Below are 112,495 nucleotides of genomic sequence, written 5' to 3'. Positions count from 1 at the left end.
GAAATGCACGCCACCAACAGAGCATGCTCGCCGAACAAGCCCTGCGCTACATCCAGTTATTGTACGAAATCGAACGCGAAGCCCGCGACCTGGAGCCAGATTTACGGCGCCAAATACGGCAGGAAAAAGCCGTCCCGGTGATGGAGAGGCTGCATACCTGGATGATCACCCAGCGAGATCTCGTACCCGAAGGTTCGGCCATCAGCAGAACGCTTGATTACAGCCTAAAACGCTGGGCAGCGCTGTCGCGCTACCTCGATGACGGGGCCGTACCCATTGATAATAATTGGGCAGAGAACCAGATCCGGCCATGGGCTCTGGGACGCAAGAACTGGCTCTTCGCAGGGTCATTACGCAGTGGCAAACGGGCGGCGGCGATCATGAGTTTGATCCAGTCTGCGCGGCTCAACGGGCATGACCCGTACGCTTACTTGAAGGACGTGCTCACGCGCCTGCCGTCGCAGCGGGCGAGTGAGATTGCCGATCCGCTGCCACATAATTGGGTGGCCATCTGACCGCGCATATTTCAATGCGGAAATTTGCGGCGTAACTCCAGGTGGCCTGATTCTACTCGATTTTGATTACTACCTTACCAAAGGCGCCTCTGGCCAAATGTTCGTACGCTTCGCGTGCTTGATCGAATGGATACACGTGGTCGATTACCGGGCGAATCTTGTGCTCATTCAAGAATTCGTTCATTCGGTCAAATGACGAGCGTGGAGCAACGGCTATGCCGCGAATCGTTGTTTGTCGGAAAATCATAGGCATCAGGTTCAGGGCAGAGGTTTGGCCTGTCAGAAAGCCGATCTGTGCGATACGTCCACCTACCTTTGTTGCAGCAATCGATTGATTGATGCCGTCACCGCCTGCCACATCCAGCAGAAGATCCACTCCCTTGCCGTCAGTGAGCTTCAGAACTTCCTCTGCCCATTCAGGGGTAGTGCGATAATTCACACCAGCAACAGCGCCCAGTTTTTTTACAGCTTCCAGATTGTCATCACGGCTGGAGGTGACGATAACCTTGGCTCCCAAAGCCGTAGCAATTTGTGCTGCAAAAACAGAAACACCTCCAGATCCCTGAACCAAAACGGTTTGGCCGGTCTCGATTTGGCCATAATCGACGAGCGCATACCACGCCGTCAGAGCAGCAATTGGAAGGGTCGCTGCTTCCTCATCTGACATGTTGTCAGGGGCACCTACCGCGCTGTCTTCATGGATGATCATGTATTCCGCCAGACCACCAGGCAATGGCGATCCAAAGCAGTAGTTAGGCTCATCTGGCCCAGGCATGCCGTCCAACCAACGTGAGTAGAGGTGTGAGTTGACCCGGTCTCCGATAGCGAAGCGGCTGACACCATCACCAACTGCCACGACAGTCCCCGCCGCATCGCTGACGGGGATCAGTGGCTTGGGCACCAGGTGAGGTTCATAGATGCCGTCAACGATGGCCTTGTCCCGGAAATTGAGTGATACAGCGCCTACTTTAACCAGCAGTTCACCAGCTTGGGGCACGGGGGTTTCCGTTTCGCCCTGTACCAGATTATCCAAGCCGAAATCTTTCAGAAGCCACGCTTTCATTTTTTGTCTCCAACAATTTTGAATGTGCAGGTGAGGAAAGCTCCTCCCTTACGCTGAGGACATTGTTGAGGTTTCCCGGCTATAGATAAATGTGCAGAAACGAACAGGATTGTTATCCTGATCAGCAACAATCACCCAGTTAACAGGTTCCCGAGAAGAGACTTATGGAGCTTCTACAGTCGATGCAAGTATTCGCCAAGCTAGCGGAGTTGGGGAGCTTCACCAAAGTCGCTGAGGCAATGCAGGCCGGACGCCCGCACGTCACACGCACCATTCAGGATTTGGAAGCCTCGCTGGGTGTCCGTCTGTTCCAGCGCACTACGCGTAAAGTAAAACTGACGGCTGAGGGCGAGCGGTTTTACGAACGCGTCAAAGAGATTTTAGCAACCATCGCAGAAACCACTTCCATGTTCGACCGTAGTGGATCGACGCTGCGAGGTCGGCTTCGAATTGACATCCCAACTGCATTTTCCCAGCGCAGCTTCATGGAAAGCCTTAGGAGATTTACAGAGGCATTTCCCGAAATCGAGCTTGCGCTAGGCGTGACCGACCGTACGGTAGATCTCGTCGCCGAGGGCATCGACTGTGTATTGCGAATTGGTGACCTCCCGGATTCAAGCATGGTGGCCAGAGAAATTGGCACCGCCACCATGGTGACCTGTGCGTCTCCAAGTTATCTCCAAGCCTGCGGGGCACCCATAACCCTACAAGATCTAGCAGACCACCAATGTGTAAGCTTCCTTTCCGGTCAAAATAACAGACCGCTGCCTTGGCACTTCTCGGTAGACGGCAAAGATCGTCCACACACGCCTCATGGTGGAATCACTGTGAATGAGTCGAATGCCTACGTTCAGTGCGGTGTTGCAGGCTTCGGCATTGTTCAAGCTCCTGGCATTGCCGTTGAGACATTCCTCGCAAGCGGAGAACTGGTTGAAGTGCTCAGGGTATTTCGTCCAAAGCCTCGCCTGGTATCCGTGCTTTATCCAAGCAGAACGCATCTTGCGCCTCAGGTCGACGCATTTGTGGATTGGCTGAAGGAACATTTTCCTGTGCTACACCCCAGCTGGTTCACAGCGCACTGACCTTCGCTCATATGCTGACCCCGCACCAAAACGGGCTGGTGCAAGATGTGTTCGGCAGACGCTTACGGCGGATCTTCAACATGCTGAGGAATCTTCCGTCGGGATCTGGAGGCAAGCGGTGATCCATGACCTGGATGCCTTGAGCGCTGGAGTGGAGGTCTCACCACCTGTTAAATCGCGCCAATCCCTCTAAAAATCGCTGGAGGTAGCTTTCACTGCCAAAGGCGAAGCCGGCAGCAAGCAAAGGCTCCCTGAATTCCGGGATAGAGTATTCCTGAGCGAAGCGAGAGATGGTTTCCGAGTGCCATGACAGTCGCCCCATCGCGATATTTCGAAATTGACTTTGCTGGATCAGAATGTTGAGCTGTTCTTCGTTGACGCCATTCTCTTGAACGAAGAACAGTAGGTTCATAAACTCGAATCGCTCGTAGAGCAGCTCAGGATCATGCACTCCGGCAAACGAGGGGGCCCATTTGCAGGAAATGAGGCTGGCAAGTCGATTGGATAGGGGAGTACGGGCGCTGCTCTGGCCCTCTAGGGTTTTCCAGTGCGCTAGAAGCCCGTTGCCGGACTCAAGGTAGAACGGTGATAGTTCATAGCCCACCACACTAGGCCGCTCGCGCCGGTTAATAACTGTTGAACTGAATAGCCGATGCAGAACGTCCAGGCGATTCGCACGAGTTAGCCCAAGTGCATAGCCAAGCACGACCAACATTGCCGGATAGTCTTTCAGGGCTAGCCAGTGTGTATAGCCAGCCTGCTCTCTATGAGCTTCGGCATACAGCCCTTGGACTGCGTCCAGGACGAGCCGCAACTCGTCACCTGTGCCCCAACGTCCTAATACTGAAGCAAGGCGGGCGATAGGTTCGACAATGGCCTCGTATTCTGGAACCCAGTCACTGAAAGCCTCGTTTCTCACGTCAGCCCCTCCTGCGAAAAGCGGGGAGAAATCAGAAATCGTCTGCCGAGTTTGGGTCGTGACCAAGTCGTCGAGCTGGATCCTGTGTTCAGGTCGATCCATGAAGCGTTTTGTCATGGCGATCATCAGCTCGACGCTTGCCGGGTTGGGCTGGCGTGATTGCTGGATGGTCTCAAGCTTCAGCTTAAGCGCGTCGAAAAATGTATCCGCGTCAGTGCCAGTGACCACCGATGCGCGACGCTGTGTGACCAATTCCTGGCCACGTTCAGAGAGACCACCACGGGCAAGCCAGTAAGTTGGGTAGCGGCGTGAGGGGGCGCGCAGAAACGCGGCCCTCAGGGCATGATCCCATTCCCCTGACCAGCCGGCGACGATTAAACCGAACTCATCGATGATGCGGTCGAGCAGGGCGTTGAACTCGGCAGAGTAGTCACCCAATTCCACATCCGTATTCAGAATTCTGGCGTCCTTGTAGTCACCATGAATTTTGAGGATGAAGCACTGGGAATGGGTGATCGGCTCGGCCCCTGCCAAGGCGTCGACTGAACTCACGATAGTGGGCTCAATGCCGGCATCACGCAGAGCATTTTCCATTAGCCTGTCGAAGTTAGTAGTGACGATGACACGTACGTGTCCAGCACGCACCATTTCTGCAATAGCTCGATGAGCCCGTGTGGGAACCTTCAACCCATCCTCTAGCTCTTGGGCTGTGGGCTCCAGGAAGCCTTGAACAATCGCCCTGCGTTCGCTTTGCGTCCCAGCCAGGGTCTCAAGCAGCGTCGAATAGTTAGGCTGCTCTCCTGTCTGGCCTACATACCAAGCATGCCAGTCTTCTTGCTCCCCTACGCCTGAGGCAATACCGGCGCGCTTGACCAGCTCCATGGTGATCTCCCACCCAGTCGGGATGCCGGCAGAGCGTGACACTCCTGACCCCAGGAGTAGTGCGTACACCCCTTTGTTCTCGTACACCGAAAATGCAAGCTGGGTAGTTGGGTCATTTGCGATCATGGGCATAAGGTCTTCCTTGTGTTCTGGGGAGAGCGAATCAGAAACTCTCGGATTCGCTGACGTTATCCTGGGTGGGGATATTCTAGCTAATGGCCATCACTGACGCAGTGATCGCTTCTTCTGGACTCCATGTCAACGCCATGACCATGGGGGAGGCTCGGTGGGGCTCAGAAGAACTAGTTCTCTGGAATGAACATGCGATCTGGGGGAAGGGCGGGTGGCTCCAGAGTCGGGTGAAAACGCCTTGCTCTGGCTTGAGCATTGGTGTGGTGACGGTTTCCCACCGCTCGTCGACTGCATGGACATGTCGGAGCAGCGGTGTTGTGCGCGCAGGAAAGAGGCGTAGATTGATGAGCTCACAATGAGCGATTGAGGAGAGCTGGCCATGACTCAGAACCTAGATCTTCACATCTTCACCCCCGATCAGCTGCAAGCCCACGATTTGAACATCGCTACGAAGGTACACCAAGCGACCGTTGCTAGCGTTATTCGCAAAGTGAATGTCATGAACCCGGGACAGGTTCTGAACGCCTCTAGGGAAAACGGTAAGGAACTCCTTTGGCCAAAGGAGAAGCTGGAGCAGGTACTCAAGCACATTGAAGAGTCGTAATCGCTGGAGCCAATGCCAAACTGGTTCGACTATCCGAACTGGAGGCAATGAGAAGGGCCCGCAGCCTGGGATGCGAGCCCTGCCCATTGTGCGTTTTACTTCAGTCGAGGCCGGCTATAGGACGGCTCGGGGCTGAGGAATTTGGGCACCTCTGAAAGCATTAGATCACACTCCACCAATGCCGGGCCGTGCCAGAACAGTGTCCAGCGGTTGTAGTCCTCCTGCGTCTCGATCACGTAGAGCGTCTCCTTTCTGGTTTCCCGGAAGGCTCTGATAAACCAAGCAGGGTTAACCTTCGATGGAACTCGGAGCTCATAACCGTCGTCCGACCACCCAACCCAATGGCTGAAGAAGCTGCGCTCAAAGAAGTCGTGCAACTGGACGAAGTAATAGGATTTTCTTTCGTCGGTTGGTGCCGCTGCGCAGCGGTCTTTACCGTGGTCGCGCCACGATTTGAATGCATTCTTGAAGGCTTCGAAGCAGTTTTTCCACGACTCAAAGCCGTAGCGGCGCGCGACGATAGACAAGCAGGCTTTATGTCGCAAAGCCTTCTGGCTATTACGCTTCAAAATCTTGGCTTCGCGCTTAATCTGCTGAAAAAGCTCGGGGGTGAGGGGATGTGTGGTGGTAAGAGTTTTGGACATAACTATCCCATAAATCCAATACGGAGCTCTGGCCCGCTCAGGCCCAAGATTTGTGGGTAGTCGTCAGATTTTTGCTAACAGTGTTCTCACTTGGGCCAGCGGGCGGCTCAGGCACCTGTAGTCGTACCTATGGCCAAAATGGTGCAGTAACTGTTGCGAGGCTGTCAAGGCGGTGGTCGCTCTGGTCATCGCCATCGGTGTTCCGTGCGACGCGTTTTCGCGTCTATGCCCGCGCCCGGCTGCCCTCCAAATGAATATGAAGCTCAGCGTCTTCTGGTGCCCTATTCGCTGCAGGTGGGAGAAGGCTTATCACCCGCAATTCGGACGCTAATTGGCTCCGTCGGGTGCTTGGCACTGACCGCTGTTAGGACATACAGTAGTTCCCTAAGGCCGTCAGTTTGGCGTGCGTTTGGGGGATCATTATGAAGGTGTTCGTGAGCTCCGTTGTCGGAGGGTTTGAGCAGTACCGGGCTGCAGCTAGGAAGGCGATCACACTGCTGGGGCACACGCCAGTCATGTGCGAGGACTTCGGTGCACGTCCTTACTCTTCGCAGCATGCGTGCATGACGGAGATCGACCAAGCTGATGCCGTGGTACTTATCCTTGGCGCGAATTTCGGCTACGAAACTGACACTGGTGAGTCAGTTACTCAACAGGAGTTTCGGCGAGCGAAGACGACCGGCAAGCCTATCCTGGCTTTTCTCGAAACAGTGGAGATGGAAGAGCGCCAGAGAGCGTTTTCACGGGAAGTCTCCGACTATCTCGACGGCCTGTTCCGGCTGACATTTTCTGATCAGCATGAGCTATCAGACGGCATCGTTCAGGGCCTGAATCAACTATCTCTGAGTCGTAAGGCCATATCGGAGCAAGAGTTCGTACAGCGCTTGCAGCAGAAAGATGGCAATGGCCGGCGGGGTGGCTATGACCACGAAGCTCGCCTGGAGGTAGCGTTCTTGCCTCAGCCTGAAACCCTCGGCACGTTGCGCGCCGCCCATGCTCAACACGACCCGTTTTTTCTCAAGCTGTGCCAGGCTGGGCTTGGCTCGATCAAAGGCGGCTACAAGGACTTCGATAGCGCCGATCAGACGGGAATTGATACTCCGGACTTGAAGTGGCGACACCATGAGAGTGGTTTGTGCTGGTTGTCGATTTCACTGGCCAACGCTTCGACGTCGCGAGGCGGCATGGACTCGTATTACCTATCGCCATCCAGGGTCAGAGCAGGCGCTGAAGCTGCGTTCGGGCTGCTGTGCGAAGGGAAGAGTGGGTGGTTCCAGATCAGCCTGACTGGGGTTGACCACAAGCTCTTCGCTGAGCCTCCGGCTTCATCTTCCAACAGCGTTTCGTTGCCGTTCCGATCTGAGCAGAAGCTGGAAGAGCGGAGCTTGTTGATTCCTGCCACGCCGGCGGCGTACCGTCATTGGTTGGACGAGGTGATGTTCAGGTTTGAGCGCAAAATGTCCATGTGATGGTGTACGTGGGCCGGTGAGGGCAAAGCCTATAAGGCAGACCGTCTGGACTGTTCATCGTGGGACGTGGGGCGGTCGCTTCAATATCACCACCAAGAAGAGCTTCGCCGCTCACACCCCCTGTAAACCTCTTTTTTGATGTGTAAACCGCATTGGTTAACACGTCAAAAATTTGGTTTACAAGCCGAGGTCGAGGGCGCCCGGATGTCCTCATTTCGGCTCGGAGGGTGACATGCCAGGGCGCCTGCCACTGCGCTGATGATGATTAATTCAGCCATCGTTGCCCCGGGTAATGGGGCGTTTCTATGTATGCGCCCGGTTAACCCACCTTGCGTGATTTTACGCGGCCTGCTGGCACAAACTTTCGCCTTTATTAGTGGTTGTGTATTATCAGGGCTGGCCGATGCTGCCAGCCGCTCGCTCCGTAAAGGAAAGGTGAAAGCATATTTTTACAAACCACATCGTATCTCTCTTGATGGTCGAGGTTTGGCAAGGCGAGCACCAAAATGCTTCGACTCCAGGAGAAATAATGTCTTCAATCCAGAAAGCCAAACAGATGGCCAAGAGCCTGCGTGCTTCGTTGGAGAAGCGCAATCAGGAAGTGTCGCACTCCGTTGCACTCGAACTGGTGGCACAGCAACTGGGCTATAAGGACTGGAACGTAGCATCAGCGATGCTTCCGGATGAAAATCCTCAACCCGCTGTCACATTCGACAAAGCAATTCCCATATTGCGAATATTTGACGAAACCAAGGCCCGCGAGTTTTATATTGATTTTCTGGGCTTCAGCGTCGAGTTTGAGCACCGATTCGAAGCGGATCTACCGCTGTATTTAGGGATCAATCGAAACGGGTTACAGCTCCATTTGTCCGAACATCATGGTGATGCCAGTCCAGGGTCGACGATATTTGTTCCGATGCAAAATATCGAAATGCTTCGTGATGAGCTACTTGGCAAACGGTATGGATACGGTCGTCCGGATATTGTCCAGCAGGGATGGGGGCAGGTTCTGGAGGTTTATGACCCTTTCGGTAATCGGATAAGATTCTGCCAAAGCTGAATCCGCTGGACGCTAGATTGGATCTGATCCGTCTCGGATCCTATAGCTAGCGGAATAGCGCCTACCTAAATCCACTTACGTGGTTAGGTAGGCGTCCACCAATGTGGCAACAACTGATCAACCTCACTCGCCCGTTGCGTCGGCAGGCGTGTAAGAACATCCTTCAGGTATGCATATGGATCATGCCCATTGAGCCGCGCAGACTGGATCAAACTCATGATCGCTGCGGCACGTTTGCCACTGCGTAGCGAGCCTGCGAACAACCAATTCGAGCGGCCAAGAGCCCACGGCCGGATTAGGTTCTCGATTTGATTGTTGTCGATGGGCACAGCACCATCTTCCAGGTAGCGCGTCAGCGCTATCCAGCGTTTGAGGCTGTAATCCAGAGCCTTGGCCGTAGCCGAACCCTCGGGCACAAGTTCGCGTTGGGCCAGCATCCACTTATGCAGTTTTTCGGCGATGGGCACCGCTGTTTCCTGGCGTAATCGCCAGCGATCTTCGTCGCTCATTTCCTTGGCGTTTCGCTCGACTTCGTACAGTCCGCCAATCGAGTGAAGAGCCTGTTCCGCCAACTGGCTTTTATTGGCGATATGCAAATCGAAGAACTTGCGGCGCGCATGGGCCATGCAGCCGATTTCGGTGATGCCCAGCTCGAAGCTGGCCTTGTAGCCGGCGAAGTCGTCACAAACCAGCTTGCCGTTCCAGGTGCCCAGGAAGTTACGCGCATGTTCGCCGGCACGGCTGGGGCTGAAGTCGTAGACCACGGCTTTGAGTGCCGAAAACGGCGTCGTGCTGTAGGCCCAGACATAGGCGCGGTGGGTTTTCTTCTCGCCGGGCGCCAGCATTTTTACCGGCGTTTCATCGGCGTGAACCACGCGCTGGGCCAGCACCACTTCGCGCAGCGCATCGACCAGGGGCTGAAGCTGCACTCCAGTTTGGCCCACCCACTGCGCCAGTGTCGAACGCGGGATGGCTAGACCGGCACGACCGAAGATCTTTTCCTGTCGATACAGCGGCAGGTGGTCGGCGAACTTGGCCACCATCACGTGGGCCAGCAGGCCCGCCTTGGGGATACCCTTGTCGATTACCTGCGGCGGCACCGGCGCCTGGATCAGCGTTTCGCATTGGCGGCAGGCCCATTTCCCACGAACGTGCTGTTCGACAGTGAACACCCCCGGCGTGTAGTCCAGCTTCTCACTGACATCTTCGCCGATGCGCTGAAGTTGGCAGCCGCAGGTGCATTGGGTGTTGTCTGGCTCGTGATGGATCACGGTACGCGGGAACTGCGGCGGTAACGGTGCACGCTTGGGTTGCTGGCGTGGTTCTGTCTGCGCAGGTGCAGGACGAAGTGCTCTTAACTCCGCCTCGATGGCTTCTAGGTCGGTATTGAGCAGGTCATCGAGCAAGCTGCCTTGCGCCGGGCTGATCTGCTCGCTGCGCTTGGCGAACTTGTGGCGTTTGAGAATGGCGATTTCGTGAGTGAGTTGCTCGATGATCGTCTCATCACGATGAATCTTTCTGTCCTGCGTGTCGATCTTGGACATCAACTGCGCAGCCAGTGCGCGCAGTTGTTCAGGAGTCATTTGGTCTAGATCGGGCAAGGAAGTCATGCCGTGGATTTTACCAAAGCAGCCCGAGTGCTACAGCTGAAAGGAGCGTTTAAAGCAATGTGATTGCGCCGCCCGCACCGACTCGTTGCCAGGGCAATCCAAGTACCAGTGCCTGAAGTTGTTCGGGGTCGAGTTCGACCTCCGTCCCCCGATGGATGCCTGGCCAATGAAACTTACCTTGGTTCAAGCGCCGCGCCGCCAGCCAGATACCGACGCCGTCGTGCACCAGGACTTTCATCCGGTTCGCCCGGCGGTTGGCAAAGAGGTAAGCGCAGTGCGGCATCGCCGCACCGAACACCGCGACCACTCTGGCCAACGCGGTCTCAGTGCCGGCGCGCATGTCCATGGGCTCGGTGGCGAGCCAGATGGCATCGACACGAATCATTGGGCCAGGCCACGAATAAAACACGCGCAGCCGTCCGGATCCGAGGCTGGCCACTTTACGGTGATGGATTTATCACCCAGAGGCAGCGAGATGGTGACCATCTCTTCTGTTGCTCGCCTTGGTACCACTTTTACTGGAACGAAAGCCGGCAAGGTTGCAGGCGATTGATCCCGGTAAGCAGGTAGCCACTTGCGGATCACGTTAGCGTTGATGCCGTGATGGATGGCCACGCTGGAAATCGTCGCTCCGGGTTGCAGACATTCCTGGACGACCTGGGCTTTGAATGGTTTGGGGTAAGAGCTTCGTTGGCGCATGAAAGTCCTAGCGATAAGGGCGATGGTGTCCGCTTAAAAATACGCGGACACCATCGCCCTTAATGCTGGAGTTCGGTAGGTGACTTGGCCGCACGGTTACGTTTCTATGGCATCTAGGGTTGCTGGAACTCCGCTCAGGGCTAACAACAGCCCTTGCTGATCGCGACTTGTGAAGAATCGGGCAGCGTGGTCGCATTTGATCGACGAGCGTTAGCAGTCTCCTGGCTGCCGCGCTTGCGGAGCGGTGCCCCTTACTCGGTGCGGTGCAGATTCTGACTCCCCGGACGCAAATCTGCGCCTTGTGGGTGCCTTGGCCTCAGGTAATGGCAAGGCCAGTGGCATTAACGAGACAATTTCGCAGGTTCAGCGCGAGAATGTCATGCCTTTTTGAAGCTTCTAGATTGAAGTGTGTTTCTGGGGAACCAAGCTACGCTTTACCGTGATATTGCATGTCCAAGACAGGGAACGTCATCACGGTGAAGCGACTACTTCTTTTTAGTGGGCCGATGGCCTGCGGCAAAACCTCAATCTCTGAAATGCTGCAAGCACGCTATGGCTTTTTCCCCGTCAGCAGTGGCGCTTATCTGCGTGCGGAGCTTACTGCCCGATACCAGATGCTTGATCGCCATAACTTGCAAGAACTTGGCGATGCGTTAGACAAAGAGACTGATTTTTCCTGGCTCATAGAGTCTGTAGCCATACCTGCGATCACGGCTCGACCCGACGTCGAGAATTGGCTAGTTGATGCCGTCCGCAAGCCCCGACAGGTGGAGCTGTTCAGGAATCGTTTCACAGATGCAGTCAAGCACGTACACGTCGTCGCGTCAGAAGCCGTACTCAAGCAGAGATACGCTTCACGGAACCCGCATCATCTCCCTCAGTACGAGACAGACGTTTCACATCCCAACGAGCAGTGCGCGCGATCTTTGGCGAGCCTGGCCGACCAAATCCTAGATACCGAAGGGCTTACCCCATCCGATATCGCAGATCAGATCATTCAAGTCTGGGGGACGTAGCGCATGGAAACTCGGCAGATAGTAGTCATCAGTGGCAAGACCTGCAGCGGAAAAAGTGGCTTGGCTAATTTGCTGGTAAAGGAATATAGCTTCGACGTCGTTTGCGATCGTCGAGAGTCTAAAAATCCTGACTGGCATCTACAGCTTGATCAGCCGGCGGTGCTTGATCGGCGGCGTGAGCTGGAGGGGGCTGAACATGAGCATTGGATGCTTCAGGAAACCAAGTCGAGATGCGCCAAGGACGTTGAAGGCCCGCCGCTGGTGGTCGATCACCTGAACACTCTGGCGCAGGTGCTGGAGTTTCGAAAGACCTTCGGGGCAAACCTTATCCATGTCCATCTCTATGCAAGCGATCCGACGCTTCAGAGACGGTACGCAGAGCGTGTCCAGGGGCATACTGATCCAGCGGCTTACGACCAGGTTAACCAACTTAGAGACCAGGCCGAAATCGAGCTGCTCAAGGCGGATGCAGACGTCCGCATCTACACCGAGAGATCTGCCTCCAATGACACACTTGTGCGGGTCGCCGCTCGCTTGCATCTCTTCACACCACCCGAAATCAGGTGCGTGGATGTACTCATTGGGGGGCAGTATGGGAGCGAGGGCAAAGGCAACATCGTTTCTTACCTAGCCCGTGAATATGACGTAATGGTTCGCGTCGGTGGCCCCAATGCCGGACACACAGTCGCTAGCCCTCTTGGCCCTTATACCTACCATCATCTTCCCTCAGGGTCGCGGGACGTAAGTGCGAGGCTTCTGCTGGGCCCTGGGATGACGATTCGATTGCCGGGGCTCTTGAAGGAGATCAAGGAGTGCAATATCGGCCCTGACCGACTATTCATCGATCCCCAGGCCACTATCATCGAAGATGATGACCTTGAAACGGAGCGGGCTCATTTGGTCTCTACAATCGCGTCCACGGGCAGTGGGAGCGGTGCAGCAGCGGCAAGGCGCATTCTTAGCAGAGGCAAGAAGACGATCAGGCTCGCCAGGGATGTCGAGGAATTACGGCCATACGTAGGTACAGATGGAAACTACCATGGGTGTACGACAGATAGGCTGGAAGAGGCCTACCGTAGAGGTCACTCCATATTGCTGGAGGGCACACAAGGCAGTGGCTTAAGCATATTTCATGGGGACTACCCTCATGTGACCTCAAGGGACACCAACGTCGCAGGTTGCCTTGCCGAGGCTGGGATATCACCCAGCCGCATCCGAAAAATACTCATGGTTATCCGGCCAATGCCCATTCGTGTTGGAGATCCTGATGGAGACCAGGGGCACACCTCCGGAGAGCTTAAGCATGGTACGACCTTCGACGAGATTGCTGAATTTGCTGGTCTAGACGGCACGGCACTGAATGCAGCCGAGAAGACCTCCACCACTCGGCGGAACCGGCGCGTAGGCTGGTTCGAATGGGATCAATTCCGCAAGGCGTGTGCGCTCAACGCGCCCACCGACATCGTTCTTACGTTCGCGGATTACCTCAAATCCACCAACAGCCAGGCGCGCCGCTTTGAGCAGCTCGATCCAGAAACCATCAAGTTTGTGGAGGAGCTAGAGCGAGTTTCACAAGCGCCTGTGTCGCTCATCAATACCCGATTCTCGCGTGACACAGGGGCTAGTGATCTGCGCTCTCTAATCGACCGACGTAACTGGACTGCACGATCTGGTAGGAAGTAACGAATGAATCTGGAAAAGCTGATTGAGATGTACCCGCGCGCGTATCACATGGCGGAGCGCGGTGCTTGGGACAGCATTCGCACCCACGGGCTGATGAGCACCACTGCCGTGCTCGACCATCTCGAAGTTGAGGGGGATGACCGAGCTCGCTTCGAAAGCGAGCATCGCGATCAGAAGATGGATGTGAGGGCAGGGCACCCGTCCAATATCGTGCTGCGGGATCAAAAACCTATGCCCGAAGGGCGTTTGCTGCAGGCGCTTACGGATGGAACAACCCCGCAGCAGTGGTATGAGCTGATCAACGAGAAAGTCTTCTTCTGGGTCGAAGAGGAACGACTCCACCGTCTGCTTGGCGCACGTGATTATCGGAATCTTGAGCACGACGTGCTCACCCTCAACTCAGCGGCGCTGATCCCTGCGTATGCTGAAAAGATTTGGCTGTGCCACATGAACTCTGGCAACACTTGGCCTATTCCTCACCGTCGTGGTACCGATGTGTTCCGCAGAATCCCAGACTATCCTGTGAAACCTTCCGGCAGCCCAGCCAAGGCAGTTGTCGAGCTAGTGGTCGACTACGCCGTACCTAACATCGCCGAATACGTGGTGGAGGTTCGCCGTATGAAAGGCAGCGAGGTCTTAGGCGTTATTGGATAACCTGCTCGCCTGACATCAATCCACCTGCAGGGGCGGGAACTATGCTGCGCCATCGTTTAGCAGCTCGGGTCTTGTTAATCAGCCCGTCAAACCGCCTACTGCTCTTCAAGATCCAGTACCGCACCGGTGTCTTGGCAGGCATGCGCTACTGGGCGACACCTGGCGGGAAGTTAAGGGCTGGCGAGGCATTTGAGGAAGCGGCAGTGCGCGAGCTTCATGAGGAGACTGGCCTCAAGGTTCAGTCCGTCAGCCAGTGCATTGCTCGCAAGGAGTTTCCTTGGGTGATGCCGGATGGCGAGCGTGTGCTCGCGGTTGAACATTACTTCGTGGTGCATGCAAATGAGCAGCAGCTTGACGCCACGGGTTGGAGTGACCAAGAGCGTGAAGTGGTCAGTGAAGTGAGGTGGTGGTCAGAGGAGGAGTTGCTAGCGTGCCAGGAGGTTGTGTTTCCGCCGGATCTACCTACATTACTAACCCAGGCTCTAAAGTGGTCGTAAGCCGATCAGGAGCGCACAAGCTCCAAGGCTCTTTCTGGATAGGCTCAGTTAGAAATGGTTGTCGAATTGGATGTCCTGTTGTTCCTATTCGTTGCGAAATCGGGGTCATGAAACGGGCAAGCGATTAGCGACGACAACCACCCAGGTCTGGGCGGTGCCAGGGCAACGTCTATAGACCGCTGTAACAGCGTCTTTGAGTCGAGAACGGTTATCCGGGTGACTTCTCACCCCGCCCAATACCCTTATGACACTGAACCTTTATGACGTCGCGAATTTATGGCGCGGGGCAGCTATCTTGAGCAGCCCATTAGATTGCCCTGGATGGGAGTATGGCACTATGATGGCGCTCATTGAGTAGCCCACCATACCCAAATGGAATTTAGATGGATGCGTAAGACTGGTTTTTTGCTACGCGAGTACCAAGATAGCGATTTTCACATCCCGCTGCTTGACGACGTCAAGGATCAAGGTGAAACCAAGGTCTCCGTAGTTATTGGCCCGAATGGCTCGGGTAAAAGTCGTGTGCTAAGTCGGATTGTGGATGCCTTCACATACTTGGCAGAGCTCAGGCTTGGTAATGATCAAAAAAAAACCTGGAAAATGAGAAGCTTTTCAGGATTTAAAAAAATAGCCTATAGGCTCGATGGGGTCGAGTATCAAATCAAGTTAGGCGAGCACTTTTCATTCAAGTGTTATGCGAATGATATCGAATGCAACTTGAGAAGTATGCCGTTCCCCAAGCAAGCTGCGGTGGTTTCGCACTTGCCCGTAGATAGATTTCGATTTGTTAGAGATGACCCAAAGTCATTCTATAAGTATTTAGGTTTAAGGCAGTCGACAAACCTCACAACAACCGGTGCACTGGAAGCAAAAGTAATTCAGGGTGTACTAAAAATTTATGAAAGGCCGAAATTTAGGCGGAGTTTGGAAAGCTGGTTGTCACTGGCTGGGTATAGCGACCAGCTTTCGATTAAGATTTCGCCAATTAATGATAGAGTGCTTTCTAAAGATTTTCGCGAAGTGGAAAATGTCTTGCTGGAGATGCAGAGGCCGGGCTGGGTAACTAAGCAGGCCTCTGATGGCACGACAGTTGCTTTTAATTTTCTGCAGCGGTTAAAGGATTATCCTGTGGAGGGCGTCACTTATTTATGTGACCTTTCCAGTATGAGCGATCTTGAGCTGAGCTCTTGGCGCAAAGGGTATGAAGCAGCTAGGCGTTTAAGGGCATTCAGAAGCGCTTCGCTAATTTTTTCACGAAAAAATGATGTAGAAGAATATCCTTTCTCAGAGCTGAGCTCTGGAGAGCAACAACTGATCGGTACCCACTCTAGGCTTCTGTCTGAAATAGCTGAAGACTCCTTGGTGGTAATTGATGAGCCTGAAGTAAGTCTGCACCCCGAGTGGCAGATGCGCTACATTCCAACGCTAAAAAATGCTTGGAATCCATATCGGGTGTCCATGTACTCATCGCCACACATTCGCATTTTATGATATCCGATCTTGATGATAAAAATTCTTCTTTGGTGATTGCGCAGAAAGACGAAAGCAGCCGTAGGTGCCGCTTTGAACTGTTTGAGGGGGATGTCTACGGACGATCGCCAGAAAATATCCTTTATCGAGCTTTTGGTGTCGCAACCGCTGGAAATATCTATGTCGAAGATGACCTGCGAAATGCCCTACAGATGATTTCTGGTACATTGCCGCTCGAACAGTCAAAGTTGACTGATATTTACGAAAGGCTACAGCGGGTCAATGGCCCTGACAATATTGCAATGAACGTGATCCTCGAACGAATCTCATCATTTCTGGATGCAGAGGCATGATTAGGTTCGCAGCGCATGCTGTGATTCCAGCCAGTGTCATTGCAAAACTCGATAAATACGCAGTATCGATTCGACCCAAGCGTTGGTATGGCAGGTCGCAAGCCGTTTTACAATTTCGTGATGAGATTTTGAAGCAAGGCAAAACAATTCAAAAAAGCTTTTGTGCTTGGTGCATGTTACCCCTGGGGGAAGATGGGCGGCGAACCATTCACAGAGACCATATCGCGCCAAAATCCATTCATCCGGAATGGACATTTTTGGCCGTAAATTTGGTACTTTCCTGTGAGTATTGTAACGGTTTTTCTAATAAGGGTGATTTGCCGACTGTTAAAACTCTGAGTGCAAAGTATGAGGATTGTGAGTTTTATGTGGTGCATCCTTATTTGGATGAGGTTGAGGTGCATATAGGGTTTGATAAGGATGATGACGACCTACCAGTAGTTGCGGTGGGTAAGACAGAAAAAGGAATATGGACAATATTAAACCTAAGCCTAGACTCTCCTGGGTTGACGAGAGAGCGAGCAAAGGAAGTTCTATATGAATCTCGTGATCATGGCTTGCTTCCCCACAATGTAGAAGCTCTAGTCGTACAAGCCGTCCAAGGTCTCGGTAGTCGCGTGCTATAAAGGAAATGCAAGTTTTCCTCCGATTTTCTCAGGGCAGTCAATGTAACTGCCCTGGGTGAGGCGCTAAGATAGGAGGCTAAGCTTAGTGGCATTTGGTGCATATTGAAATTTAGTCGTAATAATTGGAGTTGAGTGTGCTTTCAATTATCTCGTCCACGCCATCAGACTCGCCATCATAAAATTCGTCAGGAATGATTTTGCGACTGTACATGTTGCGCCATAGTATCCTAATGCCATGTTCCGGCGGCTCTTGATACTTTAAATGCTCTGGTTCATTCATGATGCTGACTATGCCGACCGCATCAATCTGGAGTTCGTGCCTGTCCGAAAAATATTTTGAAACTCTTGTCATTCTGCTTCTCTCTCCATCGAAAGACTGCAACATGGCGTCTTTGGTGTGGGGAAAGTTATGGTCGTCTTCGTTCTCTGAAAACAGGGTGTCATTCAAGTAAATTTCTTCAGACTCAGAAATCAGCTTTGCATGTCCATATACTCTGCAAAGCTTCCATACGGTAACTGTCGACTCGTTATTGTATCCGCGCGATGCCCCTAGGATTCCCAAGTGATAAGCCGTGGACTTACAAGGATGCCGACTACCTTCCTCTTTGCTTCCGCATACGATGTTCTCGGCTATCGAGTAAAAATCGTAATGCCACTTTAAATCTTCGAACTCATGCTTGTATTCCTTGATGACATCAAAATGATTATAGAGAATCAGGATGTTTTCGAAGTGTGTTGCAGCGTTGCGCGACCAGTTAAAACTGCCGGTTAGTAATGTGGTGTCATCAATGATGCAGAATTTATTGTGCATTATAGAGTTTTTACGGCGGGTATTGACAGGGTAAAGCGTTATTCCTGGAATGCCCTGTAATCTAGAAGCGCCGCTGTTTTTGGGGTCGTTGTTGAAGATGATTTCTACAGTGGCGCCTTTTTCGGCCAGCCTCTTAAAAATCGGCGCGTACCGATCCCAGGAAATCCAGGCAACACACACCTTCAGGGATTCCCTGCATTTTTGCAGGCATTGAGTGAGGTAGTAATCGATGTTGTCGAAATGTACTTCTTCTTTTTTGGAGGGTGGCCTGAGCATCTATCCCTAATCCTTGCTGTTAAGTTGGTGTATACTAAAATTTCGTTAGACTTTCTGCTAATTGATCTGATGGCATCGATTTGGTCGGTAATGAGCCAGATATTAGAAGTCTAATTAGGCTGCCAATGGTACATCCTCCTTGGTCGGGATGCCATGTATCGCTTGGCTAACGTGGATTTATAGCGCTTGAGCAACCTTGCAGATCCATCTTGGGTAGATTGGTACATTGCTATTAACGAAAATACTCTTGTTCATTTTGATATTGCTTCACTAAGCAGTGGGGGAATAGCCCGTGGGTTCTGTGCTGGTTATATTGCTGAAAAAAGAATGCCCGCCGAGGCGGGCAACGACTAGCACGTCGGCACAGGTAAGCGCTGTCCTAGCCTCTGTGAAACCTGACTGGCCATTCTCCAGTTCTAGACGTCATGGCCAACCTTTCCCGGATCCCACGTGCCTCAGGTACTGGCTTAGTGCTCAACGGCGGTGGACGCCACCTTCTCGACTACGTAACGTCTGAAATACTCTTGAGCGGTTGTGAACCACTCCCCGTACCAATCTTCATAGTTCTCAGCTACCGAATGCCTGTGACGATAGTCAAGGAAGTCGTCAAACCAATGCATATATGCATTATTGGTCTTTTTGAGGAAAGGTGCTGGATGAGTGTCACCTGAGAGGATATCGGCAAAGCTCTCGGGGCTGATCACCCGGCCATGGATGCGTCGTTTGTAGTCGTCATCAAGCTGCTTGAGCATGTCGTAGATCTCTGGGATGTTGAAATGACCATCAGCCCATCCAGAAAAGTTGAGATCGAATGCGATGCAGTAGATTTTCCAATTTTTGGCGTGCAGATGCGCGAGCATCACCAACTGCTGGGTCTTGCTATTGACGAGCATGTGCACCGATTTGGGGTTCGCATCATTCAGCTGCTTTAGCTCTGCCCAGTGGTAGGTTGAGATGCTCTCGATCGGGAACATGCTTCCCTTGGCATGTATCAGCCATTCTGCGGAAACCCCTGTTGCTTCGCAAACCTTGGTGATCTCTGACTGGCTCATGTCGAGCGTCTCGGATTCCAGCTGGCCCAGTCGCTTTTCACTGTCGTAGTCGATCAGATCAATGAACTCGCTTGGGGACAGCCCTAGGCGAGCTCTCACGGTACCGACTCGCTTCCCGCAGTCGTAGAGCCGCTCCTTGGGTGGGGCGGATGAGGGCACTGGCAGCGGAGGCGATTCAAGGGCTAGCTTTTTTCTCATTTCGGACAGTTCCCGAGCGCACAGGGCATCAGTGAGTTCCGGGCTTTGGTTCGCGAGCTGAGCCAGACCATCCAGAGCGTACACGGTTGTTGACCATCCGTATTTTTCGCATGCTCCGCGATAGATCTCTTCGTCAGTACTGCCGGGCATTGATAGACAGATGACCACATGGTCTATCCGATCTCGGATCGCGCAGTCCTCTCGTCTGAGCTTTTCAATGTCGCTCAACACCTTGGCTTGGAGCCCAGAGATCTGGCCAGAGCACAGCACAGCGATGTAACGACCATTGGACTGCTTGTAGGCATGCAGGTCGGCAGGCCCCTGGGTGACTCGGCCCAGGTGATTCAGTGTATCGGTCAAGAGCTCGTAATCGCTGGAGACCGTCGGCAGCAGTTGTCTCACGAATTTTTCGAGCTCTGCACCGTGTAGCAGCCCGATCTTTGATTTCAGTAGCTCGATCAAATTATGTCCTAGCAAACGATAAAGGTATGTCTCAGTCGAGAAGGGTCGCTATTGAACCTTCCGACCTTGGTTTCCAGTGGGAAAGGAGTTGGAAGTTACGTCGCAAAATTTTCGCGCCAAGTAGCGATGATGTGGCAGAAATCTACCTTGTGGAAGAGGCTCGCCATAGGTTGGCGTGACACTTGATGGTGTTCAGGCATAGCCCGGTGCTGCGACACCTCGTGAGATCTACCGAAAGGCCTTCGTCGGTGTTGGCCGCGCGGGTGATCAAGATAGGGTATGCACAACCAGAGTTCAGTGGGGCACACGAGCGCTGTTTGTACGGATCAGTGCTGATGACGCGATTAATCTTGATTGAATTCGGGGGCATTGTGTTTAATGCTTTAAATTAAACTTACTTATCACGTATTGAGGAGGTATCAATGTCGCGTCTTCTAGAGTTTCGTGCCCTTGAACAGAAGCTGGCCGCGCAGCTTGCAGAGCTGGAGGCTCTGAAGGGCAGCTCGGAGCTGCAGAAGGAAATCGAATTTGAGACCAAACTCCGCGCTCTACTGGGCGAGTATGGATACAGCCTCCGGGACGTCATCAACCTCCTGGATCCTCAGTCAGATCGCCGCGCAGCTGTTCCTGCGGCTACTGAAAAAGCGCCGCGCCGAGCGCGCCAGGTCAAGCGCTACAAGCATCCAGAAAGTGGCGAGATCATTGAGACCAAAGGTGGCAACCACAAGCAGTTGAAAGAGTGGAAGGCTCAGTATGGAAGCGATGTAGTTGAGTCCTGGCTCTCCTGAGTCTCGGAAATTCGCTTCATGAGAAAAACGGCCATTGAGGCCGTTTTTTGCTTTTGTTTTCCTGCCACGAAAGCCGGAATCACGTTAACGAGAACTTTTATCGGCTAAAGTTTTTCTGGAATTGGGCTGGGTGACGGTCACCCACGATCTAGATCTGATCAAGCCCAGCGGCAACCGATGACATATCGTCCTCGCCCAAACTGATAGTGGCGGAGCCGATGTTCTCTTCGAGGCGGTGGAGTCTGGTCGTATTTGGGATGGAAACGATCCAGGGTTTTGTGCCATGAGCCAAGCCAAGCCAATGCGATCTGCGCTCGCATCACTCCTGTGGAACAGCGATTTGAAGGGAAATCTGTTGAGAACCATGCGCCTGGCTGGCACAAGCCGAGACGTCGGCAAATTGTGGGTTGAACAGGGCACGGTTGGCGTGTCGTCGTGGCGAAGGTTGGCCCGGGGAAACGCCTAAACAGGCCTCGAAAGCAGTCTTTCCTCTTGGGCTCGACGGTAATAGGATACCGAGTAGTGGCCTTCAGCAGCTAAGGACAGCATCGTGATCAAGACTTTGATATTGCGCGGCGTTTCGAGCTACTCCCCCGAGCAAAACTCCCAGATCGGCCCCCTCACCAAAGTGAACATGTTCTATGGGCACAACGGGACGGGTAAGACCACGATCGGCAACTATCTTCAAGATCCTTCTGACCTGCTCTACCACCAGTGCAAGACCCAGCCTGTCTCGGCAGAACGTGAAGTGATGGTCTACAACCACACCTTCATGGAGACCAATTTTCACGCAAGCTCACAGCCCGGCATCTTCACGCTCAATGAAGGAAATATTGAGGCCGAGAAAAAGCTGCTCGCGGCTGAAGAAGCACTCAAAAAGCTACTGATTGAACATCAGGCCGAGGTGGCAGCGGGCAATGGGTTCGGGGAATCCCAGAAATCCAATAAAGCGGGTTTGCTCGATCAACTATGGGCCCTCAAACGACCTTTCGATACCGGGCCTCTGCGGTACTGCTTCGCCTCTCTCAACACTAAGGAACGGCTTGGGGAAAAGCTACGCACCCTGTCTCTTGCGCCGTCGCCGGATGATTTCGCAGCGTTGGCGGCGGAGGCGGAACAGCTGCAATCAGCCAGTGATGCTGAGTTGCCGGCGATACCAACTATCAGGTTCGCCGAAGCGGACGTTGAAGTCAGCTCATTGCTGTCGGAGGCCATTGCCGGCTCCGGCGACTCCTATCTTTCGGCATTGATCACCAACCTTGGAAACTCCGATTGGGTTAAGCAAGGGTTGCAGTACCCCCAGCGAGAGGAGTGCCCGTTTTGTCAGCAAACCCTGCCATCTGGATTTTACGAAGAAATCCAGAAGGTGTTCGACAAAACGTATGAACAGCGCATTACCCAATTGAAAGCCCTGAAAACGCGGTACGAAGGCGGCGTCACTCGCTTGAGAACCCAGCTCAAGCGTCCCGAATACCACGCGTCTGAGTATCAGCTGCTGATTACGAAACTCGATACTCTGCTTTCTCTAAATACGCAAAAGCTGGATGCCAAAGTGGCCAGTCCTTCAATGGTTGTGGCACTGGATCCTACCGGGTTGATCATTGATGATCTCTCCGACTTGATTGCGGAAGATCAAAGGAAAATAGATGCTTTCAATCTTAAGGTAAAAGACAAGAAAAACCATTTGGAAAAAATCAAGTCACGCTTCTGGATCTGCTTCAGAGCCAGTTGCGATGCTGCCATCGCATCGGCCAGGAAGGTGCACGAGGAGCTTGGGGTCAAGAAGGACGCGAAACGTAAGCTGGCGGATGAGATCCGTCTCAAATCACAAGCTCACCAAGACATCATCGCCGAGAGTAAAGCCAAGATCACGAATATTGATCAATCCATTGACAGCATTAACTCCTCGCTTACCGCATTGGGCCTGAACGGCTTTGTGGTAGTCAGGGAGGAGGGGGAGTTGCCGCGCTACCGTCTTCAGCGGCCTGATCAGCAGGCTGGGGTATTCAAGACGCTCAGCGAGGGAGAGAAGACTCTGATCTCATTCCTGTACTTCCTTGAAGTCTGTAATGGCGAGCTAGACGAAAAAGGTGGCAAGCTTAAAAGTGAGCGGATCATTGTCATTGATGATCCAATCTCAAGCCTCTCTCATAACTATATTTACGACATCGCTACGATGATCCATCGGCGAGTGCTGAGTCCAAAGGAACGCTTCAAACAAGTATTTATCCTGACGCACAATTTATTCTTCTTTCATGAAATGCTTAAACACCTCAAGAAGTCCGATGAATACTCGTTGTTCCGTATCACCAAAGCAGCGCACAGCATGATTACACCGATGAAGGCCAGTGATGTACAGAATGACTATCAGTCATTCTGGCAGGCTATCAAGGATGCTCAGGCGGGCCGCACTTCTTCTAGCGTAATTCCGAATATGATGCGAAACATCTTGGAGTATTACTTTACCTTCGTTCATCGGCAGGATGAACTCCAGGCAGCGCTACTGGCGCTATCTGATGAGGATACTGAATTCAAAGCCCTCTATCGATATATCAATCGAGAGTCTCATTCCGACGCAGTGAACTTGACGGATTTTGGTGAGATTGTGCCATCGCATTACGTGGATCGATTCAGGCAGGTTTTTGTTAGGACTGGCTTTGAAGAGCACTATGAGAAGATGATGGGAGAGTATGCTTGAGTCGGCTGATTAGTGTGAATTACGTTCTTAATAGTGAAGACGGCAGTCTTGGTAGTAGTGAGCAGGTTGATTTCGTAGCTTTCTATGTTGAAAATAACCACGGAAGGTGGGAGTAAGGGTTGTGTATAGTTTTCTAGTAACGTCTCGTGAGGGAGCATGGGGAAGCGGCTAGAGGTGCACTCCTACTGCTTAGCAGGGAAGTTAGGGGAGGCGGTCAATCGCGGCGCCATAGTCAAAGTTCACGGTTGACCCGGACACGAGGACTGCTTCGAGCTGATGCTTGGATGCGTCCTTGATGATGCGAAATTCACTCACTTCCCCTGCCTGGCGGGTGAGTTTCCAGATCAACTTGAGCTTCTCGGTGGCTATGCGCAGCTGTATAGCACCTTGGGAAGATTTCGCAAGAAAGGCATTGAGCTTGCTCTTCAGCTCAAACCTGGAGTCGTATTGGTAAGGGCCGAGGGTAAAGGGGCCGTCCCCGATGATTCGATCAAACTGGATTTTGGGCTTCATGTGTAATGCCTGGATTTCGCGGTGCTCCCTCCAGCGGTTCCAAACCGTGATACCCCTGGAGGTACAGTGCTCGATCCAGCGTGACTCTGCCTCCAACGAGTCCTCTTCAGAATCGCAGGTTTCCACAACTTTAAATATTGGGGTCATTCCCGCATCGAGTATCTGGGCGATCTTGGCTGCTGCACGCTTGCAGTCGTGGTTGGCTTTCCCGAGATGGCCTTGCTGCCGACTTTCGAAGTCGCCCGTCTGGCCCACGTAAAAAGGCTCCTCTGTCACGGGATCAATGATTAGATAAGCAACATATTTCTTGGCACCAACGCCTTCAAGTGCCGTCTGCTTACGGACGGAGGTCGTCTGCGGCTTGGACGTTTGCGTGCTGAAGTGAAGAACTGGTGAGTGATTCGAGCTAGGCGTGAGGGTGTTCTGGCGGTACCACTCCTCAGCGAGCGCAAGCGTTGCGAACGACTGGTGCTTCGCCTCTGGAAACCGATCAATAGACGGGCGAGCCCCATCTTCCCAGCTGTTGAAAATCCCGAGTTTCCGACCGCGAACGACAGCGTAGAATTTGGGTTTCTTTGCCATCCTGTGCAACCTTCCTGACTTACCTAATTCGCTTGTTGAAGCGAGCAATCGTGAGCAAGCAATAGCTCGCCAGGTTCGCCAATGGTGCACTCTACCTTGATGGCATCGCCCTCTGAAAGCGAGGACAACATCGCGGCTTTCGAAGGGTTGAAGAATCCTTGCAAGTGGATCAGCGGCTCTGGCTTGGTGGTCAAGCGTAAATACGCCTGGTCGCGGTTAATGTAGATGGCTTCCACTGTGCCGCGCGTAGCCACTCGGTTGCCGGCGTAGAGCTCGGCGGCCCGTGACTGGTTACTGTCATAGGCAGACAGGAGCCAGTAGATCGGGACATAGCGAGCTGTCGTCTCGGATGCGTGCAATTCATCGTACAGGATCGCCGCAAAACAGGTCAGACCGAGCGCGACGACAACCATTCGGTAGCGTGAGCTCCAACTCTTAGCGTTCCTGGACTGACGGGCCATCGCTTATCTCGCGGGGGTGAGGCTTTGAAGGGTAGCATCATTCGTTGAACGAGAGATCAGCGTGGGGGCATTGCTAGTTACGAGTGAGGGGCGACCTCGGACAGCCCTCAGGTGCTTTGGTTACGGTCAACGCAAAAGACCTCGGCGGTGCACCGGTGCGGCCATCGGTATGACCTATCCGCCGCTGTTCGCGAGCTCCTATGCAGCAGGTCGACGGGGAGGGCGCGTTAGTCTCGGGGCAGATCCCTCTCATAAGCTGTAACCACTTAAGGTGCAACTAGTTGCATCTTTTGGGTGGAAAATGAAAAAAGCTTGAGAGGCCCGTTTTCATTGGGTTAGACTTGAAATCAAGGTGAGCAGTGACGGATTCCTACCACCGGTATACGGGGGGACTCCTTAGAGAAGGGTTCGAATCTCTACGCTTCCGCCATATTCTGAAACCCCCGAGAACCCACGTTCCGGGGGTTTCGTCGTTATGGACCGTCGGTCACCGCAGATCCTCCGGTGCACTAGGGAACAGTCGCAAAGCCTGTGATAATGGCGCTTACTCACCAAGGCCACGTCATGCTCACTGTCTCCAACACCGTACACCTGCCCGACAGCGAAATCGAACTCACCTACATCCGTGCGCAAGGTGCGGGCGGGCAGAACGTCAACAAGGTGTCCAGCGCGGTGCACCTGCGCTTCGATATCCGCGCTTCGTCATTGCCAGAATTCTACAAGGAGCGGTTGCTGGCACTGCGTGACCATCGCATCACCAGCGACGGTGTGCTGATCATCAAGGCCCAGCAATACCGTACCCAGGAACAGAACCGCAACGATGCGCTTGCGCGTCTTGCCGAGCTGATCCGCGCAGCTGGCAAGACCGAAAAGAAACGCCGCCCGACCAAGCCCACGCTGGGCTCGAAGACGCGTCGTCTGGACGGCAAGGCGCGGCGCAGTACGGTCAAGGCGGGTCGGGGCAAGGTGGATTTCTAACGCCGCTGTCGACGCCGCGTGCGCCGCTTACCAGGAACTCATATCCCGTCACAATCCAACGCCATAATCCGCCAGCCGGTGATTGCGTTGCCGCTTCGCTGCGCTATCGTGAAGGCACCCATATAAGACTAAAGTCGTAGGAGGTCGGCATGCGGATTCGCGGTGACATTTTCTGGCAATGGGCAGACCCCACGCTACACCACAGGACTCATGACGAAACCCTGGATAACGGCACGACCATGGACATTCAGGTACGCCTGTCGCGCACGGGGCACACGCAGATGTTCATTGGGGTGTATGCCGGCACCGGCATGGCCTTGCATGAGGAGGCCTTCGACAATCGGCCGGGCGAGTCGATGACCCGTGCGCTCGCGTGGGGAGTGGGGCGGGCAAGGTGCCTGGCAACGCAGCCGCAACAGGATCGTCGCTCGGCCTGACCGTGGTCTGGCAGGCCGAGGGAGGTGCAAGCCGTTAGCCGACGTTCATCAGGGGTAGCCGCTGTTTGATGTCGGCCATCAGGCGCTGACCAGCCGCTTCGAGCAAGTCACCGTACAGGGCGATGGCGCTACAGGTGCGGCAGGTCAGGATCGACTTTCGGTGCAGGCGCGTTGGCTTGACCAGCTCCTGCCCTTCGCATTTAAGGCATCTCAGGGTGACGCTCACGGCTACCTCTCCATGGACTACCAGCAGGATCCTTCCCGCACCGTGTTCGACATGAACGCACGGTGCGGTACATGGAGTGCCTAGATGGCCTAAACGTTCACTGCGAAGAGCAACAATTGCTAAATTTTGTCGCTGGCCGTGGAACTTATCGGGTTGAGCGGCTGTTACTGGCCTCCGGAGTCGACTTGGCAGGTTGGTGCAGATGCCCGCCTGTTGGATCAGTCAACTGAATCACCTGGCCGTGCTGCCAGCCATTGGCGGCTGGGTCCGCCCGGGGGATCGGGATGTCGGCGCGAGCGGATTTGTTTTTCGCCGCGTCGATCTGCAAACGCCGATTGCGTTGCTCGACCATCTTTGGATCGGCTTGGCCATCGGCGGTAAAGCCCATCATCAACTGGGGTACTCCAATGGGCAGGGCCTTGTCCTGGTCGGTATGCCAGGTGTGCCAGGTCTTGCCGTAGGTGTGCGCCAGTCGTTTCATCAGTGCATGTTCGGCCACCTGTGGAATGCCCGGGGCGACCAACTGCCCCGATGACACTTCGTAGCCGTGGCTGTGCCACATGGCTTTTTCCTTGGCCGGTAGAGCGGCGAACAGTTTCTGGTCGATGATGTACTCGACGCCCATGAGCTTTGCTTGCTCGGTATTGCCATCGAAGATGACGCACTGGATCACGTCTTCGTTGAGGATCGAGCAGTAGTGGTGTGCCTCCATTTGGATCTCGGGGTGCCCGTTGTAGAAGTGAAAACCGTCCAGGTAGGCATTGATGGCGTCGATGGGTGGCTTGGACTGCAGCGCCGCAGCCCCTGCATCCAGCAATCGGGTAGTGGCGGTTTCAGCTCTGCCGGGGGTCTGAACGGGCGACTCAGTCGTTTTCGCGGAGCAGGCCCAGAGCAAGCTGCAGGCCAGTGGGAGGGTGAGGGCGGGTACGTATCGCATGGCAATGGCTCTGAATGTTGTTCCGTAGGGACAACACAGGCCGGTCAAGCAGGCAGTTCAACGGACGAATGGGCCGCGTGTATAAATCGCAGGCAAAAGAAAGCCCGCTGCTAGACGGGCAAGGCTCTATCACACGTAGGGATGACTTAAGGCTGCCAGAGCTTGCGTGAAAAAAAAGTGAACACCATGTCGATATTTTCTTCGTAAACAGATCAGGTTGATGGAGGTGGGTCCGTGTATCCGAAAACCCCAGACGGTCGCTACTTTTTGGTCAAAGGGCAGCTTTGGCGTTGCACCGATCCGTCACTGGGCGAGGCAGAGCGAGAACGGCTGGTACACGACCTGATGGACGCACGCCGCGCGGTCAAACAGGCCAAGCGCGCTGCTGATGCGGCGCAATTGGCCGCGGCACGCGCGCGCGTCGATGCTGCCAAGGTGGCGCTCGGCGAACGTGGACCTGTCTGGTGGCAGGACGGTGCCCCTGATTACAACCGACGGCGCGCTGCCAATACGCCCTACGCGCAGTGGTATGCGGATCTGCAGGGCACTGGAGGTCAATAATCCAGTCGTAGAAACGGGAAGAGTTCGTCAGGTGTTCGGCACCGCTCAGTGAGCTCCGAGCGCGCAGCTTCTGCCAGTGACCGGGTGGAATAGCTAGGCTTCAAGCGGAGTTTTTCAAGGTTGTCGTAGATATCGAACCCTGCCGTGACTGCTGCAGCGTAGCTGCGAGCAATTGGCTTGAAGCAGTCCTTTTCGATCGGTACAGCCGGAACGATGACAAATCGTGTTTGCATGATTCACGCCTCCCCAGACATGGACCTAAGTATTAGTCCTAGGCGTGGATGCATCAACATGACTCATCGAGACGATTCACTGGCGCGCCGTGTCATCCGGCGCCACGGCTCTGGTAAAGTTGGCGAGACTGTCCGTAGGCCAAGGATGCGCGCTTGAACACTCGACACACGCTGCTCAGCATATTGATTTTCCCACTGGCGCCAATTGCCGTGATCATCTTCACCCATGTGCTGTGTTACCCGGTGTGGTATGCGAGTTTTTACGTGCCGGGAGAAGATGGCGGAGAAGCTGAACCGGCGATGGCGCTCATCAGCGTGCCGCTGTTGCTGATCGTCATTTCGCTGCTGCTGGGCTTTCTTACCGTGCTTGCGCGCTGGCTGCCGCGCTGGTTGACCGCCCTGCTGCGGGTGCCGTTGGCCGGCGTCGCGTTACTGCTGTCGCTGATATCGACACTCTTTTTCATGGGCCAGCCCTTGGCGGTGCTCAACCACTGGCAAGTGGCGTTGGCTTGGCTGGCCTGGTCGAGCAGTGCGCTGGCGTTTGTCTGGCAGCAGTGGCAGCGTATTCGAGGCTAACGTTGCCGAGCAGCAACGAGCGGCGCTGCGTCGAACGGTAGCTGCTCAGGGCGGCCCCAGACCGCTCCGTGGCGCACCACCCAACGTTCGTGCAGCGCGCCAGCCACTGCGGCGGCGGCGTTCGGCGCTCTGAACAGCACGAAGCTGGCCTCGCTGCCAACCTTGAGCCCGTAATCCTGTTTGCCCATGACCTGCGCCGCTGCCACGGTCGCCATCTCCAAGGCCACCCGCAGTGCTGCATCGGTGTTGAAGCCAGAGCGGTAGCTCACCAGCATCGCCCGTTGCAGCATGTCGCCGTTGCCGAACGGCCACCAGGCGTCCTGAATGTTGTCGTTGCCGGTAAACACCTGTACGCCGCTGGCGCGCAGGCGCAGCACCGGTGGGAAGGCGCGATCGCCGGGGGCATTGGTCATGATCGAGATACCTGCATCGGCGAGCGAGACAGCGGCCTGATCTAGCGCAGCGTCGGGCACATCGCCCAGACCATAGGCGTGACTGACCGCCACCAGCCCCTGCATGCCCAGGGCCGTAGTCCGGTCGGCGATGCGCCGAAGCTGAGCAAGGCACAGCTCGCCGGGTTCGTGCAGGTGGATGTCCACTTTCACGCCATGGCGCTCGGCGATACCGAACACCACATCGAGCTGGCCTTCGGCGTCGCCGTCGAGCATCGTCGGGTCGATCCCGCCAATCACTTGCACGCCTTCGCGTACGGCGGCTTCCAGCACCTCGGCCGTGCCAGGACAGGTCATCACGCCGGCCTGGGGAAAGGCCACCAACTCAATGTCGAGCAGGTCTTTGAACGTTTCCCGTGCCTGCAAGATGGCGCGCAGGTTGTGCAAGCCCGTAGTCGCGTCGACATCGACGTGGCAGCGCATTGCCACCGTGCCGAACGCGGCGGCCTGGCGCATCAGGGCCTCAGCCCGTTCGGCGATCGGTGCAGCGCTGGCGAGCTCGCGCTTTTCCACGGCCAGGCGCTCGCGCAGGCTGGCAACAGGCTGATGCGGATGCCAACGGTCGCCCACGAAACTCTTGTCCAGGTGGATATGACCGTCGACGAAGCCGGGCAGGGCCAGCAGCCCCGCTAGGTCGACAACTTCGGCGGCCGGGTATCCGGCGCGCTGTGGGCCGAGATGGGTAATTCGGCCGTGGCTCACGGCAATGTTCAGTGGGTGGCCATCTGCATCGATGGCGTTGATGAACTCACGGTCGTTCATGGCTGCTCCCAAGCGTTGGTTACGCGCTACGGTAGGGAGTTGCCGGCGTTGTCACCAATTAATTATCAGGATCGATGGCAGTGGCATTTCCGATAGCGCTTCTGGGCCAAGTCATCAGAAGCGCTGCAGGCGCTATTGCAGGGTCGGAGGCTTGGCACCGTCTGGCAGCGCGCCCACCACCGCTTCAATCCGCGCGATCTCGCGGCTTAATCGATCCGCCTCAGTGTGTTCTCCGGCAGCGTTCAACCGGTCCCGTTCCTGGCGCAGATTGAGCAGACGTTTGCGCAGCGCCAGCCCGGATTCGTTGTATTGGTCCATGATGCTCTCGTGCCGTTGGCATCCATGCCGTTGTAGGAAAAATGGACCGTATCAGGCATCAAATCCTACGGAAACTGAGGTTTCATACAGGAAGATCCCTTGGCCGAGATTCGGCCTACATCTATACGGGAAACGCCCTACAAATCCGGCAGCGAGCTATTTCATTTCGTAAGCAGGCCAGGGTCATGAATGGCCCGCGATACTTGAGGTTGCGGTTCTCAACGGGTTGCGCAGGGCGGCGCGGGGCAGCCGCGGCTGTTTAGCCATGGCTGACACGTTATGTATCAATTGAATCCGTTCTTCGCCTCCCTGCGTCGCCTGACAACCCATGTCGGCCAGGCTTACATGCGCCTGCAGTGTCAGGCCCTGTCTGGCTGCGGCCGGGCCATTTGTCGACGAGCCCCTAGCCACACCAGCAGCAACGCCGCCGCGGCAAGTACGCCGCCCGCCATGGGCACGGCGGCGTAACCCAGATCCAGGCTGATGACGGCGCCGCCCAGGGCAGCGCCAACCGCGTTGCCCAGATTGAACGCCCCGACATTGATCGAGGATGCCAGCCCAGGGGCATCGGCGGCGGCGGTCATGACGCGCATCTGCAGAGGAGGCACCACGGCAAAGGTGAACACGCCCCAGACCAGCAGCGCGACGGCGGCGCCTAGATGACTGCCCAATACCAGCGGCATCGCCAGCATGATGACAGCCAGAGCTGCGAGGCAGATCCGCGCTGCGCCATCGAGCGACCAGTCGGCCAGGCGCCCACCCAGGCTGTTGCCCAGGGTGAAGCCGACCCCGATCAACACCAGGCCCAAGGTGACGAAACGCTCCGACGCTGCGGCCAGCTCGGCCAACACCGGCGCCACGTACGTATACAGGGTGAACATGGCGCCCGCGCCCAGCACCGTGGTGGCCATCGCCAACAACACGTCGGACCTGGCGATCACCGCCAACTCCTTGCGTACGTGTGGCACGCTGCCGCGTTCGCCCCTGGGCAGGGCGTACCACAGCGCCAGCATCGCCAACAGGCCCAGCATCGCCGTGCCGGCAAATGCCATGCGCCAGCCGATTTGCTGGCCCAACCAGGTGGCTGCTGGCACGCCGCCGATGTTGGCGATGGTCAAACCCATGAACATGGTCGCTACCGCGCTGGCCTGTTTATCCTTGGGCACGACACTGGCGGCGACCACTGCGCCAAGGCCGAAGAACGCGCCGTGATTGAGGCTGGTGACCAAGCGCGCAGCGAGCAGCGAGTAGTAGTCCGGTGACAGCGCCGAGAGCAGGTTGCCCAGGGTAAAGATCGCCATCAACGCCATCAGCGCCGCGCGTTTGCCGAAACGGCTGAACAACAGCGTCATGATCGGTGCGCCGACCATCACGCCAATGGCGTAGGCGGTGATCAGCAAGCCGGCACTGGGAATGCTCACACCCACGCCATCGGCAATCACCGGCAACAGGCCCATGGGGGTGAACTCGGTGGTGCCGATGCCGAAGGCGCCGATGGCCAGTGCGATCAGCACGCGCCTGGGGTTCAGGATCTGCTGGGTCATGATGTCAATCCCAAACAGGCGCCAAGTTGGCGGGGCTCACTTCACGCCCGTTGCGTTCCAGCGTGGCGATTCGCGCCATGTCCTCGGCATCCAAGCGTAAGCCTTGGGCGAGCAGGTTGCTGGCCAGGTTCTCGCGCTTGGTCGAGGAGGGGATGACGGCATAGCCCAGTTGCAACGCCCAGGCCAGGGCGACTTGCGCGACGGTGGCTTTGTGCTTGGCGGCAATCTCGGCGAGCAGCGGGTCCTTCAGTACCTTGCCATAGGCCAGGGTCATGTACGAGGTCACGGTGATGCCGTGATCCTCAAGAAACGCGCTCAGCTTGGCATTTTGCAGGTACGGGCTCAGCTCGATCTGGTTGGTGGCGATCTCACCTTCACCCACCACGGCAATCGCCTGGCGGGTCAATTCGATATTGAAGTTCGACACGCCGATCTGGCGCGTCAGGCCCTGTCGCTTGGCTTCGGCCAGCGCCTGCATGTATTCGCTCAGCTCGACACCGTTGCCAGGTGCCGGCCAGTGGATCAGCAGCAGGTCGACATGCTCGGTGCGCAATTTATCCAGGCTTTCGCGCAGGCTGGGGATCAGCTTGTCAGCTGCATAATTGTCCACCCAGATCTTGGTGGTGATGAACAGCTCATCACGCGGCACCTGGCTTTCGGCGATGGCCTGGCCGACGTCGGCTTCGTTCTTGTAGATCTGCGCCGTGTCGATGGCGCGATAACCCAGCTCCAGGGCAGCCTTGACCGAGTCGATGACAGTTTGCCCGGTGAGGCGGAAAGTGCCGAGGCCAAAGGATGGAATGCTCATGAGGGTGCTCCCGTTGAATGAATGAAGAAACGCGCCGGGCGTGGCCCAGCGGCCGCTTGATCTTCGAGTGGGAGTCAGTGTGAGGGTTTCGGCGGATTTGATTAATCCGGCGCGGCGCCAAAGTCATTTGACCGCAAAGCAACAATGACGGTGAGTGAGTGCACCTAAACGCAACGGCCCGCCAAAGGGCGGGCCGTGGGAGCGCAGCTGAAGATCAGCGGCGGCGGAACAGCGGCAGCGGTTCGTCGGTGGCGGCCTGGTAGGTAACCGAGAAGTCTTGCAGGCCCAGCAGGGCATCTTCCGGATCCTTGTCGGCACGCACGGCGAAAGCGTCGAAGCCGCAACGGGCCATGTAGAACAGCTGGTCACGCAGTACGTCGCCGATGGCGCGCAACTCGCCCTTGAAGCCGTAGCGGTCACGCAACAGGCGGGCGTTGGAGTAGCTGCGGCCGTCAGTGAACGCCGGGAAGTTCAGGGCGATGACCTGAAAGTGCTGCACGTCGTCACCGATTTCCTCGGCTTGCTCATCGCTGTCCAGCCATACGCCCAGACCGCCGTCACGCGCTTTGAGCACATGAGCATGGTCACGCCACATTTGCAGCGGAACGATGTAGTCGTCGCAGTTGGTCAGCTCGTCGAACGAGGTTTCCTTGGGCAGCAGGTGCCAGGTTTCGTCGACGATCTGGTTGTGCTTAATGATTCGCTGCATAGACGCGTTCCTTGAAGGGGTCGATGCCAATACGCTGGTAGGTGTCGATGAAGCGCTCTTCCTCGGTACGTCGCTCGACGTACACGGCGATCAGCTTCTCGATCACATCGGCCATGTCATCCTGGGCGAACGACGGCCCGAGGATCTTGCCCAGGCTGGCGTCGCGTGCGGCGTTGCCACCGAGCGAAACCTGGTAGAACTCCTCACCCTTCTTGTCCACCCCAAGAATGCCAATATGGCCGACGTGGTGGTGACCGCAGGCGTTCATGCAGCCCGAGATGTTCAGGTCGATCTCACCGATGTCGAACAGGTAGTCCAGGTCATCGAACCGGCGCTGGATGGATTCGGCGATCGGGATCGACTTGGCGTTGGCCAGCGAGCAGTAGTCGCCGCCCGGGCAGCAGATGATATCGGTCAGCAAACCAATGTTCGGGGTGGCGAAGCCGCCTTCGCGCAGCTCCATCCACAGGGCGTGCAGTTGGCGCTGCTCGACATCGGCAAGGATGATGTTCTGTTCGTGGGAGGTGCGCAGGTAGCCGAAGCTGTAGCGCTCGGCGAGGTCGGCCACGGCATCGAGTTGCTTGTCGGTGAGGTCGCCAGGCGCCACGCCGGTCGGCTTGAGCGAAAGGGTCACGGCCACATAGCCAGGGCGCTTGTGGGCGCGGGTGTTACGCGAGCGCCAGCGGGCGAAGCCTGGGAATTCGGCGTCCTGGGCGCTGTAGTCGACGTTTTCCAGGGCCAGGTACTGCGGGTCGACGAAGTGACGCGAGACGCGCTCGACCTCGGCTTCGGTCAGGGTGGTCGCGCCGCCGCGCAGGTGGACCATCTCGGCCTCGACCTTCTCGGCGAACACTTCAGGCGTCAACGCCTTGACCAGGATCTTGATCCGCGCCTTGTACTTGTTGTCACGACGACCGTAACGGTTGTACACGCGCAGAATGGCGTCCAGGTAGCTGATCAGGTCCTGCCAGGGCAGGAACTCGTTGATGAACGAACCGACCACTGGCGTGCGGCCCAGGCCACCGCCGACCAATACGCGGAAGCCCAGCTCGCCTGCAGCGTTGCGCACCGGCTCCAGGCCGATGTCGTGCACTTCGATGGCTGCGCGGTCTTCTTTCGAGCCGTTGATGGCGATTTTGAACTTGCGCGGCAGGTAGGCGAATTCAGGGTGGAATGTGGTCCACTGGCGGACAATTTCACACCACGGGCGCGGATCGACGATTTCATCTGCGGCCACGCCGGCGAACTGGTCGGTGGTGGTGTTGCGCAGGCAGTTGCCGCTAGTTTGGATCGCGTGCATCTGCACGGTGGCCAGCTCAGCAAGGATGTCGGGGATATCTTCCAGGGCCGGCCAGTTGAACTGCACGTTCTGGCGGGTGGAAATGTGGGCATAGCCCTTGTCGTAGTCGCGGGCGATCTTGGCCAGGGTGCGGACCTGGCGCGCGTTCAGCTGGCCGTAGGGCACGGCAACCCGCAGCATCGGCGCGAAACGCTGGATGTAAAGGCCATTCTGCAAGCGCAGAGGGCGGAATTCTTCTTCGCTCAGCTCACCGGCCAGGTAGCGGCGGGTCTGATCACGGAACTGCTTGACGCGGTCCTCGATGATCCGCTGATCGTACTCGTCGTATACGTACATAAAAGTCCTGTCTCAGGCTGCATGCAGCTATTCGCGCGCACGGCCGCGCACTCCGGTTCGGAGCCGGGGAACGATAGCAGGTTGGGTTTATGCGCTAAAGTGATGTTTTTGCATATGAAAAGAACCAAACGAACTAAGTGAGATTGACTGGCATTTGTTACCCCATGTTTGCAGGGGTTTATACTCAGCGCTTTGTCGCAAGGGTGTTTTCGCATGCTCAAGGCGCTGTGCCAAAGCTTGTGCCTGAGTCTGCCGTTGGCACTCAGCGCCCAGGCCGCCTCGGTGGTGTTCCTCAATCCTGGACAGTCCGACGAAATCTTCTGGACCAGCTATTCGCGCTTCATGCACGCTGCTGCCGACGAGTTGGGCATGACCCTGCGCGTGGAGTACAGCCAGCGTGATCCGCTGCTGGCGATGAGCCAAGCCCGGGCGCTGCTCAACGGGCCGCAGCCGCCGGACTACCTGGTGCTGGTCAATGAGCAGTACGTCGCGCCGCAGATCATGCGCCTGGCCCAGGGCACGGGGGTGAAGCTGTTCCTGGTAAACAATGGCCTGACCCCCAGCCAGGCCGGCAGCATCCAGGCCCAGCCCGGCACCTATGGGCAGCTGCTCGGCACCTTGACCGCCAATGACCAGCAGGCTGGCTTGCGCATGCTCAAGGAAATGATTGCGTTGCTGCCACGTGATAACGAGCCGATCGACCTGGTGGCATTCTCCGGCGTCAAGACCACGCCGGCCTCGCAATTGCGCGAAGAGGGCATGCGCCGGGCGCTGGCCGATCACCCGCAAGTGCGCCTGCGCCAGGTGGTGTATGGCGGCTGGAGTCGCGAACGAGCTTATGAGCAGGCGCAGCAGCTGCTGCAGCGCTACCCCGACATCCGTCTGGTGTGGGCGGCGAACGATCAGATGGCGTTCGGGGCCATGCAGGCGTTCGAAGAAGCAGGGCGCCGGCCAGGTCGCGATGTGGTATTCAGTGCCATCAACAGTTCAGCCGAGGCCCTGCGCGCGCGTATCGATGGTCGCCTGGGGGTGTTGATGGGCGGACACACCACCCTGGGCGGTTGGGCCATGGTGCTGTTGCACGACGATGCCAACGGTATCGAAATCAATCGCGACGGTAAGCGCGAGCACGTCATGCCGGTGCTGCAGTCGATCGATCAGGCCACCGCACGGCGCTGGCTGGCTTTGCTGGAACGCGAAGACTATGGCGTCGATTTCCGGCGCTACAGTGCCCAGGGACGCCCGGCCGACTACCAGTATCCGTTTCTCACGTCACCCGTCGACTATTGAAAGACCTTGCTTGAGAGAAGGGCATTGCTGGTCTTAACTACGGGTTGTGAAGTGCATTCCCATAACCACTACAAGAGGCAATGCAATGGGAAACTCAACCAAGGTCCGCAAAGCTGACAGCAGCGTCGATGCCTGGGCGATCCTGTGCCTGATCGTCCTGGTGGTGGTTACGGCAGTGTATTGGGTCAGCCATCAGTGACCTGAGCCGAACCCTGCAGCAATCCATGCGCCTACCCTTGCGGTGGGCGTTTTCGTTTGCCAGGCAATTTGTCAGCGCGCCGTCAGGTGCAGGGCCAGCTGCGCCAAGCCGATCAACACGGCAATGAACACCAAGGTGAACAGCGTGCCCATGGCGATGAAGTGGCTGGCCTTGCCATGACCGAAGTCCCGGGCGCGGTTCTTGCCGCTCTGCACGCCCAGGGCGGCAGCCAGTACGCTGTGCAGCATCTGCCAGAAGGTCGGCGGTTTGCCTTGGTCGGGGTCGTCCATGGTCGCTCCTGAGCACTTGCAGGTGGTCAGGAGCAGTATAGGCAATTCACGCCCTGGCTGAGCAGGCCTCAGCCATTCAGCTGTCGTAGCCCAGATTCGGCGCCAACCAGCGCTCGCTGACGCTGATGTCCTGACCTTTGCGGGCGCTGTAGCGTTCGATCTGGTCCTTGTCGACCTTGCCCACGGCAAAATACTGCGCTTGTGGATGAGCGAAATACCAACCGCTGACCGCTGCAGCCGGGAACATGGCGAAGTGTTCGGTCAGGAACACGCCGCTCGGGCCCGTCTGGCCAATACCCGTGCCGTCGAGCAGGCGGAACAGGGTTTCTTTTTCGGTGTGATCCGGGCACGCCGGATAGCCTGGGGCAGGGCGGATACCGCTGTACTGCTCCTTGATCAGCGCCTCGTTGTCCAACTGCTCGTCGCGGGCGTAGCCCCAATACTCTTTGCGCACTTGCTCGTGCAGCCACTCGGCGCACGCCTCGGCCAGACGATCGGCCAGCGCCTTGACCATGATCGAGCTGTAGTCGTCGCCTTTGTCTTGATAGGCCTTGGCCACTTCCTCGGCGCCGATACCGGCGGTGGTGATGAAGCCACCGACATAGTCGGTGACGCCGCTGGCCTTCGGCGCCACGAAATCGGCCAGGGACAGGTTCGGCTTGCCATCAGGCTTGATGGTCTGCTGGCGCAGGTGATGCAGGGTGGCCAGCGCTTGGCCATCCTGGGCGTAGACTTCGATGTCGTCATCGGCGACTTGGTTGGCCGGCCAGAAGCCGAACACCGCGCGGGCGCTGATCAGCTTTTCATCGATCAGTTTGTCGAGCATTTCACGGGCATCCTGATACAGCGCGGTGGCGGCTTCGCCCACTACCTCGTCGGTCAGGATGCGTGGGAACTTGCCTGCCAGGTCCCAGGAGATGAAAAACGGTGTCCAGTCGATGTACTCGGCCAATTTACGCAGGTCGATGTCGTCCAGCACCTTGACGCCAGTAAAGGAGGGCACGGCCGGCTGGTAGCTGGCCCAGTCGTACTGCGGCTTGCTCGCCACGGCCTGGGCGTAGCTCAGGCGCTCGGTGCGCGCGCTGCGGTTGGCGGTACGCTCGCGCACCTCGACATAGTCCTGGCGAGTTTTCTCGACGAAGCCTGGCTTGAGCTCCTTGGACAGCAACTGGGTCGCCACGCCCACCGCGCGGGAGGCATCGGTCACGTAGATGACTGCATCGTTGCTGTATTTAGGCTCGATCTTGACTGCGGTGTGCGCCTTGGACGTCGTCGCGCCGCCGATCATCAGCGGCAGGTGGAAATCCTGACGCTGCATTTCGCGGGCGACATGCACCATCTCGTCGAGCGACGGCGTGATCAAGCCAGACAAGCCGATGATGTCGCAGTTCTGCTCGCGGGCGGTTTGCAGAATCTTTTCGGCCGGCACCATTACGCCCAGATCGACGATGTCGTAACCGTTACAGCCCAGCACCACGCCGACGATGTTCTTGCCGATGTCGTGCACGTCGCCCTTGACCGTCGCCATCAGGATCTTGCCCTTGGCTTCGGGTTTGTCGCCTTTCTCGGCCTCGATGAACGGAATCAGATGGGCTACCGCCTGCTTCATCACCCGCGCCGACTTGACCACCTGCGGCAGGAACATCTTGCCGGCGCCGAACAGATCGCCCACCACGTTCATGCCATTCATCAACGGGCCTTCGATGACTTCGATCGGGCGTGCGCATTGCTGGCGGCAGGCCTCGGTGTCTTCGACGATAAATGCGGTGATACCTTTGACCAGTGCGTGCTCCAGGCGCTTCTCGACAGGCAGCGAGCGCCATTCTTCGTTTTCAACTTCCTTGGTGGCGCCACCGCCTTTGTAGTCGTCAGCGATCGCCAGCAAGGCGTCGGTGCCGTGAGGGGTGCGGTTGAGCACCACGTCCTCGACCTTTTCGCGCAGCGCCGCCGGGATCTCGTCATAGATCTCCAGTTGGCCGGCGTTGACGATGCCCATGGTCAGGCCATTCTGGATCGCGTGGTAGAGGAACACCGAGTGGATGGCTTCGCGCACCGGGTTGTTGCCCCGGAACGAGAACGACACGTTGGACACGCCCCCGGAGGTCAAGGCGTGGGGCAGGTGGTCACGAATGTAGGCGCAGGCCTCGATGAAGTCGACGGCATAATTGTTGTGCTCTTCGATGCCAGTGGCCACGGCGAAGATGTTCGGGTCGAAGATGATGTCTTCAGGGGGGAATCCTACCTCGTTGACCAGAATGTCGTAGCTGCGCTGGCAGATTTCCCTCTTGCGCGCGGCGGTGTCGGCCTGGCCGACCTCGTCGAACGCCATGACCACCACCGCTGCGCCGTAGCGCTTGCACAGGCGGGCATGGTGCTTGAACTGCTCGACGCCTTCCTTCATGGAGATCGAGTTGACGATGCCCTTGCCCTGGATGCACTTGAGCCCCGCTTCGATGACCTCCCACTTCGACGAGTCGATCATGATCGGCACGCGGGAAATATCCGGTTCACCGGCAATCAGGTTGAGGAAGCGCACCATGGCCGCCTGGGAATCGAGCATCCCTTCGTCCATGTTGATGTCGATCACCTGGGCGCCGGCCTCGACCTGCTGCAGCGCCACTTCCAGGGCTTCGGTGTAGTTTTCTTCGCGGATCAGCCGGGCAAACTTGGCGGAACCTGTGATGTTGGTGCGCTCGCCGACGTTGACGAACAGCGACTGGCGATCGATGGTGAACGGCTCGAGGCCCGACAGGCGGCAGGCCTTGGCGATCTGCGGAATCGGTCGCGGCGGGTATTTGGCCACCGCTTCGGCAATGGCCTGGATGTGCCCGGGGGTGGTGCCACAGCAACCACCGATGATGTTCAGAAAGCCGCTGGCGGCGAACTCCTCGACCACAGCGGCCATTTCGGCCGGGGTTTCGTCATATTCGCCGAAGGCATTCGGCAAGCCGGCGTTCGGGTGCGCCGAGACATGGGTGTCGGCCTTGGTCGCCAACTCCTCAAGGTACGGGCGCAGGTCCTTGGCGCCGAGCGCACAGTTCAAGCCCACCGAAATCGGGTTGGCATGACGCACCGAGTTCCAGAATGCCTCGGTGGTCTGGCCCGACAGGGTGCGCCCGGAGGCGTCGGTGATGGTGCCGGAGATCATGATCGGCAGCTCGATACCCTCGTCCTCGAACACCTGCTGCACGGCAAAGATCGCCGCCTTGGCATTGAGGGTGTCGAAGATGGTCTCGATCAGCAGCAGGTCGGCGCCGCCTTCGATCAGGCCGCGGGTCGCTTCGATGTAGTTCTCCACCAGCTCGTCGAAGGTGACGTTGCGATAGCCTGGGTCGTTGACGTCGGGGGAGATCGAGCAGGTGCGGCTGGTCGGGCCGAGCACCCCGGCAACGAAGCGCGGCTTGTCCGGCGTTTCCAGCGTTTTCGCATCGGCCACCTGGCGGGCGATGCGTGCGCCCTCGACATTCAGCTCGTAGACCAGCGATTCCATGCCGTAGTCGGCCTGGGATATCTGCGTGGCGTTGAAGGTGTTGGTCTCGAGGATGTCGGCACCGGCGTCGAGGTAGGCTTTCTCGATCGCCGCGATCACGTCCGGACGGCTTAGCAGCAGCAGGTCGTTGTTGCCTTTCACATCGCTTGGCCAATCGGCGAAGCGCGTGCCACGATAGTCGTGTTCCTCCAGGCGATAGCTTTGGATCATAGTGCCCATGCCGCCGTCGAGGATCAGTATGCGCTCATTGAGTGCGTGCTGGAGTGCTTGGAGACGAGCGCTGCGGTCGGACATAGGAACTACCTGGTCGGGCGAATATCAGAAGGTGCCGAATCATAACAAAGCTGCGCGGTTTTTAGGTGCACTGGCCATATGCATGAATTCTGTTCATGTTGGCTGGGCGTCGATAGCCAGGGCTCGCTAACACGACGGCATATCGTCAGGCTTTTTTTTTCAATTCTCAGGACTTCTCGCACATGGTGCTTCGTAATCTTGTCAGCGTCTTCGCGCTGTTAATCAGTGGCGTGGCGTCTGCACAAGCCCCTCTGGCGAGCCCGGCCATCTCCTATACCCGGGATATCCAGCCGATCTTCACCGAGAAATGCGTAGCCTGCCATGCCTGCAACGATGCTGCTTGCCAGCTCAAGCTGGACAGCCCCGAGGGCGCAGTTCGTGGCGCCAGCAAGGTGCCGGTGTATCAGGGTGAGCGCAGCAAGGCAGTGGCGCCGACGCGCTTGTTCTACGACGCGCAGACCGAAGCGCAGTGGCGTGACAAAGGCTTTTATTCGGTACTCGACAACCAGGGCAGCCAGGCGGCATTGATGGCGCGCATGCTCGAGCTGGGGCACAAGACCCCGCTGACGCCCAACGCCAAATTGCCTGACGAGATCGTCCTGGGCATTGCACGCAACAACATGTGCCCGCTGCCCCACGAATTCGACGCCTACGCCGGGGCCCACCCCAAGGAGGGGATGCCGCTGGCGGTGACCGGCCTGAGCGACCATGAATACGCCACCCTGCGCGATTGGTTGGCCGCCGGTGCGCCGGTCGAGTACCAGCCGATTCAGCCGAGCGCCGTCGAGGCCAAGCAGATCGCCGAATGGGAAGAGCTGCTCAATCGCCCTGGTTCCACCGAGGCGTTGGTCGGCCGTTGGCTGTATGAACATCTGTTCCTGGCCCACATCCACTTTGTCGGCGGCGAGCAGGGGCACTTCTTCCAGTGGGTCCGCTCGCGCACGCCGAGCGGCAAACCGGTCGACCTGATCGCCACCCGCCGTCCCAACGACCCCCCTGGCACCGATTTCTACTATCGGCTGGTCCCGGTGCAGGGCGTGATCGTGCACAAGACCCATATCACCTACCCGATGGGGCCGCAGAAGCTCAAGCGGGTCAAGCAGCTGTTCTACGCCGGCGACTGGCATGCCACGGCGCTGCCCGGCTATGGACCGCGGCACCGGGCCAACCCGTTCGAAACATTCGAAGCGATCCCTGCGGTGGCGCGTTATCAGTTCATGCTCGATAACGCCGAGTACTTCGTGCGCACGTTCATCCGTGGGCCGGTGTGCCGCGGGCAGATCGCCACCGACGTGATCCGCGATAATTTCTGGGCGCTGTTCCAGGAGCCTGCCTACGACCGCTACGTGACCGATGCCAACTACCGCGGCAAAGCCACGCCACTGCTGGCGATGCCGGGCCAGATCGACGATGTGGGCAGTGTGCTGAGCCTCTGGCATGCCTACCGCGACAAGCGCAACGCCTATGAAGAGCTGCGCCGCGACGCCTATGCGCACATGCCGGCGCCCGGTTGGGAGACGCTATGGGCCGGCAATGACAACGCCTTGCTGAGCATCTTCCGCCATTTCGACAGCGCCTCGGTGACCAAAGGCCTGGTCGGCGATGTGCCGTTGACCATGTGGCTGTTCGACTATCCGTTGCTCGAGCGCACCTACTATCAGCTCGCGGTCAATTTCGATGTCTTCGGCAACGTCTCGCACCAGTTGCAGACGCGCCTGTACTTCGACCTTATTCGAAATGGGGCGGAGGTCAATTTCCTGCGCCTGATGCCGGCTGAACAACGCTCGGACGTGCTGGGCAGTTGGTACCAGAACAGTGGCAAGATGAAGATGTGGCTGGACTATGAAGACATCGACAGCGACACCCCCAGCGGCATCACGCTCGACCCGCGCAACCCCGAACGCGATTTCGGGCTCAAGTTGTTGCAGCGCACCGCCAGCCTCAACGTTGCCCCAGACCCGATCAACCGCTGCAAGGGTGCCTACTGCTCACGACCACAGATGAACGAACAGTTCCGCAACGTCGAGCAGTCTCTAAGCCGCTTGGTGTCGCGTCCGGCTGCCGGCCTGAAGGTCATCAAGCAACTGCCCGAGGCAACCATGCTGCGCATCGAGGGCGAGGGCGGGCAGCGCCAGGTCTACAGCCTGCTGCGCAACCGCGCGCACAGCAATGTGGCCTTCTTGCTCGGTGAGGATTATCGCTACCAACCGGGGCTGGACACCTTGACACTGTACCCCGGCGTGCTGAGCAGCTATCCGAATTTCATGTTCAACATACCCGCTAGCGATGTGCCGGAATTCGTCGAGGACATGGAGCATGCCAAGGACGACGCCGATAAGTTCGAACGCATCGTCATGCGGTGGGGCGTGCGCCGCAGTCACCCGCAGTTCTGGCAGTACTTCCATGACCTGAACACCTTCATCAAGGAAACCGAGCCGGTCGAGTCCGGGGTGCTGGACATGAATCGCTACGAGAACCTCTGATCGGGCCAGCTGACCTTTCCGGATACGTTGCGGTCGGACGTGCTGGGTGGTCCTGATCGATTGCCAAGGGGGCTGCGTCGCGGCCCTCGCGGTTCTTGCGCCGCGCGTGCGCGCAAGGCGCCTGCCTAGGCATTCGCTCAGCGCCTCAATGCACCGGCAATTGCAGGGTACTTCATGCTGTATTCGCTCCAAGCGCTGCGCGCGTTCGCCGCCTGGGTGGTGGTCTGCCATCACTTCATGCAGATTTTTTTCGATTTCCATGCCACCGGCCCGGTGGGCCAACTGCTGACTGATCGGGGCGCCGTCGGCGTCGATATCTTTTTCGTCATCAGCGGGCTGGTGATCTACCTCTCGACCCGTGACAAACCCATCGAGCCGAGCCAGTTCCTGCTCAACAGGGTACTGCGCATTGTGCCCGCCTATTGGTTCTACACCGCGATGATGGCAGCGTTGCTGCTTGGCTTCAGCCAATCGATGCCGCATCAGGTGTTCGACTGGCATCATCTGCTGCTATCACTGCTGTTCATCCCCGCGGAAAACCCCGGTGGCTATGGCTTGTACCCGACCTTGAACGTCGGTTGGACACTGAATTTCGAGATGTTCTTCTACCTGTTGTTCGGCTTGGCATTCATGGTGCGCCAGCGCCACCACCTGCTGCTGGTCACCGTTGCCTTGCTGTTGGTCAGTGAGGTGCTGGGGCGCACCGTGCTCAGCCATTTCTACAACAACGGCATCATCTACGAGTTTCTGCTGGGCATCGGGCTGGGGGTCATCTACCGCCGCGGGCTGATTCGCGAAGGGCTGTTCCTGCCGTTGGCCTTGCTGGGCGCCGCCAGTTTCGCCATCTATCACCTGGATGCGTCCCAGCGCCTGCTGCACTGGGGGCTGCCAAGCGCAATGATCGTGCTGGCGTTCATCGCACTGGAGCCTTATTTCAAGGGCAATCATGTGCTCAAGGCCTTGGGCGACTGCTCCTATTCCGTCTACCTGATCCACGTGCTGGTGCTCTACGCCGGCTGGTTCGCCAGCCAGCGCCTGCACCTGAATCCGTACTGGGTGTTCGCCCTGTGCGTGCCGTCCATCGCCCTCATGTCCTGGTTCAGCTACCAGTGGTTGGAGCGTGGTGTGTACCGGCGCCTGCACGCTTGGCTGACCGCGCCGCGTGAGCGTTCCCAGGGCCTGGCACTATCCCGAGTCAAATACTAGGACTTTGTCGAACGGCCAGGTTGGCGTACACTTGGCCGCAAGTCTGTGAGGAACTTCCATGAGCGCTATAACCATTACTGACGCCGCCCATGATTACCTGGCCGATCTGCTGTCCAAGCAGAACACGCCTGGCATCGGCATTCGAATTTTCATTACCCAGCCGGGCACCCAGTACGCCGAGACCTGCATTGCCTACTGCAAGCCGGGCGAAGAAAAGCCTGACGACGAACCTGTTGGGTTGAAGAGCTTCACCGCCTACCTGGACGCAGTCAGCGTGCCATTTTTGGAAGACGCGCTGGTCGACTACGCCACCGATCGCATGGGCGGTCAGCTGACCATCAAGGCGCCGAACGCCAAGGTGCCGATGGTCAACGAAGACAGCCCGATCAACGAGCGCATCAACTATTACCTGCAGACCGAGATCAACCCGGGGCTGGCCAGCCACGGGGGTCAGGTGAGCCTGGTCGATGTGGTCGACGACGGCATTGCCGTGCTGCAGTTCGGCGGCGGTTGCCAAGGCTGCGGCCAGGCAGACGTCACGCTCAAGGACGGCATCGAACGTACGTTGCTCGAGCGTATCCCGGAGCTCAAGGGCGTGCGCGACGTGACGGACCACACGCAGAAAGAGAACGCCTACTACTGATGCTGGCCGGCAAGCCTTAGCAACAAAGTGTTACGGTTTCAACCCCTGCGACAACAGGCCGCAGCCCATGTTTACAGGGCTGCGTGCCCATCGAGCCTCCGCCGGGTAGAAGCCCCCGGAGCGTCATGCCAGAATGCCCCGGTTTTTCGACCGACCCGCCCCGAGGTCGGCACCTTCCCTGTAAAGGATGGTTTATGACTGATCTACTGACCCGGCGCGCGGTCGTTGCCGGGATGGGCGTGCTCGGGCTGGGCCTGCTGGCCGGCTGCAATCCAGCTCGCGGGCTTGAGTTCAAGTACGGCAAGAACATGAGCAACGAGATCCTGGGGCGCAAGTTCAGCCTCAAGGACCCGCAAGGCAATGTGCGCACCTTGTCGAGCTTCTACGGCTCCATGCCGATGATCTTCTTCGGCTTCACGCAGTGTCCGGCAGTGTGCCCGACCACGCTGGCGCGTGCGGCGCAGATCAAGAAACTGCTGCGGGGCCGCGACCGCGAAATATTCCAGGTGGTATTCATCACCCTGGACCCGGAACGCGACACGCCCGAAGTGCTCGATGCCTATGTCAAGGCTTTCGACCCGTCGTTCACCGCATTGACCGGTACTCCGGAAGAAATCGACGCGGTCGCTCGTGAGTTCAAGGTGTTCTACGAGAAGGTACCAGCAGGTGACACCTACACCATTTCTCACTCGTCCACCAGCTACGTCTACGATACCCGCGGCACGCTGCGCCTGAGCCTGGGTCACTCGTTGACTGCCAAGGAATGCGCCGAAGACCTCGCCACCCTGATGGAGATTTGCTAATGGCTTCTATACTGCATCCGATCAAGCGCGGCCTGGCCGCCGTTGCCCTGTTGGGCCTGGCCCTGCCGGCGTTGGCGCAGACCACCGTCAGCGGTGCCTGGGTACGCGCCAGCGTGCCGCAGCAGCCTTCCACTGGGGCATTCATGATCCTCACCGCCAGCACCGACAGCAAGCTGGTCGACGTCGCATCGCCGATCGCCAAAACCGTGCAAGTGCACCAGATGACCATGAACGGCGATGTGATGGGCATGCAGCAGGTCAAGGCGCTCGAGCTGCCGGCTGGCAAGGCCGTGACCCTCGATCCGAATGGCTATCACGTGATGCTCATGGGCCTGACCGAACAGGTCAAGGAGGGCGACGAAGTGCCGCTGACCCTGACCATCGAAGATGCCCAGGGCGCCAAGGAAACGGTGCAAGTACAGGCCCAGGTACGACCGCTCAACGCCGAGGCGGGCGCCAGTCATGAACACATGCACATGAATCACTGACCTACCAAGGGCCGCACCAGCGGCCCTTTTTCATGCCACTGCACTCAACTGCGAAAGCGCGGCAGCGGCCTGTCGAGGGTGAGCTGGGTCAGCGTCCTGCGCACCTGAGCCTCATCGGCTTCCAGGGCCTTGAGACTGGCGCGGATCTTACCGGCGGCGGGCACATCGCCCTGGCGGTCGATCCAGTCGGCGATCTGTTTGCAGGCACTGCTCAAACAGGCCTGGCGCTGGTTCATCAGCGTGATGAGGGTGGTGAGCTCTCGTTCGGACATGATGGGATCCTCCGGTTAGCCCTGTCAGTGTAGCAGCCGCGGGCGCGCCTGCCTTGGGCCTGACGACGCAGGCGCTAGCTGTGCAAGCAAGCGTTGCGGTAGACCCCTGGGGTCACCCCATAAGCTTGCTTGAACTGCCGGCTAAAATGGCTCTGGTCGGCAAAACCCAGGGTGAAGGCCACGTCAGCCGCAGCTGATCCACCTCTGAGCAGCTCGCGTGCCCGTGCCAGGCGGCGTTGCTTGAGCCAGGCATGCGGGGGCAGGCCGGTTGCCTGGCGGAATACGCGAGCGAAGTGAAAGGGTGACAAGTTGACCGCCGTGGCCAAGGCCTCCAGCGACGGCGGGTCCGCCAATTGGCTCTCGAGCAGTTCCCGTGCGCGCTTGACGGCAAGCGGTTCCTTGCCGGGCGCTGCGGGTTCGGCGCCATGGCCATGGCGCTGCACCAGCGCCAAAACCGCCTGGCGCCATGCCGTCTGTTGCTCGAGCGCGCTGGCGCCAGCCTCTGAAAGCTGGTGCAACTGGCTGAAGGCTAGCGCCAGAGCCGGGTCGAGGATGACGCTGTCGTGGAAGCGCGGCATGCCGTGGCGGCTCAGGCCGAGTTCGTCCAGCACGCCGGTCACACGTTCATGCTCCGGATAGAAACCGCGGTAGCGCCACCCGGCTTCATGGGCCGTGGCGCCGGTATGCAGTTCGTCCGGGTTGATCAACACCATGCTGCCTACCGGTGCCAGATGCTCGCTGCCGCGGTGCCAGAAGCGTTGCGCGCCCGACTCGATCACGGTGAACACATAGCCCTCGTGCACGTGCGGGGCGAAGCGTTGTTGCAGGTATCGCGCATGCAGCATCTCGACGTCGCCAAGCGCTGGCGCCTGCCAAAGGTGGGCCTGCTCGCGCAGATGGGTGCTCATGCCAGGCAACTGCGCAAGACGAAGAAGATCAACATGCTCACCAGCATGCTGAGCAACACGCTGCGGGTCAACAGTACCAGGGCAATGGCTGCCATTGCCCCTAGCAGGTAAGGGTTGAATGGGCTCAGGTTCAGGTGGTGGTCGGGCATGAACACGATCGGGCCACAGATAGCCGTCAGCATGCCCGGCACTGCAAAGCCGAGGAACTGTCTTGCATTCGAGCTCAGGCGCAGCGGCAGACGCGGTTCGAGAAAGGCGTAGCGATTGAGGAAAACCACCACACCCATGGCGATAATCAGCAGCCAGATCATCAGCGGCCTCCAGCGAGTTTCTGGCAGATGAAGCCTGCCGCCATGCCCAGCAGGCCGGCAGCGACCAGGGCGGTTTCCCAATGCCAGTAGCTGAACAACACTGAGCAGCCCAGCGACACTGCGACACACACCAGGGTTGGTCGGTTGCGCACCAGCGGTGCGATCAGCGCAACGAAGGTGGCGACGATGGAGAAGTCCAGGCCCAGTTGGTCCAGGTGCGGAATATTCTGACCCAGCACGATGCCGGCCACCGTGAACAGGTTCCAGGCGACGTAGAACGTGAGGCCAACGCCCAGCGCGTACCAGCGGTTGAACTGCTGCGCATCGTAATGGCTGGTCAAGGCGAAGAATTCGTCCGTCAACAGGAAGCCCAAGCCCAGCCGCCAGCGCAGTGGCTGGTTCGACAGTACCGGGCGCATGGACAGCCCATAGAGCAGGTGCTGCGAGGTCAGCAGCAAGGTAGTGAGCAGGATCGACAACAGGCTGGCGCCACTCTTGAGCATGCCGATGGCCACCAGTTGCGCCGCGCCGGCGAAAACAATGGCCGACAACCCTTGGCCCTGCAACGGGCTCAGGTCGGCTTCGATGGCCATGGAGCCAGCCAGCAGGCCCCAGGGCGCGACGGCTACGGACAAAGGCAGGATAGCAAGGGCGCCATGCAGGAAAGCCTGGCGGGCGATGACGGGACTGCTGGGCATGATGGCGATGGCACGTTTCTACTGGGTTGAGCAGCATGCCAGAGCGCAAGGATGAATGGCTTGAACGATCTTGCTACTTGCCGCCGGCCCGTGTGAGCTAGCGCTGGCTGGTCAGGCGCTGTTGCGCAGCAGCGCAGCCGTTGATTTCCACGGCTTTCTGCAGCAAGGATTGCCGGTGCTGTGGGTCCAGGTCGCCCAGCAGGCGATAAACTTCGGCCTGATAGTCCCGCTGACGACCCCATTGCATCTGCAATCCCTGCGGCTGGCTGCGGTTGCAGGCCAGGCGTGCGGCGGGTTGCGGGTAGTAGGATGCGTACAGTGTGGCCATCCCCGGCACCGCCTCGAGGGCCTCACGGTAGGCCGGGCTGGCGTTGTAGGGGGGGCACAAGGTCGCGATCGCTGTCGCCGGTGGAGCAAAGCCTTGCTTGAGGCTGGACTCCAGCAACGGGCAGGCGGCATCGGGGATCTGCGCCGCGGGCAGGTAGGTCGCGTAATACAGTGCCAGGCGATACTGGGCCACCGGATGGCCCAGCTCGACTGACTTTTTCAGCAAGGCCACGGCCGTGGGTAATGTCCGCGCCATCGCCTGGCCTTGGCGATTGAGTTCCGGATCACCGGCGGCGGAGGTACGCAACAGACTGTCGTCATCCTGATTGTCGGCTTGTTCGAGCAAGGGCAGGGCCTGGCGGTACAGCAGGTCGGCATGCGGATCGATGCGTACGTCGAGCGCGCTAGCGCTCAGCGGAGCCGCGGCGATGACCAGCGCGGACGCCAACATGAAGCGGCTCACAGGCACGCCCCGAGCAATGAATGGCACCGGCAGGCTGCCAGGTGCGGGTGAGCGGTTCGATGATAGATCACAACTTCACGTACGCCTCAGGCGGATCGGAACGACGGGGTATTCTAGCCATGGCCGGGCCTAAACCGAAACCCCAGCGTGCATTGGTCAGACGAGCTTGATCGGCGGCGCCTTGCGTTGCCCGTGTTGATCCTGGGTCAGACCCAGTTTGGCGGTGATCACCTGGGCCAATGCGTGATACCCCAGGTCATTCATGTGCAAGCGATCGACGAACAGCTCTGCATCGAATGCCAGCGCGCTGCTGAGCATGCTGTTCATGTCGTAGCAGGGCACGGGCTGCGCCTGGCTTTTGATCCGCTGAAAGAAATCCATTTGCAGGTGGCTGGCGAAGGTACCCTCGAGCAGACGTTCGAAATTGGCCGGTTGTTGCGAACGCGCCGCCAGCATCGCTCGCTCGCCGGCTGGCAGATGGTCGCGGCACCAAGGCAGCAAGGGCTGCAAGATGAACGTGAGGGTCGTGTGGCTGTCGGCCAGCAGGCGGTCCCACTGGCGCAAGGTCCGACCAATGCAATCGGCCGCGCGAGCCAGGCGTTGAGTTGGGGCCGATAACGGCCAATCGGGCACAGGCTGATCGCGGCGCGGTGCCAGGGCATGGCCCAGGCGCTGCCATAGAGACTCCCGCACAGCAGGGCCGGTAGCGGGCATGCCTTCGTTGAAACTGTTCAGGTACGCCCGGTGGGCCTTGGCATACCGTGGATCGTGCGGGCCGGCGAGCACCTCGCCCAGTGCTTCATGGGCGAGGGTGTTCACCCCGCTCAGCAGCACCACATGGCCGACGTCATCGAAGCGGTGCTGGTGGGTCAGGAACAGCAGCAGTTCCTGGCTGGCATTGAGTCCACATCCGGCCAGGCTCAGCCAGACCTCGCCGGTCAGCAGCGAGAGCTGCGAGGCCACTGTGTGTTCATCGCAACTGGCGCCTATGCCCAGGGCAGTGGATCCGCCGACCAGCAGGTTCACCCGGCGTGCTGCATCGGCCTCGGCGGCGCAGAAGCGCTGGCCGGCAAGGTGACTGTAGCGCAGGCCCAAGGCATCGGTATTGATGGTGCCGGAGCGATAGCCGCGCTCGTTCACTTGCAGGTTGTGCGGTGCACGGCGTTGGCCCAGCTGCAGGAAGCGCTGGTAATCCTCATGCAGTGGCGAGGAGGGGCCCAAAGCGTGCGTAGTGCAAACGGACGATGTCATGGGCGCTCCTGTGGATCAGGCGTGCAAGCTTGGCCGCGCTCAGCCGGCCAGCTCCTTGAGGTTGTAGGCCAGGCCGCCGGCGGCGATCAGCAGCAGGGCGATGCCGGAAGCCAGGGAAATCATGCGATTGCTGCGCTGCGAAGCGATCTTGCCAATGGCGAAGATGTACAGGCTGAGGACGGCGAAATCGATCAGCACCCACAGCAGCGACAGCACCACCATGCTTTTGCTGAACGATTCGGTGATCTGAATGAACTGCGGAAAGAAGGCGATGAAGAAAATGATGTCCTTGGGGTTGGATATCCCCACCATGAAGCCTTGCCACAGGCCACCACGGCCGGCCTTGCCAGGCTGCTCGGCAACCTCGCCGGCCGGGGCTTGCAGGCACTCGCGCAGCGTCCCTACGGCGATATAGCCGATGAACAGGCAGCCCAGCAGGCTCATGCCGCTGAGCCAGGCCTTGTCGATGGCGGCGCTGGTCAGGATGACCCAGGCCGCGGCGCCGATCAGCACCAGTGATGCCCAATTGGTGCCGACTGCGGTGAAGATGGCCTTGCGCGAGCCGGACTTGGCTGCGGTGTTGACGATCAGCGCGACCACCGGCCCGGGGGTGGCGATCAGCAGCAGGACGGTGAGGGCATAAGTGAGGGTCAGTGCGGTATTCACGGTCAATTCTCGGTCAGGGTGTCGGTTGTCGCATGGGCATGAAAGGGGCAGCGCGACGGATTGAGCGAGCCTGCTTCCTGCAATTGGTATTGCTTCCATTCGAAGTTGTCGTCCTGGCCAAAAAAGCCCAGGGTTTCCGGCATGACGCCGTCGTTGTAATGCCGCACCCGGTCACGGATGCGGGCGCGGATGCGTTGCCCACTCTCGGTAGCGGCGTTGGCCACTTCGTCAAAGTTCTCCCGCGGATTGATGACGAACGTAATGTGTGCACCCAAGTTGCGGCTCTTCATCTGCCGATGGCCAGGGAAATTCATGTTGATGAACAACGCCATGCCGGCATAACAGAACGACCAGTTGCTGTCGTGCGGGTCAGTGGGAATGGCCTGCGGCCAAGGGTGCGGGTCGCGCGCATGCACCCCTCGCAGTACCTTCCAGGCCAGCGCCTGCTGTTCGGCCAGCGTGCTGTGGGCAGCGGTTTCGAGAAACACCACCAGTGGACTGCCAATGCGTTGCTTGACCGGCAGCGGGGTGACGGTCCGGACGTATTCGGCCAGGCCCTGGGCAATGTCATCGGCCAGTTGTTCGGCACGCGCGAAAAGAATGTGGCAGGATGCGCCGGCCACTGCCTTGCGCCCGAACAGGCAGGGAAAGTCAGGGTTGGCAAGTACTGCACGAAAATGTTGAATGGTGTGGTGCGTCCAATGGTCGGTAGTGCGCACATGTTCAGCGGCCAGCTCTAGCGCGTCCAGGCGATAGCAGTTTCCATAACCCGTAAACATGATTTCCCCAGGCGTAGAAGTAAGTGAGCATTCAGCTCATATGCAGGCAGGTTGCGTAATTATCTTTGTTAGTTAACTGCATTTTCTGAGAGGCTCCTGACGTTGTAAAACGCGTGGAACTATGACCTACTATTAGTCTCACTCATGCTTGGAGGGCATCATGTCGGAACGGATTCAAGCGTTGCATGCCCTGCGCGCTTTTGAAGTGGCGTCGCGTTATGGCTCCTTCACTCGCGCTGCTGAAGAGTTGGCCTTGACCCAGGGCGCGGTCAGCCATCACATCAAAACCCTCGAGGCGATGTTTGGCTGCGATCTGTTCGAACGCCGTGGCCCCAAGCTGAGCCTGACTGAACACGGTCGCCTGCTGGCGCAGGAGCTCAAGGTCGGTTTCAAGATCATCGAGAACGCCTGCGCGCTGCTGCGCCAGGATCGCTACGGGCTGCGCCTGAAGGCCCCGTCGACCTTGACCGTACGCTGGCTGCTGCGCGCGCTCGATGGTTTCAAGAAGCTCGAAGACAACTGCAGCGTGCAGCTGTCCAGCGTATGGATGGACATCGATTCGGTGGACTTCTACTCCGAGCCCTACGACTGCGCCATCCTGCTGGGCAATGGGGTTTTCCCTGCCGACGTGGAAAGCGTCAAGCTGTTCGATGAGTGGCTGATCCCGGTGTGCCATCCCGACTACATGGCGCAGGCACAGCCGGCACTGGCCGATTTGCGCGATTGTGAGTTCCTCCATCCTTCGCCGGATCGGCGCGACTGGCGGCGCTGGCTGGCTCGCATGGACGCGCTGGACATCAGCATCGACCAGGGCCAGGTGTTCGATACCCTCGACCAGGGCATTTCGGCGGCCCAGCAAGGCCTGGGGATCTCGGTGGTCGACCTGGTGCTGGCCACCGCCGACCTGGGCGCTGGGCGCCTGGTGACGCCATTCAAGCATGCCGTGTCGACCGGCGACGGCTACTACATGACCTGGCTGAAGAACAGCCCCAAGGCCAGACAGATGCACAAGCTGCGCGACTTTCTGCTCAGCGAGGTACCCGCGCTGGCCTACAAGGACATCGACTATCTGTACGGCTGATCATCCGTTGCTGGCGCGCTAGCGTAGAATCCTCTTATTTAGCAGAGGTCGACGCGGTGGAGTTGCAGCAGGGTTTTATCCTGACCCGGCATTGGTACGACACGCCCGACGGCACGTGCGTGGAGTTCTGGCTGGCCACCGACGCTGGGCCGCGCCTGTTGCGCCTGGCGCCCCAGGAGTCGGTGGCGTTCATTGCCCAGGCCCAGGCCGAGCATGCACGGTTGCTGCTTGCCAGCGAATCAGGTGCATACCTCAAGCCGCTGCGCCTGAAGGACTTCGATCAGCGCCCGATGCTCGGCCTCTACACCCGTCAGCATCGCCAGTTGATGCAGCTTGAACAACGCCTGCGCACCGCTGGCATCGAAGTACTCGAGGCTGATATTCGCCCGCCGGACCGCTACTTGATGGAGCGCTTCATCACCGCGCCTGTGCAGTTCGTCGGCCGCCTCGATGAGCACGGGGTGTATTGCGAGGCGCAGCTCAAGCCCTCGCCCGGTTACCGCCCAACCTTGCGCCTGGCCTCGCTGGACATCGAAACCAGCGAACGCGGCGAGCTTTACAGCATTGCCGTCGAGGGCTGCGGGCAGCGCCAGGTGTACATGCTGGGGCCTGCCAACGGCTGTGCCGACGCGGTCGACTTCGCCTTGCATTACTGCGCGAGCCGCGCGGATCTGCTGCTGTGCCTGAACCAGTGGATGGCCGAGCACGATCCAGATGCGATCATCGGCTGGAACGTGATCCAGTTCGACCTGCGCTTGCTGCACGAACATGCCCAGGCCCTGCAGGTACCGCTGACGCTCGGGCGTAACGGCGCGCCGCTCAACCTGCGCCGGCACGCTGGCGGTGGCCACGTGTTCGTGGACGCTCCGGGTCGGCTGCTGATCGATGGCGTCGAGGCCTTGCGCGCGGCGACCTGGAGCTTTCCCTCGTTCAGCCTGGAAAATGTGTCGCAGACCTTGCTGGGGGAGGGCAAGGCCATCGATAACCCGTATCAGCGCATGGACGAGATCAACCGCCGGTTCGCCGAGGACAAGCCGGCGCTGGCCCGCTACAACCTCAAGGACTGCGAGCTGGTCACGCGCATATTCGCCCATACCCGGCTGCTCGACTTCCTCATGGAGCGCGCCTCGGTGACAGGGCTGGCGGTGGATCGCAGCGGCGGTTCGGTGGCCGCGTTCTGCCACCTGTATATTCCGCACATGCACCGTTTGGGCTTCGTCGCGCCAAGCCTGGGCAGCCGTGCCGATGAGGCCAGCCCCGGCGGTTTCGTCATGGACTCGCGACCAGGGCTTTACGATTCGGTGCTGGTGCTGGACTACAAGAGCCTGTATCCGTCGATCATCCGTACCTTTCTGATCGACCCAGTGGGGTTGGTCGAAGGCTTGCGCCAGGCGGATGACGAGCATTCGGTAGAGGGTTTTCGCGGCGCGCGCTTCTCGCGCACCCAGCACTGCCTCCCGGCGATCGTCGAGCGCGTCTGGCAGGGCCGCGAAGCGGCCAAGCGCGAAGGCAATGCACCGCTTTCCCAAGCCTTGAAGATCATCATGAATGCCTTTTACGGCGTGCTTGGCTCAAGCGGCTGTCGCTTCTTCGACCCGCGCCTGGCGTCGTCGATCACCCTGCGCGGGCATCAGATCATGCGCCAGACCCGCGCGCTGATCGAGGCGCAAGGTTTCCAAGTGATCTACGGCGACACCGATTCGACCTTTGTCTGGCTCAAGAGCAGCCACGACGAAGCGGACGCAGCGCGCATCGGCCAGGCGCTGGTGGCGCAGGTCAACCAGTGGTGGCAGGCGCACCTGCAAGCTACCCTGGGTCTGGTCAGCGCCCTGGAACTGCAATTGGAGGTGCATTACCGACGCTTTCTGATGCCCACCATCCGCGGCACCGAAGAGGGCAGCAAGAAACGCTACGCGGGGCTTGTGCAACGCGCCGATGGCAGCGAGGACATGGTCTACAAGGGCCTAGAATCGGTGCGCACCGACTGGTCGCCGCTGGCTCGGCGCTTCCAGCAGGAACTGTACGGACGGATTTTCCGCGGTCAGCCGTACCGCGAGTATGTGTGTGACTATGTGCGCCAGACCCTGGCCGGTGAGCTCGACGAGCTGCTGGTCTATCGCAAGCGCCTGCGCCGCCCGCTTGCCGATTACCAGCGCAACGTGCCGCCGCATGTACGCGCAGCGCGCCTTGCCGACGAGCACAACGATCGGCTTGGTCGCCCGCGCCAGTACCAGCGCCGCGGCTCGATCAGCTACGTGATGACAACAGCGGGCCCGGAACCGCTGGAACATCAGCCATCGCCAATCGACTACGAACACTACCTGGAGCGGCAATTGAAACCCATCGCCGACGCGATCCTGCCCTTCGTCGGCGACGATTTCGCAGCGTTGATCGATCGCCAGATGCTGTTGTTCTAGGCAGGTGTTAGCCGGTTAGCTGCCTCGGTATGCGGCCAGACCCTAGCTTCGCGTTTTTCGCCACGCGCAGGTTAGCTCACATGACATCCGCTTCTGAATCACCGATCAGCAACGCGCGGACACGCGCCACTGAGCAGGGTTATCAAGACCATCTGCTCGCCCAACGCTTACCCACCTGGGTGCACGATTGGAGCCCGGCCCGCGTTGACGTGCTCCATGCGGCGCTGCAGCAGTGCGTCGATGCGCGCCTGCGTCTGCGCGCCCGATGGGCGGCCATCGAACCAATCGATCGCTTCGTCGAGGGCAGGTTGCAGGGCGCGTTGATCGAACGCTACGCCATCGCCGTACCGCTGCGCCAGTTATGGTTTCGCAACGCCTACAAGATTCCGCTGTCGAGCTATGCGCCCATTCACGTGCCGTTGACCGAAGAGGTGTACTACCAGGTGCCATTGCTGGAAGCCGCAGTGCGCAACTTCACCGCCTGGCAGGCCGGCGCCGGCGGCTTGCCTGCCCATGCGGGCCTGCGCGACGACGCCAATCGTGAGGTCCCGGGCATCAGCGCCAAGGCCTTCGCACAACTCTGCCGCGAGCTGGATCTGGGCGGCGCCTACCAGCAGCACCTGGACAGCGTGCTGTTGCCTGCGGCGGTGCCGGCCAACGTCAAGGTGTGGCTTGGCGCTTTGGCGGGCAGCAGCATGCTGGTCGACGCGTTCAGGGCGCGCCATCAGCGGATTTTAAGCGATGCGGAACTGCAACTGGTCATCGATCTGTGGCGCCAGGGCAAGCCAGGACGCCTCGACGGTCATCGGGTGATCGCCCGCCAGTTGCAGGTGCTGGGATGCGACCTGCAACAAATCGTGGTGCTCGATGTACGCAACGAAACCTTCGCACCGCTGTACAGCTCGTCCAAGCGGGTGCTGGTTTACATTCCGGGCGATCCGCAGGGGCCCTGGCATGCCCATGACGACCTGCTGAAATTCGTGCGCAAGGTGCTCGGTCAGCGCCTTCGCCAACCAGACTACCAGCGCTTCTTCAGCCGCTTCGTGCGCAGGCGCGACAGCCAGGCGTTTTTCGCCCAGGTGCTGGCAGGCTATGCTGATCTGACCGTTTGGGCCAACATCGACCTGGATGAAACCCTGCGCGACTACCCCGCGCCGTTGTTCGAATCCCTGGCCCAGGCGCGCATTGACCAGCTCAAAGATGACGCGGCGACCCTGTTGATGCCGATTGCCCGGCTCGACCGCGCCGTGCAGGTCGCTCACGAGCAGCGCCTGATCGCCGAAGGCTGGACGTTGCTGGGGATGGCAAGCCTGTTTGTCCCGGCGCTAGGCAGCGTGATGCTGGCGGTCACGGCCTGGCAAGTGCTGCAGCAGACGTTTCAGGCGGTCGATGCCTGGCATGCGGGCGCCAGTCGCCAGGCGCTGCTGCATCTGGGGCATGTAGCCAAAGACGTGGCAGTCATGGGCGCGACGGCCGCAGGCCTCGGCGCAGCACAGCGAATCTGGGCACGCGCCTGGGCGGTAGACAGTCTTGTGCCTGCACAGCTGGAGGATGGTAGCCAGGCGTTGTGGGACGGCGATCTGAGTCCGTACCGCGGCAGCCCGCCAGGGCCAGGCGCCAGGCGTGATGCGCTCGGCGTACACCGCCTGGGTCCTGAAGCCTGGATTGAAATGGAAGGCCAGTTCTATCCCGTGCGCGAGCCTGTGCACGACGAGCCTTGGCAGCTGTTGTCCATCGCTGGGCATGCTCCGCGATTACGGCATAACGGTGCCGGCGCCTGGCGGGTGTGGAGCGAACAACCTGCCGAATGGGACGATGTGCCGCGTATGTTCCGGCGCCTGGGCGGACGATTTGCAGACCTCGATGCACGGCAGATCCATCAGGTGCTGAACATGCATGACCTGAGCGCCGATCAGCTGCGTGCGCTTCATGTCTTCAGCCAGGCCCCGTCTGCCGGCTTGATCGACAGCGTGATTCGCAGCCAACTCAGCCGCCGAATCGACCGCTTGCTTGCCAACCTGCAGCGCGGCGGGGCGGTCGCGGACACCATGTTGCTCGCGCATGCCCAGCGCTTGCCGGGCGCAGCGCAGCTTGCAGGAGAGCGCTTGGTCCAGCACGTGATGCAGAATCGACGAGTGCTGTTCCAGCAGGTGTACGAGGCCATCCAGGATACCGAGACGCCTGAGATCACCACGCTGCGCCGGATTTTCCCAGGCTTGCACCACCTGGATGCCCAATACTTGTTGCGCACGGCCAGCGCCGGCGAACGTCAGCGTTTGCACGCCAGTGGGCGAGTTGCGCTGCGTCTGGCAGAAGCTGCCAGGGCTTGCGTGACCCGCACGCGGATCGTCCGCGCGCGGGAGGCGTTGTACCTGGATGTGCCGCAAACGGCTGACCATGCGCGCCTGGCCCTGGGCATGCTCGACCACCTCGCCGGCAGCCAGGCGGTGCCACGGCTGCGGCTATTCGAGGCCAACCTGCAAGGGCCGCTGCTGGCGGCAAACCTGGGCCAGGGGCGCGCCTTCGACCTGCTGCACCGCAACGGCCTTTATCAGCTGCTCGAGGCAAGCGGCCAGGCCGTTGCTGCGCCAGGCGAGCTGTTCAGTGTGCTGGCTGGCGCTTTCGACCAACCCCTGCGCCAGGCGCTGGATCTGGGTTCCCCGTTTGCCGTGGGGTTGCGTTCGGCAATTACCCGCCAGGCCGAAGCACACACGGCAGAGGTGGAGCGCCTGCTGCATCCGTCGGCACGGGCAGCGGCCGGGGCCATGCGGCCTGTGCTGCGCATGGCCGATGGGCGCTTGGGCTATCCGCTTAGCGGCAGGGGGCCAGCGGGCGCGTGGGGCGGCAGGCTGCCGCGCTCGGCCCTGGCGCGTCTGCGCGATCTGTACCCCAGCTTTACCGACGTGCAACTGTTCACCTGGCTCGAACAAACCTCTGGCGCCGGGCTGAACGTCGCCCACGAACTGGCGCGTCTGGAGCGCCAGTACCAGGCCTTGAACGATCGCCTCAACGGCTGGGTGCGCTCGGCCAGCGACGACGCCCAGCGGGATGCGCGGCGGTTTTTCCGGGAAGCCATGCGCGCCTGTTGGCAGCGCCGCGCCGGCGGCGACGCCCATGCCTCGGTACTCAGTGCCAGTTACCGCTGGAGCCTGTACGGCGCCCAGCCCGGGGCGCTGCCTGAACTGCCAGCGAATGTCAGCTTCGACCACGTGCTGGTGGTGTCGATGCGCAGCATGGGGATCGAGTCGGTGCCCGACAGCTTCTGGCGGGCGTTCGCCAATGTGCGCATCCTCGAGTTGCCGAACAATCAACTCACGCGCATTCCCCAACCGCTGCTGCAGATGCGTCGCCTGGAATGCCTGGACCTGTCCAACAACCAGATCGTGCTCGACCCTGCGCAGTCGACCATCCTGGCCTGCTGCGAACAGCTCAACTACATCAACCTGGCGTACAACCCGCTCGGTCGCGGCTTTTCCGTCAGTGCACTGGGCCGGCTGGACGAGCTGCACCTGGCCCATACCGAACTTGACCAACTGCCCCACGGTGTCGTCGCGCACCCCCGCCTGCGCAGGCTGGATATTCGCAGTAATCTGATCACGCAACTGCCTGAGGATTTTTACGCCTCGCCGTTGTGGGTCGGCGGTGATGTGCAATTGCGTGGCAACCCGTTGACAGCCGCGCAGGCGCAGCGCCTGCAGCTGGCATTGCGGGCACGCCACCCTGCGCCAGGCGGCGCTTCGCAGGTGGTGCCGCAACGGCTGCGCTGGATGGACAGCATCGGCCAGCAGGCGCGCGTTGAACTGGGGGCCTATTGGGATGAAATGGAAGCCGTGGAAGGTTCAGAGGCGTTCTTCGACTTGCTCGAAGGTCTGCTGAGTACTGCCGAGTATCGCCAACCGCGTGGTCCGCTTGCCCTGGCAAGACGCGTGATGGACATGCTCAAGGTCATGCATGAGGATGGCACGTTGCGCGCTTCGTTGTTCAGCAGTGCCCACCAATTGACCTGCCAGGACAGCGTCGCGCTGCGTTTCGCCGACCTGGAGTTGCAAGTGCTGGTTTGGCGCGCCGAACACGGCGCGGCGGCGGGCCAGCGTGAGCAGGCATTGCTACGCCTGGGCCGGCAGTTGTGGCGCCTGGACGAAGTCGATCGCCTCGCGCTGCTGGATATTCAGGAGCGCCGCCAGGCGGGCAGCGATCCCGATCAGATCGAGGTGATGCTGGCGTATCGAACCGCACTGCGCACCGAACTGGACTTGCCGCTGCAGACCACCGCCATGCTGTACCGGGGTGTGTCAGGGGTCAGCGACGAGCGTGCTGCGCTGGCCCGTGCGCAAGTCCTCGAACGTGAGACTGATGAGCGCCTGGCCGAGTCGCTGGTAGCCCGCGAGTTCTGGCGCAGTTACTTGAGTATCAGTCAGGCTGAGCGGCTGGAGGCGGGCAACGCGCCGTATCGACAGCGCCTTGACGCGCTCGAGGAAGACCGTGAACAGCCAGAAGCGCAACGGCTGGAGCAGATCACCCAGGTATACACCGAGCAACGCCACGCCGAACACGCGCTGATGCTGCAGATCACGCTCGACGCGCTGTCCATCAGCGCGCCGCAAGCGGACGCATTGACCCTGTGACGGCTAGCACCCTTAGGTGCTAGGTATCTAGTGCCGCTTGCCCAAGGCCGGTTCCTACGCTGGCGTCTCCTCATGCACAAGAGACGCCTCATGGCCACTCCCACCCTTGCACAGGCTCGACTGCCCGGTCCGCTGGACCTGGAGCAGATGTTTCAGGACGATCTGATCGCGCAGCGCTTGCCTGCCTGGCTGCGGGCAGGCAGCCCTCATCAGGTGGCTGCCCTGACCGATGCGCTCAAGCTCAGCCAGTACTTTCGTCAGCGAGTCAACGCCGCCTTGGCCGACCTGCCGAGCATCGAGGCGTTCGCCAAGCCCCGGCTGGAACAAGCGCTCGCCGCGCAGCAGGGCCAGGCGGTTGCCAGCCAGCATTGGAAATTTCTGGCCGGGTATCGACAACCGGTCATCAACTCCCAGCCAGTCGGCGCCCACTTGACCGAAGTGGTCTACCGCGAGATGCCACTGCTGGAAGCCGCGCTGCGTAATTTCGCTGAAGACGAAACCCTCGCTGGCGGGCAACCCAAGGGTAATCGCCTGCTGAACCCGCGCACGCCGCTGGCCAAGCCGTTGCCGGCCACGCAATTTGCCACGCTTTGCCGCGCGCTGGACTTGGGCGGCGCCTACCAGCACTGCCTGGAGCAACGCCTGCGAGCAGCCCCGAGCGCCGAGCGCCCCAGCGTAGCCTCGCTAATGGAGCGCGCCTACCGCCACACGATGCTGGCCGATGCCCACCTGGCCAGGCTGCAAGGAACGTTGACCGACGCCGAGCTTCAATTGATCAGTCGGTTGTGTCAGCTGCATGAGCCTTTGCACCTGGAGGCGAGGCCGGTGGTGGCCAAGCGCCTGGCATTGCTTGGGGTGGACCTGGAGCAGATCGTCATCCTCGACGTACTGGACGAAGGCGTGCTGCGCACCACCAGTTGGCGCGTGCTGGCGTACATTCCGGGCGATGCCCAAGGCGCCTGGAGTGCCCATGCCGATCTGCGCCACTTCGCCAATGCACTGGGCAAACGCCTGCGTAACGCGGACTATCAGCGGTTCTTCAGCCGCTTCGTTCGACGCCGGCACAGCCAGGGCTTCTTTGGCGCGGTGCAGAGCGGCTACGCCGATGTGTCGGACCTGGCGAACATCGCTCTGGACGAGCACATGAGCGTTTATCGGCAGCCGTTGTTCGCCCGCCTGGCCGATGCCCGCATCGATCAGCTCAAGGACGATGCAGCGATGATCGCTGTGCCCACCGCCCGGGTGGATCAAGCGGTGCGCCTGGCGCACGATCAGCGCCTGGCTGCCGAGGGCTGGACCCTGCTCAACCTGGCGGGCCTATTCATCCCGGTGTTGGGCGTGGCGTTGTTGGCGGTGTCTGCCACGCAGTTGCTCAGCGAGGTTTACCACGGGGCCAAAGCCTGGCGGGAAGGGGACAGCAGTGAGGCGTTGGATCATCTGCTCAACGTCGCCGGCGACCTTGCCTGGATGGGCGCCACAGCAGCTGGCGTGTCCTTGGCACGGGGTATGTGGGCCCGCTCGCCCTGGGTCGATAGCTTGATCCCGGCCTACCTGGAAGACGGCTCGGTCCGGCTGGTCGACCCACAGCTTGCCCAGGGCTATCGGCAGACACCTGCAGCCGCGGCTCGTGAAGATGCCCTGGGCGTCTTGCATCACGGGGAGCGCAACTGGATTGCGTTGGAAGGCCGTCACTATCCGGTGGCGCAACGCGCCAGCGACGGCCATTGGCAGCTACAGGGCGAGCAGGGCTATTGGCCGCGGTTTCACCACAATAACGCTGGGGCCTGGCGCCTGTGGTTCGAGCAGCCGGGCACATGGTCTGAAACCGCACAGTTGTTTCGCCGCCTGGGCAGCGGGTTTCAAGACCTGCTGCCTGAGCGTATCGAGCAGGTGCTGCTTGGCCTGGGGCTCGACGCCGAACATTTGCGCGCGTTGCACGTCAATCTGCAACCACCAGGCGCGGAGCTGACCGACAGCATGATGCGCGCGCTGCTCAATCAGCGCATCGACGGTGTGCTCGCGGCGCTCGAGGACGACGAACCGGTCACCGACACGCTGCTGCAGCAATGGGCCGAGCATCTACGTGGCAGCCACGGGCTGTCTGGGCGCTCGATCGCCGAGGATATCAGGGCCCAGCGTCGCAGCCTTTTTCAGCTGAGCTACGACGCGCTGCAGCTAAGTGATACGCCAGCACTTGCGACACTGCGCCGGCAGTTTCCCACACTGCATCGGCTCGGCGCTGCCGAGCTGGTTGCATCAGCCGGCACCCAGCGAGGGCTGCTGGAGGCGGGGCGGGTACCGTTGCGCCTGGCCCAGCAGGCGCGCTCGATGGCCCGACGCATTCGCCTGGCGCGCGCGGTGGAGGGTTTTTTCATCGAGACAACGCAGCCGGCTGACACGGCGCGGCTGGCATTGGCGCTGGGCGATCAGGTCGCGCAGTGGAGCACTGGGCGCCGTTGGCGTTTGCTCGAGGACGCTCCCCACGGCGTCGAGCTGGCCAGTTACGGTGAGCCTGGCAGCGTCGAATCCTACGATGTGGTGCACCAGCATGGGCGCTTTCAGTTGTATGACGCTCGGGGTCGCGCGCTGGGCGAGGCCGGTGATGTGTTCGACGCCCTGGCCCACGGCCTGGACGAGCGGCATCGGGCTCGCCTGGGTATCCGCCGGCCTGGCGCGCCTGGCCTGCGCCAATGGCTGACCGAGCGCTTGCGGGGCAACCGTGCGCAGGTCGAGCAGCTCCTTGCAGTGCGACCATCGAGGGGCTGGTGGCAACCGCCACGGCGCTTGCCCGACGGTCGCATCGGCTATCCGCTCAGTGGCCGTGGTGCCCGGCGCGGCAGGCCGGCAGCGCTGTTCGCGGTGGTGCGTATGCTGTACCCAGGTTTCAACGATGCTCAGGTCATGGCGTGGGTCAATGATGTGCACAATGGGGGGCAGTCGGTCGAGCGAACCGTTGCTCGTCTGGCGCGCGAGCTCGAAACGCTGGATATCCACCTGCACCAATGGACGGCCAACAGCGGCGATGCGTCGCAACGCGCCGAGCGCCGCTACTTTCGCGAAACCTTGATCAACTGCTGGCAGCGGCGTGCCACGGTTGGCGCTGATCATCCGCAGTTACCGGAGGGTTACCGGCTCAGCGTCTGGGCAATGGACCTTGGCAGCCTGCCCAGCCTGCCGCCCGCCGCCAGCTTTGCCCATGTGCGCGAACTGTCGTTGCTGGACATGAACCTGGGCGATATTCCGCTGGAATTCCTGCAGGCCTTCCCCAACCTGGAGACCCTGGAACTCTCAAACAATCAGCTGACGCGCTTGCCCCCTGGGCTGCTGCAGATGCAGCGTCTGACCCGGCTGGATCTGTATCGCAACGCGATCGTGCTGGATGCCGAACAGGCATCGCTGTTGGGTAACTGCGAGCGCCTGGAATACATCAACCTGTCGCATAACCCACTGGCGCGAACCTTCCCGCTGTACCGCTTGGAGCGTTTGCGCCGCCTGCACCTTCGGGCAACCGGTCTAGACAGCATTCCCCCGGGGCTGCTGGACCGCCTGGAGCTGTTGGTGGCGGACTTGCGCGATAACCAGATCAGCCATTTGCCCACGCATTTCTACCGTTCGCCCATCTGGATCAGCAGTTCAGTGATGCTGGAGAACAATCCGCTGACTGCAGCTGAAGCCGAACGGCTTCAAGTGTTCATGCAAGCCAACGCCATTCCCGAGCTTGGCGCGCTTGCGCAGCAGGGTGCGGCGTCTCGCCAGGCTTGGTTGGATGCTGCCGACAGCACGGAACGCGGCCTGCAATCGTCGACGTGGGATGAAGTCGAGGCGCTGCCCGGTAGCGGCGACTTTTTCAACATGCTGCAGCTGCTGCAAACTGCAGCTGAATTCCAGCAGCGGCCGCAGGCGCTGGCCAATCGTGTGTTCGCAATGATGGGTGCGATGATCGACCATCCCACCTTGGCCGAGGAATTACTCAGCCAAGCGACCGAGACCCTGCATTGCCAGGACGGCGCAGCGCTGTGCTTGAGCAACCTCGAATTGCACATGCTGGTGTGGCGCGCCCGCGCCGACGCCGTGGCCGGTGACAGTCAGGCCGCGTTGCTGCACCTGGGCCGTCAGCTGTGGCGTCTGGACCGCCTCGATCAATGGGTGCTGGCCGACATCCAGGCGCGCCAGGCCAGCGGTGGCGACCCGGACCAAGTGGAAGTGGGCTTGGCTTACCGATTGGCTTTGCGTGACGAGTTCGACTTGCCCGCACAGCCGCAAGACATGTTGTTCGAGGCCGTCTCTGGGGTGAACGCGCAGCGCATCGCCGGTGCTCGTCAGGCCCTGATCGTCGATGAGACCCCGGCCAATCTGGCTGATTCGTTGATCAGCCGCACCTTCTGGCAGGACCATCTGCAAAGCGCTTACCGCGAGCGCTTCGAGGCGCTCGACGCACCGTTTCACGAGCGCCTGGAGCAGTTGACCCGCCAGGCACAAGCCACCGATGAAGCTGATTACACCGAAGGCATGAACGCCATCGGTGATGAACGAGAGCAAGCCCGACGTCACTTGATGCGTACGCTGACCCTGCCTCTGCTCAGCGAGACAAGCGCCCAAGCGGCGGGGATAGGTCAGCCCTAGGCCCTGCTGTGCCTGAGTTTGGACTATGCTCACGGTAACAGCCGGTGTCGATCTGGCTGTTGCCGGGGGCACGCTGAAATGACAGGTTACCTTCTATTACAAGCCTCCCGGGCAACGGTGCATTAGGCTCGCACGTCGGATCTTTCTCCATGATCTGTAGTCTTTTGCTTTATCGAGAGAATAAGGAGATACGCATGCTCGTTCGGTCGCTGACCCTCGCCACCTTGCTCGCCCTCGCAGGCCCACTGTGGGCCGCCGACAGTGATGCACCGCTGGCCAAGGAGGTGGGCAAAGCCCGTCCCCTGGTGGTGATCGCGCCCAGCAGTGCCGACCCAACCCTGCGCGGGTTGAACGAGGCGCTCAAAGACTCCGCCACCCAGGCCGCTTTCAAGGAGCGTAAGCTGGTGCTCTATAGCGTCGCGCAGATGGTCGGTAAACGCGACGACAAGAACCTCGAGCAGCAGACCACCATGGCGTTGATTCGTGAGCTCAAGCTCGGCGCCAGCAAAGGCACCAAAGTTATTCTCGTCGGCATGGATGGTGAGCCGCATGTGCTCAAGGACGACGACTCCGGCGAGAAGATCGATCCGCAGGCCATCCTCAAGGCCGTCGATGAGCTGCCGGCCTCGGAGAAAGCAGCGGTCGCTCCGGAACCGGTAGCCGCCACGCCAGAGCCCAAGGCCAAGGACAGCAAGCCTGGCAAGCCGGCCAAACCTGCGGCACCGCCCAAGCCACTGGAAGACTGATCGGCGTCACATGCTTCAGGACAGGCGGGCGAAATGCGCCTGCATGCGCTCGGCGTCGGCCTGCCTGCCACTGAACAGCTCGAACGCTTTCACCGCCTGGAACACCGCCATGTGGCTGCCGTCGAGGGTGCGGCAGCCCAGCGCGCGGGCGGCGCCAAGCAGTTCGGTCTGCAGCGGAAAGTAAATGATCTCTGCCACCCATAGCCGTGCATGCAGCAGGTGCACGGGCAGCGGCGTGCCGGGCAGCTTGGCCATGCCCACTGGCGTGGTGTTGACCAGACCGTCGGCGGCGGCTACTTCATCGGCCAGCGCCGTGCCCAGCACCGCCCGCCCGGGGCCGAACTGACGGGTGAGGTTGGCGACCAGTGCTTGGGCACGTGCCTGATCCACTTCGAACAGCACCAGGCGCTCGACCCCTTCGCTCAAGAGCGCGTGCGCCACCGCCGAGCCTGCACCGCCTGCGCCCAACTGCACGACATGGCGCCGGGTGGCGCCTGGTAGGCCGCGTCGCAGACCCTCGGCGAAGCCCAGGCAGTCGGTATTGTGGCCTATGCGCTTGCCATCCTTGAGGACGACCGTGTTGACCGCACCGATGCCGCGTGCCTCGTTTGACAGTTCATCGAGCAGCGGCAGGATCGCCTGCTTGAACGGATAGGTGATGTTGAGCCCGGTGAAACCTGTGTGCTGGGCGGCGTCGAGTAATTGCGCCAAGGCGCTGTCCGGCAGGTCGAGTTGGTCGGCGTCGATCAATCGGTACAGGTAACGCAATTGCTGGGCATCGCCTTCGTGCTCATGCAGGGCGGGGGTGCGTGACAACTGAATACCGCGGCCGATCAGGCCAGCGAGAATCGCCGATCGACTCATGGGCAGGGCTCCATCAGCAGTTCGGCGAAATGACTCAAGGCCATGCGATAACCGTGGCTGCCCAGCCCGCAGATGACACCGACGGCGATGGAAGACACGAAGGACAGATGGCGAAAGGGCTCGCGCTTGTGCACGTTCGAAAGGTGCACCTCGATGACCGGCACCTCGCTGGCCAGCAAGGCATCCCGAATGGCTACGGAAGTGTGCGTCCACGCTCCCGGATTGATCACGATACCCGCGCAGCGGCCGCGCGCGGCATGGACCCAATCGATCAGTTCGCCTTCGTGGTTGGTCTGGCGGAACTCGAGGCCCAAGCCGAGGGCGCGCGCCGTCTTGGCGCAGTCCTGGGCGATGTCGGCAAGGGTTTCATGACCGTATTGCGTGGGCTCACGGCTGCCCAGCATGTTCAGATTAGGGCCGTTGAGCACAAGGATGAGGGGTGTCATGGGGCATCACTTTGTTGTTGTTGAATGCCCTATGTTTGTACTGGGTGGTTAATTGAGTCAATCGGCCAGGGTGTCGCAGAGGCAGCAAAGTGGGCGATTACCGAACCGCTACAGCCCGAAGGCCAGCAGTGCGGCAAGCTACAAGCTCCAGGCTAAACGCGGACGTGCTTTTACTTATAGCTTGCAGCTTGCGGCTGTCAGTGGGAGGGGCGCGCTACTGGGTTCGTCTCGTCAGGTGCGTCATCGTGCAAGGAGATGCGTGACGTTTCCGGCAGTGCCAGGCCGCCTACCAGCGCCACCAGGGCGATCACCACCAGATAGAACGCCGGTGCCAGGCTGCTGCCAGTCTGGCTGATCAGCCAAGTTGCCACCAACGGCGCGGTCCCGCCAAACAAGGTGTAGGCCACGTTGTAGGTAATGGCCGATGCGGTGTAGCGGGTGCGGGTCGGGAAGCTCTCGGACAGCAAGGCCGCGGTCACCACACCGCTGCTCAATGCCCCCACCGCCAGCAGAATGACGCCCAGTAAAGCACCTGTCATCGAGCCGGAGCTGGCCAGCCAATAGGCTGGAAAGACGCAGACCATTACCCACAGGCAGGTGAAGCCGATGGTTTTGCGCCGCCCGACCCGGTCGGAGAAAGCACCCGCCAGTGGACAGCCCACGGCGGCGAACAGCAGCGCCACGGTGGTCACCAGCAGGGACTGGGCGCGGGTCAGGTTGCCCACCAATTGCAGGTAGGTTGCAAAATAGGTGGTGAACATATAGAACGACAAGGCCGTCAGCGAGATGAACATGCCCAGGTTGCGAATCGCCCGGCCATGATTGCGCAGGGTCGCTTTGAGCGGCGAGTGTTCATGCTCCTTGCCTTGGGCCAGGGCTTGGCGAAACGCCGGGGTTTCCTCCATGCGCCAGCGCAGGTACAGGCCCACCAGCCCCAGCGGCGCAGCTACCAGAAACGGAATGCGCCAGCCCCAGGCGGCCATCGCTTCGGCGGACAGGCTGGCCTCCAGCCCGTAAGCGATCACTGCCGCGCAGGCAAAGGCGGAAAAGGTCGAAACCGGTACGAAACTGCCGTAGAACGCGCGTTTGTCGCGCGGCGCGTGCTCCATCAGATAGGCACAGGCCCCGGCGTACTCGCCACCGGCGGAAAAGCCTTGCAGGCAGCGCGCCAAGGTCAGCAACACCGGTGCCGCCAGGCCAATGCTGGCGTAGGTCGGCAGCAGACCGATCAGGGTGGTGGAGCCAGCCATCAACAGGATCGTCAATGAAAGGATGCGCTTGCGCCCCAGGCGATCACCCAAGGCGCCAAACACCACGCCTCCCAGGGGACGCAGGGCGAAGGCTACGGCGAACACGGCGAACGTCTTGAGCAAAGCCACGCTGGGATCGCCGCTGGCGAAGAACTGGCTGGCGATCAAGGTGGCGAGAAAACCATATACGGCAAAGTCGAACCACTCGACGAAGTTGCCAATGGCTGAAGCGGCGATGACTCTGCGCAGGGTGGCGGGTGATACCTCATGCGATGCGGACATACGGAAGCTCTCCGGTTCCATGGGCAGCCTGGAAGAATGTGGCGCGCTCAGGCGCGCCATCGTTGTTATCGGCAACCAGTTAACCGGCGCAGGGCGTGGCGCGCTTCGTCGAGGGCGACCTCAAGATGCCTGATAGAGCCGCAGGGCTTGGCGCTTTTCAGGGCCTTGCGCTCAGCCAAGGCGCGTAGTCAAGCCTGACGCTGCCCCTGGCAATACCCTGCACGTCGGCGGCGAAGCCCGGCATCGGTCGCAGGTCCATGGCCATGCAGCGCTGGGCCAGTCGGCTCTGTAGTGCGCCGTCGAGGCGAAAATCGCGGGTCCGCAATGGGTGCTCGGCCATTTGCACCAGGCATCCTGTGACCTTGCCCTGGGCATCGGTCTGATAGTACACCGTGGCCTTGCCGACGCTGGTGAGTGATTCATCACCGAACAAGTGCTGCCAGAAATACGCACGTTTGGCGTTGTATTGCCATTGCTCGGCACCGGGCGCGTACAAGGCTGCAGGCAGGTGAACCGCCAGCGGTGCAACCACTTCAAGATAGCCGCGCTCGCCATACATCGCCTCAGGAGCAATGGGATAGACAGTCTTCCAGCACTGCGCTTCGACCATGCTGGCCAAAGCCTGGAAGTTCGACCGAGAGACATCGGAGGGCAGCAGCAGCTCTGCACTTGGCAGCGGACGCCTGGCTTTGCAGGCGATCGGAGCCGCATTGCGATCGAGGATGACTTTCAGGCTGACGACGCCGACCTGCTTGCCGGTGCTGGCCGAGGCAATACTCTGGGCCAGGGCGTATTGCATTTCGCGCATGAAGCGCTCGTTCGTCGGCGGTTGGCTCTCCAAGGCGGCTCTGGTCTGGCAGCCAGCCAGGCTCGAGAGCGTAATGAGCACGAGCAATTTGGGCAAAGCGGATTGGAACACGGCACGGTCCTAGTCGAGGCGCCGGCTGCCAAGAGCCGGCATGGATGAGGCCGCTAAGTATCGACGATGGCGGAGAAGGAATGTGGCGCGACAGCAGGTAGGAAACTTCCCAACGTCGGTGCCTGCTGCCGGCAGGCACCGACACGGTCTCAGAAGCGCATGTCCATTGCGACTTCCAGCGTGCGGGGTGGGCCCATGTAGTACTGCTGCCCATAAGCCTGCTTGGCGTAGACCTGATCGGTAAGGTTGCGTACCCGTCCAGTCACGCTGATGTGCTCATCCACTCGGTAGCGGACGAAGGCACCGAACAGCGTGTAGCCCGGCGCTTTGAGGGTGTTGGCGTTGTCGGCGTAGACCGCGCCGACATAGCGTGCATCCACACCCGCCGCCCAGGCCGAGGTGAAATCGTAGCTCAGCCACAGGTTGGCGACCTGGGACGGAACATTGACCGGCGCATTGCCCTTGCGTGACACCGACACGCCGTTGACCGCTTCGTTGAAGGTGTCGTACTGCGCATCGACATAGGCGTAGTTGCCTTCGGCGAGCAGCTTGGCGGTGAGCTGCAATCGTCCGGACAGCTCGACGCCACGCGAGGTCTGCTGCCCGGCCTGTACCGTCAGATTGGGGTTGCTGGAATCGCGCACGGCAAAATCCCTGCGCACGATCTGGTACAGCGCGACGGTGGCGGCGCCGCGTCCTTGCCAGAAGTCGAACTTGCTGCCGAGTTCCCATTGCTCGCCCTTGGACAGGTCGAACTGGCCAACGTTGGCGTAGGTCGCCGCCGCCAGGGAGCCTGCCGGAAGGTCCGCGGCGGTGCTGTACTGGGCATACAGGGTGGCTGCAGGCGTCAGCGCGTAGGTCAGGCCCACACGCCCCGACAGCGGCTCCCAGCGGCGCTCGAAGCGCGCCGGAGAGCTTGCGCTGACCGCGCCGTAGTTGCGCACGTGCATGTCCAGGTAGTCATAACGCAAGGCCGTCAGCAAGGCCAGCCGCTCGCTCAGTTGCAGGCGGTTTTCGGCGAACGCCGCACGGTTGTCGGTAACATGCCGGCGCTGCTTGGTCAGGCCCCTGTCGACCCCGGCGATGGTGTAGAAGCTGCCAGGGTCGAACTGCTTGGGATCGACTTCATCGCTCCAATTGCCGGCGGTGGGGTAGACGCTCTGGCGCATGTGCGAATAGTCCAGGCCCAGCGCCCACTGGCTGGCCAGGCCCAGCAGTTGCTGGTCATGGCGCAGCTCCAGGCGATCCCCCAGCACGCTATGCTGATGACGTTGCAGGTAAGGGCTGGCGCGCAGTAAGTTGCCAGCCTGTGTGTAGCTGTAGCGCTCGACGTTGCGGTAATCACGCTGGGCGCTGTAGTGGTACAAGGTGTTGTGCACACTCGTGGCGCCATCGACCTGGTAGTCCAACATCGAGCGCAGCCAGCGCACCCGTTGCTCGTAGCGTCCGTCGGCGACGTTGTAGTTCTCGAAGCGCCGATGCTTGTCGATCTTCATGGCGCTGTGCCCCGGCAAGATCGGAGCGCCCCAGTAGGGGCTATCCTCACGGTCTTGCTGATATTCGATCGCCAGGGTGTGCGTGAGGTTGGGCGAAAGGTCGCTGAGCAGCGACAACGCCAGGCTGTCGGTCTTGCGCGCATTGCGATCGGCATAGCCGTTGCCTTGGCTGCGGCTGAAATCCAGGCGCATGAAATGCTGGGCAACGGCCGGGTCGCTGGCCAACGCCTGGTTGACGCCCACGGCCAGCTCACGTTCATCGAAGCTTGCGTAGCGCACACGGGCATCGACAGTCTGCTGGTCGCGCGTGGCGCTCTTGGTGATGTAGTTGATCGACCCGCCCACCGCGCCTGCGCCATGCAGGAACGAGGACGGCCCGCCCAGCAGCTCGACCCGGTCGAGCATCCAGGCGTCCACTGGCCGGGTGGCGCTGCTGTAACCCAGGTTGATGCCGTTGAACAGTTGGGTGACCTGATTCTGGGTGAAGCCGCGGTAGCTGACGAAGCCGCCATAGCCGGGGTTGGCCGAGGCGTTGATGCCAGTCATGGCGTTGATCACGTCCTGGCTGTCGTTGGCATCGCGGGCCTCGATCAGGCGTCGGTCGGCAACGCTCACCGACGCAGGCGTCTCGCGCGCGCTCAGGCCCAGTCGGGAGCCGGTGCGCAGCGGCTCGTCCAGTTGCACGCCAGTGGGTGCCTGGGGCTCGGCATCGACGCGGGTGGCGTCGAGTTCGACGGCAAGGTCGTGCGCGCAGGCAAATGTGCAGGTGCCCATCAAAAGCACCAGGGAGGTTTTGTGCAGCATGCTGAAGTTTCTTCCACGCAAGAATCATGGCTGACCGCAGGCGCGCGAACAGGCGCGCCCATCATGAGGTCAGGCGATAAGGGCAATACGTGCGTAAAGAGGCGAGGGTGGCGCGCGGGGTGTAAGGGCGGGGCGTTGGTGACGCGGCGGAGGCTGCGCCCAGCTGCGCACCACGATGGGCGTGGTGCCCGGCGCGCGTAGCATGGCGTAGGCCCATGCACCTTGGCTCAGCGGCACTGCCAGGGCAAACGAGGAACACACCGGGCAGTCGAGCTGGGCCAGATGCTGGTCGCCGCCGGCGCCATCGAGGTCGATGGCCACGCCGTGCTCACTGTTGATCGAGCAGAAACCACCTTCCAGGCCGGCCAGGCGCAAGCCGCCCATCTGGCCGTGGTGCAGGCCGCACAGCAACAGGCTGAACAGAACGCTCGCATAGAGCGTCCAGGCCGTCAGCATGCGGGTGTGCCGGGTGATTTTCATGGCGGCGAATCCACCACTGGCAAGCGCGCCCGGATAGTCGTCGCGCTCAGCTCGGTGACTGCAGATAGCGCTGGTAGAAGTCCAGCGTGGCGAGGTTCTTGTCCTTGGCCTCGAACATGATGTCGAAGCGCTCGAGAAACTGCAGCGCGTACCGGTTGGTCCAGTCGTTCCACATCTGCGCACTGTGGGCATACAGATCGCGTTTGTTGACCTGTTCGAGCAAGGCAGGGATGGTCAATTTGCGCTCGGCGCTGAAGCCGAGCGCTTGCAGGTGCTCCGGCGGCTGAGAGTAATGCATGGTCGGGCGCACGCCGCGCCAGCTGTCGATAATGCGCGCCACGCGCGGGTCGGCGGGGTCGATGTAGTCGCCTTCGTGGATCCAGCAGTGATGGATGTCCAGCACCACCGGGGCGAGGTCGGCCAGGCCCAGGCAGTCGTCCACGCCGTAGGTTTTTTCGTCATTCTCGAAGGTGATCACGTTGCGTGCCACTTGCGACAGCCGCGGCCATACGTGGCGCACACCCTCGGCGCCCAGGCGCCCCGCGATGTGGATGTTGCACTTGAAGTCCTGAAAACGCTGGCCGTAGCCCATCATGCGGATCATGTCGGCGTGGTATTCGAACTCGGCCAGGCTGTTTTCCACCACCTCGGGGCGGTCCGAGCCGAGCACGCAGTATTGGCCGGGGTGAAACGACAGGCGGATGTCGCGCTCGCGGGCCAGGGCACCGATGGCGGCGAAGCGCTCGGCCATCAAGGCCTGGAACGCGCTGTCCTGGTACAACGCGGTGGCGCTGGGGTGGCTGTAGAGCGGCAGCAGGTCGCTGCTCAGGCGCAGCATGCGCAACATCGGCGGCAAATCGGCAACATAGGCCAGCAGCCGCAGTTGCGCGTCGAGGTTGTGTTGTACCAGTTCCAGCAGCTTGGCCCGGGCTGCCTCCTGAGTGGCGCCGGATACCCAGCGCAGGGTCGTGGTGCGCGGATTGAACGTGCGCTCGAAGGCCTCCAGCGCCTTGACCTCAAGGCTGCGCTGGGGGTGGCGGTACATACAGGCGAAACCCAGGCGGGCCATGGTCAGTCTCCAGGTGAACGATGTGGCTTGGACCGGGCAGCGGGCAAATCGATCACTGCAAACCGTTGCCTGGCGACGCTGATCGCCTCCGGTCCGCTCAGGGCTGCGGTCGCTCCAGAGCCTGCAATTCGTCCTCGACCTGCTGCATGCGTTGCTCGGCCTTCGCCTGCACCTGCGTATCGCGTGCGCTTTCGCGCATCAGCGCGGTGAGCTTGTCGCTCAGTTGCTGGCCTTGCTCGGTCTGCTCCAGCGCCTTGGCCTTGGCCGGATCGTGGGTGGCAGCCACGATGGTGGCGAACTCGGCATCGCTGAAGTTCTTTTCGCTGTACAGCTTGAACAGGTCCTGACGCTGGTCTTCGACCGTCAGGTGCTTGCGCAGAACTGCGTCAATGGTGGCCTGATCGAGTTGCGGGTGGGTGCGGGTGAGCAGCGCGGCCATGCGCTGGATATTGTGCTCGTACGCCTCCTGCAAGGGCAGGTTGGCGAGAATCTGTTGCTCGCGGCTGGGCTTCTGCTCGCAGCCGGCGAGGGCGGCAGTCAGCAGCAAAGGGAGCAGCAACATCGGAATGCGGGGCATGGGGGGCCTTGGGCGCGTGCTTCAGAAGGTCGTGATTATAGCGGTGTCGGCTTGCCAGCAGCTTGCCTGTGCAGTAGAAAAAGCGGCCATTCATAGCAGGTGCGTCGGCCATGCCTCACTGGACCATCCAACCCCCCAGCCGCGATGACGTCGATGAAGTCGTGGCGTTCATCGACGCTGCCCGTCGCGCGCTGTTTGCGCCGCTAGCCGATTCGCCCTTGCCAGAGGACCTGGCCCATTTCGCCCAGACCTACCTGGACGGCGCGGGCTGTTTCCTCGAAGCGCGCGATCGCGGGCGCTTGATCGCAGGTATCGGCTATCGCCCCTACGACCACCGCTTTGCCCAATTGGATTACCGCGGCCGCCGCGTGGTCGAGGTGGTGCGCCTGTTCGTCCTGCCCGAATACCGTCGCCATGGCCTGGCAGCGGCATTGGTCACGGCGCTGCGCGAGCATGCCCGGGCCGCGTCGGTCGAATGCCTGTACTTGCATACCCATCCGTTCCTGCCGGGGGCCATTGTGTTCTGGGAGCGCCAGGGCTTCACCGTGGTCGATGTCGAGGATGACCCGATATGGCGCACCACGCACATGCACCAGCTGTTGTTGCCCTAGGAAATATCCTACCCAGGGGCATGCTGCGTAGCCGTCATGTTCATTTCTTTGGCCGGACGATTTGCTTACCGTCGCAGTTTTCACGATGACGGAGGAAAGCTGCCCATGGCACATCTTGCGCTGTACAAACTCGACCTGCTCGACGCGTTCGAGAGCCGCAGGGACGAATGGACCTATGTCGATTTCGAGAAACTGCTGACCAAGGTCAGGCCGTCCGCCAGCTACCAGGATGCCAAGGGCATCATCCTGGCGGCGCACAAGGACGGCAGCTGGCCGAAGACGGTGAAGCGCTATCTGCTGAGCAACTACCGGGTGCATCAGAATGTCAGCGCAGAGCTGCACAACGCCTTGATCGACGTGCTGTCCACGCTTACCGAGCATGAGCGTCAAGCCTGGGGGCTGTCAGAAAGCGCCTGACAGCGGCCATTCCACGGCCAGGCGCAGCTGGTCCGAATCCAGCTCCGCCTGCGCCGTGTTGCCCCGGTGCAGGTTGTGGCGCAGCGAGAACGTGGTGCCCTTGGCCTTGCCGCTTTGCACCACATAGCGGGCTTCGAAGTCGCGCTCCCAGTGCTTGCCACCCTGGCCATAACCCAAGTAGGCGTAGCCGCCAGCAGGATCGACATGGCTGCCGTCGATGGCGAAACCGCGTACGTACAGGGCGCTCAGGCTCAGCCCCGGCACGCCGTAGCCGCCCATGTCGAGGTCGTAGCGAGCTTGCCAGGATTTCTCGTTCGGCGCATTGAAGTCGGACAGCTGCACGGCGTTGCCCAGGTAGATCGCCCCGCGCGACGCGTAATCGAACGGCGTGTTGCCATCGACCTGCTGCCACCCCAGGCTGAACCCGTGAGGCCCATGGGTATAGCGTGAGATCAGGCTCCAGGTGGTGTTGTCGATGCGCCCGGACAGCGCCTTGCCGGTGTCGGTGGTGCGATACAGATTCAGGTCCAGGCTCAGGCTCTGCTTCTCGTCTAGAGCGTGGCTGAAGGTGCTGCCCAGGTAGTGCTGATTCCAGGTGTCGGCATAGCGCGAGCTGTACAGGCTGGCGCTGAACGCCGCGCTCGGGCTCCAGACCAGGCCGGCGAGATCGAAGCTGTCGCCTTGGCGAGCGTCGGAATAGTTCACCACGAACCCCTGGTCGTGGCTGGAAGCGTTACGGTCGGTATTTTCGGTGAAATGGCCGGCGACCAGCTTGAGTTTGTCGACTTCGTTGCTGGTGAGAAATACCCCGGTAAAGGTTTCTGGCAGCAGACGGCTATCAGACGAACTGAACACCGGTGTCTTGATCCGTTGTTCGCCGTAGGACAGCACCGTGTTGGACAGGCGCAATTTCAACGCCGCGCCCGCGCGGCTGTATTCACGCTTGGGATGCCCTTCGTTATCCAATGCCAACAGCCGTGCCTTGCCAGCGCGCCCGCCACCGCTGTCCAGACGCAGGCCAAGGTAGGCGTGGGCATCGACGCCTACCCCGATCAGCCCCTGGGTGAAGCCGGACTGCAGCGTGCCCATCAGCCCGTAACCCCATTCCTCGGCCATGCCGTTGCGCTCGCTGCGCGGTTTGTAGGCATTGCGCGCGCTGCCATTGCGGCCACCATGGCGGTAGTCGCGCTGGTCGAACACCGTACGGTTCAACAGGCTCCAGCTGCTGTCTTCTACCAGCCCATTGCTCTGTGACTGCGCTGACTCCGCGCAGGCTAGTGGCGCCAGGCCACTGAGTGGAACGGCTAACAGCAAGAGGGCGGGGCGCAACGGCATGGCGTGGGGTTCCTATTCAGGGGGCGCGGAAACGCAGGATGCGCGCGCCGTCGTACGGGTCGGTCAGATAATGGGCATGCACACCGAACGTGCTCAGCAGGCGCTCGGGCGTCAGCACCTGGTGCGGCGTACCGAGCGCGACCAGGTGGCCTTTGTCGAGCACGGCGACGCGGTCGCAGGTCAGCGCTTGGTTCAGATCGTGCAGCGCCACCAGCGTGGTCACTGCCAGTGCCTGTACCTGTTGCAGCAGGCTCAGCTGATGTTGGATGTCCAGATGGTTGGTCGGCTCATCGAGCAACAGCACCTGGGGGCGCTGGGCCAGGGCGCGGGCGATGTGCACGCGCTGGCGCTCGCCGCCGGACAGCGAGCTCCAAAGACGGGCTCGCAGGTGCTCGGCATCCAGGTCGAGCAGGGCTTGCTCGACGATGGCGCGGTCTTCCCGTGAGAACGGCGCCAGGGCCGATAACCACGGCGTGCGGCCCAAAGCGACGGCATCGTAAACGCTGATCGCATCGAGGGTGTCGGCGTGCTGCTCGACCAGCGCCAGGGCCTGCGCCACGCGCCGGCGCGGCAGGCCTGCCAGGGACTGGCCGAGCAGCTGGATGCTGCCAGCACTGGGGCTGCGCAAGCCGGCCAGCAGTTTGAGCAACGACGACTTGCCCGAGCCATTGGGGCCGACGATGGCCAGGGTTTCCCCGGGCATCAGGCTCAGCTCGACGTTGCACAGCACGCTATTGCCGGCCAGTTGCAGGCTCAAGCCGCGACAGGCCAGTGGTGCAGGTTGCAGGTGCTGCATGACGGTCATGGGCACCCCCGGCGGCTGATCAGGATCAGGGCGAACACCGGCGCGCCGAGCAGCGCCGTGACCACGCCCACCGGGATCACCTGGCCAGCGATCAGCGTACGCGACAGGCTGTCTGCGGCGATCAGAAACAACGCCCCGCCCAGTGCACTGGCGGGCAGCAGACGGTTGTGGCCGGGGCCGAGCAACAGCCGCAGGGCGTGCGGAATGACCAGGCCGACGAAGCCGATGGCACCGACGATCGACACCATCACCGCCGTGACCAGCGCTGCGCAGCTGATCAACAGCAATTGCGTGCGGCGCACGGCAATGCCTAGCGAGGCTGCCGAGTCACTGCCGAAGGTAAAGGCGTCCAGCGCCCGGCGATGCCACAGGCACACCAGCAAGCCCAGCACTGCCACTGGCAGCGCCAACCACACCGATGGCCAGCGCACCCCGCTGAGGTTGCCCAGCAGCCAGAACAGAATGCCCCGGGCCTGCTCGGCAGTGGCCGACTTGGTGATGAGAAAGGCGGTAAGGGCGTTGAACAACTGCGAGCCGGCGATACCGGCAAGGATCACCTGCGCGTTGTTGGCACCAGAGCCGGCGGCGCGCGCCAGGACCAGTACCAGGGCGAAGGCCGCCAGGGCGCCGATAAAGGCGCCGCCTGACATGCTCAGGGCGAAGCTGCCCAGGCCCAGCAGGCCGACCAGCACCGCGCCCGTCGAGGCCCCGGCCGACAAACCCAGCAAGTAAGGTTCGGCCAACGGATTGCGCAAGAGCGCCTGCAGAATCACCCCGCAGATCGCCAGGCCCGCGCCACAGGCTGCGGCCACCAGCGAACGGGTCAGGCGGTAGTTCCAGACGATCCCGGCATCAATGGGGTCGACCGGGTAACCGGCCTGCCACAGGTGATTGGCCAGCACGTGGTAAACCACGCTGGGCGCCAGTCGGGTTTCGCCAATGGCGGTGCCGGCCAGCACGGCCGCCAGTAACGCCAGCACGGCAAGCAGGCTGTAGAGCAGCGCTCTCATGGGCGCGCCGCTGGAACGGGGGCGAGTTGCGAAGACATGTTCGGGGGATCTCCTATCGGGCAGTTCTGGGGAGGAACGCACGGACAGGCATCGCCACGCCGCTGCTGGCGCAGCGGCACACCGATGACCATCCCGGACACCCCGCCGGTTGGTGAATGTAGGCCGGCAGGTCTCCTGACTGGTGCGTCCTCGCCCGGCTCCGGCCTTCCCAGGGCAATAGACCCAGTGGCATCGATGGAGCAGGCTCGGCACCTACAGTTGCGGGGGCAGTTCCGATTGGCGCGCCTGGGGCGGGCCTGGGATTCCCTTTTGATTCCGTGATGGAAACCGGCGGCCGCATGGTAGACCATCCGCTCGCCGGGGCAAAACGCTAAATCAGAAGTACTTGAGCCAGGCGATGTCGCGGCGACGGCCCTTGAGCTGGGCGAACCAGCGCACCGGCAGGTATAGCGCTGCCGCTAGCGCGACTGCCGCCAACCAGACCGCGCCAATGCCCTCAAAGCCGAAATAGGCACCTTGATTGAGGCCAAACAGCGCCACGCACGCCAGGTACAACAGTTTGAGCACGTACAGGTGCAGCAAGTAGAAGAACATCGGTGCGGCGCCGAACACCGCCAGCACGCTGATCCAGCGCGCCGCGCCCGCGCGCTCGAAACCACGCAGCAGCAGCAGGCCGCAACCCAGGGTGAGTGCCAGGAACAGCAGCGATGGCGGGTATTTGGTGATATTGAAAAAGCTCATCAGCGTTTGCGTGATGCTCGGGTAGGCGCTCCAGGGCGCTTCGCCGTAGCCGTTGTACAGGCGCAGTGCGACGAAACCGCACAACGCCAGCAATCCGGCCAGCAACAGCCGATGCTGGCGCTGGGCCGGCTGGCTGCCCCGGGCGAACCATGGGCCAAGGGCATAACCCAGGGCGATTACGCCGATCCACGGCAACACTGGGTAGGAGGTACGCAGGCGCAGGCCTTCGGAAACCTGCAACCAGCCGCGGTCATGCAGGATCGCCCATGGCACATGCATGGCCGAACCCACGCCAAAATGCACGCCGTCGAGCAGGTTATGCCCGGCGATGATCAGCGCGCCGAGCACCAGCAATGCCGTGCGCGGCAGCCACACCAGCACTGACAACGCGATCATGCTGACGCCAATGGCCCAGATCACCTGCATGTACACCACGCTCGGTGGCAGCTGGAACGTCCAGGCAAAATTCACCAAGGTAAATTCCAGCACCACCAGGAACAGCCCGCGCTTGAACAGAAACGCCGAGACATCGCTGCGGCCCTGGTGCTTCTCGCCGTACAACCAGGCCGACAGCCCGGTCAGCAGGACGAACACCGGAGCGCACAGGTGCGCCAGCGTGCGGCTGAAAAACAGCGTGGGGTCGGTGGCATCTATCGCCATCGGGTCGCCAACCTGGCGATGCAGGAAGAAGGTTTCGCGTACGTGATCGAGCAACATGAACACGATCACCAGTCCGCGCAGGGCGTCGATGCTTTGCAGGCGCTGGTGGAGCAGGGTGGGAGTCGCTGAGGCGCTGGTCATGGAAGTGGGTCGCAGGCAGGAATTGATGTCAAATGAAACGTTATCTTATAACTTTTGTTTCATTGTTGGTAGCCCTTTCCTAGCTTGATCAAGCACGAAACCTCCGACCCAGCGGCGCGCCGCTGAGTAGCTAATGAAAATTTCGTGAATTTCTCGTGAATTTAACCGAACTTTTTCGCCGAGGTTCGCCTCGAAGCGCTCGTTAGTCATTTGTCTTACTGTCATGGAGACTGTATTCGTATGTTCGCTCGCAACCTGCTGCGTCACGCCGGCCTGCTCGCTCTGGTCAGCTCGCCAATCCTCGCCCATGCCGCGCCAAGCACCGACCCGCTGTTCAGCGTTGGTCTGCTGGGTGCTTACAATAAGTTCAAGTTCGAAGGCGGCAGTGAGTCGGATAAGGAGCATCTGGGCCAAGGTGGTCTGTTCGCCACCTTCGGCAACAAGATGACCGCCGAGTCCGGGTTCATCTACCAGATTGGCGCAGAGGCCAAGTACGGCAAGAAAAACGACGACAAGCTCAAGGAAGCGCAAGCCGACCTGGACCTGGGCTGGCGTGCGGCGTTGGATGCGCGTAATTTCGTCGACGTCACCGTGGGTGGCGGCTACAGCTGGACGCGTTTCGAGCCAGAGATCAACGACCTGGATACCAAGCTGACCTACAAGTCGCCGTTCGCCAAGGCGGCGCTGGGCTACAACCATCAGTTCGACGCCTCGACCCTGCGCGTTGAAGTCGGCGCACGTCACACCATCGATGGCCGCGCCCGCCTCAAGGTCGACGATTTCGGCAGCGATACGGTGGACCTGAAAGACCGTACCAACCCATATGCCGAAGTGACCCTGCTGATGAACCAGCAAGGCGCGTTGCCGCTGCAGGCCGGCGTCTACTACACCCGGACCGAATACAAGCTCGATGAAGATTCGCCGGTAGCCGACAATACCAAGCTCAAGCGTGACGAGTTTGGCTTCAAAGTCGGCATGGCGTTCTGATGCTGGATGCCTGAGGCACTGCCCCACCGCTCGTCTCGCACGGCGGCGGGGCAGGCCAGGCAGCTGCTACACGTCCTAGCGCCCGCGGCGGCGCGAAACCCGCGCTTCGATATTGTTGCGCCCGATCAGCAACGCAGGCGTCTCCACCACCGGCGCATCGGCAAGCCATTTGTACATCACCAGACAGTCGACCAGGCCCAGGCGGGCATGGCGATAGGCCTTGGGCAGCCGACCCACCGTCTCGAAGCCCAGCTTGTTCCACAGCGCCACGGCCACTTCGTTGCTGGCGACCACGCTGTTGAACTGCAGCGCCAGGAAGCCTTCCTGGCGTGCCAGTTTCTGTGAGTGTTCGCACATCAGCCGTGCCACCCCGCGGCCCTGGGCAGCGGCGCAGACCATATAGCCACAGTTGCCGACATGGGCCCCGGGTCCCGCCGCATTGGCCTTGAGGTAATACGAGCCCAGCAGCTCACCGTCCTCTTCGGCTACCAGCGTGTGCAGCGGCAGTTCAAGCCACAGCCGGCGCGCCTGGGCGAAGTCGAGCTCGGGATCGAGCGCGTAGGTTTCGCGGGCCTGGACGACTGCCTGCAAGGTGGGCCAGAAACGCTCGAAGTCATCGGGCGTCATGGGGCGAATGTCGATCATGGCGCTTCCTCGAACCATCAGATGTAGATGAACAGCACTATCAATGCCGCTACCACCAGCCACTTTTCCAGGTAGTAACGCATGCGATTGCGCTTCTTCAACGCCTTGCCGCGTTCGCGTATGCGGTAGATGCGGGTGAATAGACGATTGATCGCACCGGTCTTGTCGCCGGCGTCGTTGGGCGCTGCTGCGGCGGCCATGACATTGCGGCTGAACCAGCGGTTGAAGGCGGTGGCCCAGCGGTACTTGAGCGGCCGCTCGATGTCGCAGAACAGGATGATGCGATTGTGCTCGGTGGTGTTGGCCGCATAGTGAATGTAGGTTTCATCGAACACCACACCCTCGCCATCGCGCCACGAATACTTTTCGCCGTCCACGTCGATATAGCAGCCATCGTCATTGGGCGTGTCCAGGCCCAGATGGAAACGGTACGACCCTGCGTATGGGTCACGGTGGCGCACCAGCTTGGCCCCCGGCGGCAAGGTGGCGAACATCGCCGCCTTGACCGTGCCGATGCCTTGCAGCAGCTCGGTGGTGCGCGGGCACAGGGTCATCGCCGAGGGGTGGCTCTCGCCGTACCACTTCAGATAAAAGCGCTTCCAGCCGGTCTTGAAGAACGAGTTGAAACCCACGTCGTCGTAGTTGTCGGATTTCTTGATCTCGCCGACGTGCAGCAACTGCTGCGCTTCGGCGCGAATTTCCTGCCAGTGCTCCTGGAGCGGCTGCAGCTCGGGGAAGGCCTCGACGGGCAAGTAGGGCTTGGCCGGGTGTTTGGAAAACAGGTACAGAAAGCTGTTGACCGGCGCCAGGAAGCTTGAGTGATCGCCCAGCTGGCGGGTCAACTTGTGGCGTACCCGACCGCGCAGGTGAACGTAGGCGATCGAGAGAACGAAGATCAGTACGAGTGCAATTTTCATGGACGTTTACTTGTCGAAAAATGGCCATGCGCCATGGCGTAAGCCCGCCAGCATAAACAATCATGGGGGCAGTTTGTACATATTGTTACGTTGAGCCGGGGCGATTTGCGGGCATGACCGGCTAGCGAGCGCAAACGTTTCACGCAATGGAGTTCCTATGATCCAGGCCATCCGCGCCAGTGGCGCCCCGTTCAAACGGCTGTTCTTCGCCTTGCCGGTCAGCGATAGCCAGCGCCGCGCCATCGCCCACTGGCGGCGTGGTCTGAACCTGCGCAGCGGCAAGCCGGTGCCTAGCGAAAACTTCCACCTGACCTTGCTGTTTCTGGGGGACGTAGACGCCGCGCAGGTACCGGCGATTTGCGCCGCAGTCGATACCCTCACGCGCCCGCAAGCGCCACTTCGCCTGGTGCTCGACCGGTTGAACAGCTGGCAACGCGCCGGCGTGCTGGCGCTGGAGGCGCAGGAAACGCCAGCTGCCCTGCGCCAGTTGGTCTACGCCTTGCAACAGGCACTGCTGCCGATGGGCTTTGGCGAGCAGGGCCGCGAGTATCGCCCGCACCTGACCTTGTCGCGCGACTTCCGCCACCAGGCGCCCGAAGCGGGGGTAGCACCGGAATTCTTCCTCGATGCCCGGGTGTTCACCCTTTACGAATCGCGCAAAGGGCGGTATTGGCCACTGGCGCAATGGCCGCTGGGCGACGCCTGAGGCGGCTCACACCGGCAGGCTCTGGTACGACAGTTCGTCGCCGGGGCTGCGCGCGAACTGGCGCTTGTACTCGCGGCTGAACTGCGAGGTGCTCTGGTAGCCCACTCGATGCGCCGTCTGCGCCACGCCCAAGCCTTCGCCGATCAGCATCTGTTGGGCCTTGAGCAGGCGCAGGCGCTTGACATACTGCATTGGCGCCATGTCGGTGCAGCGCTTGAAGTGCTCATGGAAGGTCGAGACACTCATGTTCGCACACGCTGCCAGGGCCTCGACGCTCAAGGGTTCGGCGTAATGCTCGCGCAGGTGCATGAGTGCCGCGCCAATTCGTGCAAAGTGACCCTGCTGCTCGACCAGCGCGCGCAGCGCCCCAGCTTGCGGTCCGCGCAGTGCGGTGTAGAGCACTTCACGCACGCGCGCCGGCCCCAGGACTTTGGCGTCCACCGGGTCTTGCAGACACTGCAGCAGGCGCTCGACCGATGCGCGCATCGGCGCATCCAGCGCCGCCGAGGTCATCGACTGTGGCGTCTGCGCCTGTACCACAGCATCGGGGGCCAGGCCCATGCTCTGCACCAATTCGCCCAGCACACCACGGTCGATGTCCACTGCCACACCCAGCAGCGGTACATCGGCGGTGGCGAAGGTTTCGCACATGAACGGCACCGACAGGGCCTGCACCAGGTAATGCCCCGCACCGTACTCCAGGGTGCGCGGCCCCAGGCGCGCCAGCTTGCTGCCCTGCGCCAGGATCATCAGGCTCGGCTCGTAGATTTGCGGGCTGCTGGCTACATAGTGGTCCCAACTCAGCACTTGCACCTGAGGCAGGTGGGTTGGGACGAACCCCGGGCGTTCGGCAAGGCGGCGGATGAGCGCGCACAGCGGGGCGTTGGCATCGACGTGACGGGTCAGTTGCATGGTGTACCAGGACAGAGAATCAGACAGTGGCATCATCGCAGATTGGCTGGTCAGCGCCAGAGGCTGGGTGCAAGGTTCGGACGATCAGGCATGGATGTCGGAGAATCAGCCGTGGCGGGTCACAGGCTTGAAGGGCAAAATGGCCTCACTGAACCGTTTCACTTCATCGAGAGGTCCCGTATGTACACTGCTATCGGTTACGCCGCGCAAACCCCGACCAGCCCCCTGGCGCCCATGAAGTTCGAGCGCCGCGCGCCGCGTCCTGACGATGTGGTCATCGACATTCTCTACTGCGGCGTGTGTCACTCCGACATTCACCAGGCGCGCAACGAGTGGGGCATCGCCGTGTACCCGCTGATGCCCGGTCACGAGATCATCGGCCGGGTCACCGCCGTGGGTGAGCAGGTCAGCGCACACAAGGTTGGCGACCTGGTCGGGGTCGGCTGCATGGTCGATTCCTGCCGCCACTGCGAAGCGTGCGCCAAGGAGCTGGAGCAATATTGCCTGGAAGGCCCGACCATGACCTACGCCACCCCGGACCGGGTCGATGGCAGCAACACCATGGGCGGTTATTCCAGCAGCATCGTGGTCAGCGACCATTTCGTGGTGCGCATTCCCGCAGGCATGGACCTGCCCAGCGCTGCGCCGATTCTGTGCGCCGGCATCACCACCTATTCGCCGCTCAAGCACCACGGCGTGGGCCCTGGCCACAAGGTCGGCATTCTCGGCATGGGCGGCCTGGGCCATATGGGCATCAAGCTGGCCAAGGCCCTCGGTGCCGAAGTCACCTTGTTCACCCGTTCCCAGGCCAAGGCCGATGAAGCACGTCGCCAGGGCGCCGACCATGTGATCGTCTCCACCGATGCCGAGCAGATGCGCGCTGCCGCGGGCCGCTTCGACTTCCTGCTCGACACCATCCCGGTGCAGCACGACCTCAATCCGTACCTGGAAACGCTGAAATTCGATGGCGTGCACATCCTGGTCGGTCTGATCGAGCCGATCGACCCGGCGCTGCATGCTGCCAACCTGGTGATGAAACGCCGCGTGCTGGCTGGCTCGCTGATCGGCGGCATCGCCGAAACCCAGGAAGTGCTGGATTTCTGCGCCAAGCACGACATCCGCTGTGACATCGAGATGCTCGATATCCGCAATATCAACCAGGCCTACGAGCGCATGATCGCCGGCGATGTGAAATACCGTTTCGTCATCGACATGGCCACCCTGCAGGGCTGAGCCTGGCCCTCGTCCCAACCTCTGGTAGAGGGGCAGACGCGGGGTTGTGAGGGCCTGGCGTGACGCGTACCATGCCGGGCATTCCTTCCAATGACAAACCGTGCGTCAGCGCTGCCGAACCCCGGCCGCTGGCGCGCGCTCTGTTGCCCTGTCTGCCCAGAAGCGATTCTTATCCATGAATGGACCCATCCCCACCCAGCTACCACCGACCGTCGGTGGCGGCAGCTGGCTAAGCGTGATTGCCCTGGCGCTGGCCGCCTTCATTTTCAACACCACCGAGTTCGTCCCGGTGGCATTGCTCAGCGACATCGGTGCGAGTTTCGACATGAGCACGGCGCAGGTCGGCCTGATGCTGACCATCTATGCATGGGTGGTGGCGCTGGCCTCGCTGCCGATGATGCTGCTGACCCGCAACGTCGAGCGTCGGCGCCTGCTGCTGTTCGTGTTCCTGGTGTTCATCGTCAGCCACTTGCTGTCGTGGCTGTCACAGAGTTTTGCCATGCTGCTGGTCAGCCGCATCGGCATCGCCCTGGCCCATGCGGTGTTCTGGGCCATCACAGCTTCACTTGCGGTACGCGTGGCGCCTGCGGGCCAACAGGCCAAGGCGCTCGGTCTGCTGGCCACCGGCACGACCCTGGCGATGGTCCTGGGTATCCCGCTCGGGCGGGTGGTCGGTGAAGCACTGGGTTGGCGCATCACCTTCCTGAGCATTGCCGGCGTGGCGCTGGCGACCATGCTGTGCCTGGTCAAGTCGCTGCCGTTGCTGCCCAGCCAGAACTCCGGCTCGCTGCGCAGCCTGCCGGTGCTGTTCAAGCGACCGGCACTGGTCATCACCTACGTGCTGGTGACCCTGGTCATCACCGCGCAATTCACCGCCTACAGTTATATCGAGCCGTTCGCCCTGCAGGTGGCGCAGATCGGCGGCGAGCGCACCACGTTGCTGCTGTTGCTGTTCGGCGGCGCTGGGGTGCTTGGTTCGGTGCTGTTCAGCCGCTACAGCGAGCGGTTCCCCCATGGCTTTCTACTGGGCTCGATCGCCGTGCTGGCGGCGTGCCTGCTGTTGCTGCTGCCGCTGTCTGGGCACTTCTATGTGTTCGCGGCGCTGAGCATGTTCTGGGGTGTGGCGATCCTGAGCTTCAGCCTGTCGCTGCAATCCAAGACCCTGAAATTGGCCCACGACGCCACCGACGTGGCCATGGCGTTGTTTTCGGGGATCTACAACATCGGTATCGGCGGCGGTGCGCTGCTCGGCAGCATCGTCAGCAGCCAGCTGGGCGTGGCCAATATCGGCCTGGTCGGCGGTAGCGTTGCGTTGATGGGGCTGCTCCTGGCGCTGGCCGGCACCCAGCGCTTGCGCCAGGCCTTGCCGCACTGATCGGCGAGCCGCGGCCTGGGCGGCGCTCAGCGCAAGACCGCTGTCCAGGCTGAGGCCAGTAACAACACCGCCAGTGTGCGGTTGAACCACAACAGTCGCCCAGGGCGGCTCAGCCAGCGGGCGCTGCCCACGCCCAGCAGCGCCCATGCCGTCATGCAGGGCAGGGCGACCAGCAGGAACACCAACGCCAGTTGCCAGATGGGCAGCGAGGGTGCTGCAAAGACCCCGATCACGGCCACGGCCATCATCCAGACCTTGGGGTTGATCACCTGCAGGGATGCTGCGTCCAATGCCGTGAAGGGTTTGCCGCTGGCGCTGTCGAGCGGCTGCCCTGCATTGCGCAGCATGCGCCAGGCGAGCACGCTCAACCACACGACGCCCGCCCAGTTCATCATGTGCTGAACCTGCGCATGCCGCGCCAGCAGCTCATCCAGGCCCAGGCCGACCAGCAGCACCACCGCTGCCGCGGCGCCGCACCCGGCCAGTATTGGCGCCAGGCTCGCGCGCATGCCGCGGCGGGCACCGTGGGCGAGAATCAGCAGGTTGGTCGGCCCGGGACTGATGCTCGACACCAGGGCGAATAACAAGAACGCCAACAACGATTGCGACATGGAAAACGGCTCCGTGTGAAAAGAGCCCCATGCTCGCAACGGCCGCCGGTTCAGTCTGGAAGGTTTGAGCAGCGCCTGCGGTAGTCGGCAGGGGTCAGCCGATAGGCGCGGCGAAACCAGCGGCCAAGGTGGCTCTGGTCGGCGAAGCCCAGCGCCACGGCGGCTTCGGCGGGCGTCTGGCCCTGGCCCAGCAGGCGTCGGGCGCGGGCCAGGCGCAGCTGGATGAGGTAAGCGTGAGGCGCCAGGCCAAAGGCGCTCTTGAACGCCCGTGTCAAGCGGAAACGGTCGACCCCGCAGGCCTGCGCGACCTGTTCCAGGGCAATGTCCTGATCAAAGTGCGCATGCAGAAAATCCCGCGCGCGCTGGGCGGTGAGTGGCAGGCGCGGGTCGGGGTTCAGGCGTTTGCGCCAGTGCAGGTGACAGGTCAGCGCGGCCAGCAGTTGGTCCAGCGCCGCCTGGCGCACGATGCGCAGTTCCTGGCCATGCATCGCTTGAAACGCCAGGGCTGTGGCACACACCAGGCGGGTGTCCTGGCACAAGGTATCAGCGAAGCGCGGCAGGCTGTCGCCGGGCACCTGGTCGAACAGCGCGCGCAGTTCGGTGTCCAGCCACTGCGGATCGAGGTACAAGGTCGAATAGGTAAAACCCTCGGCGGTGGGCGCATCACCGTCATGCAGGTCGCCCGGCTCGAGCAGAAACACATGACCTGCCGTGCTTTGATGCCGCACCTTACGGCAATTGAATTGCTGCACACCTTGCTCGGTCACCCCGACCAGGAAGCTGTCGTGCCAGTGCGGGTCGTAGGCATGGCCGACGAAATGCGCACGAACCGACTCGATGCCGGTGTCGGCGTCTTGCTTGAGATCGATCCAGTTACTCATGGCAGCAGGCTTAGTTCAGGGCAGGGCAGTCAACCTTACCCGACTCGGACAGGGCGGTTTAGAACATTTGTGCAGGCTGCAACGTGGCGAAACGCTCGCGCAACCACAGGTGCAACTGGCTGACGGCCGGTGACAGCTGCTTGCGATGGGGGCAGACCAAGGTTACCGGTGTGGCTTCGCCGGGGTAATCCGGCAAGAGGACTTCCAGCTCGCCGGCGGCGATGTTGGCGCTGACATCCAGCCACGACTTGTAGACGATACCTTCGCCTTCCAGCGCCCAACGCCGCACCACATCGGCGTCGTCGCTGATCAGCGGGCCATGGACCTGCACCGTGCGGTTGCCCAGCTGCCATTTATCGAACACCCGGTTGTGCTGCAAGTACAACAGGCAGTCGTGGTGCGCCAGTTCCTCGGGGCTGCGCGGGCGGCCGTGCCGGGCCAGGTAGCCGGGCGCTGCCACCAGCACCCGGCGGTTCCACGGCGCCAGGGGCAAGGCGATGTAGTTGGCGTCCTGATTCAGGCCGTAGCGAATGGCGACGTCGACCGGGTCGCGGCTGAAGTCCGCCATCTGGTCAGACAGAAAAAAGCGTAGCGCCAGCGCCGGGTGCTCGCGGCGAAACGCGCTGAGCCAGGGCAACAGCAAGTTGCGGCCGATGTCGGAGGGCGCCGATACCTGGAGCACGCCGCGCAGCACATTGGCGCTGGCATGCAACTGCTCATGGCCCTGGCGCAGCATTTCCAACGCCTGCTGGGCAGTGGGCAGGTAGCGCTCGCCCTCAGCGGTCAAGCGCAGGCTGCGGGTGGTGCGCGCAAACAGGCGCACGTCAAGGTCGCGCTCCAGACGCTTGACTGCGGCGGCCACTTGTCCCGGCAACAGGTGGGCTTCATGGGCGGCAGCGGTGAAGCTACCCAAAGCGCTGCTGCGCACGAACAGGTGCAGATCGGTCAAACGCAGCATTTTCACTCCAGCAATAAAAGTGTTGCTGCATTCTGCCGGTTTTTCTGCGTCGCAGAACAGATAAGATGCGTCACACGTTCCCTACTGCTTAATGGAGTTGTTGCATGGATACCGTCTCCCTGGCCAAACGCCGCTACACCACCAAGGCTTACGATGCCGCTCGCAAGATTCCCCAGGCGACGATCGACGCGCTGCTCGAGCAATTGCGCCACAGCCCATCGTCGGTCAATTCGCAGCCGTGGCACTTCGTCGTTGCGGACAGCGCAGAAGGCAAGGCTCGCCTGGCCAAGGCCACTGAAGGCGGGTTCGCCTACAACACGGCCAAGATCCTCGATGCTTCGCATGTGATCGTGTTCTGCACCCGTACCGACATGACCGAAGCGCATCTAGATGCTGTGCTGGAGCAAGAACAGGCCGATGGCCGCTTCCGTGACCAGCAAGCCCGCGCAGGGCAGGACCAGACTCGCCGTGGCTATGCCAACCTGCATCGCTACGATCTTAAAGACCTGCAGCATTGGATGGAGAAGCAGACTTACCTGGCGCTGGGTACCGCACTGCTCGGCGCTGCCGCCCACGGTCTGGATGCCACGCCCATCGAAGGCTTCGACAGCAAGGTCATGGATGCCGAATTGGGCCTGCGGGAACAAGGCTTCAGCAGCGTGGTGGTGCTGAGCTTGGGCTATCGCAGCGAGGCGGATTTCAACGCCGGCTTGAACAAGTCGCGCCTGCCGGCCAAATCGGTGTTCACCTTCCTGTGAATGCAGCCGGCTGCGGCAGCTGCCGCAGCCGGCTCGTCACGCACTACCACAGCGCTCCGGCAGCGGCCGTGCAGGCCCGCTGCAGCACGCCAATCGCGGCCTCCACCTCGGCCTCGGTGGTGAATCGCCCGATGCTCAGGCGTACGCTCTGGCGTGCCCTCGGCTCGTCCAGGCCCAGGGCCAGCAGCACATGGGAAGCGGCGCTGCTTGCCGAATTGCACGCCGAGGTGGTGGACAGCGCCAGTTCACTGCCCAGCGCTGCACTGTTGAAGCCATCGACCGCGATCAACAGATTCAAGGTGTGCGCCACCCGCTGCCGCGCATCGCCATTGAGACTTACCCCTGGCAGGCTCAGCAAGCCTTCATGCAAGCGCCTGGACAAGCGTTCGATGCGCTGATGCTCCTGGTCGCCTGGTTCACCGGCCAAGGCAAACGCACTGCCCATGCCGACGATCTGATGGGTGGGCAAGGTACCCGAACGTAACCCGCGCTCATGGCCGCCGCCGTGAATCTGCGCACGCATCAGGGGTCGCGCGTGGGGTCCGACATACAGTGCGCCGATGCCCTTGGGGCCGTAGACTTTGTGCGCTGAAAACGACATCAGGTCCACCGCCATGGCGCGCAGGTCAATGCCCAGCTTGCCAACCGCCTGTGCCGCATCCACATGCAACAGGGCGCCATGGGCGCGCACCCGCTCAGCAATGGCCGCGACGTCGGTGACCGTGCCCAGCTCGTTGTTCACCGCCATCAATGACACCAGGCGCGTGTCGGGGCGCAGCGCCGCCTGCACCGCGTAGGGCTGGATCAGGCCGGTTTCGTCTGGCGCCAGACGAGTGACCGCCCAGCCGTGACGCTCAAGTTCGCTGACCGTATCGAGCACGGCCTTGTGCTCGAGCTGACTGGTGATCAGATGTCCGGGTTGGCCCCAGCCCTGGGCGATGCCCTTGAGGGCAAGGTTGTTGGATTCAGTCGCGCCCGACGTCCAGATGATGTCCTCAGGGTTGGCATTGACGCGCTCGGCGACCTGACGCCTGGCCTGTTCGACCACTTCACGGGCGGCCTGGCCGAACAGGTGCCCGCTGGACGCGGGATTGCCGAAGTTGACCTGACGACCCAGGCAACTGAGCATGGTTTCGATGACGCGGTCATCGACCGGCGTGGTGGCGGCATAGTCGAAATACAGAGGAGCGCTGGGCATGAGGCGTGTCCGTGCAAGCTGCCGTGGATCGGCAGTGGTGGACTCAAGCCTACCCGCTAGTAGCCGGACGATTGTGCTATTTGTCAGCGAGTCAGCGCGTTTGCAGAGAATATTTTTCTCTATCAATAGGCCTGGGTGAAATAACGCACTCCTAGTGCAGCCGCCATTTTTCAACGGTATCGATCAGGCCGGCTGCAGGGCGCGTTCCTCATCGGCCACGACGCGCTCGCACAGCTCGATGATCTGCTCGCGCATCCAGCGGTTGGCCGGGTCCTGGTCGGTGCTCTCATGCCAATACAGGTGGGTTTCCAGCGGCGGGATTTCCACCGGCAGGGGATGGAAGCGCAGCTGATGGCGGCGGGCGAATCGCTCGGGCACGGTCATCACCATGTCCGTCTGTTGCAACACTTGCGAGGCCATCAGGTAATGCTGCGAGCGCAGCGCAACCTTGCGTTGCACGCCCATCTTGCCCAGGGCCAGGTCCACGTAGCCCAAGCCATTGCGGCGGCTGGAAATGTGGATGTGGGTCATGGCCAGGTAGTTGTCCAAGGTCAGCTTGGCCTCGGCCAGTGGGTGGCCCTGGCGCAGGGCGCAAACATAGCGGTCTTGCATCAACTTGACGTGGCGTACCTGCGGGTCGGTGTTCAGCGGCGCATCCACGGCGAAATCCAGGCGCCCGGCCGCCAGCTCCTTGGTGGTTTCGCGGCGCTTGCACAGAAAACTTTCGATCAACACTGCCGGGGCCAGGCGGCGCAGGCGCTGGAACAGCGGCGGCAGCACCACGGCCTCGGTAAGGTCGGTCATGCTGATGCGGAAGGTCTTGTTGGCCTGCTGGGGATTGAAGATGCGGCTTTCCTGCACCGAGGTGCGCAGCAGCGCCAGGGCGTTGCGCACCGGGCCGATGATGTTCTGCGCCATGGGCGTGGGCACCATGCCTTGAGCGGTACGCACGAACAGCGGGTCGTTGAAGGTTTCACGCAGTCGGGAAAGCGCGTTGGACACCGCCGGCTGGGTGATGCCGACGATTTGCCCGGCACGGGTCAAGTTGGCTTCGGTGTAGATCGCGTCAAAGACGATGAACAGGTTGAGGTCGACCTTGCTGAGGTTCATGGCGCCGCCTTTTGTTTGAATTATTGGCCGATCATATATCGGTTATGAATGTTAATACACGCTGAAAATAGACTAGGTAGATCGAGGTGCGCTGCTCTAGGCTCTGCCCATGTCTTTCGAACCGTGAAGGTAGCCCCGATGGATTTCGCCTATTCGCCCAAGGTCCAGGCACTGCGTGAGCGCGTCAGTGCGTTCATGGAGGCCCATGTCTATCCTGCCGAGCCAGTGTTCGAGCGCCAGGTCGCCGAGGGTGACCGCTGGCAGCCCACGCAGATCATGGAACAACTCAAGGAGCAGGCACGGGCTGAGGGCCTGTGGAACCTGTTCCTGCCCGAATCGCAATACGGCGCTGGCCTGAGCAACCTGGAATACGCGCCGCTTGCCGAGATCATGGGGCGCTCGCTGCTGGGTCCAGAGCCGTTCAACTGCTCAGCGCCGGACACCGGCAACATGGAGGTGCTGGTGCGTTATGGCAGCCCGGCGCAGAAGCAGCAGTGGCTCGAGCCGTTGCTGCGCGGCGAGATCCGTTCGGCGTTCGCCATGACCGAGCCGGACGTAGCCTCGTCGGATGCGACCAACATGGCCGCGACTGCCGTACGGCAGGGCGACCAGTGGCTGATCAACGGCCGTAAGTGGTGGACTTCCGGCGCCTGCGATCCACGCTGCAAGGTGATGATCTTCATGGGTTTGTCCAACCCCGATGGGCCACGCCATGAGCAGCATTCGATGATCCTGGTGCCGACCGACACACCCGGCGTGAAGATCGTCCGGCCGCTGCCGGTGTTCGGCTACGACGACGCGCCCCATGGTCACGCCGAGGTGCTGTTCGAGAACGTGCGCGTGCCGTTCGATAACGTCATCCTCGGCGAAGGCCGCGGCTTCGAGATCGCCCAGGGGCGCCTTGGGCCTGGACGCATTCACCACTGCATGCGCTCGATCGGCATGGCCGAGCGGGCCCTGCAGCTGATGTGCGAGCGGTCGGTGGCGCGCACCGCCTTCGGCCGGCCGTTGGCGCGCCTGGGCGGTAATGTCGACAAGATCGCCGATTCACGCATGGAGATCGACATGGCCCGCCTGCTGACCCTGAAGGCCGCGTACATGATGGATACAGTCGGTAACAAGGTCGCCCGCAGCGAGATCGCGCAGATCAAGGTGGTCGCGCCAAACGTGGCCTTGAAGGTTATCGACCGGGCCATTCAGATGCATGGCGGGGCCGGGGTCAGTGGGGATTTCCCCTTGGCTTACATGTATGCCATGCAGCGCACCCTGCGCCTGGCCGATGGCCCGGACGAAGTGCATCGGGCGGCGATCGGCAAGTATGAAATCGGTAAGTATGTGCCCGCGCAGATGCTACGCGGCGACCTTCGTTAGTCGGCGCAGTCTGTAGGATCAGATTACGAAGCCTGTAGGAAAGGTCTATTTTTTCACGCTCGACGCAAGTCATCCCTGGGCAGGTGTTAGGTTTTCTACCTTACAACGGCACAGGGAGTACTACCGATGCGGCTTAACCTGGCTGGCAAAGGTCATGCGGTGGATGGTGATGTGACGACCACGGGCGCCATTTGTATCGCCACCGGTGCAGGCTACTCACGGCATGGGCGCGTGGTGCTCAGAGAAGGCGATCTCACCACGCGCTGTCCGCGCTGTGGACAGGTGGGGGTGGTGGCGGACGGTGTGCGCTTCTTCCTGTCCTGCGGCCGGCGCGTGGCCATGGACGGCGCACTGGTGCTGTGTGCTTGCCCGACCGGCAGTAATCGCGTGGTCGCTCCGTTGCATCAGGCACCTCCAGCGCGGCAGGCGACGCGACCTGCCGTGGACTCGATCAGGCAACTGCAGCCAGCAGCGCTGCTTGAGCGCGACACGGTCAGTGCCGCGCACTGAGCGCGGGTATCAGGTGCGTAGCTGAGAGTCTTCGGCTTTATTGTCAGCTTTTGCCTCTGCACCTGCTCCCGGCTGCGTCGGGACAGCAGGCGCTACTGCCTTGTCACCACGGGTCTTGAGCAACGAAACCAGCACGCCACCGAGCAGCAGCGCAAAGGTGACGCCCAGCGACAGCAACGCTGGCACCTTGCCAACCATGCCGTGGTAGAAAATTTTGCAACCGATGAAAATCAGCACCAGCGCCAGCGCATACTTGAGATACACGAAGCGGTGCATCAGTGCCGACAGCGCGAAATACAGCGAGCGCAGGCCAAGGATGGCAAAGATGTTCGAGGTGTAGACAATGAACGGGTCCTGGGTAATGGCGAAGATGGCCGGCACGCTGTCGACCGCGAACACCAGGTCGGCCAGCTCGATCAGCACCAGGGCCAGGAACAGCGGCGTCGCATAGCGCAGGGCTTTGTTCTCGCCAGGTGGGGTCAGCCGTACGAAGAAGTGGGAGCCGTGAATTTCGTCGGTCACGCGCATGTGCCTGCGCACGAACTTGAGCACGGGATTGCTGGCAAGGTCGGGGTGGCTGTCCTCCTTGGACAGGGCCATCTTGACCCCGGTGAACAGCAGGAACGCGCCGAAGATATACAGCACCCAGGCAAAGTTCTCGACCAGCGCGGCGCCCACGCCGATCATGATCGCGCGCAGTATCACGACGCCGAGAATCCCCCAGAACAGCACACGGTGCTGATAGCGACGGGGGATGGCGAAGAAGCCGAAAATCATCGCCATGACGAAGACGTTGTCCATCGACAAGGATTGTTCGACCAGAAACCCTGTGTAGAACTCCAGCGCCGATTGCGCGCCGAGTTGGTACCAGACCCATACCCCGAACAGCACGCCGACGCTGAAATAGCCTGAATACAGCAGCAGGCTTTCGCGCATTTCGATTTCGCGGTCCTGGCGGTGCAGCACGCCGAGGTCAAGCACCAGCAGACCGATGACGATCGCCATGAACACCAGCCACAGCCATGTGCTGGTCCCTAGAAACGGAGTGGTGAGAAATGCGTGCAGAGCTGTCATGAGCCCCTCCTGATTGGTCGACGTTGCCTGGCAACAGTGATCCGACATCACGGCGTGGCAGCCGTCAGAGGGGCCCGGTATCACATGAGGTTGATGCTAGCTGCGTTTATCCAGGATGCCGAACGGCGAGCTGTTACATTTCATTACTCGTCAGTAGACCCATACCTCCACCCGCTGATTGCGCAAGCGCCCGTGCTGCTGATCGTTGCCCGCGACCGGCAGCTCATCGCCCATGCCGCTCACCTGCAGGACCTCGACCCCGGCCCGCGCCAGCTCGCGGCGCACCGCCTGGGCACGCAAGCGTGACAGCAGAGCCGCGCGGCCTGGTGTTTCCTTGCGGTCGCCGAAACCCACCAGTACCGCTTTGCCTTGCAGCTTGCCGGCTCGGCGCAAGTACTCAGTGACCCGTTTCACGTCACGCAGGCCTTTGCTGTCGAGGCTGGCGCTGCCTGGCTGGAAGCGAAAGTTCACGCTCAGCCGTTGGGCTTGCCGCGCCAGGCTGCGATAGCGCGGCGGCATGCCTGCCTGCGGCGTTATCGTCTGCGTGACTACCCGTTGCGAGACGAAACCCTGCTGCGCGACGATGGCCTGGCCCGCCGCGCTCTGGGCGAATTCGGCCAATGCGTAGGCCTGAGGCTTGGCGTTGGCCGGCAGGTACAGGTACAGGCGCCGCGACAGTGGATAATCCTCGCTGGCGACCAGCGCACGATCAGGCAGCATCGCCGGCGCATTGCCGTCGGCAATGGCCAGCACCTTGGCCCCATGTACCGCCGCCAGGCTGATGAAACCGATCGCCTGGCGATCCGTCACCACCTGCTCGGCCACGGCCTCGTTGGACTCGAAGCGCTGCGTCTGTGCCGCCAGGCGGCGGCCCTGCGCGGTCAGGACCAGGGCCTTGAAGGTTTCATAGGTACCAGAGCGATCGTCGCGGGCCTTGAGGTGGATGTCGCCGCCGCTGACGCCAAGCTCCTCCCAGCGCCGTACACGCCCGGCGAAGATCTGCGCCAGTTGCTCGGTGCTCAGCTGCGGCAAAGGGTTGTCCGGATGCACGATCACCGCCACGGCGTCCAGGCCGATCACCTGCTCGGCGCTGGCCGCGCGTAGGTCGCCCAAGGCCTGTAGCTGATGCGCTTCGTCATCACTGATTGGGCGCGAGGCTGCGGCCACGTCGGCGAGGCCCTGGCCAAGGGCGGCGAAACCGGTACTGGTGCCATGGGCGGCGATGTCGATGCGCAGCTGCCGGCCTTGCGCATCCACTGCGCTGATCAGGGTTTCATTGGGCATGGCCCCAGGGGCCTGACGAACCACCGTGGCCTGTTGCGCCCACAGCTGCCCCAGCACCAGCGCAGGCAGCAGCGCCGCGCCCATGGTATTGGAGCCCTGCACACGCAGTTGCAGCGGCCCGGCCCCTACGGTCATGGGTAGCAGGAGAAACAGCAGAAGCAGCGTGCGCAGCATGCCGGACAACCTTGTGGCGGGTTGCCCGGCAGATTACGACAGTGGCGTGACCGACGTGTGACGTTGCAACCTGCGCCGCTGCAGTGGCTCGTTGCAGACCTGGCTGCTCAGTGGGCGCCTGCCGACTTGCTCAGGTCGCTTTGCGCCCATTCGGTGTAGATGCATGCATCAGCCACCGCCCAACGCACCCGGACCGTGTCGCCGGGCTTCATCGGCATACCCGCTGCGGACAACGCCTTGACGGTCAACTCGGTGCCGCCTGCGGTCATGACGTGACAGGTCTGGCTTTCGCCGAGGAACAACACTTCGCCGACCTTGGCGACGACCTCGTTCCAGCCGCCCGGCAAAGGCTCGCGCGAAGCCTGCTCAGCGCTCAGGGCCAGGGCTTTTTCAGGTCGAACCATGATCAGCGCGTCCTGCTGGGCGCTCAGGCCGGGCGTCAGGCGAATCGCCACGGGCTGGCCTTCGAAGCTGGCCGCACCGTTGCTGTTCGCTTGCACGTGCAGGAAGTTGGAATTGCCCAGGAACGAGGCGACGAAGGCGTTTGGCGGGTTCTGGTAGAGGTCATAACCGCTGCCCAGGCCGACGATCTTGCCATGACTGAAAATGGCGATGCGCTGGGACAGGCGCATGGCTTCTTCCTGGTCATGGGTCACATAGACGATGGTGATCCCCAGGCGCCGGTGCAACTGACGCAGTTCGTCCTGCAGGTCTTCGCGCAGTTTCTTGTCCAGCGCGCCGAGCGGCTCGTCCATCAGCAGGATGCGCGGCTCGTACACCAGCGCACGGGCGATGGCCACGCGCTGCTGCTGGCCGCCGGACATCTGCGAAGGCTTGCGGTGGGCGAACGGCTCCAACTGCACCAGCTTGAGCATGGCATCCACGCGCTTGCTGGTTTCAGCAGCGCCGAGTTTGCGAATGGCCAGGGGGAAACCGATGTTGTCGCGCACGTTCAGGTGCGGAAACAGCGAGTAGCGCTGGAACACCATGCCGATGTCGCGCTTGTGCGGCGGCACGTGGACCAGCGATTGGCCGTCGACCAGAATCTCGCCGCTGCTCGGGGTCTCGAATCCGGCCAGCATCGACAAGGTGGTGGATTTGCCCGAGCCGCTGGAGCCGAGGAACGTCAGAAACTCGCCTTCCTGGATCTCCAGGTCGAGGTTGTCCACGGCAGTGAAATCGCCGTAATGCTTGTTCAAACCGCGCAGGCTGACCAGCGTCTTGCCCTGGGCGTTGTCTTTGATGACTGCACTCATTGTTGTGTTCTCCGTGCGCTCAGGCGTTGACTTCGGTACGCCGGCGCAAGGCGGCGGCAATGAACATGACCAGCAGCGAGAGGCCGATCAGCAGGGTGGATGCGACGGCGATCACCGGGCTCAGGTCCTGGCGCAAGGTGGTCCACATCTTCACCGGCAGGGTCTGCAGGTCAGGGCTGGCCATCATGACGCTCAGCACGACTTCATCCCACGACACCAGAAAGGCGAACAGACCGCCGGCGATCATTCCAGGGCGGATCGCTGGAAAGGTCACCTTGAAGATCGCCTGCAAACGCGAGGCGCCGCAGATCACGGCAGCATCCTCGATCGACTGGTCGAACAGCTTCAGCGAATTGATGATCGAGATGATGGTGAAGGGCAGGGCGACGATCACGTGGCTGACCACGAAGGCGAACAGCGTGCCGGTGTAGCCGAGCTTGAGGAACAGCGCGTACACCGCCACCGCGATGATCACCAGCGGCACGATCATCGGCATGGTGAACAAACCGTAGAGCATTTCGCGCCCAGGAAAGCGCCCGCGCACCAGCGCAAACGCCGTGGGCAAGCCCAGCAGCACCGCGGCGATGGTGGTCAATACGGCCACCTTGAGACTGGCCAGGGCCGCTTCCATCCACTCGGGGTTGGAGAAGAACTGGCCGTACCACTTGAAGGTCCAGCCCGGTGGCGGGAACACCAGCCATTGGGATGAGCCGAACGACAGCAGCACGATGAACACCACCGGCAGCAGCAGGAACGCCGCAATGACGCCGGTGGTCAGGTACAGGCCCGTACGCAGCGGGCGACCCATGGCATTGGCAGACAGCAGCATGACGAATTACCTCGCGTTGCCGACCGGGGATTCCGGCTGCAGCTTCAGGTACAGGTAGAAGAGCACCAGGGTGATCAGCACCAACAGTGCTGCGGCAGCACTGGCCAGGCCCCAGTTGAGGAACGACTGCACTTGCTGGATGATGAACTCAGGCAGCATCATGTTCTGCGCCCCGCCCAGCAGCGCCGGGGTGACGTAGTAACCGAGCGACATCACGAACACCATCAGCGCTCCGGAGAACAGCCCCGAGCGGCACAGCGGCAGGAATACTTTCCAGAAGTTGGTCCACGGGCTGGCACCGCAGATCGACCCCGCCTGCAGCACCATCGGGTCGATGGCGTGCATGGTGGCCTGCAGCGGCAACACGATGAACGGAATCATGATGTAGCTCATGCCGATCACCACGCCGGTGAGGTTGTGCACCATTTCCAGCGGCGCATCGATGATGCCCATGGCCATCAACGCCTTGTTGATCACGCCCGAGCTTTGCAGCAACACCAGCCAGGAATAGGTCCGCGCCAGCAGGCTGGTCCACATCGACAACAGCACGATATTGAGCAACCAGCGGCCCCAACCCTTGGGCACCAGGGTGATCACCCACGCCAGCGGGAAGCCCAGCAGCACACTGATCAAGGTGACCACGCCGGCCACCGAGAAGGTGTTGAACAGCACCCGTGCGTAAGCCGAGTTGGCGAACAGCTGTTCGTAGTTGCCCAGCCCGGGTGTCGGCTCCAGCACGCCACGCAGCAACAGGCCGATCAGTGGCGCGAAGAAGAACAACCCGAGGAACAGCAGCGCCGGCAGCAGGTTGCGGCTGCCTTTCCAGCGCTGACCGAGGCCTGCGCGACGCGGTGCTGCGCCGGGGGCGCCGGTGCCGGTGGGGGCACCTTGCGCATTCTGCAGGGCGTTGATGGCGACTTTCATTTGACCAACCACTCATTCCAGCGCGCGGCGATGGCCTGGCCGTTCTTCGCCCAGTAGGCGAAGTCCAGGGTGACCTGGTCCTGGGCGTAGGCGGTCGGCAGGTTCGGTGCCAGGTCCTTGTCGAGCTTGGCGACGCTGTCGACGTTGACCGGGGCGTAGGCAGTCTTGTTGGCGAAGTCGGCCTGGCCTTCGGCGTTGCTGGCGTTGGCCAGGAACTTCATGGCCGCGTCCTTGTTCTTGGCGCCCTTGGGGACGACCAGGAAATCGGCCATGACCAGGTTCTGTTTCCAGCTCACCCCAACCGGTGCGCCGTCCTGTTGCAGGGCGTAGACGCGGCCGTTCCAGAACTGCCCGAGCGATGCTTCGCCGGAGGCCAGCAACTGCTGCGACTGAGCGCCGCCGCCCCACCAGACGATGTCTTTCTTGATGGTGTCGAGTTTCTTGAAGGCGCGGTCCAGGTCCAGCGGGTAGAGTTTGTCCGCAGCTACGCCGTCGGCCAGCAGGGCCAGCTCGAGCACGCCTGGGCTGGGCCATTTGTACAGGGCGCGCTTGCCTGGGTAGGCCTTAGTATCGAACAGCGCGCTCCAGTCGGCGGGCTTGGCGGCGCCCAGCTTGCCTTCGTTGTAGCCGAGCACGAAGGAGAAGAAGAATGAACCGACACCATGATCGGAGACGAAACGCGGGTCGATCTTGTCGCGCTTGATCTGAGTGAAGTCCAGCGGCTCGAGCAGGCCTTCGCTGGCGGCACGCAGGGCGAAGTCGGCCTCGACGTCGACCACGTCCCACTGCACGTTGCCGCTTTCGACCATGGCCTTGAGCTTGCCGTAGTCGGTAGGGCCGTCCTGGACCACTTTGATGTTGGTGCTCTTGCTGAAGGGAACGGCCCATGCTTCTTTCTGGGCGTCCTGAGTGGTGCCACCCCAGCTGACGAAATTCAGGCTGTCGGCGGCCTGGGCAGCCTGGCAGGCCAGGGTCAGCAGGCTGGCGGACAGCACTGCGGTTACACGTTTGCTCAACAGCATGGTTACGCCCTCGTTGCTTTTTGTTATTCGAGGCGGGGCTTTTGGTGCGCCCGCCAACAGTGTTCGGGGAGCAGCTAAAACAAAGTGTCGTGTGGCCGAGTGTGAGTGTAGGTGTCGGCCTGCAGATTCAAGGTCTACGGGATATCATATTATGGTATTCCAAGATTTTGGCAAGGGGCACTTGCCGCGTAAAAGCGGCTGCAGCTCAAGGCTCGAAGGCAATGCTCTGGACGACTTCAAGTTCGTAGCCGGCCAGGCCTGCGTATTTCAGCGGAGGGCCGAGGTGGCGGAGCTTGCCGACGCCGAGGTCTTGCAGGATCTGCGCGCCGGTGCCGACTTCCGAGTAGACCTTCGACTGGCCGCGCTGGTACGGGCGTAGCGGCTGGGTCAACTGCGGCACGCGCTCGAGCAGCGCTTGCGAAGATTCGTGGTTGGCCAGGATCACCACCACCCCCGCGCCCTCTGCGGCGACTTTCTCCAGCGCCGCCCACAACGTCCAGTTGGCTGGGCCTACGTACTCAGCGCCGACCAGGTCACGCAACGGATCGATTACATGGACCCGCACCAAGGTCGGTTGCTCGCGGCGAATGTCGCCCATCACCATGGCCATGTGCACGCCGCCTTCGATGCGGTCCTCGTAGGTGACCAGGCGGAACGTGCCGTGCACGGTCGGCAGTTCGCGTTCGCCGATGCGCTTGATGGTCTGCTCGGTGCTCAGGCGGTAATGGATCAAGTCGGCGATGGTGCCGATCTTGATGCCATGCTGGGCCGCGAAGACCTCCAGGTCCGGGCGACGGGCCATGCTGCCGTCATCGTTGAGCACCTCGACGATCACCGAGGCGGGGGCGAAGCCCGCCAGGCGCGCCAGGTCGCAACCGGCTTCGGTGTGTCCAGCGCGGGTCAGTACACCCCCTTCGCGCGCCCGAAGGGGAAAGATATGGCCAGGTTGCACCAGGTCTTCGGGGCGCGCATCGGGCGCCATGGCCGCCGCCACTGTGCGGGCCCGGTCGGCCGCCGAGATACCGGTGGTGACGCCGCTGGCGGCTTCGATCGACACGGTAAAGGCAGTGCTGAAGGCGCTGCCATTGGCCGGGACCATCTGCTCCAGGCCCAGACGCTGGCAGTGCTCGTCGGTCAAGGTCAGGCAGATCAGCCCACGCGCCTGGCGGGCCATGAAGTTGATGGCCTGGGCGTCACAGCGCTCAGCGGCGATCAACAGATCGCCTTCGTTCTCCCGGTCCTCGTCATCCACCAGCAGGACCATCTTGCCCTGGCGATAGTCCTCGATAAGTTCTTCGATGCTGTTGAAAGCCATGCTGCACGCTCACTGTGGTGGGTGGTTTTTATGGTATACCATCATACACAAATAACTTTGGCGCAGGAGAGCAGTGGATGAAAGCCTATTGGATTGCCCACGTCGATGTCAGCGACCCCGAGCAGTATCAGCAGTACACCCAGCGTGCCCCGGCGGCATTCAAGGCGTTCGGTGGGCGTTTTCTGGCCCGCGGTGGGCGCAGCGAAGCGCTGGAAGGTCGACCTACGCCCCAGCGTAGCGTGGTGATCGAATTCGATTCGTACGAGCAGGCCCTGGCTTGCTATCGGTCAGCGCTTTACCAGGACGCCTGTAGCCATCGCCAGGGGGTGGCGCACGCCGACGTCATCATCGTCGAAGGGTTCGAGCCGTAACCGAACGCAGCAGGCCCCTGGCGAGATCACCGCCAGGGGCCTGCTGCCAAGTGCGCCTTACTGCAGGTGTACCTTCAACTCGGTACCGGCCTGGCGCAAGGCAGCCTGCACAGCCGGTACCTGACTGAGCGGGTTGAGCAGCCCGTAGTCGTGGATCATGCCGTTATAGCGCACCGAGGTCACGCTCACGCCGGCGGCGTCGAGCTTGCGCGCATAGGCTTCGCCTTCATCGCGCAGCACGTCGAATTCTGCAGTCTGCACCAGTGCTGGCGGCAGGCCTTTGAGCTGCTCGCTGCTGGCGCGCAGGGGTGAGGCGTAGATCTGGGCGCGGGCCTTGGCATCGACGGTGTAGTTGTCCCAGAACCACTTCATCATCCCGGTGGTCAGGAAGTGCCCCTCGGCGAACTGCTTGTAAGAGCCGGTCTCGAAGCTGGCGTCGGTCACCGGCCACAACAGCAGCTGGAAGCGCAGGGCAGGGGTGCCGGCCTCTTTGGCCTTGAGCGCGACCACCGCGGCCATGTTGCCCCCCACGCTGTTGCCAGCCACCGCCAGGCGTTTGCCGTCGACGCCGATTTCCTTGCCGTGGGCGGCTACCCATTGGGTCGCCGCATAGGCCTGGTTGATCGCGGTCGGATAATGGGCTTCCGGGGAAGGGGTGTAGTCGACGTAGACCGCCACCGCGCCGGAGTTGACTACCAGGTCGCGGATCAGCCGCTGGTGGGTCGGGAAGTCGCCGAGCACCCAGCCGCCGCCGTGGAAGAACATGAACACCGGCAGCTCGCCCTGGACATTGGCCGGGCGCACCACTTGCAACGTAATCGACTGGCCATTGGCCTGAATGAGCCGTTGCTTGACCTCGATGCCGGACACATCCACCTTCACCGACGCCTGCGCCCCGGTGAGCACGGCACGGGCCTGCATCGGGCTGAGTTGCTCGAGCGGCTTGCCGCCGCCGTTTTCCAGAGCCTGAAGAAACGCCTGGGTATGATGTTCGACACCTGGGCTGCCAGCGGCGAACGCACTGGAAACCGAGAGGGCGAGGAGCGACGCGGTGAGGGCTTTTTGGACATTGTTCATGTGCGAATCCTTGATTGTACCGGGAGGGTGATGGGCGTCTTGCCTGGCGTTGAGGCCATCGCTGCGACCTGGGAGAAGTTTAGAAGGGTGCAGGCGTGGGAAAAAGCCGGTATAAGGCGTTTGACTGTCACCAAGAGCAAGACAATGAATCCTTACGAAGACATGCGAATCTTTGCCCAGGTCATGGAAGCGGGCAGCTTCACCGCCGCTGCCGAGCGCCTGGGCATGTCCAAGCAGTCGGTCAGCCGGCGCTTGATGCAATTGGAAGAACGCCTCGGCGTGCGCCTGCTCAACCGCTCGACGCGACGCCTGGATGCCACCCCCTTGGGCCAGCATTATTACCAGTCGGCCCTGCGCCTGCTCGGTGAGGTGCAGCAGGTCGAACACGACATCAGCGGCCAGACCCAGACCTTGCGCGGCACCTTGCGCCTGAGCGCGCCGCTGTCGTTCGCCATGGCCCATCTGGGGTGTCTGCTGACCGAGTTCCTGCGTCTGCACCCGCTGGTCGATGTCGAGGTCGACCTCAGTGACCGGCCGGTGGACCTGATCGGTGAAGGCTATGACCTGGCGCTGCGCATCGGCGCCCTGGAAGATTCCAGCCTCATCGCTCGGCGCATCGCCGATGTCGAGCGGGTGTACTGCGCCAGCCCCGCCTACCTGCAGGCCCGGGGCGCACCGGCCAGCCCTCAGCAACTGGCCGACCATGATTGCCTGCCTTATGGCCACTCGCGGCACGTGCAGTGGCACTTCGTGCAGGGCGGCAAGACCCAGACGATTCAGGTCTCGGGGCGCATGCGCGCGAACAACGGCGAGTTGCTGCGCGATTCGGCGATTGCCGCGATGGGCATCACCTACCTGCCGACCTTCATCGTCGGCCAGGCGCTGGCCGATGGCCGTCTGTTGACGGTGCTCGATGACTGGGCAACGCCAGCCTTGCAACTGTCGGCGGTATACCCGCAGCACCGCCAGGTGGCACGGCCGGTACAGGGCTTCGTCAACTTTCTGCGCGAGCGCCTGGCGCAGCTTTGACGCGGGCTTGGCGTCTGCGCGCAGCAGGCTATGCTTGAGGCATGACCACACCCATGCCACTTCGCCAAGCGTGTCCCCCTGGTGCCTGTGATTGCGGCCGTGAGCAGCTGGCCGCGCAGCCGCTGGCGGCGCAGCGGATCCTCTTGCTCACCCGTCAGGAGGAGCAACGCCTGCTCGAGCGCCTTGCACAGGTGCAGGATCTGCAAGACCTGCAACGCTTGCAGCAGCGCCTGTACGACAATCTAGGCATCCGCGTGCATATCGGCCCTGGCTTGAACGAAGTGCGGACCATGCGCGGGATCGTCATTGAACTCGAGGCCCAGCCGGGCTTGTGCCGCAAGACCCGCCAGGCCATCCCTGCTGCAATTCGCCGTGGCCTGGAGCGCAATCCGCAGGTGGCGTTCCGCCTGCTTGACGCCCACGACCTGCTCAAGGATGCCGGGGGCTAATTTTCCCGTTGCCTGCAACGTCTACCTTAGCAACCTGCCTGCGCCAGGCGCGCGCGGGCGTCCATCACTCAAGGAGACAGGCAATGACTTCCGTATTCGACCGCGACGATATTCAGTTCCAGGTAGTGGTCAACCACGAAGAGCAGTATTCCATCTGGCCCGACTACAAGGCGATTCCCGAGGGCTGGCGCGCGGTGGGCAAGAGCGGCTTGAAGAAAGAGTGCCTGGCCTACATCGATGAAGTGTGGACCGACATGCGTCCGCTGAGCCTGCGCCAGCAGATGGCAGCAGCTGCCGCTCAGTGAATGCCTTGAACTTGCTGTGCGTGCCGTATTCCGGGGCCAGCGCCATGGTTTACAGCCGCTGGCGGCGCAAGCTGCCGGCCTGGCTGCAGGTGCGCCCGGTGGAACTGCCTGGGCGGGGTGCGCGCCTGGCCGAGCCGCTGCAGACCGACATGCAGGCGCTGGCTCGCCAGTTGGCCGCCGAACAGCGCGCCCAGGCCATGGCGCCCTATGCGTTGCTCGGCCACAGCCTCGGTGCTTTGCTGGCGTTCGAGCTGGCCCATGAACTGCAGGCGCTGGGTTGCCCGCCACCGCTGGCGCTGTTTGCCTGCGGCACCGCCGCCCCGACTCGGCGTGAAGACTACGATGGCAACAACTGGCGCGCGCCGAAAAGCGATGAGGCGCTCAAGCAGGAATTGCGCGAGCTCAATGGCACCCCGCCAGAGGTGCTCGAGAATGCCGAGTTGATGAGCCTGACCCTGCCGGTGCTGCGCGCCGATTTTCTGCTGTGCGGGCGCTACAGCTACCGCCAGCGACCGGCTTTGCAGTGCCCGGTGCACGTGCTGGGGGGCGATCAGGATCGCGCTGACCACGCTCAGCTGCAGGCATGGAGCAAGGAAACCTGCGCTGAATTTTCGTTGCAGATGTTCCCCGGCGGGCATTTTTTCATCCATGAACACGAAGACCGCGTCTTGCAAACGCTGGTCGACACGCTGCAAGCGGCTCGTCTCGCAGCGCCTCGTTGCCTGCCGGTTTGACGCTGGCGCCTGACTCGGACAGGCTATGGCCCAATCTGGCAGCGCCTCGCGCCCTGCTTCTTCTGATTGAGCCAAAGGCCGCGCATGCTGATCGAGTCGCCCAACCTTTTCAAACGCCGCCCATGGGCCGTGACGCTGCTGGCCCTGGCGCTGTTGCAGGGCTGCGCAGGGCGACCAGAGGAGCCGCCTGCGCCCGATCCCGCCCAGGTGCGGGCGCAGCTGCTGCGCCTGCTGCCGGCGCATGTCAAGGATCGCGAGGGTTGGGCCAAGGACATTCAGGTGGCCTTCGAAGCCCAGCGCCTCGCCCCTAGCAAGAGCAACCTGTGCGCGGTGCTGGCGGTGACCGAGCAGGAATCGACCTTCAATGCCGACCCACAGGTGCCCAACCTCGGGCGCATCGCCCGTGGCGAAATCGACCGCCGCGCCGCGCGCGTGCACGTGCCGCGGCTGCTGGTCGACGCTGCCTTGAAGACGCCGTCGGGCAACGGCCAGAGCTATCAGCAACGCCTGCTGGCGGTGCGCAGCGAGAAGCAGCTCAGCGCGCTGTACGATGAAGTCATCGCCCGCCTGCCGCTGGGCAGGACCTTGCTCGATGGCCTGAACCCCGTGCACACGGGCGGGCCGATGCAGGTCAGCATCGATTTCGCCGAGCACCATGCCCAGGACTATCCCTACGCCTACGCAGGCACGCTTCGCCAGGAGGTTTTCAGTCGGCGGGGCGGACTGTACTTTGGCATCGCCCACCTGTTGGGCTACCCAACCCACTACCAACGCCAGCTCTACCGTTTCGCCGACTTCAACGCCGGCTGGTACGCCAGCCGCAATGCGGCGTTCCAGGCGGCGCTGAGCCAGGTGACCGGAGCGAACCTGGCGCTCGACGGCGACCTTATCGCCCCAGGGGCGATCATGCCCGGCAGCACCGAGCTGGCGGCGCGCAAGCTGGGCGCCAAGCTAGGGTTGCGCAATCCACAGATCCGCCGTGAGCTGGAGCAGGGCAACAGCCTGGCCTTCGAAGACAGCGAGCTCTACCACGGTGTGTTCGCGCTGGCCGATGCGCGCGCCGGCCAGGCAGTGCCGCGTGCGCTGCTGCCGGGCATTGTGCTGAAAAGCCCGAAGATCACCCGCAAGCTGACCACAGCCTGGTTCGCCGAGCGGGTAGACGGGCGCTATGAGCGCTGCATGAACCGCTGATCAGGCAGGCAGGCGCGGCGCTGTCATCGAGCCCATCTATCGGCCCATCCAGTCTATCGATTTGACTGCGACATACTGCCTCAGTACCGTGCCCAGCTCCTCGTTTCAACCCCGAGATTCACTGTTTGCCTAGCCTGTAAAAAATCCGCGCCATCCCTCGTAATCCTTAAATTTCCGACCTCCGGCAGGCCTTCAGGGGCATGCCTGGCGTCCCTGCGTTCGAGTCAAGATCCCATGTCCGTCAATGCCCCATCGCACATCACCGAGCTGGTCATCGAGGCCGGCACCAAGAAAGCCCAGCTCCCTGTCCGCGCACTGCTGATCCTGGGTTTCCTCGCCGGTGGCTTCATCTCCATGGGCTTCATTCTGGATATTCATGTCAGCGCCATGATACCTGGGCAGTGGGCTTCGCTCGGCAATCTGCTGGGGGCCGCGGTATTCCCGATCGGCCTGATCCTGGTGATCCTGGCGGGCGGCGAGCTGCTGACCGGCAACATGATGAGCCTGCCGCTGGCCATGTTCGCCGGGCGCATTGGCTGGGCCGCCGTGGCGCGCAACTGGTTGCTGGTGACCCTGGCCAACCTGCTGGGCGCGCTGTTCGTGGCCTACTGCTTCGGCCATCTGCTGGGCCTCACCGAAGGCGTATACCTGGCAAAGACCGTGGCCGCAGCCACCAGCAAGGCCAGTGCCGACTTCGTGCATGCCTTCGTTTCCGGGATCGGCTGCAACTGGCTGGTGTGCCTGGCCGTCTGGCTGGCCTACGCCAGCCGGGAGATGAGCGGCAAGATCCTCGGCATCTGGTTCCCGATCATGGCCTTCGTCGCCATTGGCTTCCAGCACGTGGTCGCCAACATGTTTCTGATCCCGGCCGCGATCTTCGCCGGCTACCTGAGCTGGGGCGCGCTGCTGCACAACCTGGTGGCGGTGTTTCTCGGCAACGCAGTGGGCGGAGCGATCTTCGTCGGCCTGGCGTACTACGTTTCGTTCGCTGCGCCCATCAAGGAGCAGGCGCCGGCCCAGTGAATGGTGCTGCCCGTTCCAGTGGCAGGCGCGGTTAACGCGCCTTGCCCAAAGCCTCGGGATTGGCGACGTTTTGCGGCTGTCCGGCGCTGAAGGCGAGCACGTTGTCGAAGGCGTCGCCGAAGTACAGCTCGTAGCCGTTTTTCTCCACGTAACCCAGGTGCGGCGTACACAGTACTCGCGGGTGGGTGAGCAGGGGATGGGCAGGGTCGAGCATGGGCTCCTGCTCGAACACGTCGAGGGCTGCGAAGCCTGGGCGGCCAGCCTCCAGTGCCTGCAACAGAGCACCGGGCGCGATGAGCTCGGCGCGGCTGACATTGACCAGCAGGGCGTCGGGCTTCATCCGCGTCAAATCGTCGAAGCTGATCCGGTGGCGGGTGAGCTCCGACAGGCGCAGGTTCAAGCTGAGGATGTCCGCCTCGGCAAAAAACGCTTCGCGTGACGCCGCCGCGCGGTGGCCATCGACCTCGGCCGCTGCTCGGCTGCTTTCGCTGCCCCACACCAGCACCGGCATGTCGAACGCCTGAGCATAGCGGGCCAGACGCTGGCCAATCTTGCCATAGCCCCAGATGCCCAGCAGCTGACCGGCCAGCGCCTGACCGAGGTTGACCTGCCATTGACCGTGTTTGCACGCCTCGATGGCCGGCACCAGTTGGCGCCGCGCGTTGAGCATCAGCGCCCAGGCCAGCTCGGCCGGGGCGACCGGCGAACCGCGGCCCTCGCTGACGACGATGCCCCGCGCGCTGCACGCCGCGAGGTCCAGATGGCCGGCGATCTTGCCGGTCTGGCTGATCAGCTTGAGGTTGGGCAAGCGCTCGAGCAGGGCGGCATCGATGCGGGTGCGCTCGCGGGTCAGGACCAGCGCTTCGGCATCGGCCAGGCGTGCCGTCAGTGCCTCGAGGGACAGGGGTTGCTTGTCATGAAACACGCTCACGGCATGCCCGTCCAGGCGCTTGAAGCAGTCGAGCGAGCGAATCACGTTCTGATAATCGTCGAGGATGGCGATGCGCATGGCGAGAGCCCTGGTCAGTGGTGAGTCGGTAATGGTTACTGCCCGGTATCAGCGAGGTCAATGATGGCAGACAACCGCACGCTGCACTTCTAGATTCAACAAGCAAGCCGGAAGCCCCGCACATAAGAAAAGGGACTCAACATGCATGCCCATCCCCAAGCTGCGAACGCCTGGCGAATCCTGTTCCTGCTGTTTCTCGCCAACTTGTTCAACTTTTTCGACCGCACCATACCCGCGATCATCATCGAGCCGATCCGCCTCGAATGGCACCTGAGCGATATCCAGATCGGCCTGATCGGTACTGCGTTCACCCTGGTTTATGCCATCGCCGGCCTGCCCTTGGCGCGTCTTGCCGACAACGGCTCGCGCAGCAAGGTGATGGGGTGGGGGTTGGTGGTGTGGAGCGGCTTGACCGCCGTCAACGGCATGGTCGGCAGTTTCTGGAGTTTCTTGCTGGTGCGCCTTGGCGTAGGCATCGGTGAGGCCAGTTACGCACCGGCCGCCAATTCGCTGATCGGCGACCTGTTTCCGCCTGAGCGCCGGGCGCGCGCCATGGGCATCTTCATGCTGGGCTTGCCGCTTGGACTGTTGCTGGCGTTCTTCACCATCGGCGCAATGGTCCAGGCGTTCGGTAGCTGGCGCGCGCCGTTCTTCATCGCTGCCGTGCCTGGCCTGGTGTTGGCACTGTTCATCTTCATGATCCGCGAGCCGGCGCGTGGCGCCGCGGAGGCGGTGCCCATCGCCCAGGCAGCGCCAGACAAACCGCTGCGCCGGGTGCTCAGCGTCCCGACATTCGCCTGGCTGGTGCTGGCAGGGCTGACCTTCAATTTCGCCTCGTACGCGTGCAACTCGTTCATGGTGCCGATGCTGCAACGCTACTACCAGCTGCCGCTGCACGAAGCTGCGGTGGCCACAGGCGTGATTGTCGGCGTGACCGGCTTACTGGGCCTGACCCTCGGCGGTTGGTTGGCCGACAAGGTGCATCAGCGTTGGGCCAATGGGCGCTTGCTGTTCGCCTCGGTGAGCATGCTCGTGGCCACCTTGGCCACTGCCTGGGCGCTGCATGCCGGGCGGATCGAGCTGGGCCTGTTCGTCGTGGTGTTCGGCATTGGCTGGTTGTTCTCCTACAACTTCTACACCTGCGTCTACACCGCGATCCAGGATGTGGTGCAGCCACGGCTGCGTGCCACGGCGATGGCCTTGTACTTCGCCGGCCTGTATCTGCTCGGCGGTGGCTTGGGACCGGTCGTGGTCGGCGGGCTGTCCGATCATTTCGCCCAGGCGGCGATGCGCAGCGCCGGTGAACTGCAGATGAACGAAACCTTCAAGGCGGTGGGCTTGCATGACGCCATGTACCTGATCCCGGTGGCGCTGATGCTGACCTTGGTGTTCCTGCTGCTGGCGTCGCGTTGCTACCAGCGTGACGCCCAACGCATGCGCGACGGCATGGTGGCCGACCGTGCGCTACCGGCAGCAGAATTGGCCTGATGCGTCGGCACCTGGGGCGTGCCCTTTGCGCTGGCTAGTGCACTGCCACAGGCGGCGCTGGCGTCCAGATAGCGCCAGACACTCGCTCACTCAGAAAGGGCTGTCGCCGTGCAGCGGCCAGTCGCGGTGGCATTCCACCAGAAAGTCGACGAACACCCGCACCCGCGCCGGCATCGCCGGCCCGCCGACGAACACGGCATGCAAGGGCTCGCGGTCGCCCGGGTTGTAGTCTTGCAAAAGCGCCACCAGTTCGCCGCGCTGCAACTCATCGGCGACCGTGAACAAGCCGATCCGGGCGATCCCTGCGCCAAGCCTGGCCAGTTGTGCCAGTGCTTCACCACTGCTGCAGGCGATATTGCCGGTCACCTTCAGCGAAAAGTCCTGGCCCTGCCGGCGAAACGGCCAGTCCGGCATCGCCCGGCGAAAGTTGAAGCGCAGGCAGTTGTGCTGCGCCAGGTCTTCGGGCCGTTGCGGTGTGCCGCAGCGGGCCAGGTAATCCGGCGAGGCGACCACCACCTGGCCGGTATGCCCAAGGCAACGGGCGCTCAGCGAGCTGTCCGGTAGCTGGCCGAAGCGCAGCGCCACATCGGCTTCGCCGCCGTGGATGTCGACGATTTCGTCACTGAGCGTAAGGTCTACCAGTACCTCGGGGTAACGGGCGCTGAAGGTGCTGAGCAGGGGCACCACGGTCTGACGGCCATGCCCCAGCGCTGCACTCACCCGCAGCCGGCCACGCGGTACGCCCTGGTCGGTGATGGCCTCTTCGACTTCGAGCAGATCGGCCAGAATCCGCCGCGCGCCGCGCAGGTAGGCCTCGCCCTCGTTGGTCAGGTTAAGTGCACGGGTGGTGCGCAGCAGCAGCCGCGTGCCCAGGCGCTGTTCCGTGCGGCCGATGATGCGGCTGACGGCTGAGGGCGTCAGCCCCAAGGCGCGTGCCGCCCCGGACAGACTGCCTTCCTCCACGACTTTGCTGAATACCTCCAGCTCACCCGAGCGACCTGCGTAGTCCATTTGTGCCTCCAGCGCAAAGGTGGTTGCCGGAAAACCGGTCTAGTGCATCGCAAAGCGCGATCGTAGCATTCATTGCACAGATAAGGAGCTTTGCATGCGTATTAATCCCCCGCTTGTTGCACTCGCCATCGGTGCCTTCGGCATCGGCGTCACCGAGTTCGCCCCCATGGGCATGCTGCCCGCCATCGCGACCGACTTGGGCGTGTCGATTCCGGCGGCCGGGCTGCTGGTCAGCGCCTATGCCCTGGGCGTGTTGATCGGCGCCCCATTGATGACCCTGGCCACCGGCAAGGTGCCGCGGCGCTGGCTGTTGATCGGGCTGATGGCTATCTTCACCCTCGGCAACCTGCTTTCAGCCCTGGCCACGGATTATCAGAGCCTGCTGCTTGCACGCGTGGTGACGTCGCTGAACCATGGCGCTTTCTTCGGCGTCGGTTCAGTGGTTGCCGCCAGCGTGGTAGCACCTGAAAAGCGCGCCGGGGCGGTGGCCGCGATGTTCATGGGCCTGACCCTGGCAACCATCGGCGGCGTGCCGCTGGCGACCTGGTTCGGTGAACTGCTCGGTTGGCGCACCGCGTTCTGGGGTATCGCCGGCCTCGGGTTGGTCGCAATGGCTGCCCTGTGGCTCGCCCTGCCCAACGTGCCAGTGCCCAAGAGCGACGGGGTGATGGCGGAGATTCGCGTGCTCGGTCAAGGCCCCGTGCTCGCGGCGCTGACGCTGACGGTGGTGGGCTCCAGTGCCATGTTCACGGTGTTCACCTACATCGCGCCGCTGCTGCACAGCCAGGCACACGCCTCGACCCCCTTCATCACGGCGATGCTGGTGCTGTTCGGAGTGGGCTTGACCTTGGGCAACATGTGGGGTGGCAAGGCCGCCGACCGCTCGGTCGATCGCACCTTGATGGCCGCGCTGCTGGTGCTGATCGCGGTGCTGCTGGTGTTTCCGACGCTGCTGGACTGGTCACTGCCGACCGCGATGGCGGTGTTGATCTGGGGCATCGCCAGCTTCGCCCTGGTGCCGCCACTGCAAATGCGCGTGATGGATGCTGCCAAGGATGCACCGAACCTTGCCTCGGCGGTGAACATCGGCGCCTTCAACCTGGGTAACGCGATTGGCGCGGCGTTGGGCGGGGCAGTGATCGATGCGGGTCTTGGCTACCCAGCGGTGTCGTTCGCCGGGGCAGGCATGGCCGCCCTTGGTTTGGTGTTGACCGTGGCCTGGCGCAGTCGGCCGCAGGTTTCGCCAGCACGCGCGGCGTTGTAAGACCCGCGTGAACATATTGAGCGAGGGCCACTTGGCGCTGCTGGCACAGTAAATTAGAATCACTTCTATTTACGCTTGCGCAGACCCTCGCCATGACCGACGCCGCGTTGTCCCCGGAGCACAGCTTGCACGCCTTCTACCGCGACCATCGAGGCTGGCTGGAGGCGTGGCTGCGTCGGCGCATGGGCAATGCCTGGGATGCCGCGGACTTGAGCCAGGACACCTTCATGCGGGTGCT

Annotated in this window: 106 protein-coding genes, 1 pseudogene and 1 riboswitch (2 of these 108 only partly in view); of the genes and pseudogenes, 48 read left to right on the top strand and 59 right to left on the bottom strand. The window is 61.2% G+C overall.

Going from position 1 to position 112,495, the window contains the following annotated elements:
- Positions 1-515, top strand: a pseudogene (locus FS665_RS10300) (IS66 family transposase) (it extends 1,032 nt beyond the left edge of the window).
- A gap of 52 nt (positions 516-567) precedes the next feature.
- Here the strand turns inward: FS665_RS10300 and FS665_RS10295 are convergent.
- A complete protein-coding gene (locus tag FS665_RS10295) occupies positions 568-1,578 on the bottom strand; it encodes an NAD(P)-dependent alcohol dehydrogenase (RefSeq protein ID WP_145187305.1) in 1,011 nt (336 codons plus the stop codon).
- Between the two features lie 182 nt (positions 1,579-1,760).
- Here FS665_RS10295 and FS665_RS10290 point away from each other — a divergent pair, with 182 nt between their 5' ends.
- The gene (locus FS665_RS10290) at positions 1,761-2,660 is read left to right on the top strand and encodes a LysR family transcriptional regulator (RefSeq protein ID WP_145187302.1); all 900 of its coding nucleotides are present in this window, start codon (positions 1,761-1,763) and stop codon (positions 2,658-2,660) included.
- A gap of 160 nt (positions 2,661-2,820) precedes the next feature.
- Here FS665_RS10290 and FS665_RS10285 read toward each other — a convergent pair whose 3' ends face one another.
- On the bottom strand, positions 2,821-4,593 hold the full coding sequence (locus FS665_RS10285; protein ID WP_140174201.1) for an SIR2 family protein: 1,773 nt from the start codon (positions 4,591-4,593) through the stop codon (positions 2,821-2,823).
- Between the two features lie 379 nt (positions 4,594-4,972).
- Between FS665_RS10285 and FS665_RS10280 the strand changes: the two genes are divergently transcribed.
- The gene (locus FS665_RS10280; protein WP_145187299.1) at positions 4,973-5,197 is read left to right on the top strand and encodes a hypothetical protein; all 225 of its coding nucleotides are present in this window, start codon (positions 4,973-4,975) and stop codon (positions 5,195-5,197) included.
- Positions 5,198-5,292: 95 nt separating this feature from the next.
- On the opposite strand, the gene FS665_RS10275 is transcribed toward FS665_RS10280, so the two are convergent.
- Entirely contained in the window at positions 5,293-5,841 is a 549-nt protein-coding gene (locus tag FS665_RS10275) for a hypothetical protein (RefSeq protein ID WP_145187296.1), read from the bottom strand.
- 422 nt (positions 5,842-6,263) lie between these two features.
- Between FS665_RS10275 and FS665_RS10270 the strand changes: the two genes are divergently transcribed.
- Together FS665_RS10270 and FS665_RS10265 are read left to right on the top strand one after the other, a co-directional pair.
- Positions 6,264-7,310, top strand: coding sequence for a DUF4062 domain-containing protein (locus FS665_RS10270; RefSeq protein WP_145187293.1), 1,047 nt, complete (start codon positions 6,264-6,266; stop codon positions 7,308-7,310).
- 529 nt (positions 7,311-7,839) lie between these two features.
- The gene (locus FS665_RS10265) at positions 7,840-8,370 is read left to right on the top strand and encodes a glyoxalase superfamily protein (RefSeq protein ID WP_145187290.1); all 531 of its coding nucleotides are present in this window, start codon (positions 7,840-7,842) and stop codon (positions 8,368-8,370) included.
- A gap of 83 nt (positions 8,371-8,453) precedes the next feature.
- Here the strand turns inward: FS665_RS10265 and FS665_RS10260 are convergent, their stop codons facing one another.
- The 3 genes from FS665_RS10260 to FS665_RS10250 are packed head-to-tail and all read right to left on the bottom strand — an operon-like array spanning position 8,454 to position 10,679.
- The gene (locus tag FS665_RS10260; protein WP_145187287.1) at positions 8,454-9,980 is read right to left on the bottom strand and encodes an IS66 family transposase; all 1,527 of its coding nucleotides are present in this window, start codon (positions 9,978-9,980) and stop codon (positions 8,454-8,456) included.
- Positions 9,981-10,029: 49 nt separating this feature from the next.
- Positions 10,030-10,365: an IS66 family insertion sequence element accessory protein TnpB gene (tnpB, locus tag FS665_RS23670; protein WP_145187284.1), complete on the bottom strand. Its 336-nt coding sequence runs from the start codon at positions 10,363-10,365 to the stop codon at positions 10,030-10,032.
- Entirely contained in the window at positions 10,362-10,679 is a 318-nt protein-coding gene (locus FS665_RS10250; RefSeq protein WP_145187281.1) for a transposase, read from the bottom strand. Before FS665_RS10250 ends, tnpB begins: the two co-directional genes overlap by 4 nt.
- Before the next feature lie 449 nt (positions 10,680-11,128).
- Between FS665_RS10250 and FS665_RS10245 the strand changes: the two genes are divergently transcribed.
- The 7 genes from FS665_RS10245 (at position 11,129) to FS665_RS10215 (ending at position 16,978) form a co-directional block, all read left to right on the top strand.
- Entirely contained in the window at positions 11,129-11,695 is a 567-nt protein-coding gene (locus FS665_RS10245) for an AAA family ATPase (RefSeq protein ID WP_256675078.1), read from the top strand.
- 3 nt (positions 11,696-11,698) lie between these two features.
- Positions 11,699-13,378: an adenylosuccinate synthetase gene (locus FS665_RS10240; RefSeq protein WP_140174205.1), complete on the top strand. Its 1,680-nt coding sequence runs from the start codon at positions 11,699-11,701 to the stop codon at positions 13,376-13,378.
- A 3-nt stretch (positions 13,379-13,381) separates the two neighbouring features.
- Positions 13,382-14,032 (top strand): hypothetical protein, encoded by a 651-nt coding sequence (locus FS665_RS10235; protein ID WP_145187278.1) that lies wholly within the window; start codon positions 13,382-13,384, stop codon positions 14,030-14,032.
- A gap of 41 nt (positions 14,033-14,073) precedes the next feature.
- The gene (locus FS665_RS10230) at positions 14,074-14,529 is read left to right on the top strand and encodes an NUDIX hydrolase (protein WP_140174207.1); all 456 of its coding nucleotides are present in this window, start codon (positions 14,074-14,076) and stop codon (positions 14,527-14,529) included.
- A 387-nt stretch (positions 14,530-14,916) separates the two neighbouring features.
- Positions 14,917-16,020: an AAA family ATPase gene (locus tag FS665_RS10225; RefSeq protein WP_178108323.1), complete on the top strand. Its 1,104-nt coding sequence runs from the start codon at positions 14,917-14,919 to the stop codon at positions 16,018-16,020.
- Positions 16,017-16,352: a hypothetical protein gene (locus FS665_RS10220; protein WP_145187272.1), complete on the top strand. Its 336-nt coding sequence runs from the start codon at positions 16,017-16,019 to the stop codon at positions 16,350-16,352. The genes FS665_RS10225 and FS665_RS10220 overlap by 4 nt, the downstream gene beginning before the upstream one ends.
- Positions 16,349-16,978: a hypothetical protein gene (locus tag FS665_RS10215; RefSeq protein WP_140174209.1), complete on the top strand. Its 630-nt coding sequence runs from the start codon at positions 16,349-16,351 to the stop codon at positions 16,976-16,978. The genes FS665_RS10220 and FS665_RS10215 overlap by 4 nt, the downstream gene beginning before the upstream one ends.
- A gap of 109 nt (positions 16,979-17,087) precedes the next feature.
- Here the strand turns inward: FS665_RS10215 and FS665_RS10210 are convergent, their stop codons facing one another.
- Both FS665_RS10210 and FS665_RS10205 read right to left on the bottom strand, forming a co-directional pair.
- Positions 17,088-18,065, bottom strand: coding sequence for a phospholipase D-like domain-containing protein (locus tag FS665_RS10210; protein ID WP_140174210.1), 978 nt, complete (start codon positions 18,063-18,065; stop codon positions 17,088-17,090).
- A gap of 467 nt (positions 18,066-18,532) precedes the next feature.
- The gene (locus tag FS665_RS10205) at positions 18,533-19,777 is read right to left on the bottom strand and encodes a helix-turn-helix transcriptional regulator (protein WP_145187269.1); all 1,245 of its coding nucleotides are present in this window, start codon (positions 19,775-19,777) and stop codon (positions 18,533-18,535) included.
- 422 nt (positions 19,778-20,199) lie between these two features.
- Here FS665_RS10205 and FS665_RS10200 point away from each other — a divergent pair, with 422 nt between their 5' ends.
- On the top strand, positions 20,200-20,565 hold the full coding sequence (locus tag FS665_RS10200; RefSeq protein ID WP_140174212.1) for a histone-like nucleoid-structuring protein, MvaT/MvaU family: 366 nt from the start codon (positions 20,200-20,202) through the stop codon (positions 20,563-20,565).
- A 550-nt stretch (positions 20,566-21,115) separates the two neighbouring features.
- Positions 21,116-23,263: an AAA family ATPase gene (locus tag FS665_RS10195; protein WP_140174213.1), complete on the top strand. Its 2,148-nt coding sequence runs from the start codon at positions 21,116-21,118 to the stop codon at positions 23,261-23,263.
- 201 nt (positions 23,264-23,464) lie between these two features.
- Here the strand turns inward: FS665_RS10195 and FS665_RS10190 are convergent, their stop codons facing one another.
- A complete protein-coding gene (locus tag FS665_RS10190) occupies positions 23,465-24,358 on the bottom strand; it encodes a viroplasmin family protein (RefSeq protein ID WP_145187266.1) in 894 nt (297 codons plus the stop codon).
- Positions 24,359-24,381: 23 nt separating this feature from the next.
- Positions 24,382-24,771, bottom strand: a complete 390-nt coding sequence (locus FS665_RS10185; RefSeq protein WP_178108322.1) for a hypothetical protein — start codon at positions 24,769-24,771, stop codon at positions 24,382-24,384.
- Between the two features lie 612 nt (positions 24,772-25,383).
- Between FS665_RS10185 and arfB the strand changes: the two genes are divergently transcribed.
- Positions 25,384-25,797, top strand: coding sequence for an alternative ribosome rescue aminoacyl-tRNA hydrolase ArfB (gene arfB, locus FS665_RS10180; RefSeq protein WP_145187261.1), 414 nt, complete (start codon positions 25,384-25,386; stop codon positions 25,795-25,797).
- 149 nt (positions 25,798-25,946) lie between these two features.
- The gene (locus tag FS665_RS10175) at positions 25,947-26,234 is read left to right on the top strand and encodes a hypothetical protein (protein WP_145187258.1); all 288 of its coding nucleotides are present in this window, start codon (positions 25,947-25,949) and stop codon (positions 26,232-26,234) included.
- A 34-nt stretch (positions 26,235-26,268) separates the two neighbouring features.
- On the opposite strand, the gene FS665_RS10170 is transcribed toward FS665_RS10175, so the two are convergent.
- Both FS665_RS10170 and FS665_RS10165 read right to left on the bottom strand, forming a co-directional pair.
- On the bottom strand, positions 26,269-26,460 hold the full coding sequence (locus FS665_RS10170; RefSeq protein ID WP_145187255.1) for a hypothetical protein: 192 nt from the start codon (positions 26,458-26,460) through the stop codon (positions 26,269-26,271).
- Between the two features lie 145 nt (positions 26,461-26,605).
- Positions 26,606-27,397, bottom strand: coding sequence for an OBAP family protein (locus FS665_RS10165; protein ID WP_145187252.1), 792 nt, complete (start codon positions 27,395-27,397; stop codon positions 26,606-26,608).
- A 234-nt stretch (positions 27,398-27,631) separates the two neighbouring features.
- Between FS665_RS10165 and FS665_RS10160 the strand changes: the two genes are divergently transcribed.
- Complete coding sequence (locus FS665_RS10160; protein WP_145187249.1) at positions 27,632-27,958, top strand: hypothetical protein; 327 nt, start codon at positions 27,632-27,634, stop codon at positions 27,956-27,958.
- On the opposite strand, the gene FS665_RS10155 is transcribed toward FS665_RS10160, so the two are convergent.
- A complete protein-coding gene (locus tag FS665_RS10155) occupies positions 27,952-28,191 on the bottom strand; it encodes a hypothetical protein (protein WP_145187246.1) in 240 nt (79 codons plus the stop codon). The two genes, FS665_RS10160 and FS665_RS10155, sit on opposite strands and share 7 nt — an antisense overlap.
- Before the next feature lie 153 nt (positions 28,192-28,344).
- Here FS665_RS10155 and FS665_RS10150 point away from each other — a divergent pair, with 153 nt between their 5' ends.
- Positions 28,345-28,767: a hypothetical protein gene (locus FS665_RS10150; RefSeq protein WP_145187243.1), complete on the top strand. Its 423-nt coding sequence runs from the start codon at positions 28,345-28,347 to the stop codon at positions 28,765-28,767.
- On the opposite strand, the gene FS665_RS10145 is transcribed toward FS665_RS10150, so the two are convergent.
- The 6 genes from FS665_RS10145 to FS665_RS10120 form a co-directional block, all read right to left on the bottom strand.
- The gene (locus FS665_RS10145) at positions 28,764-29,981 is read right to left on the bottom strand and encodes an amidohydrolase family protein (protein ID WP_145187240.1); all 1,218 of its coding nucleotides are present in this window, start codon (positions 29,979-29,981) and stop codon (positions 28,764-28,766) included. The genes FS665_RS10150 and FS665_RS10145 overlap by 4 nt on opposite strands.
- Positions 29,982-30,113: 132 nt before the next feature.
- Positions 30,114-30,299, bottom strand: a complete 186-nt coding sequence (locus FS665_RS10140; RefSeq protein WP_145187237.1) for a hypothetical protein — start codon at positions 30,297-30,299, stop codon at positions 30,114-30,116.
- A gap of 359 nt (positions 30,300-30,658) precedes the next feature.
- Positions 30,659-31,843: an MFS transporter gene (locus tag FS665_RS10135; protein ID WP_145187234.1), complete on the bottom strand. Its 1,185-nt coding sequence runs from the start codon at positions 31,841-31,843 to the stop codon at positions 30,659-30,661.
- Between the two features lie 4 nt (positions 31,844-31,847).
- Entirely contained in the window at positions 31,848-32,651 is an 804-nt protein-coding gene (dkgB, locus tag FS665_RS10130; protein ID WP_145187231.1) for a 2,5-didehydrogluconate reductase DkgB, read from the bottom strand.
- A 214-nt stretch (positions 32,652-32,865) separates the two neighbouring features.
- A complete protein-coding gene (locus FS665_RS10125; protein ID WP_145187228.1) occupies positions 32,866-33,360 on the bottom strand; it encodes a DUF934 domain-containing protein in 495 nt (164 codons plus the stop codon).
- Positions 33,344-34,996 (bottom strand): nitrite/sulfite reductase, encoded by a 1,653-nt coding sequence (locus FS665_RS10120; RefSeq protein ID WP_145187224.1) that lies wholly within the window; start codon positions 34,994-34,996, stop codon positions 33,344-33,346. The genes FS665_RS10125 and FS665_RS10120 overlap by 17 nt, the downstream gene beginning before the upstream one ends.
- Before the next feature lie 213 nt (positions 34,997-35,209).
- On the opposite strand from FS665_RS10120, the gene FS665_RS10115 reads away from it, so the two are divergent.
- On the top strand, positions 35,210-36,286 hold the full coding sequence (locus FS665_RS10115) for an ABC transporter substrate-binding protein (RefSeq protein ID WP_145187221.1): 1,077 nt from the start codon (positions 35,210-35,212) through the stop codon (positions 36,284-36,286).
- A 270-nt stretch (positions 36,287-36,556) separates the two neighbouring features.
- Here the strand turns inward: FS665_RS10115 and FS665_RS10110 are convergent, their stop codons facing one another.
- Both FS665_RS10110 and metH read right to left on the bottom strand, forming a co-directional pair.
- Positions 36,557-36,775: a DUF2970 domain-containing protein gene (locus FS665_RS10110; protein ID WP_145187217.1), complete on the bottom strand. Its 219-nt coding sequence runs from the start codon at positions 36,773-36,775 to the stop codon at positions 36,557-36,559.
- Positions 36,776-36,851: 76 nt separating this feature from the next.
- Positions 36,852-40,559 (bottom strand): methionine synthase, encoded by a 3,708-nt coding sequence (gene metH / locus FS665_RS10105; RefSeq protein WP_145187214.1) that lies wholly within the window; start codon positions 40,557-40,559, stop codon positions 36,852-36,854.
- A 182-nt stretch (positions 40,560-40,741) separates the two neighbouring features.
- Between metH and FS665_RS10100 the strand changes: the two genes are divergently transcribed.
- From FS665_RS10100 to FS665_RS10080, 5 genes are all read left to right on the top strand, one after another.
- The gene (locus FS665_RS10100; RefSeq protein WP_145187211.1) at positions 40,742-43,042 is read left to right on the top strand and encodes a fatty acid cis/trans isomerase; all 2,301 of its coding nucleotides are present in this window, start codon (positions 40,742-40,744) and stop codon (positions 43,040-43,042) included.
- Between the two features lie 174 nt (positions 43,043-43,216).
- Positions 43,217-44,248, top strand: a complete 1,032-nt coding sequence (locus tag FS665_RS10095; RefSeq protein ID WP_145187207.1) for an acyltransferase — start codon at positions 43,217-43,219, stop codon at positions 44,246-44,248.
- Between the two features lie 58 nt (positions 44,249-44,306).
- Positions 44,307-44,891: a Fe-S biogenesis protein NfuA gene (gene nfuA / locus FS665_RS10090; RefSeq protein WP_138217419.1), complete on the top strand. Its 585-nt coding sequence runs from the start codon at positions 44,307-44,309 to the stop codon at positions 44,889-44,891.
- A gap of 194 nt (positions 44,892-45,085) precedes the next feature.
- Positions 45,086-45,694: an SCO family protein gene (locus FS665_RS10085; RefSeq protein WP_145187204.1), complete on the top strand. Its 609-nt coding sequence runs from the start codon at positions 45,086-45,088 to the stop codon at positions 45,692-45,694.
- Positions 45,694-46,182 carry a copper chaperone PCu(A)C gene (locus FS665_RS10080; RefSeq protein ID WP_145187201.1) on the top strand — a complete coding sequence of 163 codons (489 nt, stop codon included), beginning with the start codon at positions 45,694-45,696 and terminating at the stop codon, positions 46,180-46,182. The genes FS665_RS10085 and FS665_RS10080 overlap by 1 nt, the downstream gene beginning before the upstream one ends.
- Before the next feature lie 44 nt (positions 46,183-46,226).
- Here the strand turns inward: FS665_RS10080 and FS665_RS10075 are convergent, their stop codons facing one another.
- The 8 genes from FS665_RS10075 to FS665_RS10040 form a co-directional block, all read right to left on the bottom strand.
- On the bottom strand, positions 46,227-46,454 hold the full coding sequence (locus FS665_RS10075; RefSeq protein ID WP_145187198.1) for a hypothetical protein: 228 nt from the start codon (positions 46,452-46,454) through the stop codon (positions 46,227-46,229).
- A 74-nt stretch (positions 46,455-46,528) separates the two neighbouring features.
- The gene (locus tag FS665_RS10070; protein ID WP_145187195.1) at positions 46,529-47,362 is read right to left on the bottom strand and encodes an AraC family transcriptional regulator; all 834 of its coding nucleotides are present in this window, start codon (positions 47,360-47,362) and stop codon (positions 46,529-46,531) included.
- On the bottom strand, positions 47,359-47,673 hold the full coding sequence (locus FS665_RS10065; RefSeq protein WP_145187192.1) for an AzlD domain-containing protein: 315 nt from the start codon (positions 47,671-47,673) through the stop codon (positions 47,359-47,361). The genes FS665_RS10070 and FS665_RS10065 overlap by 4 nt, the downstream gene beginning before the upstream one ends.
- Entirely contained in the window at positions 47,673-48,371 is a 699-nt protein-coding gene (locus FS665_RS10060; RefSeq protein ID WP_145187189.1) for an AzlC family ABC transporter permease, read from the bottom strand. Before FS665_RS10060 ends, FS665_RS10065 begins: the two co-directional genes overlap by 1 nt.
- 97 nt (positions 48,372-48,468) lie before the next feature.
- On the bottom strand, positions 48,469-49,149 hold the full coding sequence (locus FS665_RS10055; RefSeq protein ID WP_145187186.1) for a sel1 repeat family protein: 681 nt from the start codon (positions 49,147-49,149) through the stop codon (positions 48,469-48,471).
- Between the two features lie 168 nt (positions 49,150-49,317).
- On the bottom strand, positions 49,318-50,412 hold the full coding sequence (locus tag FS665_RS10050; RefSeq protein ID WP_145187183.1) for a hypothetical protein: 1,095 nt from the start codon (positions 50,410-50,412) through the stop codon (positions 49,318-49,320).
- A gap of 39 nt (positions 50,413-50,451) precedes the next feature.
- On the bottom strand, positions 50,452-51,078 hold the full coding sequence (locus FS665_RS10045) for a LysE family translocator (RefSeq protein ID WP_145187180.1): 627 nt from the start codon (positions 51,076-51,078) through the stop codon (positions 50,452-50,454).
- A gap of 2 nt (positions 51,079-51,080) precedes the next feature.
- Positions 51,081-51,857, bottom strand: coding sequence for a YqcI/YcgG family protein (locus FS665_RS10040; RefSeq protein WP_145187177.1), 777 nt, complete (start codon positions 51,855-51,857; stop codon positions 51,081-51,083).
- Between the two features lie 160 nt (positions 51,858-52,017).
- Here FS665_RS10040 and FS665_RS10035 point away from each other — a divergent pair, with 160 nt between their 5' ends.
- From FS665_RS10035 to FS665_RS10015, 5 genes are all read left to right on the top strand, one after another.
- On the top strand, positions 52,018-52,938 hold the full coding sequence (locus FS665_RS10035; RefSeq protein ID WP_145187174.1) for a LysR substrate-binding domain-containing protein: 921 nt from the start codon (positions 52,018-52,020) through the stop codon (positions 52,936-52,938).
- 56 nt (positions 52,939-52,994) lie between these two features.
- The gene (locus FS665_RS10030) at positions 52,995-55,355 is read left to right on the top strand and encodes a DNA polymerase II (RefSeq protein WP_145187171.1); all 2,361 of its coding nucleotides are present in this window, start codon (positions 52,995-52,997) and stop codon (positions 55,353-55,355) included.
- An 80-nt stretch (positions 55,356-55,435) separates the two neighbouring features.
- Positions 55,436-59,980 (top strand): NEL-type E3 ubiquitin ligase domain-containing protein, encoded by a 4,545-nt coding sequence (locus tag FS665_RS10025; protein WP_145187168.1) that lies wholly within the window; start codon positions 55,436-55,438, stop codon positions 59,978-59,980.
- Positions 59,981-60,070: 90 nt separating this feature from the next.
- Positions 60,071-64,603: an NEL-type E3 ubiquitin ligase domain-containing protein gene (locus FS665_RS10020; RefSeq protein ID WP_145187165.1), complete on the top strand. Its 4,533-nt coding sequence runs from the start codon at positions 60,071-60,073 to the stop codon at positions 64,601-64,603.
- A gap of 194 nt (positions 64,604-64,797) precedes the next feature.
- Positions 64,798-65,349, top strand: coding sequence for a DUF4174 domain-containing protein (locus FS665_RS10015; protein WP_145187162.1), 552 nt, complete (start codon positions 64,798-64,800; stop codon positions 65,347-65,349).
- Positions 65,350-65,364: 15 nt separating this feature from the next.
- Here FS665_RS10015 and FS665_RS10010 read toward each other — a convergent pair whose 3' ends face one another.
- The 8 genes from FS665_RS10010 to FS665_RS09975 form a co-directional block, all read right to left on the bottom strand.
- Positions 65,365-66,213, bottom strand: a complete 849-nt coding sequence (locus FS665_RS10010) for a shikimate dehydrogenase (protein ID WP_145187159.1) — start codon at positions 66,211-66,213, stop codon at positions 65,365-65,367.
- Positions 66,210-66,659: a type II 3-dehydroquinate dehydratase gene (aroQ, locus tag FS665_RS10005; RefSeq protein ID WP_145187156.1), complete on the bottom strand. Its 450-nt coding sequence runs from the start codon at positions 66,657-66,659 to the stop codon at positions 66,210-66,212. Before aroQ ends, FS665_RS10010 begins: the two co-directional genes overlap by 4 nt.
- Before the next feature lie 197 nt (positions 66,660-66,856).
- The gene (locus FS665_RS10000) at positions 66,857-68,191 is read right to left on the bottom strand and encodes an MFS transporter (RefSeq protein ID WP_145187153.1); all 1,335 of its coding nucleotides are present in this window, start codon (positions 68,189-68,191) and stop codon (positions 66,857-66,859) included.
- Positions 68,192-68,348: 157 nt separating this feature from the next.
- A complete protein-coding gene (locus FS665_RS09995) occupies positions 68,349-68,999 on the bottom strand; it encodes a hypothetical protein (protein ID WP_256675077.1) in 651 nt (216 codons plus the stop codon).
- Between the two features lie 260 nt (positions 69,000-69,259).
- On the bottom strand, positions 69,260-71,410 hold the full coding sequence (locus FS665_RS09990) for a TonB-dependent siderophore receptor (RefSeq protein WP_145187147.1): 2,151 nt from the start codon (positions 71,408-71,410) through the stop codon (positions 69,260-69,262).
- A 69-nt stretch (positions 71,411-71,479) separates the two neighbouring features.
- A complete protein-coding gene (locus tag FS665_RS09985; RefSeq protein WP_145187144.1) occupies positions 71,480-71,890 on the bottom strand; it encodes a DUF2946 family protein in 411 nt (136 codons plus the stop codon).
- A 46-nt stretch (positions 71,891-71,936) separates the two neighbouring features.
- Positions 71,937-72,959: a UV DNA damage repair endonuclease UvsE gene (gene uvsE, locus FS665_RS09980; protein ID WP_145187141.1), complete on the bottom strand. Its 1,023-nt coding sequence runs from the start codon at positions 72,957-72,959 to the stop codon at positions 71,937-71,939.
- Between the two features lie 97 nt (positions 72,960-73,056).
- Positions 73,057-73,536 carry a hypothetical protein gene (locus FS665_RS09975; RefSeq protein WP_145187137.1) on the bottom strand — a complete coding sequence of 160 codons (480 nt, stop codon included), beginning with the start codon at positions 73,534-73,536 and terminating at the stop codon, positions 73,057-73,059.
- Positions 73,537-73,646: 110 nt separating this feature from the next.
- On the opposite strand from FS665_RS09975, the gene FS665_RS09970 reads away from it, so the two are divergent.
- Positions 73,647-74,147, top strand: coding sequence for a GNAT family N-acetyltransferase (locus FS665_RS09970; RefSeq protein ID WP_145187134.1), 501 nt, complete (start codon positions 73,647-73,649; stop codon positions 74,145-74,147).
- A gap of 105 nt (positions 74,148-74,252) precedes the next feature.
- Positions 74,253-74,564 (top strand): hypothetical protein, encoded by a 312-nt coding sequence (locus FS665_RS09965; protein ID WP_145187131.1) that lies wholly within the window; start codon positions 74,253-74,255, stop codon positions 74,562-74,564.
- Here the strand turns inward: FS665_RS09965 and FS665_RS09960 are convergent.
- The 4 genes from FS665_RS09960 to FS665_RS09945 all read right to left on the bottom strand — a co-directional run bounded on the left by FS665_RS09960 (position 74,550) and on the right by FS665_RS09945 (position 79,256).
- Positions 74,550-75,899, bottom strand: coding sequence for an OprD family porin (locus FS665_RS09960; RefSeq protein ID WP_145187128.1), 1,350 nt, complete (start codon positions 75,897-75,899; stop codon positions 74,550-74,552). The genes FS665_RS09965 and FS665_RS09960 overlap by 15 nt on opposite strands.
- Positions 75,900-75,915: 16 nt before the next feature.
- Positions 75,916-76,704, bottom strand: a complete 789-nt coding sequence (locus tag FS665_RS09955) for an ABC transporter ATP-binding protein (protein ID WP_145187125.1) — start codon at positions 76,702-76,704, stop codon at positions 75,916-75,918.
- Positions 76,701-77,714, bottom strand: coding sequence for an iron ABC transporter permease (locus tag FS665_RS09950; protein ID WP_145187122.1), 1,014 nt, complete (start codon positions 77,712-77,714; stop codon positions 76,701-76,703). Before FS665_RS09950 ends, FS665_RS09955 begins: the two co-directional genes overlap by 4 nt.
- Before the next feature lie 146 nt (positions 77,715-77,860).
- Positions 77,861-78,061: riboswitch (cobalamin riboswitch) on the bottom strand.
- Between the two features lie 28 nt (positions 78,062-78,089).
- The gene (locus tag FS665_RS09945) at positions 78,090-79,256 is read right to left on the bottom strand and encodes a DUF1624 domain-containing protein (protein WP_145187117.1); all 1,167 of its coding nucleotides are present in this window, start codon (positions 79,254-79,256) and stop codon (positions 78,090-78,092) included.
- Between the two features lie 240 nt (positions 79,257-79,496).
- On the opposite strand from FS665_RS09945, the gene FS665_RS09940 reads away from it, so the two are divergent.
- Positions 79,497-80,243, top strand: coding sequence for an outer membrane beta-barrel protein (locus tag FS665_RS09940; RefSeq protein WP_145187114.1), 747 nt, complete (start codon positions 79,497-79,499; stop codon positions 80,241-80,243).
- Positions 80,244-80,318: 75 nt separating this feature from the next.
- On the opposite strand, the gene FS665_RS09935 is transcribed toward FS665_RS09940, so the two are convergent.
- Both FS665_RS09935 and lpxO read right to left on the bottom strand, forming a co-directional pair.
- Positions 80,319-80,888, bottom strand: coding sequence for a GNAT family N-acetyltransferase (locus FS665_RS09935; RefSeq protein WP_145187111.1), 570 nt, complete (start codon positions 80,886-80,888; stop codon positions 80,319-80,321).
- Positions 80,889-80,905: 17 nt separating this feature from the next.
- Positions 80,906-81,805 (bottom strand): lipid A hydroxylase LpxO, encoded by a 900-nt coding sequence (gene lpxO / locus FS665_RS09930; RefSeq protein ID WP_145187108.1) that lies wholly within the window; start codon positions 81,803-81,805, stop codon positions 80,906-80,908.
- 157 nt (positions 81,806-81,962) lie between these two features.
- On the opposite strand from lpxO, the gene thpR reads away from it, so the two are divergent.
- Positions 81,963-82,511 (top strand): RNA 2',3'-cyclic phosphodiesterase, encoded by a 549-nt coding sequence (thpR, locus tag FS665_RS09925; RefSeq protein ID WP_145187105.1) that lies wholly within the window; start codon positions 81,963-81,965, stop codon positions 82,509-82,511.
- Between the two features lie 6 nt (positions 82,512-82,517).
- Here thpR and FS665_RS09920 read toward each other — a convergent pair whose 3' ends face one another.
- Complete coding sequence (locus FS665_RS09920; protein WP_145187102.1) at positions 82,518-83,423, bottom strand: AraC family transcriptional regulator; 906 nt, start codon at positions 83,421-83,423, stop codon at positions 82,518-82,520.
- Between the two features lie 180 nt (positions 83,424-83,603).
- On the opposite strand from FS665_RS09920, the gene calA reads away from it, so the two are divergent.
- The gene (gene calA / locus FS665_RS09915) at positions 83,604-84,656 is read left to right on the top strand and encodes a vanillin reductase (protein WP_145187100.1); all 1,053 of its coding nucleotides are present in this window, start codon (positions 83,604-83,606) and stop codon (positions 84,654-84,656) included.
- 175 nt (positions 84,657-84,831) lie between these two features.
- A complete protein-coding gene (locus tag FS665_RS09910) occupies positions 84,832-86,031 on the top strand; it encodes a sugar transporter (protein WP_145187097.1) in 1,200 nt (399 codons plus the stop codon).
- 26 nt (positions 86,032-86,057) lie between these two features.
- Here the strand turns inward: FS665_RS09910 and FS665_RS09905 are convergent, their stop codons facing one another.
- The 3 genes from FS665_RS09905 to FS665_RS09895 are packed head-to-tail and all read right to left on the bottom strand — an operon-like array spanning position 86,058 to position 88,481.
- Entirely contained in the window at positions 86,058-86,642 is a 585-nt protein-coding gene (locus FS665_RS09905; RefSeq protein ID WP_145187094.1) for a LysE family translocator, read from the bottom strand.
- Between the two features lie 50 nt (positions 86,643-86,692).
- Positions 86,693-87,523, bottom strand: coding sequence for an AraC family transcriptional regulator (locus tag FS665_RS09900; protein WP_145187092.1), 831 nt, complete (start codon positions 87,521-87,523; stop codon positions 86,693-86,695).
- Positions 87,524-87,581: 58 nt separating this feature from the next.
- Positions 87,582-88,481: a LysR family transcriptional regulator gene (locus FS665_RS09895; RefSeq protein WP_145187089.1), complete on the bottom strand. Its 900-nt coding sequence runs from the start codon at positions 88,479-88,481 to the stop codon at positions 87,582-87,584.
- Between the two features lie 104 nt (positions 88,482-88,585).
- Here FS665_RS09895 and nfsB point away from each other — a divergent pair, with 104 nt between their 5' ends.
- Positions 88,586-89,239, top strand: coding sequence for an oxygen-insensitive NAD(P)H nitroreductase (gene nfsB, locus FS665_RS09890; protein ID WP_145187086.1), 654 nt, complete (start codon positions 88,586-88,588; stop codon positions 89,237-89,239).
- Positions 89,240-89,282: 43 nt separating this feature from the next.
- Here the strand turns inward: nfsB and FS665_RS09885 are convergent, their stop codons facing one another.
- Together FS665_RS09885 and FS665_RS09880 are read right to left on the bottom strand one after the other, a co-directional pair.
- Positions 89,283-90,437: a cysteine desulfurase family protein gene (locus tag FS665_RS09885; RefSeq protein WP_145187054.1), complete on the bottom strand. Its 1,155-nt coding sequence runs from the start codon at positions 90,435-90,437 to the stop codon at positions 89,283-89,285.
- 183 nt (positions 90,438-90,620) lie between these two features.
- Complete coding sequence (locus FS665_RS09880; protein WP_145187051.1) at positions 90,621-91,547, bottom strand: LysR family transcriptional regulator; 927 nt, start codon at positions 91,545-91,547, stop codon at positions 90,621-90,623.
- A gap of 138 nt (positions 91,548-91,685) precedes the next feature.
- Here FS665_RS09880 and FS665_RS09875 point away from each other — a divergent pair, with 138 nt between their 5' ends.
- Entirely contained in the window at positions 91,686-92,918 is a 1,233-nt protein-coding gene (locus FS665_RS09875; protein ID WP_145187048.1) for an acyl-CoA dehydrogenase, read from the top strand.
- Positions 92,919-93,044: 126 nt separating this feature from the next.
- Positions 93,045-93,428, top strand: a complete 384-nt coding sequence (locus FS665_RS09870) for a PAAR domain-containing protein (protein WP_145187045.1) — start codon at positions 93,045-93,047, stop codon at positions 93,426-93,428.
- Positions 93,429-93,437: 9 nt separating this feature from the next.
- On the opposite strand, the gene FS665_RS09865 is transcribed toward FS665_RS09870, so the two are convergent.
- The 7 genes from FS665_RS09865 to ribBA form a co-directional block, all read right to left on the bottom strand.
- Positions 93,438-94,502, bottom strand: a complete 1,065-nt coding sequence (locus FS665_RS09865) for a TerC family protein (protein WP_145187042.1) — start codon at positions 94,500-94,502, stop codon at positions 93,438-93,440.
- Positions 94,503-94,652: 150 nt separating this feature from the next.
- Complete coding sequence (locus FS665_RS09860) at positions 94,653-95,960, bottom strand: substrate-binding domain-containing protein (RefSeq protein WP_145187039.1); 1,308 nt, start codon at positions 95,958-95,960, stop codon at positions 94,653-94,655.
- 107 nt (positions 95,961-96,067) lie between these two features.
- Positions 96,068-97,216 (bottom strand): ABC transporter ATP-binding protein, encoded by a 1,149-nt coding sequence (locus FS665_RS09855; RefSeq protein ID WP_145187036.1) that lies wholly within the window; start codon positions 97,214-97,216, stop codon positions 96,068-96,070.
- Between the two features lie 19 nt (positions 97,217-97,235).
- Entirely contained in the window at positions 97,236-98,045 is an 810-nt protein-coding gene (locus FS665_RS09850; RefSeq protein WP_145187033.1) for an ABC transporter permease, read from the bottom strand.
- A gap of 6 nt (positions 98,046-98,051) precedes the next feature.
- Entirely contained in the window at positions 98,052-98,969 is a 918-nt protein-coding gene (locus tag FS665_RS09845) for an ABC transporter permease (protein ID WP_145187030.1), read from the bottom strand.
- Complete coding sequence (locus FS665_RS09840; protein WP_145187027.1) at positions 98,966-99,991, bottom strand: polyamine ABC transporter substrate-binding protein; 1,026 nt, start codon at positions 99,989-99,991, stop codon at positions 98,966-98,968. Before FS665_RS09840 ends, FS665_RS09845 begins: the two co-directional genes overlap by 4 nt.
- A gap of 205 nt (positions 99,992-100,196) precedes the next feature.
- Entirely contained in the window at positions 100,197-101,306 is a 1,110-nt protein-coding gene (gene ribBA / locus FS665_RS09835; protein ID WP_145187024.1) for a bifunctional 3,4-dihydroxy-2-butanone-4-phosphate synthase/GTP cyclohydrolase II, read from the bottom strand.
- 77 nt (positions 101,307-101,383) lie between these two features.
- On the opposite strand from ribBA, the gene FS665_RS09830 reads away from it, so the two are divergent.
- The gene (locus tag FS665_RS09830; protein ID WP_145187021.1) at positions 101,384-101,677 is read left to right on the top strand and encodes a DUF1330 domain-containing protein; all 294 of its coding nucleotides are present in this window, start codon (positions 101,384-101,386) and stop codon (positions 101,675-101,677) included.
- Between the two features lie 57 nt (positions 101,678-101,734).
- Here the strand turns inward: FS665_RS09830 and FS665_RS09825 are convergent, their stop codons facing one another.
- Positions 101,735-102,754, bottom strand: coding sequence for an alpha/beta hydrolase (locus FS665_RS09825; protein ID WP_145187018.1), 1,020 nt, complete (start codon positions 102,752-102,754; stop codon positions 101,735-101,737).
- 144 nt (positions 102,755-102,898) lie between these two features.
- On the opposite strand from FS665_RS09825, the gene FS665_RS09820 reads away from it, so the two are divergent.
- From FS665_RS09820 to FS665_RS09795, 6 genes are all read left to right on the top strand, one after another.
- The gene (locus FS665_RS09820) at positions 102,899-103,783 is read left to right on the top strand and encodes a LysR family transcriptional regulator (protein WP_145187016.1); all 885 of its coding nucleotides are present in this window, start codon (positions 102,899-102,901) and stop codon (positions 103,781-103,783) included.
- A 41-nt stretch (positions 103,784-103,824) separates the two neighbouring features.
- A complete protein-coding gene (locus FS665_RS09815) occupies positions 103,825-104,232 on the top strand; it encodes a hypothetical protein (protein WP_145187013.1) in 408 nt (135 codons plus the stop codon).
- A gap of 83 nt (positions 104,233-104,315) precedes the next feature.
- A complete protein-coding gene (locus tag FS665_RS09810; protein ID WP_145187010.1) occupies positions 104,316-104,537 on the top strand; it encodes an MbtH family protein in 222 nt (73 codons plus the stop codon).
- Positions 104,534-105,271 carry a thioesterase II family protein gene (locus tag FS665_RS09805; RefSeq protein ID WP_145187007.1) on the top strand — a complete coding sequence of 246 codons (738 nt, stop codon included), beginning with the start codon at positions 104,534-104,536 and terminating at the stop codon, positions 105,269-105,271. The genes FS665_RS09810 and FS665_RS09805 overlap by 4 nt, the downstream gene beginning before the upstream one ends.
- An 84-nt stretch (positions 105,272-105,355) precedes the next feature.
- Positions 105,356-106,462: a DUF1615 domain-containing protein gene (locus tag FS665_RS09800; protein WP_178108321.1), complete on the top strand. Its 1,107-nt coding sequence runs from the start codon at positions 105,356-105,358 to the stop codon at positions 106,460-106,462.
- A 234-nt stretch (positions 106,463-106,696) separates the two neighbouring features.
- Entirely contained in the window at positions 106,697-107,485 is a 789-nt protein-coding gene (locus tag FS665_RS09795; protein ID WP_145187004.1) for a formate/nitrite transporter family protein, read from the top strand.
- A gap of 31 nt (positions 107,486-107,516) precedes the next feature.
- On the opposite strand, the gene FS665_RS09790 is transcribed toward FS665_RS09795, so the two are convergent.
- Positions 107,517-108,494, bottom strand: a complete 978-nt coding sequence (locus FS665_RS09790; RefSeq protein ID WP_145187001.1) for a D-2-hydroxyacid dehydrogenase family protein — start codon at positions 108,492-108,494, stop codon at positions 107,517-107,519.
- Positions 108,495-108,635: 141 nt separating this feature from the next.
- Between FS665_RS09790 and FS665_RS09785 the strand changes: the two genes are divergently transcribed.
- Entirely contained in the window at positions 108,636-109,982 is a 1,347-nt protein-coding gene (locus FS665_RS09785; RefSeq protein ID WP_145186998.1) for an MFS transporter, read from the top strand.
- A 90-nt stretch (positions 109,983-110,072) separates the two neighbouring features.
- Here the strand turns inward: FS665_RS09785 and FS665_RS09780 are convergent, their stop codons facing one another.
- On the bottom strand, positions 110,073-110,993 hold the full coding sequence (locus FS665_RS09780; protein WP_145186995.1) for a LysR family transcriptional regulator: 921 nt from the start codon (positions 110,991-110,993) through the stop codon (positions 110,073-110,075).
- A 94-nt stretch (positions 110,994-111,087) separates the two neighbouring features.
- Here FS665_RS09780 and FS665_RS09775 point away from each other — a divergent pair, with 94 nt between their 5' ends.
- Together FS665_RS09775 and FS665_RS09770 are read left to right on the top strand one after the other, a co-directional pair.
- Entirely contained in the window at positions 111,088-112,257 is a 1,170-nt protein-coding gene (locus tag FS665_RS09775) for an MFS transporter (protein WP_145186992.1), read from the top strand.
- Positions 112,258-112,349: 92 nt separating this feature from the next.
- Positions 112,350-112,495, top strand: the start of a protein-coding gene (locus tag FS665_RS09770; protein WP_145186990.1) for a sigma-70 family RNA polymerase sigma factor. The gene runs 367 nt beyond the window's last position; only the first 146 of its 513 coding nucleotides appear in the window; the start codon lies at positions 112,350-112,352; the stop codon falls past the right edge of the window.

Origin of the sequence: Pseudomonas sp. URMO17WK12:I11 (assembly GCF_007677725.1) — a bacterium.
Taxonomy (GTDB): domain Bacteria; phylum Pseudomonadota; class Gammaproteobacteria; order Pseudomonadales; family Pseudomonadaceae; genus Aquipseudomonas.
Note: the sequence above shows the minus strand (reverse complement) of the source record. Positions and strands in the feature narration are given on the sequence as shown.

What these genes read in the sequence shown, in the direction of transcription:
- FS665_RS10295 (WP_145187305.1), bottom strand. Translation starts at nt 1,578, where the DNA reads ATGAAAGCGTGGCTTCTGAAAGATTTCGGCTTGGATAATCTGGTACAG.
- FS665_RS10290 (WP_145187302.1), top strand. Translation starts at nt 1,761, where the DNA reads ATGCAAGTATTCGCCAAGCTAGCGGAGTTGGGGAGCTTCACCAAAGTC.
- FS665_RS10285 (WP_140174201.1), bottom strand. Translation starts at nt 4,593, where the DNA reads ATGCCCATGATCGCAAATGACCCAACTACCCAGCTTGCATTTTCGGTG.
- FS665_RS10280 (WP_145187299.1), top strand. Translation starts at nt 4,973, where the DNA reads ATGACTCAGAACCTAGATCTTCACATCTTCACCCCCGATCAGCTGCAA.
- FS665_RS10275 (WP_145187296.1), bottom strand. Translation starts at nt 5,841, where the DNA reads ATGTCCAAAACTCTTACCACCACACATCCCCTCACCCCCGAGCTTTTT.
- FS665_RS10270 (WP_145187293.1), top strand. Translation starts at nt 6,264, where the DNA reads ATGAAGGTGTTCGTGAGCTCCGTTGTCGGAGGGTTTGAGCAGTACCGG.
- FS665_RS10265 (WP_145187290.1), top strand. Translation starts at nt 7,840, where the DNA reads ATGTCTTCAATCCAGAAAGCCAAACAGATGGCCAAGAGCCTGCGTGCT.
- FS665_RS10260 (WP_145187287.1), bottom strand. Translation starts at nt 9,980, where the DNA reads ATGACTTCCTTGCCCGATCTAGACCAAATGACTCCTGAACAACTGCGC.
- tnpB (WP_145187284.1), bottom strand. Translation starts at nt 10,365, where the DNA reads ATGATTCGTGTCGATGCCATCTGGCTCGCCACCGAGCCCATGGACATG.
- FS665_RS10250 (WP_145187281.1), bottom strand. Translation starts at nt 10,679, where the DNA reads ATGCGCCAACGAAGCTCTTACCCCAAACCATTCAAAGCCCAGGTCGTC.
- FS665_RS10245 (WP_256675078.1), top strand. Translation starts at nt 11,129, where the DNA reads ATGTCCAAGACAGGGAACGTCATCACGGTGAAGCGACTACTTCTTTTT.
- FS665_RS10240 (WP_140174205.1), top strand. Translation starts at nt 11,699, where the DNA reads ATGGAAACTCGGCAGATAGTAGTCATCAGTGGCAAGACCTGCAGCGGA.
- FS665_RS10235 (WP_145187278.1), top strand. Translation starts at nt 13,382, where the DNA reads ATGAATCTGGAAAAGCTGATTGAGATGTACCCGCGCGCGTATCACATG.
- FS665_RS10230 (WP_140174207.1), top strand. Translation starts at nt 14,074, where the DNA reads ATGCTGCGCCATCGTTTAGCAGCTCGGGTCTTGTTAATCAGCCCGTCA.
- FS665_RS10225 (WP_178108323.1), top strand. Translation starts at nt 14,917, where the DNA reads ATGCGTAAGACTGGTTTTTTGCTACGCGAGTACCAAGATAGCGATTTT.
- FS665_RS10220 (WP_145187272.1), top strand. Translation starts at nt 16,017, where the DNA reads ATGATATCCGATCTTGATGATAAAAATTCTTCTTTGGTGATTGCGCAG.
- FS665_RS10215 (WP_140174209.1), top strand. Translation starts at nt 16,349, where the DNA reads ATGATTAGGTTCGCAGCGCATGCTGTGATTCCAGCCAGTGTCATTGCA.
- FS665_RS10210 (WP_140174210.1), bottom strand. Translation starts at nt 18,065, where the DNA reads ATGCTCAGGCCACCCTCCAAAAAAGAAGAAGTACATTTCGACAACATC.
- FS665_RS10200 (WP_140174212.1), top strand. Translation starts at nt 20,200, where the DNA reads ATGTCGCGTCTTCTAGAGTTTCGTGCCCTTGAACAGAAGCTGGCCGCG.
- FS665_RS10190 (WP_145187266.1), bottom strand. Translation starts at nt 24,358, where the DNA reads ATGGCAAAGAAACCCAAATTCTACGCTGTCGTTCGCGGTCGGAAACTC.
- FS665_RS10185 (WP_178108322.1), bottom strand. Translation starts at nt 24,771, where the DNA reads ATGGTTGTCGTCGCGCTCGGTCTGACCTGTTTTGCGGCGATCCTGTAC.
- arfB (WP_145187261.1), top strand. Translation starts at nt 25,384, where the DNA reads ATGCTCACTGTCTCCAACACCGTACACCTGCCCGACAGCGAAATCGAA.
- FS665_RS10175 (WP_145187258.1), top strand. Translation starts at nt 25,947, where the DNA reads ATGCGGATTCGCGGTGACATTTTCTGGCAATGGGCAGACCCCACGCTA.
- FS665_RS10165 (WP_145187252.1), bottom strand. Translation starts at nt 27,397, where the DNA reads ATGCGATACGTACCCGCCCTCACCCTCCCACTGGCCTGCAGCTTGCTC.
- FS665_RS10155 (WP_145187246.1), bottom strand. Translation starts at nt 28,191, where the DNA reads ATGCAAACACGATTTGTCATCGTTCCGGCTGTACCGATCGAAAAGGAC.
- FS665_RS10145 (WP_145187240.1), bottom strand. Translation starts at nt 29,981, where the DNA reads ATGAACGACCGTGAGTTCATCAACGCCATCGATGCAGATGGCCACCCA.
- FS665_RS10140 (WP_145187237.1), bottom strand. Translation starts at nt 30,299, where the DNA reads ATGGACCAATACAACGAATCCGGGCTGGCGCTGCGCAAACGTCTGCTC.
- FS665_RS10135 (WP_145187234.1), bottom strand. Translation starts at nt 31,843, where the DNA reads ATGACCCAGCAGATCCTGAACCCCAGGCGCGTGCTGATCGCACTGGCC.
- dkgB (WP_145187231.1), bottom strand. Translation starts at nt 32,651, where the DNA reads ATGAGCATTCCATCCTTTGGCCTCGGCACTTTCCGCCTCACCGGGCAA.
- FS665_RS10125 (WP_145187228.1), bottom strand. Translation starts at nt 33,360, where the DNA reads ATGCAGCGAATCATTAAGCACAACCAGATCGTCGACGAAACCTGGCAC.
- FS665_RS10120 (WP_145187224.1), bottom strand. Translation starts at nt 34,996, where the DNA reads ATGTACGTATACGACGAGTACGATCAGCGGATCATCGAGGACCGCGTC.
- FS665_RS10115 (WP_145187221.1), top strand. Translation starts at nt 35,210, where the DNA reads ATGCTCAAGGCGCTGTGCCAAAGCTTGTGCCTGAGTCTGCCGTTGGCA.
- FS665_RS10110 (WP_145187217.1), bottom strand. Translation starts at nt 36,775, where the DNA reads ATGGACGACCCCGACCAAGGCAAACCGCCGACCTTCTGGCAGATGCTG.
- metH (WP_145187214.1), bottom strand. Translation starts at nt 40,559, where the DNA reads ATGTCCGACCGCAGCGCTCGTCTCCAAGCACTCCAGCACGCACTCAAT.
- FS665_RS10100 (WP_145187211.1), top strand. Translation starts at nt 40,742, where the DNA reads ATGGTGCTTCGTAATCTTGTCAGCGTCTTCGCGCTGTTAATCAGTGGC.
- FS665_RS10095 (WP_145187207.1), top strand. Translation starts at nt 43,217, where the DNA reads ATGCTGTATTCGCTCCAAGCGCTGCGCGCGTTCGCCGCCTGGGTGGTG.
- nfuA (WP_138217419.1), top strand. Translation starts at nt 44,307, where the DNA reads ATGAGCGCTATAACCATTACTGACGCCGCCCATGATTACCTGGCCGAT.
- FS665_RS10085 (WP_145187204.1), top strand. Translation starts at nt 45,086, where the DNA reads ATGACTGATCTACTGACCCGGCGCGCGGTCGTTGCCGGGATGGGCGTG.
- FS665_RS10080 (WP_145187201.1), top strand. Translation starts at nt 45,694, where the DNA reads ATGGCTTCTATACTGCATCCGATCAAGCGCGGCCTGGCCGCCGTTGCC.
- FS665_RS10075 (WP_145187198.1), bottom strand. Translation starts at nt 46,454, where the DNA reads ATGTCCGAACGAGAGCTCACCACCCTCATCACGCTGATGAACCAGCGC.
- FS665_RS10070 (WP_145187195.1), bottom strand. Translation starts at nt 47,362, where the DNA reads ATGAGCACCCATCTGCGCGAGCAGGCCCACCTTTGGCAGGCGCCAGCG.
- FS665_RS10065 (WP_145187192.1), bottom strand. Translation starts at nt 47,673, where the DNA reads ATGATCTGGCTGCTGATTATCGCCATGGGTGTGGTGGTTTTCCTCAAT.
- FS665_RS10060 (WP_145187189.1), bottom strand. Translation starts at nt 48,371, where the DNA reads ATGCCCAGCAGTCCCGTCATCGCCCGCCAGGCTTTCCTGCATGGCGCC.
- FS665_RS10055 (WP_145187186.1), bottom strand. Translation starts at nt 49,149, where the DNA reads ATGTTGGCGTCCGCGCTGGTCATCGCCGCGGCTCCGCTGAGCGCTAGC.
- FS665_RS10050 (WP_145187183.1), bottom strand. Translation starts at nt 50,412, where the DNA reads ATGACATCGTCCGTTTGCACTACGCACGCTTTGGGCCCCTCCTCGCCA.
- FS665_RS10040 (WP_145187177.1), bottom strand. Translation starts at nt 51,857, where the DNA reads ATGTTTACGGGTTATGGAAACTGCTATCGCCTGGACGCGCTAGAGCTG.
- FS665_RS10035 (WP_145187174.1), top strand. Translation starts at nt 52,018, where the DNA reads ATGTCGGAACGGATTCAAGCGTTGCATGCCCTGCGCGCTTTTGAAGTG.
- FS665_RS10025 (WP_145187168.1), top strand. Translation starts at nt 55,436, where the DNA reads ATGACATCCGCTTCTGAATCACCGATCAGCAACGCGCGGACACGCGCC.
- FS665_RS10020 (WP_145187165.1), top strand. Translation starts at nt 60,071, where the DNA reads ATGGCCACTCCCACCCTTGCACAGGCTCGACTGCCCGGTCCGCTGGAC.
- FS665_RS10015 (WP_145187162.1), top strand. Translation starts at nt 64,798, where the DNA reads ATGCTCGTTCGGTCGCTGACCCTCGCCACCTTGCTCGCCCTCGCAGGC.
- FS665_RS10010 (WP_145187159.1), bottom strand. Translation starts at nt 66,213, where the DNA reads ATGAGTCGATCGGCGATTCTCGCTGGCCTGATCGGCCGCGGTATTCAG.
- aroQ (WP_145187156.1), bottom strand. Translation starts at nt 66,659, where the DNA reads ATGACACCCCTCATCCTTGTGCTCAACGGCCCTAATCTGAACATGCTG.
- FS665_RS10000 (WP_145187153.1), bottom strand. Translation starts at nt 68,191, where the DNA reads ATGTCCGCATCGCATGAGGTATCACCCGCCACCCTGCGCAGAGTCATC.
- FS665_RS09995 (WP_256675077.1), bottom strand. Translation starts at nt 68,999, where the DNA reads ATGCGCGAAATGCAATACGCCCTGGCCCAGAGTATTGCCTCGGCCAGC.
- FS665_RS09990 (WP_145187147.1), bottom strand. Translation starts at nt 71,410, where the DNA reads ATGCTGCACAAAACCTCCCTGGTGCTTTTGATGGGCACCTGCACATTT.
- FS665_RS09985 (WP_145187144.1), bottom strand. Translation starts at nt 71,890, where the DNA reads ATGAAAATCACCCGGCACACCCGCATGCTGACGGCCTGGACGCTCTAT.
- uvsE (WP_145187141.1), bottom strand. Translation starts at nt 72,959, where the DNA reads ATGGCCCGCCTGGGTTTCGCCTGTATGTACCGCCACCCCCAGCGCAGC.
- FS665_RS09975 (WP_145187137.1), bottom strand. Translation starts at nt 73,536, where the DNA reads ATGCCCCGCATTCCGATGTTGCTGCTCCCTTTGCTGCTGACTGCCGCC.
- FS665_RS09970 (WP_145187134.1), top strand. Translation starts at nt 73,647, where the DNA reads ATGCCTCACTGGACCATCCAACCCCCCAGCCGCGATGACGTCGATGAA.
- FS665_RS09965 (WP_145187131.1), top strand. Translation starts at nt 74,253, where the DNA reads ATGGCACATCTTGCGCTGTACAAACTCGACCTGCTCGACGCGTTCGAG.
- FS665_RS09960 (WP_145187128.1), bottom strand. Translation starts at nt 75,899, where the DNA reads ATGCCGTTGCGCCCCGCCCTCTTGCTGTTAGCCGTTCCACTCAGTGGC.
- FS665_RS09955 (WP_145187125.1), bottom strand. Translation starts at nt 76,704, where the DNA reads ATGACCGTCATGCAGCACCTGCAACCTGCACCACTGGCCTGTCGCGGC.
- FS665_RS09950 (WP_145187122.1), bottom strand. Translation starts at nt 77,714, where the DNA reads ATGAGAGCGCTGCTCTACAGCCTGCTTGCCGTGCTGGCGTTACTGGCG.
- FS665_RS09945 (WP_145187117.1), bottom strand. Translation starts at nt 79,256, where the DNA reads ATGACCAGCGCCTCAGCGACTCCCACCCTGCTCCACCAGCGCCTGCAA.
- FS665_RS09940 (WP_145187114.1), top strand. Translation starts at nt 79,497, where the DNA reads ATGTTCGCTCGCAACCTGCTGCGTCACGCCGGCCTGCTCGCTCTGGTC.
- FS665_RS09935 (WP_145187111.1), bottom strand. Translation starts at nt 80,888, where the DNA reads ATGATCGACATTCGCCCCATGACGCCCGATGACTTCGAGCGTTTCTGG.
- lpxO (WP_145187108.1), bottom strand. Translation starts at nt 81,805, where the DNA reads ATGAAAATTGCACTCGTACTGATCTTCGTTCTCTCGATCGCCTACGTT.
- thpR (WP_145187105.1), top strand. Translation starts at nt 81,963, where the DNA reads ATGATCCAGGCCATCCGCGCCAGTGGCGCCCCGTTCAAACGGCTGTTC.
- FS665_RS09920 (WP_145187102.1), bottom strand. Translation starts at nt 83,423, where the DNA reads ATGCAACTGACCCGTCACGTCGATGCCAACGCCCCGCTGTGCGCGCTC.
- calA (WP_145187100.1), top strand. Translation starts at nt 83,604, where the DNA reads ATGTACACTGCTATCGGTTACGCCGCGCAAACCCCGACCAGCCCCCTG.
- FS665_RS09910 (WP_145187097.1), top strand. Translation starts at nt 84,832, where the DNA reads ATGAATGGACCCATCCCCACCCAGCTACCACCGACCGTCGGTGGCGGC.
- FS665_RS09905 (WP_145187094.1), bottom strand. Translation starts at nt 86,642, where the DNA reads ATGTCGCAATCGTTGTTGGCGTTCTTGTTATTCGCCCTGGTGTCGAGC.
- FS665_RS09900 (WP_145187092.1), bottom strand. Translation starts at nt 87,523, where the DNA reads ATGAGTAACTGGATCGATCTCAAGCAAGACGCCGACACCGGCATCGAG.
- FS665_RS09895 (WP_145187089.1), bottom strand. Translation starts at nt 88,481, where the DNA reads ATGCTGCGTTTGACCGATCTGCACCTGTTCGTGCGCAGCAGCGCTTTG.
- nfsB (WP_145187086.1), top strand. Translation starts at nt 88,586, where the DNA reads ATGGATACCGTCTCCCTGGCCAAACGCCGCTACACCACCAAGGCTTAC.
- FS665_RS09885 (WP_145187054.1), bottom strand. Translation starts at nt 90,437, where the DNA reads ATGCCCAGCGCTCCTCTGTATTTCGACTATGCCGCCACCACGCCGGTC.
- FS665_RS09880 (WP_145187051.1), bottom strand. Translation starts at nt 91,547, where the DNA reads ATGAACCTCAGCAAGGTCGACCTCAACCTGTTCATCGTCTTTGACGCG.
- FS665_RS09875 (WP_145187048.1), top strand. Translation starts at nt 91,686, where the DNA reads ATGGATTTCGCCTATTCGCCCAAGGTCCAGGCACTGCGTGAGCGCGTC.
- FS665_RS09870 (WP_145187045.1), top strand. Translation starts at nt 93,045, where the DNA reads ATGCGGCTTAACCTGGCTGGCAAAGGTCATGCGGTGGATGGTGATGTG.
- FS665_RS09865 (WP_145187042.1), bottom strand. Translation starts at nt 94,502, where the DNA reads ATGACAGCTCTGCACGCATTTCTCACCACTCCGTTTCTAGGGACCAGC.
- FS665_RS09860 (WP_145187039.1), bottom strand. Translation starts at nt 95,960, where the DNA reads ATGCTGCGCACGCTGCTTCTGCTGTTTCTCCTGCTACCCATGACCGTA.
- FS665_RS09855 (WP_145187036.1), bottom strand. Translation starts at nt 97,216, where the DNA reads ATGAGTGCAGTCATCAAAGACAACGCCCAGGGCAAGACGCTGGTCAGC.
- FS665_RS09850 (WP_145187033.1), bottom strand. Translation starts at nt 98,045, where the DNA reads ATGCTGCTGTCTGCCAATGCCATGGGTCGCCCGCTGCGTACGGGCCTG.
- FS665_RS09845 (WP_145187030.1), bottom strand. Translation starts at nt 98,969, where the DNA reads ATGAAAGTCGCCATCAACGCCCTGCAGAATGCGCAAGGTGCCCCCACC.
- FS665_RS09840 (WP_145187027.1), bottom strand. Translation starts at nt 99,991, where the DNA reads ATGCTGTTGAGCAAACGTGTAACCGCAGTGCTGTCCGCCAGCCTGCTG.
- ribBA (WP_145187024.1), bottom strand. Translation starts at nt 101,306, where the DNA reads ATGGCTTTCAACAGCATCGAAGAACTTATCGAGGACTATCGCCAGGGC.
- FS665_RS09830 (WP_145187021.1), top strand. Translation starts at nt 101,384, where the DNA reads ATGAAAGCCTATTGGATTGCCCACGTCGATGTCAGCGACCCCGAGCAG.
- FS665_RS09825 (WP_145187018.1), bottom strand. Translation starts at nt 102,754, where the DNA reads ATGAACAATGTCCAAAAAGCCCTCACCGCGTCGCTCCTCGCCCTCTCG.
- FS665_RS09820 (WP_145187016.1), top strand. Translation starts at nt 102,899, where the DNA reads ATGAATCCTTACGAAGACATGCGAATCTTTGCCCAGGTCATGGAAGCG.
- FS665_RS09815 (WP_145187013.1), top strand. Translation starts at nt 103,825, where the DNA reads ATGACCACACCCATGCCACTTCGCCAAGCGTGTCCCCCTGGTGCCTGT.
- FS665_RS09810 (WP_145187010.1), top strand. Translation starts at nt 104,316, where the DNA reads ATGACTTCCGTATTCGACCGCGACGATATTCAGTTCCAGGTAGTGGTC.
- FS665_RS09800 (WP_178108321.1), top strand. Translation starts at nt 105,356, where the DNA reads ATGCTGATCGAGTCGCCCAACCTTTTCAAACGCCGCCCATGGGCCGTG.
- FS665_RS09795 (WP_145187004.1), top strand. Translation starts at nt 106,697, where the DNA reads ATGTCCGTCAATGCCCCATCGCACATCACCGAGCTGGTCATCGAGGCC.
- FS665_RS09790 (WP_145187001.1), bottom strand. Translation starts at nt 108,494, where the DNA reads ATGCGCATCGCCATCCTCGACGATTATCAGAACGTGATTCGCTCGCTC.
- FS665_RS09785 (WP_145186998.1), top strand. Translation starts at nt 108,636, where the DNA reads ATGCATGCCCATCCCCAAGCTGCGAACGCCTGGCGAATCCTGTTCCTG.
- FS665_RS09780 (WP_145186995.1), bottom strand. Translation starts at nt 110,993, where the DNA reads ATGGACTACGCAGGTCGCTCGGGTGAGCTGGAGGTATTCAGCAAAGTC.
- FS665_RS09775 (WP_145186992.1), top strand. Translation starts at nt 111,088, where the DNA reads ATGCGTATTAATCCCCCGCTTGTTGCACTCGCCATCGGTGCCTTCGGC.